Source organism: Corynebacterium freiburgense, assembly GCF_030408815.1.
Classification (GTDB): domain Bacteria; phylum Actinomycetota; class Actinomycetes; order Mycobacteriales; family Mycobacteriaceae; genus Corynebacterium; species Corynebacterium freiburgense.
In genome coordinates this window covers 173014-288356 of record NZ_CP047355.1, presented here as the reverse complement: position 1 = coordinate 288356, position 115343 = coordinate 173014, and the positions used below count along the sequence as shown (strand labels likewise).

The following is a 115343-nucleotide window of genomic DNA, read 5'->3' as shown; positions in this document are numbered from 1 at the left end:
TGGTAACGCGAAGTCGAAGGCCACGGAATACAAACATTGAGAGTGGCAGGGCGAGAATAAGGGCCAGCAACGCGGACATAATGAGCGGCACGGGGGCGTCGATAAGCATGGCAATGCCTTGAATAACGGCGGTGAGCACAATGAAAAGCACAAGGCGGGCAAGGCCGTACAAAAGCACATCACGTCGGGTTCGATTGCGTAGTGTTTTGTCTAACTGGGGCGCTGTTTCACTCATAATATTCGAGCCTACTCTGCACCACGTAAAGTCAGTGTAAAGAGATCAAGGAGGGATACGCCGTGGGTCGGCTACTACTGCTTTTACTTATTGTTGTCGCTGTGGTGTTGGTTTGGAAAGCGTTTGGCCCCAGTACCTGGAAGAAGCCTGAACCGCCCGCGATTAAAGGGCCAGATGATGATGAAGAATTTCTATGGAACCTGGAGAAAAACCGATTTAAGCAACGCCGGGCGGAGGAATTGGCTCGCGAGGAAGAGGAGCGTAAACGGTTAAATCGTAGGAAATATAACGATGAACAGGAAGAATAAAAGAGTTCTTGTTTAGATATATACATTAAGGTTAGACGAAGCTATGTTAGGTGACCCATAGTCGGCTATATTGATCACATGACCTCGATCAGTCACGACGTAAACAATCGGGCCAGCTTATTATTTAAAGCATTGAGTGATCCCACCCGCCTCCGCCTGTTATACCTTGTTGCAGAACATAGTCAGGGTGGGGATATTTGTTCATGTGACCTTTCTGAAGCCCTAAAAGTGTCCGCACCCACCGTGACGCACCATATGAAAAAACTATCGGCTGCCGGCCTAGTACAAAGGCAGCAACGAGGAAAATGGGCTCACTATAAGGTAAACCCAGAGACATTCGAGCAGGTAGATTCGCTTATTCGTACGATGTAGCTAAAATGCCTAATAAGTAATCGCCATAGCCTGAGGCACGTAAGGATTCAGCACGAGCACGCAAAGCTTCGTCACTTAAATAACCCATCCGCCAAGCAACTTCCTCCGGGCAGCCAATTTTAAGACCTTGGCGTTGTTCGATTGCCCGCACAAAATCACCAGCCGCCAGCAAAAGTTCAACGGTTCCGGTATCTAGCCAAGCGGTTCCACGTGGCAATACCTCAACCTGGAGTTTCCCTTGGGCAAGGTAGGCGTTATTGATGTCAGTGATTTCCAATTCACCGCGAGGTGATGGTTGAAGAGATTTTGCAATAGCTACCACTGAGTTATCGTAAAAATACAGTCCCGGCACAGCATAGGAAGACTTCGGGTGGCTCGGTTTTTCTTCCAGGGATATAGCCCGGCCATCGTCGGAAAACTCTACTACTCCATAAGCGCTAGGATCTGCCACGCGGTAGGCAAAAATTACGCCGCCATCGGGGTTTGTAAAGCGACGTAGTTGGGTACCCAACCCCGCACCATAAAACACATTGTCGCCAAGAATCAACGCTACAGAGTCTTCGCCGATATGTTCGGCACCAACAATAAAAGCGTCTGCTAAACCACGCGGATGGTCCTGTGTAGTAAACGTGAGCTGGATTCCAAATTGTGATCCATCGCCAAGAAGGCGTTCGAATTGCGGAAGGTCTTTTTCAGTAGTAATAATCAGGATTTCGGTAATGCCCGCCAACATTAAAGTAGAAAGCGGGTAATAGATCATGGGTTTGTCATATACCGGCACTAATTGCTTGCTCACCCCAAGCGTTATCGGAAAGAGCCGAGATCCCGTACCACCAGCAAGAATAATCCCTTTCATTACGCCTCCCGCAGGGTTTGTTCATACGCTAAACAGGCAGCATATGTGGGCAGTGGGGCGTCGAAAAGCGTTGCGGCTGCAGTGTCGCGCGGGGAGAGTATGTGGTCACCTTCAGGCCATGGGAGCGCCAAATTAGTATCAAACGGTGTGATTGTGTGTTCGGTTTGCGGTGAGTATTCAGCCGTGGTGAGGTATGCCACGGTGGAGTCTTCAAGCGCGAGGAACCCATGCGCAAATCCAATTGGAATAAACATTCCATTTCGCTGCTGCTCCGAAAGCTCCACCGCAATATGCTTACCAAAAGTTGGAGAACCAGTGCGAATATCTACAACAATGTCTAAAATTCGCCCAACAGGACAGATCACAAATTTTGCCTGTCCTGGCGGCACTTCTGCATAATGCATTCCACGCAATACCCCCGCCGTAGACGTACTCATATTGGCTTGACGCAATTCAAACCTGTATCCGAGCGCTGATTGAAATTCCTCTGCACGGAACCATTCATGGAATGTACCTCTTTGATCCGAATGGCACACAGGTTCGTTTACATATACTCCAGGGAGTTCAAGTTCGCGCAGCATAGATATCAGTTTAATGGAGTATTTCTTCGTGCTGAGCGTAGGTTTTTTCGGCTGCTGCAAAGGACTCGCGCCACCATTGCGGATGTGCCCGGTACCACTCCACAGTTTCCGCGAGCCCCTCTTCAAATGTCCGCTGCGGCCGCCACCCCAGGGCTCGGGTACTGGCAGGATCAATTGCGTATCGACGATCATGCCCCGGACGGTCCGTGACATGTACAACGTCACCACCAATCAGCGTTTGAAGTTGGTACACCACATCTTTATTGGAACGTTCACCGTCTGCACCAATAAGATATGTCTTTCCAATTTCTCCCCGCTCAATAATCGTCCAGACCGCATCATTATGGTCGTCCACATGGATCCAATCTCGAATATTATTACCACTACCATAGAGCCGCGCTGGGCGACCATGAAGAAGATTGAGTATTTGCCTAGGAATAAATTTCTCGGGATGTTGCCGTGGCCCATAATTATTAGAGCAATTGCTAAGAGTGGCCTGTAAACCATACGAACGCACCCAAGCCCGGACCATATGGTCGCTTGCGGCCTTCGACGCAGAGTAAGGGCTCGAAGGGTTATAGGGGGTATCGGGGGTAAAACGTGAGGGGTCCGTAAAAGATAAATCTCCATATACCTCATCTGTGGAAATATGGTGGAATCTCACGCCGTGTCGTGCACAAGATTTTATTAAATTTACAGTGCCTTCTATGTTTGTTCTTACAAACGCTAAGGGGTCGCGTAATGAATTATCGTTGTGACTCTCAGCGGCGAAGTGCACGACAAGATCATTTTGCGCAACCAAATCTTCAACAAGCTCTGAGCTGCATATATCCCCTTCCACAAGGCGCACTCCAGTTCCTTTAAGGTTTTCTGGATTTGCTGCATACGTCATTTTATCGAGCACGGTAATTTCTATATCGCGAGCAAGGGAACGATGAACAAAATTAGATCCTATAAATCCGGCACCACCGGTTACGAGTACTCGCATAGTGCCCATCCTACCGCTCATGAAATTCACCTTTTTCTATTTATCAGTTTTGTACAAATAAAATTGGGACTGTTGATGCGCCTGTCGAATAAGTAGAATTACTGCCACCGACTGAGAGAGGAACAGCATATGTCAAACACTGCACAGACTCGGGTAACAGTAAACATGCCGGCAGAAGTGGTGGATATGATCGGCACCATTGCAAAACGCGATGGCACACACCGTACTGGCGCGTTATTGCGGTTATTACGAATCGCTTCATATGTAGATAATGCGGTTGCTTCGGGGTCGAATGTAATTATTAAAGACCGCGATGGTAAAGCACGCATTGTAGATTTTGTTTAAATTTCACGTTCTCGGAGTTTGGCCACTTCTTCACGTAAAGCTGCGGTTTCCTCACGCAGCTTTTGCAATTCTTGAAGAATAACGGCCTCCCCAGAACGTTCAGTTTGCTCAATCTGCTGCGCCAACCAAGAAACTGCAGAGGCAGTTACCACACCCACCAGGCCAATACCACCAAGCATTAGTAATGCAGCGGCCAGGCGGCCTTCAACAGTAACCGGGGCGATATCTCCGTATCCCACTGTTGTCACTGTAACTACGGACCACCACAGCGCATCCCAATATGTATGCACTTCAGAGTGCGCAACATTCCGCTCTGCCGCATATAGTGTTAATGATCCAATAAGCAAGATAAGTAAGGTTGTTACCACTGTATATAGCGCCACTGTGACACGAATATTCGCAGCAGCGAATCGCTGGAACACCAACAATATACTTACTAAACGCAATACCCGCAGTGGCCGGAACATCGGCAGAATCACTAATACTAATTCATGCGGATGCCGGAAAAACCACTGCATTTTCTTCTCTGCTAAAGCAAAGCGAACCAAATAATCAATCGCAAATGCTGCCCAAATGCACCATAGGCCAGCATCTGCAATTTTGACATTTCCTAGCTCTAGCGAAGACCAAAGATAAAAACCTAAAAACACTAAAGAAAGCACCAGCATTGGGCCTTCAACACGTCGTTCCCAACGCTCGCGTGCCGTGGCCTCTGGCGGGATCTCCGGATTAAAAATTTCCCGGAGAATTCCAAGAGAGGTTTGAAGATAAGGCATGTGCCCTAGTTTAGTCCTGCATACGAATGCAATCCCGAAACAACTTGATTAATAAAGAAGAGATTAAACACCATTGTTGCAAACGCCAGAACATTAATCCATGCCGATTTCTCAGCAAGCCAACCGGCAGTTGAACGAGCATGAAGGTAGGCGGCATAAAGCATCCAGGTCACAAATGACACAGTTTCTTTAGGATCCCATCCCCAGAATCGACCCCATGCGGCCTCTGCCCATAAAGCGCCCAACACAATACCAAGGCCAAAAACTGGGAGTGCCCAAATGCCGCAGCGGTATGCCACCATATCTAGGGTTTTCGCACTTGGCAGAGGTTTTGCAAGTTTCCCGAAGATCCCCGTTTCTTCCCCTTGGGGCTGCTTATTTCGCAGAATATATGCCAGGGACGCTGCACCGGAGATCAAACCAACACCCGCACCAATGGATACCACAGATACATGGAATGGAAGCCAGAAAGATCGAAGCGCTGGAACAACCGGCGCGGATTCGGAATATAAAACGGTGCCGTTATAGAACAAAAGGGCAAGCACGGGGGTGAGGATCCACGGCCATAAAGCGCGGAGTTCGCGTTTTTGAATAATAAACGCAGCCACCGCCATAGCAATCAGTGTCGTAGTTGCCACATATTCATAGAGGTTTCCCCAAGGGAATCGATTAGCTGATAATCCACGGAGCACTACGCTCACTCCGTGAATAATCAGCCCCAACCAAATAAGCGTTTGAGTCATACCGGCAGTTTTTTCGGAACTGCGGGTGTATGACACTAACGACATCACAAGAGCGAACGTATACACCAACACTGCCGTTTTATACGACAGGTCAGAGAAGTTGGCATATGTCTGATTGATTGGCATGGATAAACCCTACTCTTCTTCTTCTGGAAGTCCTAGCAGCTTACGGTGGAATTCTTGGTACTCATCGCCCCATCCCGCTCGGTCTGTTCTGGCAAGGCCAGCCGTCACCACTCGAGTCCCCTTATCTTCTGGATAGAAACGAACCCAAATTCGGCGACGTTTAACGCTTACCGAGCCAATTAAACCAACCAATGTCAGCACTGTTGCAAGTAGAACCCATATTTGCGTGGGGTCATGACTTACCTGAAGATTCGCAAATTCTTTTGCACCATCGAAAGTTATTTTGGTCCCGTCATCCAAAGTGACCGATTCTCCAACACTCAAATTGACGCGTTCGAGTTTTTGCAGTTGCCCAGAATGCAAGAGCCCCGGATCAAGACTAAAAAGGGATTGCCCCCGCCCAGTATCGAGCCCAGCATCACCGCGGTACACATCAATAGCGATTGCCGGATCACGCATTGCTGGATAGGAAGAGGACAACAGTTCACCTTTTTCACCGGTCCAATGTGCTGTTGGCGCAAAAAGGCCTTGGATAGCAATTTGATGTTGGCGCCGTTCCATAAGATCGGGATACATTCCGGCGGGCGGATCAAAGCGCATCACTCCAGACGATAGGAAGTACGTTGGATCGTCTGGGCGGAATTGCACCGTATGAGTGCGCTTTTCCCCATTCGGCCATGTCACTGTGACTTCTGGGGCGAATCCGTGTCCTTGCAGGTAGATTCGGTCACCTGCAATACGTAACGGATGGTTGACTTGTAGTTGGTACGGTTCCCAACTTTCGGGATCCGAAAATATGTCTGCAGTCCAACTCACATTTGAGTTGAATTGCTCGGCTTGCCCATTTGGCAAGTAGTCTGCCGAGAAATCATGTACATCTATACAGAATGGGTGGAGGTTTGTGCCGTCAACTAGCGCCCCGGCGCGAAATGAATCAAAGTTGGCTACAGCGGTATTGCAGAATTGCGAGTTTTCTGTACCAGCAACCACAATGACTTGCCCTTCATAGTAAAGCATTCTGCCCAGCCCCACGCTCACTAAGATGCCTACCAGTCCCAGGTGGAATACCAGGTTATAGAACTCACGGGCGTAGCCTTTTTCGGCGCTTATCGACGCCGCGCCATCACGGTCCTCTTCTGGGTTATAGGTTGCTATTTTCCATCTGGGCAGCAAACTCCGAGCCCGTTTCGTAAGCTCTTCTATCGGGGCGTCGCTAAGCGTGGTATTGCTCAATGGCAGGCGATCAAGGCGTTTTGGCCCGCGCACTGGTGGAGTTTGCATCGCCTTATAGTGCTCCCATGAGCGCGGCAGAATACAACCAATAAGGGAAATAAACAGCAGCACATAGATGGCCGTAAACCATGAAGAACTAAAAACATCAAACAGCTGCAATTTATCGTAAATTTCAGCGGTCTTACCATTATTAGCTATATATTCAATGACTTTCGATTCATTGAGCGATCGCTGCGGCAATAGTGCACCAGGGATTGCGCCTAAAGCCAGCAAAAACAGCAGCACTAGCGCAGTGCGCATACTGGTTAGCCAGCGCCATCCACGAAGAATGTATTGCACTATTTCCTCCTAAATCAATGTGGCGCCAAATTCCACGGTCCATTGACGAACCCAGGAAATAAACACCGCCCACTGGCCTGTCACCAAAGACAAACCAACAATAACCAGCGCAATGCCACCAATAACCTGTAACCGATGCGAATACTTCCGCAACCACCCAACCGTACCCATTGCACGCGCCGAACCCAATGCTGCCAAAATAAACGGAATCCCCAAGCCCAAACAATACGCAATAATCAGCACAACACCCCGCGCCGCAGTCATGCCTTCAGTACCAGCAGACACTGAAATAATCGCTGCTAGTGTTGGCCCTAAACACGGTGTCCACCCCAGCGCAAATACCCCGCCCAATAGCGGCGCCCCCAACCAAGTAGACACCATTTTTGGCTTAAACCTATGCTCCGTTTGCAACATAGGTACGGCTCCCATAAACACCAAGCCCATAAGAATGGTCACCACTCCCCCAATGCGCTGCAATATCTCCGCATTTAGTGTTAATGCTTGAATAGCCCCAAACACCGTTGCGGTAGCAAGCACAAACACCACTGTAAAACCGGCGACAAATAACAATGCCGCACCCGCAACACGGCGCCTTCGGGTAACTCGCACTTGCTCACCTTCAAACGCAACCGAGGCGCCCACAACACTTGCCAAATAAGACATATAGCCTGGCACTAATGGCACCACGCACGGGCTTGCAAACGATACCAAACCAGCCAGCATCGCCGCACCCAAAGCCAGAAGCAAAGGACCCTGTCCGGCGACATCAGCGAAATACTCCGCCACTATTACTCCTTTAATAACGGCTCGGTGATAGCGAGGACATCCTTAGCGGTAACCTCACGTAAAAATACCGCAGCTGGACGGTGCTGTTTGTCCAAAACAATCGTGGTGGGAATCACGGACGCCGGAACTCCGCCCATAGCGCCAGCGGTTTTAAAGGGCGGATCATAAATACTCGGGTAGGTTAAGCCATTATCCTCAGTAAAATCGCGTGCCGCATCCGCATTAAAATCCCGCACATTAATGCCTAATACCGTGCCTTGATCTCCCAAGGCTTCATGTACTTCCTGCAGATCATCGGATTCACTCCGGCAAGGGGCACACCATTGGCCCCAAGCATTGATTACCACGACCTTGCCTTGAAAATCCTGCAATGAGATTTTCTTATCTGGGTCTTGCAGACTTTCCCCAGAAAATTGTGCGATAGGTTTGCGTTCTTCGGCTGGATAGGTGATTTCTGTTTTCCCGCCAGGGGAAACAAAAGTCCAGGTTCCGCCAATTGCAACAGCATCCTGTCCGGCTGTTTGATCAGCACTACACCCGGCAACGCCTAAAGCCATTGCCGCAATGGCGGCGACAATACTGGACTTTCGGTTCATTAGATCTCCCTGGCAGGCTCAGAATAGAAAATATCTGTGATGTCATTATCTAGGAACACCAGCGATGTCACACTTGCCAATTCACACTGACGAGCGGATGGATTATGAGCAAGCGGCAACCCCCGTACCCGTCGCTGCACACAGACAATAGGCAATTGGTGAGTTACCAGAATAGCTTCCCCACCTTCTGCCTTGAGCCGGGCACGTTTTACCGCAACCATCATCCGCCGACAAATATCCTCATAATGCTCGCCCCAACTGGGCAACAGAGGATTTTTCATAAGCGGCCAATACTTTGGGCTCCACAATTGCGAACGTACTCCCCGAACCCGTAGCCCTTCGAACTGGTTTCCAGCTTCCAAGAGATCATGGTCAATTTCGGGCTCTAGGCCCGTGACTTCCGCAAAAGGTTCCGAGGTTTCCAGCGCACGCTGCAACGGAGACGACGCTAAAAACCGCACCGAATGCCCCGCAAAACTTTTTGCCGTTGCGGCAGCTTGGCTACGCCCACGAGCAGAAAGATGGTACCCCGGGATCCTGCCATACAGGATTTTATCTGGGTTATATACCTCACCATGCCGGACAAGGTGAACGATAGTGCGGCTCATTTAGTGCTCCTTTGCGGCGGCAGCTGCTCGTGCGGCAGGAATAAGCGCCGCCTCAATCTTTTCGAAATCACTATCGGTAAGGGCACTCGATACAAACCAAGTTTCAAATACCGATGGTGAAACAAACACACCGTTATCCAACAGGGCATGGAAGAAAGGTGCAAACCGGAAGGTTTCTGCAGCTTTCATATCCGCAAAATTATGCCCTTTACCAGCCGCAAAGCGAACCGACAACATATTCGAAGCGCGTTGGATATTATGCACTACCCCCTCACGGGCCAATGCTTCGCTTACAAGTTTGGATAGCGTATCCGCATGCTTATCTACGGTCGCATACACTTCGGGCGTCGCTAGCCGTAATGATGCCAAGCCCGCCGCAACCGCAACAGGATTACCTGACAATGTGCCCGCCTGATACACCGGCCCCTGCGGCGCCAAATACTCCATAATTTCTCGACGCCCACCAAACGCGGCCGCCGGTAACCCTCCGGAAACCACTTTGCCAAAGGTTGTAAGGTCGCCAGCCACACCATCAATGCCATACCAACCTTGCGCTGATGTGCGAAAACCCGTCATGACTTCATCCAAAATCAGCAATGCCCCATGCGCGTGTGCGATCTCTTTTAACTTCGCATTAAACCCAGGCAGTGGAGCTACCGTACCCATATTGCCTGCCGCTGCCTCAGTAATAATGCAGGCAATCTCGTCGGGATGCTCATCAAATGCGCGCTGCACCGCAGCAATATCATTGTAAGGAACGACAATTGTGTCCCGCGCCGTCGTGCCTGTCACGCCGGGGGTATCCGGCAATGAAAACGTAGCAACACCGGAACCCGCACTCACCAATAACGCATCCACATGCCCGTGATAGCAGCCCTCGAACTTCAGGATTTTCGAACGCTCCGTAAACCCACGTGCCAACCGCACCGCAGACATGGTTGCTTCCGTCCCGGAATTCACTAAGCGGACCTCATCCACGCTGGTACGCGAAATAATCAACTCCGCCAGCTCAACCTCCCCCATGGTTGGTGCCCCAAACGACAAGCCTTTCGACGCCGCTTCCGTCACTGCCGCGACAATCTCCGGGTGAGCATTACCCATAAGCATTGGACCCCACGAGCAAAACAGATCCACATACTCATTGCCATCCACATCAACCAGGCGGCTACCCTTCGCACTCGCAATAAACCTAGCCTGGCCCCCAACCGAGCCAAAAGCCCGTACCGGAGAATTCACACCACCCGGAATAACCGCCCGGGCACGATCAAAACACTCAGCAGAATGCTGGGTATAAGCAGAAGTAGGGGAAGAAGTCATAATCCTCATTCTATTGGGGCACCACTAAGAATCGGACACTAAACGACGCGCCGCCGCCCGAGCACCGGCAATAACATTAGGTACTCCCACGCCATCAGCCCAAGCACCAGCAACTTCCACGTGCTCAATATCCGCAAGCGCTTCCCGAACACGTGCAACCGTATCTAAATGAGTCTCACTAAACCTTGGTAACCCTCCATACCACGGCTGCACAAAAATCTCCGAAACACCCGCAGCCCGGCCATCAAAACCAGTCACCGTCTGCAAATCATCTAGGGCAATATCAACAAGTTCGTCCTCGTCCAATCGCAAAGCCGAATCATCACCAAATCGACCAAACGACACTCGAACCAGCGCCCCACCCCGCGCCCCCAAATGCGGCCACTTCTTGGAAGAAAACGTAAACGCCTTGGCCTTCACATCGGTAGCATCGGCAGCCACCAACACCCCAGAATGCTCAGGCAACCCGGCATCAGAATCAAACTTCAAACCAACCACAACAGAGCTAGCCAATTGCACTTGCTTTAACTCTACCGATGCCTCAGGGCACACATCCTTAAATAACACCGCAGCCGTAGGCGCCGGGGTAGCCACCAAAACGCGATCATAATCCTGAAGATACTTCTGCAGTGAAGTTACAAAAGTATCAATATGAATATCGGCGCCAGACTGTTCTGCCAATGCCTCGTATAACGTGGCATATCCACCCTCAAAAGCACCAAACACAGACTTTATCGAAGGCTTCGGCCGACGTTCCAATAGACCCCGTACAGCCGCCGATAATGTCACCGGTTCACCCGACTCAGCCAACCGATCCAAAGCAGCAGCCAAAAACGGAATAGTAGCCCGCACCCCCAGATCCTCAGCCAGGCATGAATACACCCCACCTAAAAGTGCCGAGACCAAACGGTCCGTAATCTCCTGCCCAAACCGAGAAGTCACCAACTCCCCCAAACTCATATCCCCACCAACCTGCCACTCGATTGGGGCGGCGGTTGCCTCGGCGTCGATAAGCGCACAAGTTTCCGCACTTACCAAAGCACGCACACTCTCAGAGCTGGCCGGGACCCCCATTATCTGCCCCTGTGGCAAATCATGCAAAGCCCCCTCAGAATACACCAATGAGCTTAAACCCGATCCATGCACAACCCGATCAGCAATACCCAGCTGCTCAAAAAACTCCAATGCATCAGATCGGATAGCCAAAAACGCCTCTGCCCCCATATCCGTTGGACCGTCATTAAACGCAACAGTACGAAGCTTTCCCCCAATGCGATCTGTCGCCTCAAACACATCAATCGTCGCATCAGGAACTAATTGACGAACCTCGAACGCCACCGACAACCCCGCAAGACCGGCACCAATAATCGCCACACGCATGACTTACTCCTCAGAATTAATAAAGGACGAATGAATAATCGAAACAGCGTCCGTAATAGCCTGCGGGTCAGTATTCGGAAGAACACCATGCCCCAAATTAAAAATATGCCCCGAAGCAAAGCCGCCAGCAATCGCCCGCGAAGCCTCCCCCAGAATCCTCTGCACCTCTCTTGCAATAACACCACGGTTGGTAAACAACAATGCAGGATCCAAATTCCCCTGCAACACCAATGGGCCAACCACACCAGCTACACGCTCCGCAGCCACATCCAAAGGCACACGCCAATCCACACCAATCACATCAGGACCAGCCTCAGCCATAGCACCCAAGAGCTCACCAGTGCCAACGCCAAAATGAATACTTGGAATCGACGCGGAACTGGTGTGGTTGGTGGAGGCTTCTTTTGCTGCCTCGAAAATTTGCGCAGAGTATGGAAGGACAAATTCGCGATAATCCCTCTCCGAAAGGAACCCTGCCCAGGAATCAAACAACTGCCAGGCGTCAATCCCAGCTGTGATCTGAGTCTGAAGGAACCGAGTAATCGTTGGAACCAAACGCTCCATAAGCGCATGCCATGCCTTCGGTTCAGCATGCATCATCGACTTGGTAATCTCATGATTCTTGCTGGGGCCACCCTCCACTAAATAACTTGCCAATGTAAAAGGAGCACCCGCAAAGCCAATCAGCGCCTGAGTGTTTGATAATTCCCCCAAGATAAGACCAATACCTTCAGCAACTTCGCTGACTTCATGATCCAGAATTGGCAAAGCACCAACATCCGCGAAACTACGAATGGGATTTGCCACAACAGGGCCGCGGCCTGGAACAATCTCCACATCCACACCAGCTGCTTTTAATGGCACCACAATATCCGAAAAGAGAATCGCAGCATCTACATCATGGCGGCGGACTGGCTGCAGCGTAATCTCTGCCAACAATTCGGGCATAAAGCAAGAATCCAGCATTGGGATTCCTTCACGGACCCTGCGGTATTCGGGCAATGACCGACCAGCCTGCCGCATAAACCAAACTGGAGTTCTGGTCGGAGTGCGGCCGGCGATCGCATCAAGGAAAGGTGCCTGAGACAACGAGCGTCGTGAACTATGAGAAGCGCTGGTCATGCGGTAAATCATGCCCTAAATACAAATGTTCAGCAAAGCAAGCCGACCCTAATACTGCAAACGTTCCTACCATGACCAGCTCAAACTAAAGTTTGACATATTGAGCGGGTGGGACAATGTGGGGTAACCAACAGTTCAGTCCAATAACGGAACGAACGTTCACCCGATACGAGGGCATGACCCAAATACGCTACTTAAATTTCCAACCAAGGACATAAAATTCGGGTGCGGAATATTGCAATGGACAGAAAACCGAATTCTCGGACGAAGTGACACAAAGTTATGAGGTTTGGGGGGTTGGAGGTTGGAAGTTGAAAGAGCTTGAGGGACGGGAAGGTCTGGAGCAGGACTAGGGGCCTAGCTGGGCCTGGGAAAGGCCTAGCCGGGCCTGGGAAAGGCCTAGCCGGGCCTGGGAAAGCCAGATTTGTGTTGTGGGCTTTTGGTCTTGGGGTGTGAGCTGGGGAAACGTGGCGATGAGTTGTGGGTGATGTGAAATCTGCCTTTATTGGGTGGTGGGGTGGGTTAGATCTGCCTGATATTCGGGCGCGTTGGCTGGTTTTCGGGGCGTTTGATAGGCCCACCCTATTGAACTAGTGATGTTTTCATCCGGAGTGTCACAGATTCCATAAAACAAGCCCGTTCCAGTGGGATTTGTGACAACAGCCCATATTGTACACAATCGTTGACCTGGGGTTTGTCGCAGATTCCATAAAAACGAAGAAAAAAATGGAATCTGTGACAGGATCCCTACCTATCGTGTCACAAATTCCATAAAATCCGCCGAAAAAATGGAATCTGTGACAACACGCCCAACCAGCACCCAAGAAGGACCGGCCAGTACCCCAAAAGACAGAGCGCCTCTCGGCCGGCAGCCCCAACCAGACCAACCAGCCTCCAAAAAGACCACTCAGCCCTAATCAAATCCCAGGTCATCGGACGCGCACAATAAAACCACAAGCACACAACCAAACCACCGGCCACAAAGCCATCGAGAACCAAGAAAGCTTGTTACTCCGAGTGGGAATAGGGTTCACGGTAAGTATGGGGTGAAGAAAATCCTGGTTCAGTCAGAAGCTTCGGGCACGGTTTGAGCGGTATTCAATGAGGAGCGAAGATCCGATCATCATGATTGTGGCCGCCATTGGGTGCACCACACCAAGGGCGGAAAGGACCATGGCGACACCATTGTAAATCCAGGCAAGGAGGATGTTTTGGTCGGCAAGCCGCGAGACTTTCCGGGCGATAGACACCATATCTACTACTGCGTTGACGTCATCTCGGAGGAGCACTACGTCAGCTTCCGGGAAGTCGAGGGAGTCTTCGCCGATGAGTACGCCTACATCGGCAACACGGAGGCTGGACAATACTGAGGAGTCGCCGACCAGTGCAACAGTTGCCCCTCGGGCATGGACGCTGCGGACTGTTGCTTCTTTTCGTGTGGGTCCAATTCCTGCGAGGACGTTGGAGATTCCTAAGTGATCGGCGAAGCGCCTGGCTACTGGATAGGTATCTCGGGTAAGCATTACGGTATCCAACCCCATGGCTTCAAGGGACTGGATTGCGTCAACTGCATCGTCTTTTACTTTGTCTTGGAGAGTGATTACACCTCGGGGTTTACCACGCCAACTGACTACAAGAGGTGTGCCACCGGATACAGCAGCATTGGCAAGCCGACCATTAAGGTCGGAAAGATCTCGGGGGCGCCAAAGTTCAGCATTGCAGGCGCGAAGTTCGTTACCAGCTGGGATTTCGACCATGCCAGTGAAATTGCCGTCTTCGGTGACATTGAGGTGGGTGACTTCAATCCAGTGGGGGATGTCTCCACCAGTTCCTGCGTCTCGGGCTTCGCGGGCTGCGCGAACAAGGGCGCGGGAGGAGGGGTGGTCGCTTTCAATGGCCAGGGCTCCGGCGACGCGTAATACGAGTTCGGGGTTTTCTCCGACTGCAGCGGTAACCGTTTCCACTTTCATTTCACCTTGGGAAAGAGTGCCAACCCGGTTGAAAATCATTGTGGTTACATCGTCGATTTCGCGGAGTTTTTCGGCGCTGCGAATAAGGATGCCTTTGCGGGCGGCGGATTCAATGCCAAAGCGCATAGCCAAGGAAGTTGACAGGGCAAGTGCAACAGGAGCGACGCACGCGAGGATTGCTAGTGCGGTGGCAAAAGCTGCGCTGATATTCCCGCCAATAAGCCACCAAAGTCCGAAGTCGACGAGCGCTGCAGTGAGTGCCCACGGGACGAGAAGGGAGGCGCTTCGGGTGGCTAGTTGTGCGGAGCGGTTTTGGTATTTACTGGATTCAAGAATCCAGCGGCGGATCGCGGCGTGGCGAGTTCGAGAACCGGCGCGTTGGACACGGATTTTTAGGGGACCACCACGGTTTATCGAGCCAGCATATACCTGGGAATTTACCTTGACTTTACAATTCCCGCCGCCAATAACCCCTTGTTCCACATCGGCGGCGCCACCAATAACTTGGCCATCGGAAGGTATTACGCCATTTGTGGGGATAATGATGTCGTCACCAACCCGGATTTCTTGAACCGGGATCGTGTGTTTCATCGGTTTAGCAGTTCGAGGGTCTTTGCGGACCACCGTGACATTGCCTAGGTCGCCGAGCTTCGTGGCGTCGAGAAGACTGGCCCTAGTGCGTCGGCCAAGCACTCTGCCTAAAAGCAACAACATGGTGATGCCGCACGCGACGTCGAAAAACAATTCACCATCGGAAATAATATTGTGGTCAATCGCGAACCATTGGCTGGTGGCGTGATACCCAATATTGCCTGCGCGCGTCCATACCAGCATTATGGCGGACCAAATATATGCTGCGGTAATAGCCACCGAACTTGCAGAATCCAAAGCGGACATGCCACGCCTTAATCCCGCAGCCATGGCACGGTGAAATGGCCAAGCTCCCCATGTGACCACCGGAGTGGCAAGGAAAAGGCACGCCCACTGCCAGTAATCAAATTGGAAGCTGGCAAAAAAGCTCATAAGGAGCACCGGCAAGGATAGTACTGAGCTGACAACAAGCCTGGTTTTTGTGATCAGGCCCCGGGCGGTAAAAAGCACGTCCGTATCATCTTCACGGACTCTGCGCTGTTCTTTGCGTTCTTCCTCAACATGGCGGTGACGTTGCGAAGAACGACGAACCTCCAGGCGTTGCGCACGCCGATGCAATGAAGACTGCGTAAGCTCAGCAGACACGCCATGTTCGGCGAGGACCTCGACAATTTGGCTGGGCTGAAGGGAATCCGGAGCGGAAATCCAGACAGTATTCGAGGGGTAAATAATTGTGACTAGAACACCATCAATATCACGAAGAGCTTGCTCAATTTCCCGAACATGCAGCACCGACTTTAAACCCTCAAGCTCTAAAGCAAAGGTTGTAAGCGGACCTTTTGTACTAATGTAGCTGCTATCTAAACCCGCCTTGCGCGCAGCCGCTTTAGCTTCATCAATGGCAATAGCAGTACGCTCGGCGGAGCTTTGCAATTCATGTGTATCAACCATGCTGTTCCCCAGTCCACATAAGGGACTCAGGGCGTGTCACAAGATATACCGCCATAATTGCGCACACGCTCACCACAATCTGGACGCAGCCATCAAGAATAACAAGCGCATCAGGTAGGGCAAGTCCCAATGGTACGAATACAATAATCAAACGAATACCCAAGTAAACGCCGAAAAACAGCAGTGTTCTTCGGGCAAAACCTGCATATTGGCCACCCCGACTCAACACCAAGGACATCCATAACACCACGCACATAATCCCAATGGCAAGGACACCCGGAATAGCGATCAAAGTGTAGGTAGTGACATTAATGTGGGCATCAGTAAAGTTTGGTTGCTGTGAAACAATCTGATCTTCAACTTGCTTCCGCCAAATCTCTGGCGTGAGAAAACCCATAACAATACTCAAGATCTGATGCGCAATTTCTAACACCACAACCCAAAGCCAGAGATGAGACGCTAAAAGAATAGATTCGGGTTTTTCTTTAGCCATGGTTCCCCTAAAGTTTACGGGCAATATCTGTGGCGAAGTATGTAAGAATCTGATCCGCACCTGCTCGCTTAATCCCGAGCACCGATTCCATCATGGCGGCATCACGATCGATCCAGCCATTACGTCCTGCGGCTTCGATCATTGCGTACTCACCAGACACTTGATATGCGGCAACTGGGACGGTCACACGCTCTGCAATAGCTTTTAATACGTCGAGATAAGGCATTGCCGGTTTGACCATAACAAAATCCGCACCTTGCTCAATATCCAGATCAACTTCTAATAAGGATTCTTTAAAATTCGCCGGATCTTGCTGATATGTACGGCGATCACCGACCAATGAAGAACCGACCGCATCCCGGAATGGTCCGAAAAACGCGGAGGCATACTTCGCTGAATACGCCATAATAGCTACTTCGGAGAAACCAGCGGTATCAAGCGCCTCCCGAATAGCTAGGACCTGGCCGTCCATCATGCCGGAGGGGCTGACAATATGTGCCCCAGCTTGGGCTTGTGCCACAGCCATCTGCTGATAGTAAGGCAAAGTTGCATCATTATCGACGATCTGGGCGCCAAAGTTATCAGTATCTACAACGCCGCAGTGACCATGGTCAGTAAATTCATCCAAGCAGGTATCCGCCATAATCATAAGGTCATTGCCAAATTCTTCCCGCAATGACGCAATACCTCGGTTTAAAATGCCCTTTGGATCCCAAGATCCCGAACCTACAGCATCCTTGACCCGTGGAACCCCAAAAAGATCTACACACCGAATACCGGCATCTAACGCCTCATAAGCAACCCGCTTTAGTGAATCAAACGTATGCTGATACACCCCCGGCATCGAAGGAACTTCTCGGGGGCGGGTAATACCTTCCGCAATAAAGAGCGGAAGAATTAAATCCGCAGGGCGCAGCGTTGTTTCGGATACTAACTCACGCATCGCCTCATAATTCCGCAAACGCCGTGGACGACGGATCATTTAGCTACTCCTTTTACGACGCTTCTTCCGTGGTGGTGGTAATTGACCTGCCGCACGCAAACTTGCAACATGGGCGGCCAAGGCGTCGACAAGCGCAGCAACACTGGCTTCTTCGGGTTGTACATCAACGCGGAGGCCAGCCTCACGAGCAGCTGCCGCTGCCATAGGTCCAATACAAGCAATAATCGTACGCTGATGTGGCTTTCCTGCAATCCCCACCAGATTTTTCACAGTAGAAGCTGAAGTAAAGCACACAGCATCAAAGCCGCCAGACTTAATCATGTCGCGCACTTCGGCACTTGGAGGAGCCGCCCGAACCGTACGATACGCCGTAACGTCATCAACCTCCCAACCTAAATCCGTCAGCCCATCCACCAATACATCAGTTGCAATATCCGCACGTGGCAGTAGCACCCGGCTCACCGGATCCAATTCCGAATCAAACTCTGGGAATACCGCAACCAGCCCACGAGCATTTTGCTCAGTACGATCAGGCAATAACTCAGGAGAAATGCCCAACTCCCGAATTGCGGCAGCCGTCTTCTCCCCCACCGCCGCAATACGTACCCCCGCAAATGCGCGCGCATCAAGACCAAATTCAGTGATTTTCTCCCACAATGCATTGACTGCATTAACGCTAGTTAAGGCCACCCACTGATAGCGCCCCTCAACAATGCCTTTAACAGCACGTTCCATTTGTGCAGGGTTTCGTGGTGGTTCCACAGAAATAGTAGGTACCTCTTGCGGAATGGCACCATGCGAGGCTAATCGTGCACTCATGGGTCCGGCCTGCTCTTTGGCACGGGGCACCAATACTCGCCAGCCATAAAGCGCGCGATTCTCCCACCATGAATACTTCGTGCGATCATCCACGCCTTTACCAAGAGTCACTACGAGCGTGCCGGGCATATCACCATTGAGCTTGCCTAAAGTACCCAAAGTTGTGTCATAGGTGCGTTGTAAACGAGTTGTGCCATTGACAGTTACAGACACCGGCAAATTCGTTGCTAAACCACGCGTTTTCAGCTCGCCAGCAATAGTTTTCAGATCCTCCGCAACTGCCTGCAGGACAATAGGCTGCGGGGCTTGTGCCAAACGATCCCAATCCAAACCTTGGGAAACATGCGTCTCCGTGTAGGTAGAGCCCAATGCAATACCCGCAAATGCTGGCACGGTGGAAGGCACCGACATGCCTGGAACCACCTGGAATTCCAAGCCGGCATCGGCCACAGCATTAATTTCTGCGAGCACCCGCTCATTATTTAGCGGATTTCCAGTAACAACACGAACAACATCATGCCCTTGGGAAACTTCTTGCGCCAAGGCCGCAGCAATGTCCTCTGCGGAACTATCCAAAGCAACATCAATAATATTTGCCGCTGTAGGACCTTCGGGACGGGGCGGACGCCTCCGCGCCCCCGCTTCCCGCGCCTGCTCGCACAATGCCTCGTATTCTTTCTCCGCAGCACGCAAACGCTCAATCGGGACTTCTAATTCACTAGCTATCACTTTGCGCACGCCAGGAAGAACTTGGGGGTCGACATAGGCCACCGCAGTATTGCCCAGCACGTCACGGGCACGGACCGTTAATAAATCCGGATTGCCCGGCCCAGCACCCACAAAAATGACAGTGCCTACCGACGAGGGGACGTAACTCATACAGTTCATTTCTTTAAAAGAGACCAACACCAGCGTAAACGCACACGCGCGCCCAATTGCAAAAACCTTAAGCGGACCTATTTGCAAAATGGGCGCATGCCATGTGGTAAGTCAACGATAAATCATCAGCGCGGCGTTAGCGAATACACAGCTAACGTAACAGCTCAGCGGCACCTCGATCCAATAGCGTTGCCGCTGCTCGTTGGCCTAATTCCACAGGATCCTCGCCAGTGAAAGAATCCACTAATTTTGTTCGACCATCCAATGCAAACACACCAGCAACCAATGTTGTGCCAATAGCGTAGGCCGCGACAGGGGCAGTACAGCCCGCTTCCAAACGGTTTAGCACCACGCGCTCAGCAGTGGTCTGCCAAGTAGCTTCTTCGCACACTAAATGTTGGATAGCTTCGGCGGCATTCGGATTTGCTTCCACTGCCAGTGCACCTTGCGCTGGGGCTGGCAAAAACACGTGTGGGTCAAAAAGTTGGCTGGCTTTTTGGAATAACCCAATACGCTGCAAACCGGCGGCGGCAAGAATTACAGCATCTAGATCTATACCAACCCGCGCGATTCGAGAATCCACATTACCCCGCAAAGGCACAATATTGAGGTCCGGTCGCATCGCTTTCAATTGCGCAATACGTCGTGGTGCACCGGTTCCAACGGTAGCGCCGTTTGGCAGTGTTTCCAGAGTGTAGTCATCGCGTGCGATCAAGGCTTCGCGGGCATCAGCACGACGCGGAATAACCATTTGGAATCGTGAATCTGGCACAGTGGGCAAATCCTTGTAGGAATGTACCGCAATATCACACTCGCCACGCGCCATAGCTTCCCGCAATGCTTGAGTAAACACACCGACGCCAATGCGTTCTACTGGATCATGGGACTGATCGCCTGGTGTGGAAACGATAGTCAGTTCGCATTCATAGCCTTGCGCCTGGATAGCATCACGAACATGTCGCGCCTGCGTCCGTGCCAGTTTGCTACCTCGAGTGCCGATCTTAAGCATTTGTTTTCCTCGCTGCGGGTTCTGTTTCTAAACCAAAGAGTTCTTGTAATGCCGACTCATACGAAACAGTACCCGAACGGGCGGCCAATTCCTTGACTTTCACGGTAGGAGTATGAAGCAATTTATCTACCACTCGACGCACTGTACGAGTTACTTCCTCCCGTTCATTTTCGCTCATCAAAGGAGTTCGCTGGGTCAACCGGGCTAGCTCAAGTTCTACCAGCTCAGAAGCCTGCCTGCGCAATGCGGCAACTGCGGGTACAACATCGCGAACACGCTGTGCAGACGTATAAGCATCCAATTCCTGTGCCACAATATCTAAAGCATCAGTCTGCATTGTTGCTTCCTTTCGCGCGCGATGTAAACGCTCAATATTCACAAGATTCACATTTGGCAATTCACCAACCTGATCATCAATATCACGAGGCATAGATAAATCAATCAACACTAAATTACGATGCTTTGGGATATTTTCAGGAGTCACCGTAAACGTGTCCGCTCCCGTGGCTGATACCACAATATCGACGTGTGCCAATGCCTCAGCCCGCCGATCAAAGTCCACTACATCCGCAGGTACGTTCGCTTCTCGCGAATGCTCAGCCAGAATTTCAGCACGACTACGTGTTCGATTTGCCAAAATGAGTTTTGCTACACCCATACGGCCCAGGTGTGTTGCCGCCAGCGACGCCATTACCCCCGCCCCAAGCACCATTGCCGTTTTCCCCTCAAGTGTTTGATCACCTAAGGCCTCATCAAACGCAAATGACACCATTGACGCCCCAGCATCATCAATATCGGTCTCTGAGTGGACTCGCTTGCCCGTATGCAGTGCACACTGCGCGAGGGAGTGCAAAAAGGGCCCCGCACTCCCCTGAGTGCATGCTTGCTGGTATGAGGTTCGCACCTGACCGATAATTTGCTGCTCCCCCACAACCATCGAATCCAAGCCAGAAGTCACCACAAGCATATGTTCAGCCGCAGCATCCGCATACCGAACATAAAGATGGCTGCGCAAAACATCAATATCGACGCCGCTGACTTCATGAAGAACATCAACAACTTCCGCGACACCAGTATTGAAGCTCGTAGTCACAACATAAATCTCAAGCCGGTTGCAGGTAGATACAATCATGGCCTCAGACAGCGACGGACACGCCATTAGCTTCGCCACTGTTGCATCTTGGGCAGCACTGTCTAAACTCACCTTTTCAAGTACAGTGACAGGCGCTGACCGGTGCGACATGCCCACTACAAGCACGCTCATAGGCCACCTTTCGTTCCGCATTTATCAACCAAAAGGATGATGTATAACCGTATCCTGATCAGCCCGCCGCTACAACAAAGCCTGTACTAACTCCGCTAGGTCAACCTCCCAACATGCAAATTCTTCATTATCTAGCAGCACTACAGGTACCCGGTCACCAAATTCCAATGCTAAAGCGGAATCTTGATCAACGTCTACAACTTCAAACGAGGCCCCTGTTTGTATAACAGGAACTTCAATTTCCTGGCGTATGCGCTCACATGATCCACAGGTTGCGCGGACCAAAAGTTGCACCGAATGGGGTTGAGGTAGTTTCATTTTTCCTTACACCTATCGAAGTTGCCTACGATTGAAGACGATACCTGTCCCCGTCTCGTTTAATGAGGAAACACCTACGTGACAACCCCCGGTTATGAACCTGCCCCTGAGGATTTCTTAGCTAGTCTCAGCGCCTCACGAGGCAATCTCAGGCGTTTTCTTGAGGAACACGCATTCCGCCCTGTCGGCGATGCAGAACAACGTACCGCCGGGTTGGCAGCCGTAGCAGAGGTATTCGGATTAGAGGTCGGGGATTTCGCCTCAGGTATTGAAACGGTCTCAGGCGCGATTGAAGCCGCAGACAAGTTCGAAACCAAAAATCCAGATGCACGACTTCATCAAGGTATAGGACCGGCTGCAGCGTTCTTTGACGTGGATAATACCCTGATCCAGGGGGCCTCAATCATTGTTTTTATGATGGGGCTGGCGCGGCGTCGTTACTTTAAAGCAAATGAAATGATTCCGCTAGCGTGGAAGCAAATTAAATTCCGCGTGACTGGTAAAGAAAACGCTAATGATGTAGCCCAGGGGCGGCAACAAGCACTGGAGTTTATTAAAGGCCGCTCAGTAGATGAGCTTGTTGCACTCTGCGAGGAAATTGTCGACGACCGCATGGTTGAGAAAATCTGGCCAGGCACACGTAGGCTCGCCGAAATGCACCTGGCCGAAGGCGAACAGGTATGGCTTGTTACTGCAACCCCCGTACAACTCGCACAAATTCTCGCCCGTCGACTCGGTTTTACCGGGGCACTTGGCACTGTAGCCGAGGTGGAAAACGGACTTTTTACTGGCCGCCTTGTGGGCGATATTCTTCACGGCCCGGGAAAACGCCATGCAGTAGCTGCGCTAGCGGCGGTGGAAAAACTGGATTTAAGCAGGTGCACTGCTTACTCGGATTCCATTAATGATATCCCCATGCTTTCAATGGTCGGAACCGCAGTTGCAATCAATCCAGATTCAAAACTGCGGCGTGAAGCGACCCGACGCGGCTGGCAGATTCAGGACTACCGGAATATTCGTAAAGCGATTCGCACTTATGGTTTACCAACACTTTTAGCAGCATCACTTAGCTATCGCCGGTGGCGGGGACGCAAAAAGTAATACACTGACCCCCGATGAAACAAAAAGTCGCCCTGGGAAAATCCCAAGGCGATTCTTTTATTTGCCGAGTTTCCGTCGCTGAACACGAGTACGGCGCAGCAACTTACGGTGCTTTTTCTTGGACATGCGCTTGCGGCGCTTCTTAATGACAGAACCCATGGGGTTTCCCTCACTTCAAAATCGGTGATGTACGTACTGACCTGCCAGCGAACGCCAAAGTGCACTCTCGGCTGAACATAAGAAAACTCACGTTCCTCGGCGCTGACACGAATGTCCACAATCTTACAGTTTGATATAGCTGTGGAACAAAAGAACCCGGTCTTTAGAGACGGGGACGTGGGGCGCCGTCTAGCCTACGTTGTAGTAAGACGAGTCCAAGTATTCATTCACCGCGTTCTCATGGACGCGGAATGAGCGGCCCACGCGTACTGCCGGCAACTCGCCGGAGTGGACCAAACGGTACACCGTCATCTTGGAAACTCGCATAATCTCTGCGACCTCAGCAACGGTCAGGAACGTTCCATTATCTTCATGTGCCATATTCATTCAACCCTTCAGCAAGTGCGTGCTGCAGGCTTCCCCTCCTGCAGAACAACTGGTCACGCGCGTGCTTAAAACAGCCTACCGTGAATCTTGTGACTGTTGCGACACGCTTCGTCACAATTGTTATCAAGTGCACCATGCTTCACAGCAAACCCGCTGGTTACACGTGTACTGGGAAAAAGTCTCAACCACTACTTGATTCCCCCGCTCGCTAACCCCTTTCGGGGCAACGAAGCTGAAATATACCTCTGAGACTTAGTTGATTTGCTAATAAATAACGCTGGCTTGTTTTAACTATCGTCATCCGCTGTACGGGTCCGCCCAAGCTCCTTTGAGCGCAATGCGCAAGCCTCGGTGGCGTCGTAAAACGCGCTTCGAAGACCAAATGCCTCAAGCTTTCGAATAGCCGCAACGGTCGTCCCTCCGGGCGAACTTACATCCGCCCTTAATTCGGCAGGCTCGCGGCCAGTTTCTTTAAGCATAGTCGCGGCACCATATAGCGCACCGATGGTCAGCTCACGCGACATAGCCCGAGTAAGACCCAAACTTACTCCGGCGTCAATCATAGCTTCCGCAACAAGGAAAGCATATGCCGGGGACGAGCCAGAAAGGGCCGTTACCGCGTCCATATCCGTCTCAGCCACAACTACAACTGTGCCAACACTTTCCAGCAGTTCGCAGACGTGTTCGAGGTTTTCTTCGCTTACAAACCTGCCTGATGCAAGGGCACTGACGCCCTGTCGCACCAGCATCGGTGTATTTGGCATAACACGAATCACCGGCGTGCCTACCGGCACCGCATCCTCTAAACTGCGCAGCGTAATACCGCTCGCCATTGAAATGACTGTGGTATCGCCTTCATTATTGTCCACTACATCAGAAACTTCATTCAGTACATGTAGGGTATCTTTTGGTTTGACGCATAGAAATACATAGTCGGCGCCGTCTGCAGCCTGAACATTATCCGTGAAATCAACAACCCCATACGTTTCTTGGAGGTACTTTCCACGTTCTGGATCTGGGTTGGTTACCGCAATATCCTTTGGGGGGACGCCACCTGCGATAAGCCCCGCAAGAAGCGCCTCACCGATTTTACCGACGCCGATTACTGCAATTCTGGTCATGATGTATACCATGCCATGTTGCAGTCATCGGCGCACCCGGTTTATAAACCAGCAACCGCCATTGGGCCAAAGGTCATCGCTAGTCCAGCAAGGCCAGCGAGTCCCATAGATAGGAAGTCACGTTCCGTACGAAGCGCGTGAACTATGCCGACAATGCCACCGGTAACCGCCAATGCTAGAAGGCTCACTGCCCACTTTGGCAGGCTGGACCAAAGCATTTCAAAACCAAGGAATAAGGCTACGCCCACAATAATTGCCAGGAGTGTCATACCCGCAATGGCAATAAATGAGATCTTGCCTTCTTTTTCCCGTGCTTCCACCTTGACAGGCAGCGGCTTTGCCTCCGGAATACCATTTGGATCTGGGATCGGGGTTTCCACTGCAGGCTGCACCTGAGTTTCCGTAGCCGACGCCGGACCTGGTGTCGGACTAGGCCCGGGTGTTCGGCTTGGGCCGGGAATATCTGATGGGCTTGCAGCTTTGCTCTTGCGATCGCGCTTTTTGGATTCCTTGATATTGGCTTGACCACCCATAGGGATCACCGAGGCAAGGTCGGGGCGCTCAATATTTGACTCATCAACCGCTTCAGTAGCGTAGGAGTCTTCTTGCTCGTCTTCCACCACAGGCATTTGTGTGGTTTCTTCAGCATGCGGCGCGGTACTTGCCGACGCCCCCGAAGACGACGCCGCAGCAGCCGCAGCCTGGTCTGGAGTAATTGCCTCAAAGGCCCCAGTAGTAAGCCGCACCGGATCATTTTCATTAATTACGCTAATGACCATGGTCTTATCAGTGCTTGGCGTGGATGCAGCGGCAGCACCTGGCACCTGTGATTCTTCGGCAATGTCTTCAGGTTCCGGCTCAGGCTGTGATACTGGCTCAGGTTGCAACCATGGTGGAGTTTCCTCAGCAAAGGAATCCTGATACTCAGCATCGTCAGCGGCGTCCGTGGAACCTATCATCCATGGCGGAATATCATCATCCTGCTTGGCTGCAGCTTCCTCTTCAGCCTCAGTAATAATCCACGGTGGAGTTTCCTCATATTCGCGAGACTGCTCAGCCTTTTGCTTTTCCTTTTCCTCTAAAGCAGCGGCAAGCCATGGAGGTGTTTCCTCTTCCTCTTCTTCTTGCAGCGCGCTTGGCTCAGGTGTAGTGATCAGCCACGGAGGTGTTTCCTCTTCCTCTTCCGGGCTGGCTGTGCTTGAGGTCATCCATGGCGGAGTGTCATCTTCTTGAAGATCCGTTGTGGTTTCTTCTTCTGGCAAAGATGTGGAGAGCCACGGAGGAGTGTCAGAGTATTCGGACGTGTATTCCGGAGACTCTGATGCTTCTTCGGTGCCGTCCGATATTGATGAAGTATCGGTCATCCACGGTGGCGTATCTGAACTATCAGTATCAAATGAGGAATCTACTGATGGTTTTGGTTCCGCCAACTTTGCGGTTGCGGAGGCTACCGATCCTGCCGTAGTGACTGCACCAACTGAAGAGCCATGGTCCTGCGGTGTTGAGGTTTCCGTTGACTCAGCAGATTTCGAAGCCTCCTTTTCCTTTGCAGCCGAAGGTTTTGGCTGCCGCGGGAACGGGGCGTCGATAGGCTCGGCGCTGTGGCGAGAATCAGAAGGTACTGCCTTAACAACAGGGATCGAGCCGGTCAACTCCGCAACAGACACACCGCCTTCTTCTAGGCTGCGGCGACGACGGCGCGGAGCCTCAACGCGACCTTCTTTTGCAGCGCGCTCCATCAATTCGGCGACGGTGAGTTGCTTTTCACTCATGATTTCTAGTCCAATCCCTTGTCGATACGGCGCAAAATAACGCCTTCACGCAATGCCCAAGGACAAATTTGTAGTTGTTCCAAACCTAATGCCCGCATAGCCGCTTCCGCCACCAGAGCACCTGCGACAATCTGGTGAGAACGGTCGGCACTCACACCCTCAAGTTCTGCGCGATCAGCAGCAGTCATGCGGGAAATAAAAGCTATGAGCTGGCGTAAGCCCGGTGCTGTAAGAGTGCGAGTCACTCGCGGCCCAGCGGATGACGGTGCGGCACCCGTAAGCCTTGCTAACGTACGAAAAGTTTTAGAAGTACCCACGGCAAGATCACTCGTACCGCAAGCACGGATTACTCGAGCCGGTTCCACTAATTCGGCATCGATATAATCCCGGAGAACATTGACCTTTGTGCGCTCTGGCGGATCAGTATCAAACCACTGATGGGTAAGCCGTCCAGCGCCGAGGTCAAGTGAGAATGCGGCGTCAGGTTCTTCATCAGTCCCTGTGGAAAGCTCAAGTGATCCACCACCAATATCTAGGTTAGTGATGCGGCCTGCGGACCAACCATACCAACGGCGAACCGCAAGGAACGTGAGGCGGGCTTCGTCTTTGCCTGAGAGGACCTCAAGCCGAATACCCGTATCTGCTTCAACCGAGTCTAAGATCGCTTCACTATTAGCAGCAGAGCGGATCGCAGACGTCGCAAAGGGCATAAGGTCCCCACAACCGAGAGTCTCGGCAAGATCCTTTGCTTCTGCTACGGCCTTGATCAGCTTCTTCCTTCCTTTCTCATCGATGGCTCCGTCTCCGTCAAGGTGTTCCACTAACCGCAGGCTAGTTTTCCAATCACTCATCGGAGTCGGGTGTCCGCCTTGGCGGGCATCCACAGCCACTAAGTGAACCGTGTTGCTGCCCACATCCAATACACCTAATCTCACACGACTAAGGTTAGACGGTCTACCGTTACCAAGTGTGAATCGCCGCTCAATTAATCTTGGTTTTCCTTCAAGGTCCCCAGCCGCTGCTTCAATTCGATCTGGAGCTGAATTACCACCAGACTTTCCGCGCGACTGGTTTGAATTTACCAATCCCGACGACCCACTGCATATATTCTCTTGTGATTTAACATGGTTAGAATCCCATTGGCGTTGTGGATTTAGCACAACTTGCCAAGGTATCGATGCTTCTAATCATACTGTGGGTTGTTGCATCCATGGCGCATTTATTTGTGATGAAGAAGACCGTGAACAACTTGCCGACGCCGCGCAACGCATGCCCGCACGCTTCTGGCAGCACCGCCCAGACAACACAGAAACATGGGATGACCTGGAGCCTTGGCTGGAATGGGACGAGCTCGATGATGATGAAGGCAACCCGGAACCAGCCTTAAAAACAATTCTTGTCGACGGCGCGTGCATTTTTGCCAACCGGGAAAACTGGCCGACAGGCGCTGGTTGCGCCCTCCACCAATGGGCTATTTCCGCAGGTGAAGAGCTTACTGTGGTGAAACCTGAGGTATGCTGGCAGCTGCCACTGCGAAGGCTTGAAGCCTATGAAGAACGCCCAGATGGAGTAGAAATACTACGCACAACAATTACCGAATATAACCGTCGAGGCTGGGGAAATGGTGGTGAAGATTTTGATTGGTATTGCACCACAGCACCGGCGTGTCATAACTCCCCAGATCCCATCTGGATCACCCATGAGCAGGAATTACGCACCCTGATGGGCGATTCCGCATACGAAGTCCTAGTAGCTCACTGCAAGAAACGGGCAACAATACAAGACAAAAGTGCATTTGCAATACATCCCGCAACTCAGGCAAATCTCAAAAATTCATAAGGATTATATATATTGACTACAAAACATTAGTAGAATGCTCGCAATCTTCATGGAATTACCGCCTTCCAAAAAAATTCAAAAGCCAATATTTTAACAAATTCCAAAAATTTGACCGAAAGCACGAATCGTAAATACATTTTTCGCTTTTTAAAAATAGAAATAAGGTTTACTCCCGTGCATCCAATATAAAAATTGAACACCGAATGAGGAACGCAATATCCAAAAACAATGACCTCTCCTAAATAAAAATAGCAAAGGTGCAGCACTATCCCTGAGCTGTGGACATGACCACCACAAGCCCCCGTTGAGAAGCGCTTTCAGCTAAATCTACGACATGTGACAATCTCAGAAAATTCCATGGAATACCCCCTAACTCCGCATGGCAACATTTCAGCTATGACAATGTATGGCACGCTACCTGCCACCTTTACGCTGCGAATTTTCATTTTAATGCCAGAATTAATAAAAGACCCCCAAAGCTGACATCTATGTCCTTTTTGGCTTTCCCATTGCGCTAGGATTCGCCCGCCAAACTTCCCCAGAAACCTTAAAGAACCCTCATGGAAGTGGCACAAAATTTAATTTCGCACCACTTATTTACTGGGGATTTCCATGCCTTCCATGTGAAGTCTACGGCTCAAACTTATATCCCAAACCCCGAACTGTAATAAGATGCTGTGGGTTCGAAGGTTCCTTTTCAATCTTCGAACGCAGGCGTTTTACGTGCACATCTAGAGTTTTCGTATCACCGACGTAATCTGCACCCCAAACCCTGTCAATCAGTTGACTGCGGGTAAGCACACGGCCGGCATTTCGCAGTAAATATTCCAGAAGATCAAACTCTTTTAGGGGGAGGTTTACGGGGGTACCCGCAACGGCGACGGTGTGTCGCTCAACATCCATCCTTACCCTTCCAGCATGAAGCACATCGCTAGAAACTTGCTCAGGTTCGCTCTCCCCACCTCGGCGCAGCACAGCCCGAATGCGAGCAATTAACTCTCGCGAAGAGTACGGCTTTGTTACATAATCATCTGCACCAAGTTCCAAGCCCACAACTTTATCGATCTCCGAATCACGCGCCGTGACCATAATCACAGGAACACTTGATACTGCACGCAATTGCTTACAGACTTCAGTCCCCGACATACCAGGCAGCATTAAATCGAGAAGCACAATGTCAATGTCGTGGGCTTCGAACTCTACGAGAGCCTGGGGACCGTCCGCAGCCATCACCACGTCAAAGCCTTCTTTGCCTAAGAGGAAAGCAAGCGGCTCCGCTAAAGATTCTTCATCTTCAACGAGCAGAATTCTTGTCATAGCAATCCTTTAGCCTGGTTCTGGAAGCGTAAGATCTTCACCGAGATCATTGCCCATTATAGTCCGGGATTCTGGCTGGTAGAGCGGGAGTTCAAGGGTAAAAGTCGAACCAAAACCGAGCCGCGACCATAACGAAATCTGACCACCGTGGTTAGCGGCTACATGCTTTACAATCGCTAAGCCGAGACCAGTGCCACCAGTGGAACGAGACCGCGCTTTATCCACACGGAAGAAGCGCTCAAAAACGCGCTTCTGGTCTTCAGGGGCAATGCCGATTCCTCTATCTGCCACCCGGATAAATACCGTATCGTCATCGACTAGCTCCTGACTCACTTTTACCGGGCTGGACTGCGGAGAGTAATTCACCGCATTTCCAATCAGGTTAGCTACCGCGGTCACCAGGAGGTTCTTATCACCATTCACTTGCAATCCGCCAGGTTTATCACGCGTCATTTCAATATTGGCGTTTTCTGCGGCGAGTTGGTTTCGTGCCATGGCTTCATCGATAATTTCATCGACATAGACGGGTTCCATATTGGGTAACGCTTCCGCACCCTGCAGCTTTGATAGGGAGATAAGCTCAGTGATCATATCGGCCATTCGGTGCGCCTCTTTCATAAGGCGAGTACTGAAATGCTCGACAGTCTCAGGGTCGTCTTTTGATTCAATAAGAGCTTCGGCGAGGAGGGCCATCCCGCCAACAGGAGTTTTGAGCTCGTGTGAGACATTAGCCACAAAATCCCGGCGCGCGGATTCCATACGCACATTTTCGGATTCATCGGTCGCATATACAATGACAAATCGCGAATCCACTAGTGTCAGCGGTTTAATCACAGCCCGTACCGCAATAACTGGCGTTGTTCCTCTGCGCCGCGGAAGCTCCATAGACAATTCTCGGGTTTCCTGGTCCTCATAAACCTTGGAAGCTTCGACCCAGACGTCGGGATTAATAGTGCGCTCATGCACAATGCCCATATCGTGTGCCCGGGCATTGGAAAGAATAACGTCACTATTGCGATCAACTACGGTAACTCCCGTTGGGGAACCTTGCACTGCAAGGTGTAGCACCTGGCTCACGGTATTAACGCGATTATCAGCCAGGGTTGCCGCCTTTCGGCGGCGAAGAATGCGCCGCCGGATCCCTCGTAGGAGCCAGCGGTACAAAGCCCAGGCAATGGCTGTACACGCCACGCCAAGGAGGAAATACAGCACGTTTACTTTTGGCCTTGAGCAGCTACGGCTGCGGCGCCAGCAGCAGCGGCCTCTGGGTCAAGGTAGGTGCCACCGGGGTTAAGGACCTTACCCTCAGCATCGAGTTCGTATACCAACGGAATTCCTGTAGGGATATTCAGGTTTGCAATATCTTCATCAGAAATACCATCGAGGTGCTTGACTAGGGCACGCAGTGAGTTACCGTGGGCGGCAATCAGTACGGTTTCCCCACCAAGCACGCGTGGCAGAATTTCTGCCTCATAGTAAGGAATAAAACGCTTTACTACATCCAACAAACATTCAGTATTTGGAACCTTGTCCAAATGTGCGTAGCGGGGATCGTGTGCCTGGCTGTATTCGCTATCGTCTTCCAGCGGTGGTGGTGGCGTGTCGTAGGAACGACGCCACGCCATAAACTGATCGTCGCCGTACTTTTCTTTGGTTTCTGCTTTATTTAAACCTTGCAGTGCACCATAGTGGCGTTCATTAAGGCGCCAATCGCGAACCACAGGGATCCACAATAAATCTGCCGCATCAAGAGCAATGTGTGCAGTGGCAATAGCCCGACGCTGCAACGAGGTGTATACAACATCAGGAAGAATATTGGCTTCGCGCAGGAGTTCGCCGCCGCGCTTCGCTTCGGCTTCGCCTTTTTCCGTCAGGGCAACGTCAACCCAACCAGTGAACTGGTTGGAAGCATTCCATTCGCTCTGACCATGGCGGAGGAGAATTAACTTTCCAGTAGTCATGTCTTCGATTCTGCCACTTCCCGCCCGTGCACGTTGGGTATAGGTGCCACCTTGCGGAAGGCGCGGTCGTCGAAAAGCATATTAAGTGCGGCCACACCGATCGTAGTGAGCATCTACAGAATCGCTAACTACCTGGGTATAGCAGGATACTAAATTGCTGGCGGTACTAGACCATGAGAATTGCCGAGCATGGTCTACTGCGTCCTCACCCATGCGAATGCGGGTGTCATTATCGTCGAGGAGTTGGGCCAATGCATCCGCCCAATCAAGTGGATCATGGGACTCCACTAACAACCCCGTCTCCCCCTCAGCCACCGCTATTGGCAATCCGCCTACACGTGCGGCAACTACAGGAGTTCCGCTAGCTTGAGCTTCAATTGCAACTAACCCAAATGTTTCGTTATAACTAGGCACCGCCACAATATCCGCAGCGCGATATAAGGTCACCAGTTCTTCTGGTGGCCGCGGATCCAAGAACCGAATCCTCCGCGCCACGCCCAATTCTCGTGCCAGCTCCTGATAGGTTTCTGGTGTGGCATGTTGCCCGGAAGGCCCGCCGCAAATAATTACCCGTAAATTACGGTTTGGATCCCGCCGAAAAAGCTCCGCTGTTGCCTTAATAAGCACCTGGGGACCCTTAAATGTTTGCAAACGCCCAACAAATAACACAACCTTGGCGTCCAAAGGAATACCTAGTTCACGGCGTGAAAACTCAGTAGCGCGATCATTCCCAGGATGAAAAAGATCGATATTCGCACCAGGTTGCACAACAGTGATTTTTTCTGCCACTGCATCATAGTGATACTGCAGTTCAAGGGCTTCCTCTTGGGTATTTACTACTAGTGCATCAGCATGATCCACGAGTTGTTGTTCACAAATACGTCGTGCTTCGGTCTCGGGAGTATCGTCTTCAGCACGATAGGCATTTTTCACGGCCGCTAAGGTATGGGCTGTATGCACGAGCGGTATCTGCCATACATCACGGAGCAACCACCCCACCTGACCTGACAACCAATAATGCGAATGTAATGCGTCATAGGTCAATTGATGATGCCGGGCATACACCAAAACACCACCCGCAAACGCTGCAAGCTGAGTAGGTAATTCCTCTTTATCTAAACCCTCGTAAGGGCCGGAGGCTATATTAATCACCCGGAAATTCGGTGCTACATGCACCACTTCCCCTTGGCTTGGACGAGTAGCACGTGTATATACATCCACTTGCACGCCTTGACGGGCTAACTCGCAGGCCGTAGAAAATATATATACATTCATACCGCCAGCATCGCCAGTACCGGGTTGTTGTAATGGAGAGGTATGCATGGAAATCATCGCTATACGCATGTTTTTTAAGTGTAGTTGTGTCTCCACGCCCTACCCTGCCGCGACGTGCACAATAAGCTCATGGTAAGACTGAATTAATCTTATTGAAGTTACGCCTGGGTAACTTGCCAGGCTTTATGAAGGGACACGGTACATGTCAGCAACAGAGACAAAGGCCTGGCTCGAACACTATGCGGAGTGGACACCCCACTCCCTTGACTACGGCGAAACCACCCTCCTAGATATTTACGATAACAACCTCGCCGTCAACGCTGACAAAAACGCCACCTATTTTTTTGGCAGGACCCAAACCTATGCCGAAATGGACCGCCAGGTTCGCAGCGCAGCTGCAGGACTTAAAGCATTTGGTGTTCGCCCAGGTGACCGTGTGGCTATTATGTTGCCAAACTGTCCCCAGCACCTTATTGCTTTCTATGCAGTACTTAAACTTGGTGCCACCGTGGTGGAACATAACCCACTCTATACCGCCCATGAGCTCGAACACCCGTTTGCGGATCATGGTGCACGGGTGGCAATTTGTTGGGACAAAGCAGCCCCTGTACTTGAACGGCTTCGTGATACCACCGATCTTGAGACAATTGTATCTGTCAATATGATTATGGCGATGCCGCGCACCAAACAACTTGCGTTAAAACTCCCTATCCCTTCCATTAGGAAAACACGTGCGAAACTTACAGCGCCTGCTCCTAATACTGTTCCGTGGGAAACTCTTCTCAGCGGGGCCATTGGCGGCGATGGCCACGACATTACCTCTCACGAGGACGTTACGCGGGATAGTATCGCCCTGATTTTGTACACCTCGGGTACCACGGGCACCCCTAAAGGCGCTCAGTTAAGCCACGGCAACCTTTTTGCAAACCTGCTTCAAGGTAAGGCTTGGGTACCAGGCCTAGGCGAGCAAAACGAACGCATGCTCGGCGCACTCCCCATGTTCCACGCCTACGGCCTCACAATGGTGGCCACCCTTGGCATATATGTTGGTGCAGAAATTATGCTCCTACCAGCGCCGGACCTTAAGCTCATTATGGAAATAATGAAAAAGCGCACCCCCACCTGGGTTCCAGGCGTGCCAACGCTCTATGAAAAGATTGTCGACGCCGCGCTCGAACAAGGCATTGACGTAACCGGCGTTCGCAATGCATTTTCAGGTGCCTCCACCTTGCCAGTACGTACCGTTGAACGTTGGGAAAGCATTACCGGCGGGCTACTCGTTGAAGGCTACGGCCTCACCGAAACCTCTCCGATTATTGTTGGCAATCCTATGACTCAGAGTCGCCGACCTGGCTATGTTGGTGTTCCCTTCCCCGATACCGAGGTTCGTATTGCTAATCCCGAAAATCTCGACGAAACCCAAGATGATGGCGTAGAGGGTGAAGTACTGGTTCGCGGACCGCAAGTATTTAAAGGGTACCTTAATCAACCCGAAGCCACCGAAGCATCCTTCCACGATGGCTGGTATCGCACAGGCGACGTTGGTGTTATGGAAGAAGACGGTTTTATCCGCCTTGTTGCCCGTATTAAAGAAGTAATTATTACTGGTGGCTTTAATGTCTACCCCGCCGAAGTGGAAGATGTACTCACCGGGCACCCGGATATTGAAGACTGTGCAGTAGTAGGTCTCCCCCGTGAAGACGGATCCGAAAACGTGGTCGCCGCAATTACCCTGGTAGAAGGTGCCGCTATGGATCCCGACGCTCTAAAGCAATATTGCCGAGGCTTGCTCACCCGATACAAAGTTCCACGCACTTTCTATCACTTTGAAGAAATGCCGCGCGACCAGCTCGGCAAAATCCGACGCCGCGAAGTCCAAGCTCAATTAATTCAACGCTACGGCAAGAAGTAAGTGTCCGATTTCCGCCAGCACGCCACGTAGCATCATGCTTACACTGGCCGCATGCAGCAGGATTCATGTTTTCGCCAACGCTATGCGGCGATTCAGGCACGCGACGCTAGGTTCGACGGCCTGTTCTACACTGGCGTCCGCTCAACGGGCATTTATTGCCGCCCCTCCTGCCCAGCCCGCACACCAAAACCCGAAAACGTCACCTTCTTCCGCACCGCCGCCGCAGCACAAGAAGCCGGTTTTCGAGCATGTAAGCGATGCGTACCCAATGCATTGCCGGGCTTTCCGGGCTCTGGCACGGCAGCCCGAGCGCTACGACTTATTACCGAAGGTGTTGTCGATTCCGAAGGCGTTTCCGGGCTCGCCGCTCGCCTCGGCTATTCATCGCGGCAGCTCCATCGCATCCTGGTTTCCGAGTATGGCGCGGGCACGCTCGCATTAGCACGTGCACACCGCGCCGAAGTAGCCCGCACGCTGATTACCAGCACAGACCTTCCGCTTAGCGACGTCGCGTTCGCCTCCGGGTTCGGCTCCGTTCGGCAATTCAACGACACCATGCGTATCACGTTTGGCTCCTGCCCCAGCGATATGAAACGCGGCGCATCAAGCGCACTGAATATCGAACTTGCGGTACGGCAGCCCTTTGATGCTGTCGGATTATTGGAGTTCTTGGCTGCTCGCGCGATTCCTGGTGTTGAGGTCGTAGATGTTTTCGGACGGCGTTACGCGCGTACCGTTGCCTTGCCCGGCGGACCTGGCGCGATAGAAATTTCGATCACTAAAGATGGACGGATCCTGGCTGGCCTTGAACTCGCAAATCTTTCCGACGCCTCTGCCGCCATCGCCTGCATCCGCCGCATGTTCGATTTGGACGCCGACCCGATGGCCGTCGATAAGCACTTGGGCGAGTTGGCCAGCATTCCGGGCATCCGCGTTCCCGGTGCCGCATCCGCGCACGAAATGCTGATGCGGGCGCTGGTAGGGCAGCAAATATCGGTGGCGGCAGCGCGAAAACACCTGTCCAGGCTGGCGATGGTAGCCGGGACGAAATACTCCTCGCGTTTTAATGGATTATCGCACTGCTTTCCCACGCCAGCACAAATTATTGCCGCTATCCCCGATCCTGAGTCCTTGAATCCCGATCGGGCGTTGCGGTTACCTCGTCAATCTGTACGGGCAGTGATTGCAGCCATGCAAGCATTCGAAGATGGAGAACTCCGCATCGATAGCAATGACTTATTCGAACAACTTATCGCTTTGCCGCGGGTTGGCACATGGACGGCTCGGTACTTTATGATGCGAACACTCAACGACCCCGACAGTTGGCCTGAAGGCGACGTTGCCCTACTCGCTGGGGCGCGCAACCTTGGCTTCATATACGAAAACGACCATAAACGGCTCGCACAAATCGCCGAACAATGGGCACCGTGGCGATCCTACGCAGCCATGCACATCTGGAGGCAAGCATGACCACCGCATACTTTGACACCGTTGAAACACCAGACGGCCCCTTTACCGTAATCCTCCTAGAAGGCGAGGTGATTGCTGCTGGCTGGACCACCGACACCGACGATTTACTCTCACGCGTACACCCCGAACTGAAACCCACTGACCTCCGCCACGATACGGAAATCGTGCGTCCTGTTTCACTTGCGATCAAATACTATTACGACGGCAACCACGATGCGACACTCACGATTCCTATACACCAGAAATCAGGAGCATTTATTGAACGATGTTGGAGCGAACTACGCGCTGTGCCCGCAGGAACCACGGTCTCTTACTCAGACCTTGCCGCTTCCGCAGGAAACCCCCGAGCCGCACGGGCAGCAGCCAGCGCCTGCGCCAATAACGCCATAGCATTATTAATACCGTGCCATCGGGTACTGCCGAAAAATGGTTCTACCGGCGGTTTTCTCTATGGGCCGGAGCTAAAAGATAGCCTACTCAAGCGGGAGAACCCGCTGGGTGGGGCCGGAGAAGAAGACTGAGAACTATCTGGTGGTTTATCTAGTGACCACTCGGGGCCATTGTGAACAGCGAGACTATTGAGACTGATACGGTAAGCGCTGCTACATGATCCCTTTTTTAACAAAGGGCTTGGTCTATGCATTTGTGGCAGTGGAGATAAAAATGTAACCAGCTCAAGAGGGTGATCCTATCAAAGGCCTAGAAAAGGCAGCCCCGGAAAAATCTTTTAACCTTAGTCCACATTGCCTCCGATCGGCGAGTTCAGGGATACTCAAGCCAGCGCCCGCAAAACCCAAACGCCGTAAATCAAAGATCAACCTAGACCCCTGAACAAGTTCACAAACACCCCTGTTTGGGTGCATTTTGTACGCAATTTATTTGCCGATTCTAAGCCTTTAAGATGCGAGTTTAATGATTTTTAATCAGATGCACATGATTACAGCAAGGGTGATACTACTACACATGACCTTTAGGCAGTGTGGTTACTTGGCGGACAGCAGGCTTCGAACGGAAGATGAGTAGCGGCCGGCAAATAGTGGGCTATACATGCCGATACAGCAATGCACGGCACGCCGTGCTCAGTTTAATTTCGGCCATTGACCTGCGGCTTTACCCTTGCTGTAGGAGTGCCCTCAAGGTAGAATGAATGCTATAAGGTTCGGTTGGGGCAATAAGCATGACAGGTGGTGGGAGTATCCGTGGACGTAGCATATTTCCGTGTTCAAGCTGAGGATAACCTCACAGGCCGGCGAACCAGGATGCTTAATATCGAAGAATTCGAGTTTTACCGTTATCATGTCGAAACTGTTGAATTCGATCGAATTGACCTGGGAAAACTTGTTGCCCAACTACAAGCTGACGGGGTAGTTGCCTCGCGACGCACGATCAGGTTGATGTTGGGGTTTGTGCACCGGCTAGCCTGCCATTTTCCGAATCTCGCAAAAATCGCATTCAAACAAGGACTTATTAGCGTGCCTATGGCGTGCGCGATGGAAGCGGAATTGCAGGATTTGCCAGCTGTTCCGGATGCCGATTTGGTGGCGCAGATGGAAACGGTATTGGTGCGAGCGCTCACCCCAAAACGTTGCAGCCAGCACCTTCCCTCACCTCGCGCACTACGAAAACTACTGCAATGTGAATTGCAGGACACCGGCACTATTGGCACCCCGGTTGGACGCCCAGATTTTCGGTGTGCAAAAAGCACGCAACCTGGGATGTGGACGGTAAGCGCCGAGGTGGATGCCACCGCAGCAGCAATGATAAACCGGCACGTACAGGCCGTCGCAAATGCAGAACACATTCCCGAGGTGGACGCTTTTATTCGCCTGCTAACCGGGGAAGCAGAAGCCACAAGCGTCACAATCTTTGGTGTCGGCCACGCTGCACCCGAAGCAACCATCATTGTTGATGAACTCGCCGGGACCGGCAAAGCTGACACAACGCTAGACACCCAACGTTTACAGCAAATGCGGATCCGCTACCGAAATATCTTCGAGTACGCAGGAATCTGCCGAGATGTGCACGACCCCAGCCCCATCCTGCAAGCACTGGTCCGATTCCGCGACGGCCACTGCCGATACCCCGGATGCATGATCCCCGCCGAACGATGCGACATCGACCATGTAATCAACTTTGAAGCTGGTGGTTGGACATGCTTGGCAAATCTACAATGCTTATGCCGGCACCACCACAATATGAAAACCGACCGCAAACTCCGCGCCCACATCACCCCGAACGGGCATGTGAGCTGGGAAGACACCGACCCCAGAATTGGCAAAAGCCAACGGAACCTAGGAATCACACTTCCCGAAGGCCCACTAGCCGGGCTATGCGGACTACCAATGCCGCCAAGACACTCCGGGAAAACCCCAGAAGACGACAACACAACCCCACCGATCCGACACGGAATGGGGCGCTTTGGCAACACCTTCGACCAATACAACGCCCACATCCATGACTTACGAAACCTCCATCGCACGCCCCCCCCAGATCAACCGCCCAAACCACCCTTGTAACCCACAAACGAAAACCAGCCCCAAAACCCAAGGTTGCGGGGCCCAATAACCACACCCAAAAACGATTGAGTGACGTGGATTAAACAAGCTCTGAACTTGATCGCTCGAAGACGATCGCATATCACCGCCCCGCGCGAAACATGAAATCAATAGGATGGTGCAATGACTTCAGTACTATTTGTAGTTTCCGCCGCAGATTCATGGACTCTTTCAGATGAAACCAAGCATCCTACGGGCTATTGGGCCGAAGAGCTTGCAGAGCCCCACCGACTTTTTAGCGCCGCTGGCTGGAAAATTACAATAGCCAGCCCTGGCGGAAAAACGCCAACACTCGACCAATTAAGCCTAGGGATAGCCGGTGGATCTAAAGCCAAGCGCGCAGCAGTGAAATCATACTTGGATTCCATTGAATCGGAGCTATTGCATCCGACTCCACTTGAAGAAGTCAATGAACAAGAGTTTGACCTCGTGTTCTATCCCGGCGGCCACGGCCCCATGGAAGACCTCGCCGTTGATGAAACTTCCGGCGCATTACTGACTCGCCGACTACAATCCGGCGAACCCCTTGCTTTATTATGCCACGCTCCGGCGGCTATTCTTGCAGCTAAAAACCCTGATGGATCTTCACCATTCGCAGGCTATAAAGTAACTGCTTTTTCAAATGTAGAAGAACGCCTGAATAGCTTTGCTTGGAAGGCACCTTGGTTCCTGGAAGATAAGTTGCTGGAAACGGGGTTGATATATCAAAAGAATCTATTACCATTGCGGCCTTTTGTTGTAGTGGACCGTAACCTGTATACAGGGCAGAATCCAGCTTCAGCGGAAACCCTCGCCGAACGGCTTATTACTGATATTTCCGCCAAGAACAAGCCCGAAAAAATATTTGAACCACTAGAGTTGCGTCATGGAAAGCCACTCCGGAATCGCATTGCCAAAGCCGCAATGGAAGAAAACCTGGGCGGTGAAGAGCACCTTCCCAATCCGCGACTATTCCAGCTGTATGAAACTTGGTCTCGCGGCGGCGTTGGGCTAATTATTACCGGCAATGTCATGGTAGATGCTCGCGCATTAACAAATCCAGGGGCTGTTATTTTAGACAACCAAGCACCATTAGAACCTTTCCGCGAATGGGCTGCGGCCGCGCACAGTGGCGGCGCCCAAGTGTGGATGCAAATTAGTCACCCGGGAAGGCAAATTGGACGCGGTATGCCCGGCATTAAGATCGCGCCCTCCGCCGTGCCCCTGGATATGGGCCAGCATTCCAAGCGTTTTGATATGCCGAAGGAAATGACCCAAGCGGAAATTGAAGATGTAATCGAACGCTTTGTTATTACTGCAACACGAGCCGCCGAGGCTGATTTTGATGGTGTGGAATTACACGCCGCCCACGGCTACCTTCTCTCCCAGTTCCTTTCTCCGCTAACTAATCTCCGCGCCGATGAATGGGGCGGCGAACTGCAAGGACGCAGCAAATTACTACGTGAAATTGTCTCCCGAACCCGCGCTGCAGTCCCCGAAAATTTCGCCATTGGTGTGAAAATAAACTCCGCTGATTTCCAACGCGGCGGCTTCGACGTTGCGGACGCCTCGGTTGTAGTACAAATGCTCGGTGATCTGGGTGTGGATATGGTTGAGATTTCTGGCGGAAGCTATGAAAGCCCGGCAATGCAGGGGTACACACGCGACCAGCGAACCCTGGATCGTGAGGCCTATTTCCTTACATTCGCAGAGGAGATTAACAAGGTCGCACCTATGCCACTCATGGTGACCGGTGGCATCACACGCCGACACACAGCCGAACGCGTAATCGATGCTGGGATCGCAATGGTCGGCATTGGTACTGCCCTATCCGTTATGCCCGACCTGCCAAATCGATGGCGCAATGCGGAAACAATGGCCCCGGCACTTGCCGAGCCTAAGTTTAAAGACAAAGGAATTGCCTCACTAGCAAAAATGGCTCAAGTACAGTATCAACTGCAGCGAGTTGCCGATGGAAAGCAGCCTCGGCCGCAAACCTCCCCCACTCGGATTTTATTGGAAAGCCAACTCCAAGAGCGCAAAGCTTTAAAGGCATATAAGGAGTGGCTCGCTCGGCGAGAAAACGCCTAACAGTCTTGATATTCGGCCAAGGCGAAACGCCGAAGCGTAGATAAAGAACACCCTATTTTAGGGGTGTTACACTAGAAGGCCGGCATGGAAGCCGGACGTTTACCAAACATGTATTCCACTTCACGTCTCTGGAGGAACGCTTGACCACTGCATACTACAGCTCCACCAAAACCCCTGACGGTCCTTTTACGGTGATCGTTGCAAATCGAAAGGTACTCGCATCCGGATGGACCGACGACCATACGGCACTGCAGGAACAGATTCACAAACAGCTTCGACCCAAACATCTTGTGCACTCCGATATTGTTACGGCTTCGGTATTAGGCGCCGTTGAGCAGTACTATGCCGGCAATTTCGAAGTAATTGAACAGGTGCCCGTACAGCAGCAATCAGGTGATTTTTTGGAGGCAGCGTGGGATGCACTGCGCACAGTACCTGCGGGAACAACGATTTCCTATAGTGAGCTCGCCGAGCGCGCAGGTAGCCCAGATGCGGTTCAGCCGGCAGCTTCGGCATGCGAACACAATGCCACTCTGCTATTTATTCCCTGCCACCGCGCAGTTAAAAGTAGCGGCGAAACTGGCGCTTTCCGCTATGGCACGGATCTGAAAGAACGTTTGCTTGATCGAGAAACCAAAGCAAAAGTTTCTGCGAACGCATAACCTAATCTATGTACTGTTTTTATGTTTTAATACTTAAAAATTCGGTCATCACACAAATATGCGTTACGACGTCACGGTGGTGAGCATTGCAGAAAAGCTTGCTCGCGCATCGCGTATTTGATCATTATTACAAAGATTTACGCGCTGCTGCGAGTACCATTACCTGCATGCCCCACCATTCACATCGTAATGATTCAAATTCTCACCTGGCCCGTTCACTACATAATCTTGATGGCAAAAACTATGGTGCATATAAAAGCCTCCGTGGCTCATATCCAATAGCAGATGACATCACACTATCTATTGACCGCGTGCAATCTGACCCCTATGCACCACCTTCATTAATGCGCGTTATTGTGGACCGCCAGGCCGCAGAAATACCCGAACACCTGGTCAATGATAGCGAGGGGCGCATCGCAACTGCCGACTTTCTTACGCGTGCATTCGCACACGCTGCGGCCGATTTTAAAAGAATTAGTATTGGCCGTTTCGGTCAGGCAATTCTAGAACGTACAAGCATCAAATTTACCGAGAATACAATCGAAGCCCGAATCACCGTTGCACTACCCGCAAATGGCCGCCGAATTCGCGGCCGCGAAGCATCCCATCTGCTTACGGTTGCATTACCGCAAATCGTTGAACAAAGTCTTTTTTTCCATAATCTTGATCATGAAAAACTTGCCGAACAGGTAACACTTTTCCGGGACCAAGAATGGCTACGCAGGCAGCTTATTGAGCAAAAACTCATTGCGTTTATTGGCAATGACGCTATCCTGCCACGTGAATCCGGGGATTCAGATCTTCCCCTGCAGGAAGGCGCAATTCCATTCAAATCGCCAGCATCCTTAGAAACTCAATTCAAACTTCCGAGTGGACAAACCATTACTGGTATGGCCATTCCTGAAGGCATTACCGTAATTATCGGTGGTGGCTTCCATGGAAAATCCACACTTCTTCGCGCCATCGAACAGGGCGTCTATTCACATATTGCTAATGACGGCCGCGAATGGGTAATTACCCGAAATGATGCTGCCGCAATCCGCTCCGAAGACGGACGCGCAGTAACCGGGGTAGATATTTCAACATTTATAAACAATCTCCCCTCCGGCGCAAACACACACAACTTCTATACAACCAACGCTTCAGGATCAACTTCCCAGGCAGCAAATGTAGTTGAAGCCATCGAGGCAGGCGCAACCGCACTCCTGATTGATGAAGATACGTCGGCAACAAACTTTATGATTCGCGACGAGCTTATGCAGCAACTCATCCCCGATACCAGCGAACCAATCACCCCATTTGTGCAGCGTATACGCCCTTTATTTAACTCACTTGGCGTATCCACCATTCTTGTAGCGGGGGGCTCTGGCGCATTTTTTGAAGTTGCCGACCTCGTTATCGCCATGGACGCCTATATCCCCACTGATGTCACCGCCAAAGCTCACACTCTGGCCGACAAACAGCCCGCAGCAAACGAGCCGCAGATAGGCAAAATCGAAAACAGGATCCCACTGAGCCTTGACGCTCCCGGCAAAACAAAGCCCGCAAAAGCCTTAGGCAAACACGAAATCCGCTATGGAAAAGAAGCAATTCACCTCGGCGCACTCACACAGATTATCGACGCCGCGCAAACTGCAGGCCTTGCACATGCCCTAGATTGCGTCGCCGAAATGTGCGACGGCGGGACTTTACGCGAACTGGTAGACGATCTTTGCGCCGATATGGATGATTTCGGTTTGGAAATGCTCTCCCCGCATCGGGAACACCCAGGGCTTTACGCACGCCCCCGACGCCACGAAATTATGGCTGCGGTTAATCGTTTCCGGCTGCTGAAACTTCAAAAAGAATCAGAAAACTAGCTCGGTTACACTGGCAATCGTGCACCACTCCCCTGCTGAAATCTACAAGCCCCCTTTAGGCAATGTGCCCGAGAACTACATCACCGTATTAGAAGCACATCGCCGTCGAATCCTTGTGCTTACGCCAACACCGGTACACTCAGACAGCAAGACTTGCGAGCATATTTCAGCAAGTGGCAGCCGCCTTGGCGGGCCAGCACTTATTTCCCCTCAGTATCCATGGCCCGCCGATAGCAATGGTGTACCAATGTTGCACCTTGCCCAGCTGAACTTAAACACATTGCCAAAACTCCCAAAGGAATCGAGTTTTCCCCAAAGCGGACTCCTGCAGTTTTTTATAGCCGACTCCCCGCACCAAAGCTGCCACGTCCGATTACTCCCCACCACAGAAATCCCAGAAGGCCACCTTGAGTGGTCCTCTGCTAATACCGTTCAGCTATTTGAAAACGGGTTTTTTACACTCCAAGGACGGCTCTGCGACCAACCGCCAAATTACACCGATAGCAATTTCGAACTCATCAAAATGCCATTCGAGCAAACGAGGCCGACTAGGCGAAAGCTCGAACGAATTCACGCACGCCAACTTGGGGGCATTTTCTTTGGGCCTGGTTGGGGATCATTCCTTCAAGGCGACCCCCGCACCCCTGGGAGTGATCAACAAATGTTTTTTCAAATCGACTCAATCGAAAAAACCGATGGTGTTTCGCTTATGCTTGGCGACACTGGAATCGGACACTTCTTTATTTCAGCTCGTGACCTGAAATTGGGAAACTTCTCCAATGTCACCCTTCACGCGGAAAGCTGCTAATGGATAAATCCGAAACGATTATTGCGTTTATTTCAACGAGCAGACAAACGCGTGCCACACGTTATGCAACTGAGCTAATACATACACTCACTCCCCTAACACGCGACATGGTTCTCGCCATAAACCCAAAATTCGACAACTGGGAGCAACTCATTCTCCTTGCTAAAAGCACCAATTATCCATTAGCAGCCTGGGACTTCCCGGAACCCGCACCTGCAGTCGTTTCAATTTGGGCGGGCACGTACGCAAGCGAAGAAGAATTTTACGAATATACAGAATTAAGCTACTCCGAATGTGGTGCTCAATCTGATTTTCTTACCAAATTCAGGCTCGAAGACATCGACGAGGATTTCATGGAAATTATTACCTCTCCGGAGCCACAAGTACTAGAACACCTTTTAGCGGGAACATCCTATTTTGATGAATTCCAACATGCCTTAACAAAACAGAAATCCAAACACAATTACAATTGCGCAATCCTGCTCTACCACTATAAATACACAGGCGAAAGGGTAAAAGATACGTCAGTTGACTTTATTGGCACCTTCTCCTGGGACACCCTCCGATAAAGCCGGATGAAACCGCACCCCATCTCTAAGATCTTCAACACGGGTGCCTGCCGGAGTACGAAGTGTTCGACCAACCAAAAAGAAATCCCCAATAGCACCACCGAAAACAAATGAAGCAGGCAATACAAGCCAACCACTACCGGGAAAATCAACAACAATCCACAAAGCCGGAAGGATTGTGAGCACAATTGCTGGAAGAAGTGCGATATAAATAAATCCTGCTTTTGAGAAAATCGCACCCGGGGCGGTGCAGTAGAAAGCCGGCAGCACTTTTCCAAGCATAAGTGCACCGTATTTTGGTTTATGTCCAAGAGTTCGAATGGCAAACCCATGAAGCAACTCGTGCACAATCACTAGCGCAAGCGACAGAACGAACAGTATCACTACACTTAAAACCAATTGCACTGGGTCAAAAACCAATGAGACGCCTTGCGCACGGTTCATCGAATACAAAAACATAAGACCAAAGAACGCTGCAATCGTGAGCACTAGGCCCACAAGATTCATCCAAAATGCCATTCGACGATCCGGAACCCATTCGCACACTGAACGCTCATCCATGGTTCCGAGCATACCCAAACCAAACCTACAGCTGGACGGAAGATTACTAGGGTTCAAAGCGGCATCCCAACCGTGACCAATACTGCACTTGATTAAAGCTTGGGCATGTTTTTAAAGCTCTCTCATTTCGTGCAGAAATCCATACAACGCTGGTTGGTAGGTATGGAACTTTTGCCCTATATGTTCACAACCTCAACGGCCATAAAAGCCCACGCAAGAACTCTTATCTACCGAAAAAGCAAAATCGAACTTTTAAATGAAAGAAAAGTCATGCATATATTAGCATTATTATTTAATTTGTGACATGCATCAAATTAACTTGTAATATTAAAAGCTTTCGCGCCATTCTTAATGCAGATGCTGTCAAACTTTGTGAGCCATACTCCCGTGACGGCACATTAATCGTAAATAATCCCTAATCTTGATATGAAGAATATTGCAAAACTCTTGGCCGTTATTTCGAGCATGGCAGCATTGACTGGGTGTTTTTCAAACATTGACCAGGACTTAGCCGAAGTGATTCTTACTCGCGATAGTTTTAAACTGAACGAAGTGTTTGACTCCCCTATTGAGAAAGCTTATGTGTTTTGTGAATACACCTATGTTCCACATGCCACTGAACTAGGATTCGACGAGTCCGATTTCTACGACATTGACCACCATCCGAGTATTTGGGAAACCCACACCGGTATTGGCGTGCTTTTTACCGACGGCACAAAGCCTTATGTCGAATGGTTCTCTCCCAAAAAAATAGATGCCTGCACCCATAGAAACGACTCTCAAAGGGAACTATCACCCGACCAGACAATCCAAGTAGAAGAAACCATGGCTGAGTTTGTTAATGAACCAGAGCCAGTACGCATTAAAATCCTGATCTACGAATAAACAACGATCACCGGCAAGGACCTAAGGTATGCAGTTACATACCTTAGGTCCCTTAGCCTTTGCACTACACGCCCCTTCCCTGGCGTGTTGAAGATCGTTTCAATCTTAATTTTCATCATCGTTTTCAGGCGCGATCAAGGAAGCACACATTAGATATCCATGATTGCTTTCTGCTCGCTTGGCAGAAAGCTTATTAGAACAAGCATCAAAACCCCATGTCGGCCGAAACTCACCAGCGTTGTGCCAAAGTTAATTAGTTTTCGCTGTTTCTACCCACTGCGCGACCATGTCGGCCGCCGCTTCGTCATTGCTGTCGTAGGGTAATTCGGGGTCAAAGTAGGAAAGATGCATATCGATGCCCCCTGAGACATCCGCCGAGGTGTCGCATACAAAGTCATTGCGTTTGCAGTACTCGTATCGCGGTGCGATTTGCTGTGGTGGCGCGCTTGATAGTGCGAATAGTCCTCCGGAGTGTTGTGGTTGCCCTGCATCTGCATGGCCTAGTTTTAATTCTGGGTTTCCAAGCATGAGTGAACCAATGAGTTTTCCTTCTTGGGCAAGTTGTTCTTCGTATGGCTGCAGTACCATTGCCCCTTGGGAGTAGCCGACTAATATAATGCCGGGGTCGCATCCTTGCTGGTTGTGCTCGGCATTCATTGCTTTAGGTATGGTATTTTCGCCATCGAAGACTGAGCGCAGGAAGCTCATAAATGGTTCTATAACTGTGCTTATTGAGCCTTGTTCCAGAATAAGTCGCGTGGCTGCGGTAAATCTGTCTTCGTTTTCGGCTGGATGTATGACTTCTTGGGGTAGTTCGGGCTCTGCTCGGTATGCGCCTTCTGATACTCCGGTTACAGCTACTTCATCAAAAACTTCGATGCCGTGGCGTTGTTCCATGTAGCGGAAAAATCGGCTTAGGGTATCGCCTTCAAAGCCGTTGCTTTGGGCGTCTCCGTATTGTTGCGGCCCGACACTGTCTTCCATTGTCCCGCGTGTGGCGACGATTTCCACGGCCGGGCACTCTCCCGCTTCTTGCGCTCCTGCATATGGCACGCTCACCACCATGCTTATCGACGCCGCGACCCCAATTGCTTGCCCAAAGTTTCGGGTTGCTCTCATATACCTCTCCCTTGTTTAGACATCCCTCATGCCTGCTTAGGTTTTGGCCATATACTGAGCATACAACTGTTTTCGTCACAGTACCCCGACTGAAAAATACAATAATTGCCCGACCATAACGGAACTTGCCAGTTAATGTCTCATTAATGAGAACAAATGCTCACAACGCAATCATTATATTGTGGCAATAGTCACTGTAATTAGCATACTTGCTGGTCGAAATAAATTTTGCAGGCTGATTTACTGATATAGAACGAACTATTTGGATAAAAACATTGAACTTTTTGGATTTTTATACCTAAAGTGGACACACCACTTCCGCCGAGAGTTAAATAGCTCGCATCAACTTCTAGGAGTCGACTTGCAGCTTCGTAAGCTATTCAAACTCTCCCTCACACGCTCCTTTTCCACATTCCTCTCATTTACAACTACAGGAGTGAACTCAGCCAAACTAAAAACAACGAAACTTTCGAAGGAGTTGATGGATTGTCTCAAAGCAGGGTATCCACCTTGCAAGGCGGTTACATTTAAGATCGAATATAACGTTGACAGAATGGGCAAATTCCAGCCGCCTACAGTCGCGCGACACAGGACAAAAAGCTTGCCAAAGGTGGGCACCGCCGTTGACCTGGGTCAATGCTTAAAGGCGTAACATATATTTGAATTGGTGGGAACCATGAAAATAAAAAACTTTTTTGGATTTATTATTGGATCACTTGGTATAATTTGTTCGTTAATCGCACTTGGAATGGGTTCAATAGACTCAGACTTTACCATTCTCGGCCCCACACTATTATTTTTTCCATCTGCAGTCTTGTCTGCATTTGGAGTATTGAAAAGAAAAGTGAAAACCTAAATCACGATGGCAACTAGCTGTAATTTTAGCCCGTGATTTTTTAATTTCCAGCACATCACTGTGCCATGGTTTTATGGTTCACTCTTCAAACTTTAATAGAAATCCGCACTCCCATACTTTTAACAAAGAGCTCTCACTTTTGAAGAGCTCTAATGCCTATATCCAAAACAAAAACTACGAAATATTACTGCTTGGAACCACCAAGCTTAAATGTAGTGTTTACACCTTAGTATTCACCCTAAGGATGTCCACTCGATGATACGGCCACCCAGGAACTAGATTTCCACCCCAATCCACACGGGTTCGGGTTCTAGTTTCACACCAAATACTTGATGTACACCATGGCAAATATCCCTTGCCAGCTCCACTAGATCGTTTGTGGTTGCGTTACCGCGATTTGTCAGCGCCAAAGTATGTTTCGTGGACAATCGAGCTGCGGCGCTTTCACCTGGATAGCCCTTGGTATAACCGGCCTTATCAATTAGCCAAGCTGCAGAAAGCTTCCAACCTCCATCAACTTCAAAACAAGGCATACCTTCCGCAACACCAAGCCTCTCCGCTACGGAACGCACCTGCGAAACGGATTCTGCGGACACAATTGGATTTGTAAAAAAGGATCCGGCAGACCAGGTGTCATGGTCGGTTGGTTCATAGACCATGCCCTTGCCTTTCCGTAAGGCAAGCACAGCTTCACGAACCTGTCCCGCTGAAACACGTGCACCAGCTTGGGCATCCAATACTCGAACTAGTTCACCAAAACGCAAAGGTGCACTGAGACCATCCACATTTAGGGCTAATTCCACTTCCAGCACCACAGCTCGGCCAGTGAACTTTAAATTAGAATATCTATACGATAATTCAAGGGCACTAGCATCCACCCATTCATCAACACCACGTTTACGATCCCACAGATGTACTCGGGTTAGAACGTCGGAAATTTCTACACCATAGGCTCCGACGTTTTGTACGGGTGTAGCGCCTGCAGAGCCTGGAATTCCAGACAGGCATTCGATACCCCCAAGACCTGATTCAACGGTTAGCGATACAACGTCATCCCAAACTGCACCGGCTTCGGCTCGGACGATTCCGGTAGAGCGATCGATTGTAATGGTGTCACATTCTAGGATTACGGCAACAAGATTAATCTCACCATCCGCAATAACCAGGTTTGAGCCTCCGCCGACGATTAACTGCGGTACCCCCGCGGCGTCGAGAAGCGAAACTGTGTTTGCTGCCGCAGTAATGGTCGCGCAGCGCACAGCAAGTGCTGGTTTCCCACCAAGATGGAGTGTGGTGAGCTGGGCAAATGTGGCATCTGGGTCCAGGGTAGCGTCGGGTATTGCGGCGAGTTGCTCGGCTAGCGATGAATGAATCACGCCTCTAACGGTAGTCTGTTGGTTATGGCTACGCGTATAGAAAACTCTGTAACTATCAACCACGCCCCCGAAAAGGTCGTGGCTGCGCTAACAAACGCCGATTACTGGGCGTACAACGTGGCGAACCTGTCCACGGAACCCGGCGAAGTGCACTCCTTCACACAAACTGAAAACGGCGCAGAAGCCGTGTTGTATGAGATCATGCCAATGGAATTGCTGCCTGAAGCTGTGCGCGCCATGATCAGCCAGTCTTTAAAGATCAAGCGTGTGTTCACGGTGTCCTCCCCCACCGCCGCCAATTACACAGCTGATGTCAAGGGCGCACCGGTTGATTTTAAGGGCGATATTACGATTTCCGGCGAAGGTGACACCACAACACTCACGTATGCGAATGAGGTAAGTGTGACCATCCCATTTATGGGCCCTGCCATTGAGCCAAAGGTTGCCGATGCCCTCGGCGAACTCGTGACCAATGAAGCCGCCCTTACCGAAAAGTGGATTTCTGAAAACCTCTAAATGGCTGATCATGCCCACAATTTGCGGGCTACATTTACCGCTCAAGGATTTCATTCCAAAGGCCCCATTGGGGTAATAACGCGCGGAACTACAAATATTAATAGGCTGCGCCGATGTGATCGTTGGATGACGTATGAATCAAATATTCAACGATCACTTATGCATTCGAAAAGCCCGTTAGCCATTGACGTTGGCTACGGCGCTTCCCACACCACCACCTGCGAATGGGCAACGTGGCTACGACGCAGCCGACCAGATATTGAAGTTATCGGCCTGGAAATCGACCCCAACCGTGTTCTACCACCACGCAATGGCGTTCGGTTTGAACTTGGCGGTTTCGAACTAGCCGGCTACACCCCCACGCTCGTACGCGCATTCAATGTGCTCCGCCAGTACGACGCCTCCCAAGTCACAGACGCATGGCAAACAGTATGTTCTAGGCTTGCCCCCAATGGCTTCTTTGTCGAAGGCACATGCGATGAACTTGGGCGACGCTGCTCCTGGGTGCTTCTCGACGCCACCGGGCCCCAATCCCTCACGCTTGCCTGGGACCCCCGCCACACCGAGCGCCCCTCAGAACTTGCAGAACGACTCCCCAAAGCCTTGATCCACCGCAATATAGCAGGCGAAAATATCTACGATCTTCTCCAACAAGCCGACGCAGCCTGGGACCGTGCCGCAGGTTGGGCACCATACGGTCCGCGGATCCGCTGGCGAGAAGCACGCCAGCTATTAATTAATGATGGTGTACCCCTGAATCCCGTGCGCCGCCGCATCCGCGACAATCTTCTTACCGTTCCGTGGCAGTATGTGGCCTAGCTTTTAGATCGAGAAAGTGTAAGCCAGCGGCACGATTGTCTCGACCGATAAAAGTAAAAGCACAACGAGGATTTTGGGGAAAGAGCGTATATTTAAACAGGACATGCTCCGGGTGTTCATGGGTTCGAATAGGACCCCATAGAGCACCCACATTCACAAAGAGCACCCCTGCCAATTTGATTAATGGAAATTAACGATTCATGCGAAACAAAAATATTTTCATGTTAGGTATTGGGTACCTGGCCATAGCGTTCGTACTCATTCTATTTAGGTCACTCGCAGCCGCAGGAGTGTTTGTATTTTGCGCCGCAACCGCTTTCACACTGGTGCTCTGGACGCAGGAAGATGCGAAATGCTATGTGGCAAGGCGCTCTCACGCCAACCAGTGGGCCACCACTATGTGTATATGGGTCACCGCATTCTCAGTCATTTTTTCCAACTGGCGCGCGCCAGTGCTGTTCGCTATCACCGCATGGGCATTTACCAGGTCACTGCGCAAACCACAGCAAGTTTCCCAACACCACACATCCCAGCAACCCTAAAACCCCAAACAGCACGGGACGCGGCATCGAAAAGCAGGGTTTGCGGCGACAAGCTATTAATGAATCCATATCTAACGTCGTTTTTTACACCATATTGCCCCCAATTGGTGTATTTAGCGACAAAAGTTAGTGATTTCACCCTAGAAAATGTCGCTTTTTACACCAATCGCACACAAGATGGTGTTTTCGGCGACAAGCCCCAGGTAACCAATTGCACACCATTCATTGATTTTCGACGCCACTTCCGCCACCGACGCCACTTCCGCCAGGTGACATATCGCACAGCGCCGAAAAACGAGCACAGGAAGAGCTAAACGCTAATAGATCCAGAACTTATATAATATTGCCTATATGGAAAGGGCACTACGCTACTCGATACTCCTGTTCGCTACCCTCACACTGCTATTAGGGATTGGAGTTTTCGCCTTCGACTGGCAAGCAACTCCCGCAGTATCAACTGGCATTATTTCTGCAGCACTTTCGCTGATGTTAGAAAACCTTAGGCAACGTAAACCCACCGATAACGGCCACTAAAGTGGCGTCGAAAAGCAATCTTAACGCGTGATGATGTAGCGGAATCCTCTGTATTACGGGATACTCGGAGAATGAAAAAGATTCTGGCTGTGCTCTTTGCGGTAATCCTAGTTATTTGTGTGACAGCGGAGATCGGCGTCCGCTCAATGGTCGGGAAGGAACTCCGACAAAATATTGCCACTAATTCTGGTCTTACCGAGCAGGATCCACAGCCAAGCGTATCTTTTGGCCCCACACCATTGCTTTTCTCCGCAGTTACTAAGAATGTTCCGAAGGTGGAAATCGATGTGCCCTCCACATTAAACCCCCAAAGCGGAACTGGTAACCCTGAAACCCACATTAAGGTTAAGTCGCTAAACATTGCCGACAATGCCAACCCCATTGCCCAAAACCTTACATTGGCAACCAGTATGCCCACAGACTACTTGCTCGCACAGGCCCAACAAGCCAGCAGTCAAGGCATTCTCGGCGACTTAGTCAAAGTCTCCGCCATGCGTACCGACGCCGCCCGCAATGTCCTTATCGTCGAGCTTGCGCAAGGCAGCGCCACCCTTGAAATTAGCCCCCGAGCAGAAAACGGGCAGCTGATTCTAGACGCTTCCAACGCCAGCATCCTCGGCTTCGACCTCCCGCCAGAGGTCTCCGATGCCATCTCCCAATCACTACGAGTCGGCGCCAACGAATTCGGCGGAGAACTCCGAACCACCAAAGTTGAAGTAGTTGAAAACGGCGTTAACCTTGAACTCGAAGGCGAAAACGTAAATATCAGCCAACTCCAGCAACCAGCGCAACCACCGGCGCCTGTGCAATAAAGTTTTACCCCCTTTCCATCAGGACCTTGTTTGCCCCCGCATCGAGTAGTGCGGCTTCGTCGGAGCCCTTAGCCCAGGCTGGGCCTTCGATACCGGCAATGTCGGAGGGCGCGGCGTCGATAATTAATACTTGATCGGCACCCGCCATCCGCGCCGTTTGAACCATACTGGCGTTTGGCCCGCGTAATGCCACAATTAGCGCAGCTGGATGTGGAACAGATTCGCGGACAGTAACAATCTCCGTAATCAGCGCATTTTGATTATCGAGCTGACCCAAATCAGGAACGAAAATCACACCTTCCGCACCACTTTGCACCGCCAATCGGGCCTCAGCAGCCTTCACCAGCACATGATGATTACCCGACGGCCAACCAGAAGTAGAAATAATCCGGATGCTGGGCTGCACGCCCGATTGATCACCCACCACGTGAAGCAAATGCGGCGGAACAACCACAGTAGTAATTCCGTGATCGCGCGCCTCCGAAACCAACGCCCGAATATCCGCAGCAGTAACGCCAGACGCAAGTGCAGTGAGTACAAGATTTTCCATAGGATCCATACCACCATAATTAAGGACGGTATGGAGTGGTGAGTTCCGCGCGGATTGCCGACTTAAGGTTCGAGCAACCATTTGCCTATGGTCTATCACAAAGGTGAAATTTGCTACCCGGCATTGATCTAACTTCCTCGGCAGATTTAATGGAAACTTCGGCGAGCGAACCCTTTAGATTAATTATCTGCGAAACCGTTAACATCTTAGGCAACATTTCCGGCCCTAATGCGATGCCAATTTTACCCGCAATTCTTGGTATTCCTTTAACTTGTTCGGAACCAAAATAGATTAGGCCTTTTTTCACAGGAATTAGCCCAACGATCGCCTTTAGTAAAGTTGTTTTCCCGCTCCCATTAGCGCCAGCAAGTACGTAGCATCTTCCGATTTCTGCGCGAAAACTAATCTCATACAGAACTGACTTGTTCCCGTACCCCACTTCGACGCCGACTAACTCAATCACCGTAAGCCTCTCTATTACGAGCTACGCATTTGGCAGCAAGATTATTTAAGAAATTAAAAGAGAAAAACCTGGTTTTTGCCTGGCACTTTATACCGCCCATCCTCGAAGCTACAACCCTAGAAGTCCGCTATACACCCAGAGACATTGCAATACCCTAAACGAACATCAATTTAGTAATTCGACAGAAGAGTAGTGATTTCCATACCCTTACCGTCATTAAAATAACATACTAAACACAAACGCTAGCTACCCCCACTGCCACCAGTCCACCCACTGCACTAGCTGAAATTAAACCTATTGACGTGCACTTATATCTAACAAAATCATTCACCGAGTAGAACTTTAGGGGGCAATCAATATCACTACCTGCATAAAACTAAACAGCTTTCTATTACGATTCTTACAACCACTCAACCTAACCTAAGGAGGGATTATTTTGAGGAGATCTTTAGCTCCAAAATCACTTCCTGCGCACATGTTGTTCATTAGCACTCGCCAACCCGGGTAGCACTGTAATACAAATACGTCAATCACCCCGTAGTGGATCAGAGGAATCTGCCCCACTGTCATTATCAAGACCAAACCAACGTTGGTGCTCATTCAACTCTTACCACCACTCTTACTGCCTCTTGGCTTACAAAGTCTTCGAAGCAGCAAAACATACCGTGGACCTCGGTGCACCTCTACTACCAGCGCTGAGACATTTTACAAAGCTTCCCTTGTTTCAGAATTGATTTACATGTTCACATTTCTTTTGCTTCTAGTATTCTCGTCGCTTATCCTGCATTCAACATATAAGCGGGCTAAAAAGTTTTCAGGCACGACAAGTAATTCAATATCAGTTAGATTAGTGAAGCTCCTCGGCATTCCTGCTTGGATTTCCATCATCGTAGCTCTTTATTTAAAACTAACTTATGCACTTGGCAATACCCAACCTACGCAATTAGCATACGCTATTGCACTATCAACTTTCTTGAGCTGCATTTTAGCTATTAATGCATTGATCGCACTAGCAAAAAAGAAATCGTAAGAAATTAATTATCAATGCTTGGTGCACAGCAGACAATCGCTTCTGTTAACCCAAATTAGGTTTAATAACCGCCGTGTACTGTACATAATCCGCTACATCGAGTGTCCATAAGCTGCTACCAATGAGCCCCACTGTGGAGTCAACAGCTCCAACCTTTGGCCTCTTATCACACTTCCTCACCTTGTAAGCAACCTTGCTTCAAGCTAGGTTTGGAATCGAAATACCCAGCGTTTGAGGAGATGCAATGGCCAGAGGCAAAAATAAAGCAAAAGAACCAGACTTATCGTTACGTACAAAAGGGCTATCGATCGTTCTTGGGGTCGAGGATCTGGATTTTGAAAGTAATGCTAATGGCACGGCATTCCATGTGCATCAAGACGGCTACCAAGTAACGTTCGCCTATGATCCGGGCTTTAATATCTATAACGCCATGGTGCATTTTACCGATGGTTTTACCGCTAATCCTGCCGCTTGCGATCGTTGGAATCTAGAGAATCCAGGGATGAAGGCTCTTCCGCTGGAGGTTGCAGGCGAGGCCGTGCTTGACGCCAGCACTCCGTACACATTGGCGCAACTCCATAATTTTGTGCGCACGTCGTTGCGCCAGGCTGCTGATCTGACCCGTACGCTGAAGGGAGCTTACTAATGCAGGATTGTCCTGAGATTCACCCCGAAATTGCCCGGCTCACCGGTTTGCTTCCCGACGCCGACGCCCCCGCCCTACACCTCACCAAGGAGGACACACCGTTTGTTACGCCGCAACGTGTTGCGAGCTTTTTCCAGCGTATTGGTTTAGCAAATGTTCCAGTGCATGGTGATCGTGTGTATGTTTCTGATCACGGCGTACCGGTGGATATTACGGTAACAGATGAATACCTTGTATATGAGTTGAAAATGGACGCTCCAAATGCGGACATTGAACGCGCCAGTGACAATCCGTACATTACTGCGTTTCTAAATAACGACAATCTTATTGTGCGAACCGCTGGTTTAATTAGCGCCGGTATGAGCGATGAGCAACTTGGGCAATTCCTCAACCTCAGCATTACCCAGACCCGTGAGGCCATGAAGGAGATCCTGGGGTAAAATCCCCGCAATGAGCACCAATTCGCCAACCGAACACCAATACGTTCTCACTCTTGGATGCCCGGACTCCACGGGCATCGTGGCAAAGCTCTCAAGTTTTATCGCTGAGCTTGGGGGTTGGATCACAGAGGCCGGGTATTTCACCGATCCTGAAAGTGGATGGTTTTTTACCCGCCAGGCAGTTCGCGCAGATTCCATTGAAGTAAGTTTCGCAGAATTAAAGGAACGCTTTGGATTAATCGCCGAAGAGCTTGGGGCGGAAACTCGGTGGCGAATTTGGGATACCGCGCACCCTAAAAAAGCGGTTATATTAGTGACCAAAGAAGGTCACTGCCTGCATGATTTACTGGGCCGGGTGGACCAAAACGATTATCCAATGGAAGTCGCCGCTATTATTGGCAATCACGATGATCTGCGCCATATTGCAGAAAATCACGGAATTCCATTCCACCATGTGCCTTTCCCTAAAGACGCCGTGGGAAAGCGGAAAGCTTTTGATCAGGTGGCCGCGATTGTTGAGCAACATAATCCAGAGGCAATTGTACTAGCACGTTTTATGCAAATCCTGCCCCCAGATCTTTGCGAAATGTGGGAGGGCCGTGCCATAAATATTCATCACAGTTTCTTGCCATCGTTTATGGGAGCACGGCCATATCACCAAGCATATAAGCGGGGCGTAAAGCTAATCGGCGCAACCTGCCACTATGCCACCACTGATCTTGATGATGGCCCCATTATTGAGCAAGATGTTATTCGCGTGAGCCATAAGGACACCCCCACCAATATGCAGCGCTTAGGCCGCGATGCTGAAAAAGTAGTGCTTGCTCGTGGGCTGCGTTTTCATTTGGAGGATCGGGTACAGGTCCATGGAAATCGAACGGTTATTTTCGACTAGTAATCGCACTAATTTGCGTACGCTGGCGCCCTACACAGTAGGCGCTAGCAGTGGCACAATGGCTGGTAATACATTTTAAACTTGGTGTTATTCATTGCCTCGGAAAGTGACACTTCAATATGAGCGATCGTTTGCAAACTCAGCGTCGTCTAGTCGAATCCGCTCGCGCCGTAATAATTGAGCACGGCATTGAAGGCTGTACACAGCAACGAATTTGCAAAGACGCAGGACTTACCCGGGGAGCTTTTTACTCTAATTACGCCTCAAAAGAAGAGCTTTTTACGCATGTAGCCCAAGACGCCTATCAGCGAATTATTCGCAAACTAGATCAGGTTGTTGAGCACTGGACAGCCCCAACGCCAGATCCAGTAAACGAAGCCGAAGCCAAGGTCAGAGTGACAAAATTCCTTTCGCAGGCACAAGCTGATCTAGGGCTGACCCGTGAATTTTTCATTCTCCACAATGAATTATTATCTCGTGCCGCACGTGTCCCGGAATGGGCAATCCAGTTTAAAGATATTAATCGTGATTTTGTACTTCGCGTCTCAAAAGTATTAGAACTCATTGTTCAACATGTAGGTCGCACATTAAGCTATCGGCCAGAAGCGATTGCACAGGCAGTTATTGGAATTACACTACGGGCTACTGGTGTTTCCGCCTGGAAAACAGAATTAATTTTGGAAGATGGCCCATTTGAACGTAGGGGCACCATGCTTGAGAGCGAAGATGTGGTTCATATGGTACTTTCATTGCTTTTTGCCTGCTCCGAGCCAACATCGAAGTAATTTTCAATTGGTACTTCCCTACACCAAATCTCTTTTAGCAACGCTTAAGTTCCTGGGAAGCAACTGTTAGAAAACTAATTTTTCCCCACCGTACAGGCACGATACATTTATGTATTCGACGATGAAAGTACTGCTTGTTAGCATTCTCTGGACGCACTCAATAAGCCATCTTTGGTTTAGATTCACACTAGGAGTTTTGTATGATGCTGTCCTCCCTGCTGCCGCTCCATTCTTTTGAGCACCCGGCGCTTCTTTTTTCCGGCCAGGCGTCCCCCTGGGCAAAGGCACTAGAAGAGACTGAAGACCCTCGTCTAGTGCCTTTATTGGAACAAGCTGAACGCCGCATCGCACCATTTGCGCGGCAGCGGGCTACGACAGTCCCCGGAGCAGATGCTCGCCTAAAAGACCTTATTACTCATCCGGACGCCCCTAGCGTAATTGAAATTGATTCAACACCTGCGGTTAGTGTGCCAGGAATTGTTTTAAAGCAAATCGCAGCTATGTGGCATTTGCAGAACTCTGGACTTGATCTGAGCAAAACCGATTTTATTGGCCATTCTCAGGGCAGCCTTGGGGTAGCCGCCGCTTATGCGATCAACGACGAGGAAAAACTTATCGACGTCCTGGCATTTGCCTTGCTGCTAGGCACTGCTACCACACTCGGCGCGCAGGAATTAGGCGCCCAGCCCGGAGAAACCTGGATGCTGAGTGTAAAAAATGCACCACGCGACGTCGTTACGCAGGCAGTTGATCAGGTTGCTGGTGCGGAATTAGCGCTCAGAAATGGCTATAAAAAGTTTGTCATATCAGGTTCCCCTGGCAACCTCACCAAAGTAGAAAGCCTAATCGAACAAGCTGCCGCCGAACATAATTCCGCGCTGGACGATAAACACACAGGCGGCACCCGCGTTGAACCACAATTCCATTACCTTGAGGTTTCTGCGCCATTCCACCACAGCGCAATGCAACCTGCCGCCGATCAAGCCGCCGCATGGGCAAAACAACTCGAATTGGATATTGACGCCCAACGCCTTGCTAACGATATTTTGGTCAATCACCATGACTGGCCTGCGGAATTAGAAAAATTCCTGGCATCAACAGAGGTGTCCCACCTGCTAGTCACCGAAGCTGGACACGGCTTACAACGCATTACTACGCCACTGCTCGAAGGCACCGGAATCACTATGGTTCCAGCAGGCACAATGGAAGAACGGGACCTCCTTGCAACCCCTGGCGCAGAAATCCACCAAGAGGAAACATGGGAGCGCTTCGCGCCGAAACTTGTAGAACTCCCAGATGGCAGCATTAAGGTAGTTACCGCCTTTAGCCGTCTGACCGGCTATTCCCCAATCCTGCTTGCTGGTATGACCCCCACGACTGTAGACCCCGATATTGTGGCGGCCGCTGCAAATAAGGGCTTTTGGGCCGAACTTGCTGGCGGTGGGCAATACTCCGAAGAAGTGTTTGCAAAGAACCGCGACGGGCTGGTCGCACAATTGCAACCAGGACGCGCAGCGCAATTTAACTCCATGTTCTTCGACCGGTATATGTGGAATCTGCAATTCGGTGTGCAGCGGATTGTGTCTCGTTCGCGCGCCGCTGGTACCGCTATTAACGGTGTGACAATTTCTGCTGGTATCCCTGAACTCGAAGAAGCCAATGAGCTTATTGCCCAACTCCATGAAGATGGCTTCCCGTATATCAGCTTTAAACCCGGCACTGTCGAGCAAATCCGTGCAGTGCTTACAATTGCCCGCGCAAACCCAGAAACCAGCATTATTATGCAGGTAGAAGACGGCCACGCTGGCGGGCACCACTCATGGGTCAATCTAGATGATTTACTCTTGGCCACCTACGCGGAAATCCGCAGGGAACCAAATGTTGTGGTTTGTGTTGGTGGCGGTATTGGCACTCCAGAAAAAGCCACTGAATATCTCACTGGTTCTTGGTCAACTAAATACCATGTACCAGCAATGCCAGTAGACGGCATTTTGGTTGGTACCGCAGCAATGACCACCAAGGAAGCAAAGACTTCCCCGCAGGTTAAGCAATTACTCAAAGACACTCCTGGTATTTCAGAAGGCTGGGTAGGTCGCGGTGATTCAAAGGGTGGCGTAACTTCTGGGCTTTCCCACCTCCATGCGGATATGTATGAAGTGGATAATGCTTCCGCCGCATGTTCGCGCCTTATTTCCTCGATTGAGCCAAGCGACGAGGCAATGGCTGCCCGACGCGATGAAATCATTGCCGCGTTAAATAAAACCGCAAAACCATACTTCGGTGATGTCCAGGAAATGACCTATGCCGAATGGGTTGAGCGTTTTGTGGATCTTGCCTACCCATGGACGGATCCCACTTGGCCGGACCGTTTCTTTGATCTGCTGCACCGTATTGAAGCTCGCCTTTCTGCCCAAGATCATGGCGAGATTGAAACACTCTTCCCAAGCATTGATGATGCGATGGACGGGCCCGCGGCCGTCGAAAAGCTGCTAAACGCCTATCCACAGGCGCGCGAACTTAAGGTTGGTGCGCGCGATGCCTCCTGGTTTATCGGACTCAACCGCAAACACCACAAACCAATGCCTTGGGTACCCGCAATCGACGCTGACCTGGCCCGCTGGTGGGGATTGGATACACTATGGCAATCCCAAGACGAGCGCTACCCAGCCGACGCAGTGCGTGTTATCCCCGGACCAGTATCCGTAGCAGGTATAGACCGCATCGATGAACCCGTTGCTGACCTCCTGGGCCGCTTCGAACAAGCCTGCGCCGAAACCCTCGACCACACCCCCGCAAAAGTATTCGCCCGCCTTGGCGAAGTAAAAACTGGTGAGGCCCTCCTGCGCGAAGCTCCGCATATTGTGTGGCACGGGCATTTAATTGATAACCCAGCACACGTAATGTCCCCCGAAGCTGCAGAAATCATTCCGCCAGTAGAAGACGGCAATATTTGGACGATCCGCATCCATGCAGACTCTGTTTGGGACGAATACGAAGGTGAAACCCCATACGTAGTTACCCAAGTAGATATCCCTATTGCCCTCACAGCAGATACCGCCACCGGTGCATCCCCCGTGGTAGAACATGATGCCCTCCCAGATGCGGTCTATGGTCTCCTCGCTGCCGTAGCAGGTGTAGGCTCCACATCCGCAGCAGGCGATAGCATTACCGCACTGCCAGAAGTGGAACCAAAGGACGGAACGGCATTCGGTGTTGAACGCGATTCCTTTACCTTCCCAGCAGACCTACTCACCCAACACACCGCCGTAACTGGCGCGGGTATCCCAGTGGCAGATGCTCCGCTAAATAAAGGCACTGCCGATGCACTCGTTGGGCCATGTTGGCCTGCCATCTATGCGGCACTTGGTTCGGCATATCTTCCAGATGGCTACCCCGTTATTGAAGGCCTGCTCAATGCTGTCCATCTCGATCACTGCGTTGAGCTCTTGGTACCGCTCGAAGAACTCGCTAACGGCCGCACTATCCATGTGGAAGCCGAAACTGCGCCACTTGAAGAATCCGCATCCGGCCGCATTGTCACCGTAAACCTCACGCTGACATGCGACGACACCATAGTAGCCCGGCTGGTAGAACGCTTTGCCGTTCGTGGACGTGTGACCAGTGCACAACCCCCATCAGCCGCACCAGATTGGGGCGGAAAAGACATTGATATTGTGGACACTCCACGCCACTTTATCCGCCAAGCAATTGTGACCGCACCCGCCGATATGACCCCATTTGCGATGGTGTCCGGTGACTACAACCCAATTCACACCTCCACTAATGCCGCGCAACTTGTAGGTCTCCATGCTCCGCTTGTACACGGCATGTGGCTATCCGCTACCGCACAACACCTAGCCAGCGCGGGTGCCCGCCTGGTGAGCTGGACCTATTCCATGTACGGCATGGTGCAATTGCTGGATCAGGTGGAAATCACCGCCGAACGCATTGGCCGCTCAGCCGAAGGCGCACTTTCCGCAGTAGAAGTCACCTGCCGAATTGATGGCAATGTGGTATCCCGTGGCCAGGCTATTTTGGCCGCCCCAAAGACTGCCTATATTTACCCTGGCCAAGGCATTCAATCCCCAGGTATGGCCGCTGGCGACCGTGCCGCATCAGCGGCCGCCCGTGCCGTATGGGAACGCGCAGACGCACATACCAAAGCCAATCTTGGGTTCTCCATTGTCCATGTTGTGGACGATAATCCAACCGAACTGAAAGTCGGAGACACCGTATTCCGTCATCCAAAGGGTGTGTTGTATTTGACGCAATTCACCCAAGTTGCTCTTGCCGTTGTAGCTTATGGACAGACTGAGCGTTTGCGTGAAGCAGGCACAATTGTTCCAGGATCCCTATACGCTGGACACTCGCTCGGCGAATACACCGCTTTGGCTTCCCTTGCAAATATCTTTGACCTTGAAGCCGTAATCGATATTGTGTTCTCCCGTGGCTCAGCTATGCACTCCCTAGTGGAACGCGACGCCGCCGGTCGTTCCAATTACCGCCTTGGCGCCCTACGCCCGAATATGTTTGGCCTGGATGATTCGCAAGTTGTTGGCTATGTTGCAGATATTGCAGAACGCTCCGGCGAATTTTTGGAGATCGTAAACTACAATGTGGCTGGTCAACAGTATGCGGTAGCAGGCACTGTCGCTGGTTTAAAGGCCCTTGCCGCAGACGCGCACGCTCGCGGCGGAGAGCGCGCATATGTGCAAATCCCAGGCATTGATGTGCCATTCCACTCACGCGTATTGCGTCCTGGCGTACCAGCATTCGCCGCGAAACTCGACGAACTACTGCCACAGGAATTGGATATTCCGGCACTACTAGGACGGTACGTTCCAAACCTTGTCGCGCGCCCATTCGCCCTCGACCGGGAATTCGCCGAAGCAATCTGCGCCGTAGTCCCATCTAAACCATTGCGCGAACTGCTTGATAGCGGGGAATTTGAAACCCAAGATGAATCCCAGCTTGCACGTCTCCTAATGATCGAGCTTTTAAGCTGGCAATTCGCCTCCCCAGTTCGGTGGATTGAAACCCAAGACCTGCTGATTAATCAAGCACAGGTCGAACACATTGTTGAGGTTGGTTTGGCTTCTGCCCCAACCTTGGCCAATCTGGCTGTTCGCACATTGGAAATCCCGAAGAATGCAGGTGCACAGGTTCGGGTATTCAATGTTGAACGCGATGCTGATGCCGTAAATTTGGCCGATCCGAAATCCGCACCAGCGCCGATAACAGAAGAAGAGGAAACCTCAGAAGCCGCGCCAGCCGATGCCCAAACATCAGCCGAGGCTCAATCACCAGCCGAGGCAGTGGCTCCGGCTGCAGAGTCAGCCCCAGTGGTTGAGGCTGTTCCGGTTCCTGCGCCTGCTCCGACTGGTGGTTCTCAGGCCGCTGGTGAACTTCCTTTTACTGCCGCGGACGCCATTATGTTCCTTTTTGCGGTGCAAAATAAAGTTCGTCTGGATCAGATCGCTGGCACGGACACCACCGAAACCTTGACCAATGGTGTTTCGTCTCGCCGTAACCAACTGCTTATGGATATGTCCGCAGAATTAGGTGTGCCCACAATTGATGGTGCCGCCGAAGCCGATGTGGATACTTTAAAGTCCCGGGTAGCTACCGCCGCCCCAGGGTATACGGCATTTGGCCCAGTACTTACGGAAGTGGTACGTGGCCGGCTGCGCACATTGACGGGCGGGGCGTCGCAAAAGCCAACGTATATCGGTGAGCGTGTTACGGGCTCGTGGGGATTGCCGCAATCCTGGACCCCGCATATTGAGGCAGAACTGGTATTAGGCACGCGTGAGGGCGAATCCGTACGCGGCGGGAATATTGGTAGCCTACCGACCGAAAACCCAAGCTCGCGTGGTGCCCTCGATTCGCTTATCGACGCCGCAGTCGCCCAGGTGGCAGCCCAACATAATGTTGCTGTCTCCCTTGGTGGCGGAGGTGGCGAAGGCTCAGGTGGCAGTGTTGTTGATTCCGCAGCCCTTGACGCCTACGCCGATACCGTCACCGGCCCTGATGGTGTCCTCGCTGGAATGGCACGCACTATTCTTGATCAGCTCGGTCTAGCCGCACCACCCCCTGAGGCCGAAACAAATACAGATACTGCCCTGGTAGAAGCCGTTGAGGCGGAACTCGGACCACAATGGTTGAAGCTGGTCACCCCTAGCTTTGACGAACAACGCGCCGTTTTGTTTGACGACCGTTGGGCCAGCGCTCGCGAAGACCTCGCCCGCGTAGCCAATGGAGCCGAAATACCAGTCGAACGCTTCGCCGGAACTGGCAATGTTGTGGCCCAACAGGCCGCATGGTGGGCTGATCATTCCGACAATCCAGAGCTTCTCCAACAGATTTCCACCGTGGCGGCTCAACCTGCCGATGAACCTTGGGCCGACGATATTGCGCTGGTCACCGGTGCCGCCCCTGGCTCCATTGCAAGTGCTCTTGTGGAAAAACTCCTCTCCGGTGGCGCAACAGTCATTATGACCGCCTCCCGCGTGGACGATGCCCGCAAGGAATACGCCCGCAAACTCTACGCCGAGCATGCATCTCCACATGCGAAACTATGGATTGTCCCGGCGAATATGTCCTCCTACCGTGATATTGATGCCCTTATCCACTGGATTGGCGCAGAACAAAAAGTCACCGTAGGTAAAGATGTGCAAATTACTAAGCCCGCCTTGGTACCAACACTGGTCTTCCCATTCGCCGCACCACGTGTCTCCGGCAGCCTTGCAGACGCTGGCCCGAATGCCGAGAACCAAGCACGTCTCCTCCTATGGAGCGTAGAGCGCACCATCGCTGGCGTAGCCGAATTGGCATCCCGTGGCAGCGGAACTCGCGCACATATCCTCTTGCCTGGTTCTCCAAACCGTGGTGTCTTCGGTGGTGATGGCGCCTACGGCGAAGTCAAAGCAGCATTCGACGCCATCCTGGCCAAGTGGCATGCCGAACAAGGCTGGCCGAGTTCCGTCACACTAGCGCAAGCACGTATTGGTTGGGTTGCGGGCACGAATCTTATGGGCGGTAATGATCCGCTCGTACCGCTGGTCCGTAAGCACGGCATCCATGTGTATAGTCCAGAAGAAATCTCAACGGAACTACTTGGTCTATGCACCCCAGAAGCCCGTAAACAAGCTTCTAAGCAACCAATCGATGCAGACTTTACCGGTGGACTCGCTGATGCCAAGGTATCGCTGCCGGAATTGGCGGCATCGCTGGAGCGGGCGTCGGAAAGCGACACTGAGGTTGAAAAACCCGTAACAATCGCTGCACTGCCATCCCTGAATGTACCGGTACAGGCAAGCGGCATTGACCTCGGCAAAGTAACCACACCATTAGAAGACATGGTGGTAATTGTGGGCCTCGGCGAAGTGTCCTCGTGGGGCTCACGCCGCACCCGCACCCAGGCCGAATACGGAATCAAACGCGACGGAGATGTAGACCTCACCGCCGCCGGCGTACTAGAACTCGCCTGGATGACTGGCCTTGTGTACTGGGCCGACGACCCAACCCCAGGCTGGTACGATGCTTCCGGCACCGCCGTCGCCGAAGAAGACATTTACGACCGCTTCCGCGATGAAGTAGTTGCCCGCGCCGGTATCCGCCGCTTTGTTGATGACTACACATTGGTAAACGAAGGTTCCATCGATGTGGCCACTGTCTACCTTGATCGGGACATCACCTTCGTTGTACCCACCGAAACCGAGGCACGCGACTACTTGGACGCTGATCCCGCCACCACCAGCATTAACCCAACCGAAGACGGTGAATGGGAAGTACAAAAGAAGCGCGGCGCAACCGCTCGGGTGCCTCGACGCGCTGCACTTTCCCGCATTGTTGGCGGACAAATGCCAACCGACTTCGATCCAGCTAAATGGGGCATTCCCGGCACCATGATCGAAGGACTAGACCGCATCGCCGTATGGAACCTGGTCACCGCTGTAGATGCTTTCTTAAGCGCTGGCTTTAGCCCGGCTGAACTACTGCGGGCCGTGCATCCAGCCGACGTGTCCTCCACCCAAGGCACCGGCATCGGCGGCATGGAATCCCTGCACAAGGTGTTTGTGACGCGCTTCCTCGGCGAAGAACGACCCAGCGATATCCTGCAGGAAGCCTTGCCAAACGTAGTGGCTGCCCATGTAATGCAGTCCCTGGTCGGTGGCTATGGACAAATGATCCACCCAGTCGCCGCCTGCGCCACCGCTGCGGTTTCTCTGGAAGAAGGCGTGGACAAGATCCGTCTGGGCAAAGCTGATTTTGTGGTCACTGGCGGTATTGACGATATCTCCGTAGAGTCCCTTACCGGCTTCGGCGATATGAACGCCACCGCTGAGTCTGCCGCCCTGGCCGCAAAGGGCATTAACGAGCGCTTCTACTCCCGCGCCAACGACCGACGCCGCGGCGGATTCGTCGAAGCTGAAGGTGGCGGAACCGTCCTGATCGCGCGTGGCGACGTCGCGGCCCGCCTAGGCTTACCAGTCTACGGTGTAGTAGCACACGCCCAGTCCTATGCAGATGGAATGCACACCTCCATCCCAGCCCCAGGACTCGGCGCCCTGGCAGCTGGACGTGGCGGCACCAATTCTGTACTAGCTCGTTCTCTGGCTGGCCTGGGCCTCACCCCAGATGACGTGCGAGTACTCAGCAAACACGACACCTCCACCAATGCCAACGACCCCAATGAGTCCGAACTGCACACCCGACTCTGGCGCGCTCTGGGCCGTGATTCCGCGAACCCACTCTTTGTAATCTCCCAAAAGTCCTTAACCGGACATGCCAAAGGTGGCGCCGCACTCTTCCAAATCGCAGGCCTATGCCACGTCCTCTCCTCCGGCGACCTACCCCAAAACGCCGCCCTGGACTGCGTAGACCCATTAATCCAGCCGCTAGCCGAACCACTGGTCTGGCTCCGCGCACCACTTTCCCTAGGTGCCGGAAACGTAAAAGCCGGTGTGCTCACCTCCCTGGGCTTTGGCCACGTAGCTGCCGTGGTAGTTCTGGCGCATCCTGGTGTGTTCGAAGCCGCATTGGAAGCCGCTGGCTACGACGTGGAAGAATGGCGATCCCAGGCGAACACCAGGTTGGCCGCCGGTGCCCGCCGGTTGGAAGCTGGCATGGTTGGCCAAATAGACCTGTTTACTGTGGTTGAAGGCCGCCGCTTCCCAGCTATTGGAGCTCACGAAGCAGAAATCGCATTGCTATTGGACCCAGACGCCCGCTTGGGTGAGGATGGAGTGTATCCGGCAGCTAAGTAAAACCAAGAGTGTAAAACCAAGAGTGCGCTAGATTTTGTGATCTAGCGCACTTTTGGATTTGGGGTGGGGGTTTGGGGCGGGTTTCGCCTGAGGCTTGGGTGGAGTTTTGGGGTGGTTTGAGGCGGGGTTTGGGATGGTCTCATACTTTTGGAAGCATTTTCCCACGCTTTGGAACAATGTCACAGATTCCATTTTTTCGCCCGATTTTTCGCCCGATTTTATGGAATATGCGACCTTACTTATTTATAACTTTCTGGGCGCGGCCAATTTCTGCCTTAATCGCCGATACGCAGAACCCGAGAATACTTGTTTGGCCGAAAATCCCCAAACAATGTAGCCAGCTGCCACCAAAGCATCTAGCCGTTCTGCCGCCTCAGCAATCCTGAACTGTTGTTCATCTTCTGTGTCGCCAAATTTTCCAACCCCCGAGATTTCGATGAGGATATTGGTGTTACGAATCTGAAAATCTGGTCGCCGAGTTTTCCCCTGGCCATCAACTACCGTGACCTGAGGAATTACTTTAATGTCATCATCTTTGCGAATTTGCGCAAGAAAATATGCCTCTGCTGCAGATTCTACTGACTCATCAACTAGCCGAAGGATCCGTTGAAACTCTGGAGAGTCTTGAGCAATCTCAGCAAATTCTTCCATCGAGCAAAGATCGTAGTGAAGCGCACAACAAACAGCCATAAAACATGATTCGAAGTTTTGATTGCGTAAAAGATCCAGTGCGGTTAAAGGAATAGTGGTTGCTTTCGCGATTTTTCCCTGTGACCAACGGTCTGTCGAGATTCGCCCAGGTAGCCGAATCCCAATATTTTGCAAATCTTTTTGGCACTGATCTAGATAATATTCTATTGGATCCGACCCCTTCGCCATCGACCATAAGTTCCATGCAGACGCCGCGGATGAACCCGCTAAGATTCGAACACCGCTGGCACCCGCAGACAAAGACCGAACGCGATATTGCTCCCATGGTGCTAGGTGTTCAAAGAGCTCTCGATCGATAAACACTCCAGCGATCACGGGCATGTATTTGCCTTTTTCTGCTTCTCGGTAGATCCTTCGACGTTCAGTTGGGTCGAGTTCTTTTGTGGTGATTAGTTGTTGAGATAATTGATCAATCCCCCTCGTCATATGCCCAGGTTATCATTCAGGCTGCAAAATTATTGCCCATTAACCCCGGTTCGGGGATGCGCCGAACATGCGAACCATACGGGCCGCTGGATGGATTTAGCAGCTCGAGAGACAGCCGCTGAGGATTACCAGTAGTTGCCGCTAAGGATGTCTTTGATTTGAGGGCGTACGTCAAACCAGTACACACCGATAAGTACAATGCCTATCCAGCTCAGGAATGGCATTCCGCCAATTCCGGTAACTACGGCGGCAGATGATCCAATAAGCATGCCGACCCACGCGAATTTCGGGTAGCGGTCGCCTGCTGTGTAGGCGTCTTCACGTGTGGTAAGTGCCGTGATTGCGCCGAAGAGGCCTGCCAGGGCGATCGCCCAGTAGATCATTTGAATGATCCAGCTTAAAACAAGGGTAATAAGCGCCAGTGACACCTTATGTCCTTTCTAAACTCCGAATAGCGCGTGGCTGACCGCGTAGATTACCAGTCCGGCAAGCGCTCCAACAACAGTACCGTTGAGTCGGATATATTGCAGGTCTTTGCCGACCATGAGTTCAATTTTTTCTCCGGCTTCATTGGCGTCCCAGCGTTGCACGGTCTCCGAAATTATTGAGGTGATTTCATCGGCGTAGTTGTCAGCGAGGAATGCTGCTGCTCCCGTAACCCTGCGGTCGAGGCTTTCACGTAGCGCGGCGTCGTCAGTGAGGTTGGTGCCCCAGGTGTGCGCAAGCTGTACGATTTTCCGCCGCAATACCGAATCCGGATCCTCGGCCGCCTCTACCAATGAATTGCTTGCCGACGCCCATATCACCGCCGCCGCATTTTGCACCGGTGTAGACCCCATTACCTCCTGTTTCCAACCTTCAACCCGTTGCTGCATTACAGGATCGAATTGGAGATCATGTGCTAATTGCGAAATAAATCTGCGTATGGCATTCCGGGCCTCATGATTCTTATTCTGAGCAACCGCCGCCGTCCACTGCGTCAACTCGCGATATACCTTATCCCCAACCACATCCTGCAAAATCTTTGGCGCCCACGCCGGACGACGTTCATCTAATACTCGAACAATAAACTCCTCGGAGCCGACCGCTTTTTTATGCATCCAGCGAACGACCTCATCAACCATTGGTTCCGTTTTGCCTTCGGCAATCAATTGGTCCAACAGCCGCCCCGCAGGTGGTGCCCAATCTGGCTCCGCAAGCTTTTGAATCAATGCGCTATTAATCACAGCCTCTGCATCCTTTGGATCTAAGGCACGAACGATATTCGCCGTCAACTTCCCCGCCTCGGAGGACAAGCGCTCCGCATTCTCCGGCTCGATCAGCCACTCCCCCAAACGTTGCGGTATTCCTGCCGCACGGACTTTCTGAGTAATAAGCTCGGCATTAAGGAAATTCTCGCCTACAAAGCCGCCCAGCGATTCCCCAATCTGGTCCTTCTTATTCTTTACGATCGCCGTGTGTGGAATTGGAATCCCCAACGGATGGCGGAATAATGCCGTCACGGCAAACCAGTCCGCGAGGCCGCCCACCATGCCAGCCTCCGCAGCAGCACGAACATAGCCGATCCACACGGCATCGTTATGCAGTTCCAGCCAACGACACCCCAAGTACACCAACGCAGCAAAAAACAACAACCCCGTGGCCAGGGCTTTATAGCGCTTTAACGAGCGACGTCGCTCCGCCTCCACTTCAGGGCTAGGTCCGGGGACCGCCAAAGGTTCAGTCATGTACCCATTATGTACCCACATCCCCAACCTTGGCGGTAAGGCTGCGCGGAGGCGGCAAGTGTGAGCGAGATAGCGGCACCAACCAGCCCAATATATTGATACTAAAATAACAAACGTCGTTTTTTACACCATGTTGTGCCCAATTGGTGTATTTGGCGACAAAACCTTAGCTCCAGGGGGTGTTCGGTGACGCTTTTACACCAATTGCACACAAGATGGTGTATTTAACAACAACCCCCAGGTAACTAATTACGCACCATTTATTGCTTTTCGACGCCGCGCCCACCACACCATTTGCCAAAACCTACACTCACCCCGCACATTAGGGAAGGCAATTTTGGAACCCTGAAAAATAAATGACCAAAAACTTTTAGAAACAAAACCGCCGCCCCATGACACATGAGACGGCGGCTTAGTGGAGGTGCCGGACTCCGACAATGATGTGGAGTCTGACCGTTACGGCACACTCGTTGCCATTACTTTTCAGTGTATGTGCAACGAGTGTTCCCGGTTTAGTGCTTGCGACCAGTTGCGGCTACGTAGGCGCGGTAGTGGCGGCGACCATAATGGATAAGACCAAATCCGATCACCAAGAATACAATGGTCATTACAGTGCCAAGAATTGTAAAGAAGCTTGCATTCTCCTGGGTCCCAACGGATTGGGTTGCCAGACCAAAGATGAGCGTACCGATACCAGCAACTGCTGCAAGTACAATGCCCATTCCAATCCAGGTGGAGCTGCGCAGCAGCGAGGAGTGCTGGGAATCCAAGCTGGATGGTACATAGCCATCGATATAGTGAGGCTCGCCTTCAAACACGCGGAAGGTCTGATCTTCGCGTGCGGGCAGTGCGTGTGCGTCAGACATGCTGATCGTGCCTTTCGTATAAAACCGTAGCGTTAGCTACAGCTTAGTGGTCCTTCGCGGAGAAAGCCGCACGGGCCCGCTCCTTGTTAATTGCGGCAACCGCAGTTAGGGGGATACCAGCTGGGCAAACATCAGCACATTCACCGAAGAGTGAGCATGGTCCGAAGTTTGTTTCCACTTCATCAACCATCTTGCGAGCACGCTTGCCACGTTCTTCCTTGCCTAGTGGCATAAGGGAGAGGTGAACAAGCTTTGCGCCGGTAAAGAGGTGAGCTGCGCCATTCGGGCAAGCTGCTACACACGCACCACAGCCAATGCAAGCTGCATGGTCGAGGGCCAGTTCAGCAGTCTGGTGGTTCATATGTAGGGTGTCAGCGTCTGGTGCGGTACCAGCGTTAATGGAGACATACCCACCCTGTTGCATAACACGGTCAAGGGCAGACCGATCAACGATCATGTCCTTGATAACAGGATATGCAGCGGAGCGCATTGGCTCGATCTTTAGGGTGTCACCATCGTTGTAGTTCACCAGTCGCTGTTGGCAGGATGGCTTGTTTTGTTCTGGGCCGTGTGGGCGGCCGTTTACATTCAAACCACAGGTGCCACAAATGCCTTCACGGCAGTCGGAGGCGAATGCGAAAGGTTCTTTGCCGGATTCGATGAGGCCCTCGTTGACGTGGTCAAGGAGTTCGAGGATCGACATCTGTGCGACAGCATCATCCACGTCGATGCTCTCGAAGTGTCCCTCGGTGGTCGGTCCGGCCTGACGCCAGATCTCAAGATGCAGTTTCATTACTTGTAGTTCCTTGTCTGCAGCGGGATCGCTTCGAAGTAGAGCGGTTCTGCGTGGCGGATGAACTTGTTTTCACCGTTTGGCTCCCAAGCGGAGACGAAGCACCAGTTCTCATCGTCGCGCTCGGCTTCGCCTTCTTCGGAAAGGTGGTCATCACGGAAGTGAGCACCACAGGACTCGTCACGGTCGAGGGCGTCGACACACATGAGTTCGCCGAGGTCAATGTAGTCTGCAACGCGGTTGGCGTATTCAAGGACCTGGTTCATTTCGTCCTTATCACCGGTAATGCGAAGGTCAGACCAGAAGGCTTTACGCAATTCACGGATCTTTTCAATGCCAGATGCAAGATCGGTGACATTGCGGGCCACGCCACAGGAGAAGTACAGGATATCGCCGAGTTGACGGTGGAAATACTCTGGGCCGTGGTTGCCATTAATGCTCATTAGCTTATTAATGCGGGCTTGTGCACGCTCAACTGCGGCAACTGCGGCAGGTGCATCTTCTGGAAGACGCTCGGAGCCAAGCAATGGGCCGAGGTAGTTCGGCACAGAGAATGGCAAGGTGAACCAGCCATCAACCGAGGCGGAGAGCAGGGAGTTTGCACCCAGACGGTTTGCACCGTGGTAGGTCCAAGATGCCTCACCAGCGGCAAAAAGGCCGTCAATGGAGGTCATTTCATTAAAGTCAGTCCACAAGCCACCCATGGTGAAGTGACAGGTAGGAGCAATGCGCATTGGGCTGGTGTAGGGGTCTTCACCAATGGCCTCTTCATACATTTGGAAGAGGTTGGAGTAGCGCTCTTTAATGGTGTCTTTACCTAGGCGTTCAATGGAGTCACGGAAGTCTAGGTATGCGGAGTTATGCAATGGGCCTACGCCGAGACCAGCATTGATCTGCTGGGAGATAGCGCGAGACGCGACGTCGCGAGGCACAAGGTTACCGAAGGCCGGATAGCGGCGCTCCAGGAAGTAATCACGCTCATCCTCAGGGATGGTATTGGGATCGCGGTCGTCCTTAGGCTCTTTCGGGGACCAAATGCGGCCGTCGTTACGCAGCGATTCGGACATCAGAATGGTCTTGGATTGCCACTCCGAGTTCACAGGTAGGCCGGTTGGGTGGAACTGAATAAACGACGGTGATGCCATATAAGCGCCCTGATCGTAGGCACGCATAATGGCGGAAGCATTGGAGTTCTTTGCCAGCGTGGACATGTAGTACACATTGCCGTAGCCACCAGTAGCAAGGATAACGGCGTGTCCCGTGTGCGCCTTGATTTCACCAGTAATCAAGTTGCGCATTACCGCACCTTGGCAAACCTTCTTGCCATCAATCTCGGACACAATGAGATCAACCATTTCATTGTGGGTAAAGATCTCAACGGAACCAAGATGAATCTGGCGCTGGAGGGCTGCCGCAGCGGACAGCTGGAGCTGTTGACCTGTTTGGCCACGGGTGTAGTAGGTGCGGGAAACCTGCACACCACCGAAAGAACGGGTAGCAAGGGTGCCACCGTATTCGCGGGCGAATGGCGCACCAATAGCATTCATATGGTCGATAACACGAACAGATTCGTAGGCGAGACGCCAGCAGTCCACCTCACGGCAGCGATAGTCGCCACCCTTTACGGTGTCTTTTACATGGCGGTACGCGCCGTCGTTATCTACCTTCTTGCCGCGTGCGGAGTTCACGCCACCCTGGGCGGCAATGGAGTGCGCACGACGAGGCGCATCGTGATAGGTGAACGCCTTGACATCATAGCCAAGTTCGCCGAGGGCTGCGGCTGCGCCACCACCAGAAAGACCGGTACCGATAACCAGAATGCGGAACTTACGACGGTTCAGCGGAGAAACCAAATTGTAGTGGTCTTTTTGCCATTCCCACGCATCTTTTGTGGGGACGCCTTTAGGGGCATGATCGTCCAGGACGCGACCAATAGTCACGCCTTCAACACAGGAAGCCGGAGCTTGAAAGTCGGGCTGGACAATTGCTTCAGAGTGAGTGCTCATAGATGTCTCCTAGCCAATCCAGCCAAGGGCGATGGACAGGGGAATAGTGATATTGCCAACCATCACAGCGGCAGGAACCAGGTACGAAACGAAAAGCAGGATCGCCCGCCAACGCTTACCGGTAATACCAAGGTCGCTTACTGCAACCCAGATGCCGTGCGAAAGGTGCACGAAAAGGACGAGCATAGCGACAATATAGAAAATCGCTACCGGCCACCGGCTAAAGCTGGCAACCATATTGGCGTAAACCGCACCATGCTCAAAAGCTGCTGGAGCTGCGGGCGCAACACCAAGAGTTAAGTCCAGAATGTGGAACAGGATAAACAGCAAAAGTACAAGGCCAGTGACAAGCATGGACCGAGTAGCAAAGCTGTTAAGGCCGCCCATAAGGTTAGTGCGGCGGAACTTACCACGGGATTGGTGAGCTCTACCGGTAATGGCAAACGCACCGTATACGTGGAGAATCAATGAAACGAGCAACACAATACGGAAAATCCACAGTACGCCTTCGCGTGGAACGAGTGGCTCGCCAACAGTACGGAGGAATTCACCGTACTCATCGATGTGATGAACACCATCATGCATAGGCATGAAGATCTTTAGGTTACCGATCATGTGAATCAATACGAAGCCACCGAAAATCAGGCCGGTAACGGCCATGGTCAGCTTCAATGCCCATGTCGGGAACTTGGGCCGCTCACGTAGCGGCTTTTCTGTAATTTTGCCGTGCGCGAGTGCGTCACGGTCATCATATTTAACAGTCATGGCACCTCCAGTGTCGTACTTACCTTACGACCTTGTGAGCTGGCCTTTCCACCTGACCAACGTTCGTGTGACGCACGTCACGCGAAAGAATTTCGCCGGTCAGGCCGGGTTTAGGGTAGGCTCACCTCTTTGTGCGAACTTTACGACGTCTCGCACACGCCCGCGACTTGCAGAATCGGTGCGACACTTCAATAAAAGAACAGTTAGGTTGCGAAAAAACGGGGGGAAAAGCACTTTGAAAGCTTTGCCCCCATCTGGATTCATCCAAAGGGTTGATACGCAGATATTCTTGTCATCTAGCGCCCGCCAAAATCACCCCAAAGAACCCCAAACATCCTCCGATGCCAATCCCCTAAAATCGTTACTTCTGCAGGATATCGCCGGGTTCTTTGCAGACTCACACAGGTTCACAAGCAAAGTCGTTAAGAATGCAACAATATTTACCCGCAGGCTATAGTTGCCGACATGGGAAAGACCTACGTTGGCTCCCGCCTCCGGCAGCTGCGCCGCGAACGCGACCTCAGCCAAGCATCACTCGCAGCAACCCTGGGCCTTTCAGCAAGCTATGTCAATCAAATCGAACATGACGTTCGACCGCTCACTGTTCCGGTCCTTCTCCGCATCACCGAAGCCTTTGGCGTCGATGCCACATTCTTTTCCCGAGACGACGATTCGCGCCTACTCGCCGAAGTCCAAGATGTGGTTCTAGATAAAGAAATCTGCCCCACCACAGTTGAACTCCAGGAAATTTCGGAAATGGTGTACAACCATCCAACCCTGGCTCGCGCCATGGTAGATATGCACCGCAGATACCGAAATGTACGCGATAAACTCTCGCTTGCCATAGATACCCGACACTCCCCGACCCCAGATGCTCCCAGCTCAAGTGCACAAGCTTTAGCAATGCCCCATGAAGAAGTGCGGGATTTCTTTTATGCGCGGCAAAACTACCTAGGGACATTAGATACCACTGCAGAAGACCTCGCAGAAACTATGATGCTAGGCCCATACGATATTCGGGCCACGGAAGACGCAATTACCCAACGCCTACAACGCCATGGCGTCACCCTTTCGCATTCACGTTCTATTAATGGAGTTTTACATCACTACAATCCCGCAACCAGAACGCTTACACTAAGCACCCGACTTAGTCCCGGACAAAAAGCCTTCCGCATGGCCGCCGAACTCAGCTATCTTGAAGCAGGTGACCTTATGGAAGAAATCCTCAACGAAACTACGTTCACTTCTGAGGAATCTCGAACCCTGGCACTTCGCGGTCTAGCATCCTACTATGCCGCGGCACTTATGCTGCCCTACCAGCAATTTCACGCAGCATCTGAAAGTTCCCAATACGATATCGAATATTTGTCTCAAATATTCGGCGTTGGATATGAAACAATTTGCCACAGACTTTCCACACTGCAACGGCCGAATCTGCGCGGAATTCCATTTACATTTGTGCGCGTAGATCGTGCCGGAAATATGTCGAAGCGACAATCCGCAACGGGTTTCCATTTCACACATTCTGGCGGTACCTGTCCACTGTGGAATGTTTATGAAACATTCACAAATCCCGGACAGATTATGCGTCAAATGACACAAATGCCAGATGGCAGAAATTACCTCTGGATCGCGCGCACCGTTCGGCACCATCGAAGCCGCTATAACGAACCTGGAAAACTGTTTGCTATCGGACTTGGGTGCGAAGCACGCCACGCCGAACGAACGATCTATTCACAGGGTATGGACCTGGAGAATTTCAGTGGCGCAACCCCCATAGGCGCAGGTTGCCGCGTATGTACCCGCGATAATTGCGCGCAGCGCGCATTCCCTCCCGTGCACCGCACTATTAATATCGATGCACACCGTTCAACTATTGCACCGTACTGAGGTATAGGCGCCGACACGATGCCACTTTTGCGATCGCGCCAACGCCTCCAACCTTACTGCTTTTGACGCTGAAAAACTTTTTTTCGAGCTTGCAGTCTGCAACTTTAGAAATTAATCATATGTCCACAAATACCTTCGGCAGCTTCTTTCATAGCTTCCGAAAGTGTTGGGTGGGTATGGATATTACGGCCAATTTCTTCAGCCGTAAGGTCGAATTTCTGAGCAAGGGTCAATTCAGGCAATAATTCTGAAACATTAGAACCAACCATGTGCGCCCCCAGCAGCTCGCCGTATTCGGCATCCGCAACAATCTTTACAAAGCCTGCTGATTCACCAAGGCCTTGCGCCTTACCATTCGCAGAGAACGGGAAGGTAGCAACCTTAATTTCGCGACCTTCAGCCTTAGCGATTTCCCGAGCCTTCTCCTCGGTGTAGCCAAAGGAGGCAACCTGCGGATTACAGAATGTTGCGCGAGGCATCATCATATAATCGCCGAGTTCCATAGTTTCTGCATTTGCAATTGTTTCTGCGGCGACGACGCCCTGGGCCTCCGCAACGTGGGCAAGTTGCAGTTTGGCAGTGACGTCGCCAATCGCGTAAATACCGGGAACGTTAGTGCGCATGCGTTCGTCAATATCGATGGCGCCGCGATCCGTAAGCTTCACGCCGGTGTTCTCAAGACCGTAGCCCTCAACGCGCGGCGCAAAGCCAATGGAGATCATTACGCGATCAACAATTAAGGTCTCAGACTTCGATCCATCCTTGGACTCCACATCAACCTCAACGGAATCACCATTATCACGCACACCGGTGGTCTTATAGCCGGTAAGGAGCTTTACGCCGAGCTTCTTGTATTGCTTTGCGATCTCCTTGGAAACGTCCGCATCTTCATTCGGCAAGACACGATCCATAAACTCAACGATCGTAACGTCAACACCATAGTTAGACAGGACATAGGCAAATTCCATGCCAATGGCGCCAGCACCAACAATCACCATGGAATCCGGCAAATCACGCGAAAGGATCTGTTCTTCAAAGGAAACAACATTGCCAGAAAGCTCAACACCCGGCAATGAACGAACAACAGAACCAGTGGCAATAATGCAGTTATCAAAGGTAATGGTCTTACCAGCGTCTTTGCCTTCAGTAATCTGCAATGATTTGGCATCTTTAAACACGCCAAAGCCATCAATTTCGGTGATCTTATTCTTCTTCATCAAGAAGTGAACACCTTTTACGATCCCGGAAGATACTTTACGAGAACGATCATGCGCAGCACCGAAATCAAACGAAACATCTCCAGAAATACCGAAGAGCTTTGCTTCATGATTGAAAGTGTGTGCGAGTTCAGCATTCTTGAGTAGCGCCTTGGATGGAATGCATCCAATATTGAGGCACACGCCGCCCCAGTATTGCTTTTCCACAACGGCTACTTTAAGGCCTAGTTGGGAGGCGCGAATGGCGGAAACATAGCCACCCGGGCCCGCACCGAGTACAACAACGTCAAAATGTTCAGTCACGGGTCCAAGAATACGTGGTGCACCTATGTTTGTCGCTACGTTGACCTACCAAAACGAGAAAGCACCCCGCATTGCCTTGTTCCGAGGCATTGGGGGTGCTTTTCAGGGGGGAACACATTGTGGTCAAAGAGCCGACCTTAACCACAAAAGTTGTACAAAATCTTAGAGCAATCGAAGACTAGCAAGAATCCAGCTGAAACCGGACGAACCTGCATGAGAAAGGTTACCGAGGGCCGAGTTAATAGCGAGCTGAATCTGCTCTATAAAAGTCATTGATGGATCTCCAATCCTTGGTAGTAGTTTGGATGCTCCCAACATGGCCGGAAAGCATTCTCCCAACAGATGTTAACGTAGATACCGCTGAAACGGATATAGCAATTGCTATGAAACACAGAAAGCACCGTGCTGCAATCTAAGAAATTAGAAGGGAAAATTATGTCCTTTGTGCGCCGTCTAGTCGCGCCCGCAACAGCTCTGGCCATTTTTACTGCCACAATCACTTCTATTGGTTCCGCTACTGCAGCAGAACTCACTCCGGGCCAAGTTGCAGGAGACACGCCGCTGGCAACAATTAACCCCAGCGCACGCACAGATATCGAACCTCCAAAATGGCGTGAAAAACTCAATGGGCGTACCGACGCTTACGAACTTTGGGCATTTTCACCTTCAATGCAGCGAGATGTTCCATTTGTAGTTATTCCAGCTCACGAGGCAAATCGCCCGACCATTTATTTGCTGAACGGTGCTGACGGTGGTGAGGGGACCGCGAACTGGATTATGCAAACTGATGTAATCGATTTCTATCGGGAGAAGAACGTTAACGTTGTAATTCCAATGAGCGGCGAATTGTCGTATTACACCGACTGGGTTACCGAGCAACCACGGTTAGGCGGCAAGCAAATGTGGGAGACATTCCTCACTAAAGAACTCCCTGGCCCCATAGAAAAGCACCTAAATTCCAACAACAAGCGTGCCATCGTTGGCATGTCTATGAGTGCTACTACTTCATTGCTATACGCTCAGCATAATCCTGGTTTTTATGATGCTGCCGGCTCGTACTCTGGCTGCGCTTCCACATCGCGCGGCGTTTCCGTCGCATGGGTAGATGAAGTGCTGAAACGTGGTGGTCTAAACCACACTCAAATGTGGGGTCCTTTGGGTACTCCAACTTGGCATTACAACGACGCTTTGATTAATGCAGAGAAACTCCGCGGCACCGAAGTGTATGTGTCTAACGGTTCCGGCATGTCTGGCGAATATGACATGCTCTCCAACCCACGGATTAAGAGCCCTATCCAGCAAGGCGTAAACAAAATTGCAGGTGGCGGCATTGAAGCTGCAACCAACCAATGCACACATGATCTTAAAGCAAAAATGGATCAACTAGGAATCCCAGGCGACTTTAAGTTCCGCCCAACCGGCACCCACTCTTGGGGGTATTGGGAAGAAGATATGCGCACTTCTTGGCCAACCTATGAACGTGCGTTTAATAAATAGTATCTAGTACATACACGAAACCCCGGTATTTTAAACATTGAAAGTGAAAATGCCGGGGTTTTCTTTGTCTTATTTTCCCCTATCCAGAGCACACGCTTCAACCTTGCAGCCCAGTTCATGCTAGTTATCTTCAGCAACATCAGTTACATTGAACCGATTACATGCAATGCGCCAACCTGAGAATCTCAGACAATCTAAAATTTTATTTTTATTGCTTCAAAGATAAATATCCCATTCATTGAGCTACAGCAAACCTACGGCACCCAACTCGCCACCCCAAACTTCTCAAACACGTGTTAGACAATCTGCTATATATCCAGTTTCCAGCATAGATGCCCTCAAACACGCAAGCGCACAACAGTCAGGCAATTCTTCAGAGTTACTAATAAATACCAAACTTGCAATTCTTAACATTTCGCTCCATCAAAGGGTTTTGCGTCACATCTGGGGAGCATTAATTTCGGCGTAATGTTAACGTAGTATGAACCGAAACCGTTGTATTGCTTGTATAAGGCTTGAAAACCTAAGCCCCAACGCAGAAAGAAACATTATGAACTTAGCGCGTCGTCTTGCCGCACCGGTGTCCGCCCTTGTTTTGGCTACTTCCGCTTTGCTGTCCGCAAGCCCTGCGGCTGCTGCAGAGTTAACTCCCGCTCAGGTCGCTGGTGATATTCCATTAGCCACGATTAATCCCAATGCTCGCACTGATGTTGAAGAGCCTCAGTGGCGCAGCAAGGTCGCTGGACGTGATGATGTCCGTGAAGTTTGGGCGTTTTCGCCATCAATGCAACGTGACGTGCCGTTTGTGGTGATTCCCGCCCATGGCCCCGACCGGCCAACCATCTATCTGCTCAATGGCGCCGATGGTGGCGAGGGTGTAGCTAACTGGATTATGCAGACTGATGTTGTGGACTTCTACCGCAGCAAGGACGTCAATGTTGTAATCCCAATGTCCGGTAAGTTCTCTTACTACACCGACTGGGTGGAAGAAGTGCCATCTCTTGGAGGTAAGCAAAACTGGGAAACGTTCCTCACCAAAGAGCTCCCTGGCCCAATGGAGGGCTACCTCAAGGCGAACAATAAGCGCGCGATCGTTGGTATGTCTATGACGGGCACAACCTCACTGCTCTATGCACAGCATCATCAAGGTTTCTATGATGCAGTTGGTTCGTTCTCTGGTTGTGCCGCAACATCTCGTGGCACGGCTGTGTGGTACCTGGATGAAACACTCAAGCGCGGCAATGTCAGCCGCGAGCAGATGTGGGGTCCGCTTGGCACTGGCAACTGGCACTATAATGACGCTTTGATTAATGCGGAGAAGCTCCGCGGCACTGAAGTGTATGTGTCTAACGGTTCCGGCATGTCTGGCGAATATGACATGTTGTCCAACCCACGTTTGAACAATAATTCCCTTGCACAAGCCAATGTGAAAATTCTTGGTGGCGCAATTGAGGCAGCTACCAACCAGTGCACCCATGATCTCAAGGCAAAGATGGACCAGGTTGGTGTTCCTGGGGACTTTAAGTTCCGCCCAACCGGCACACATTCTTGGGGTTACTGGGAGGAAGATCTTCGTACTTCCTGGCCAACCTTCGAACGTGCTTTTAATCGTTAAACAAACGTAGGTTTCGGATTCTACGCCCCGAGCGCCCTATTATTTCTGGGTGCTCGGGGCGTAGACTATTGGGTTTATGACGTCTTCTGCGACCCCCACCCCTGAGATCCTTGAAGAGATCGAAAACCCTAACGCATTGGCTTGGGCCGAACAACGATCGCAGGAGACCATTCATCGACTCGACGTAAGCCCACTTCGTTCGGCGTTGGAGCTGCGCATCCGTGAAATCCTCGATACTGATGATCGTATTCCTTTCCCTCTTCGCAGAGGCGAAAAACTGTTCAATTTTTGGCGGGACGCGGAACACCCTAAAGGATTATGGCGACGTTGTGATGCACCAAGCTATATCGAAGGCACCCCCCAATGGGAAACACTGATCGATATCGATGCACTCGCTGAACAAGAAGACGAAAACTGGGTTTGGAAGGGTGCACATGTGCTATTCCCTAGTTTTGATCGTGCGCTTGTCCGGCTTTCTCGGGGTGGTGCGGATGCGTCGGTACTGCGGGAATTTGATCTTCACACCAAGACATTTGTATCTGAGAATGCGTTTACTATTCCTGAGGCTAAAACTGATGTGAGTTGGATTGATCGGGACACATTACTCGTAAGTACGGATATGGGTGAAGGTTCGCTTACGGAATCTGGTTATCCAGCCCGAGTGTATAAGTGGCGTCGAGGCCAGCACTTAGCTGATGCGGAATTGTTTTTCGCAGGTGTGCGTAACGACGTCGCGGTCGGCGGCTGGGCCGATACTACGCCCGGGTGGGAACGGGTTTTCGTGCAGCGGGCACTAGATTTTTATCGCTCCCGCTATTTCGTGGAAACTTCCAATGGCCTTACCCCTCTTGATATTCCTGAGGATTGCCAGATTTCTGTCCATAACCAGTGGTTATTCCTTTGGCCACGGGAAGCGTTTGCTGACATTCCTTCTGGTGGGCTTGGCGTTATTGATTTTGATGCTTTTATAGAGGGTGATCGAGACTTTCAGGTGTTGTTTACCCCAACACCACAGCGATCGTTGGCTCGGCTGCACTTTACCCGCGACTTTTTATTGCTTTGCGTTTTAGACAATGTGTCCACACAGCTTATGCGCCTCTCATTGGGGGATTGGGCTTCGCCGCCAGTAGCACTACCACTGCCGGAACATTCCACGGTGTCTATTTTGGATACCTCGCCGCTACGGGATAATGAAATTTGGTTTTCCACTAGTTCCTTTATTCAACCCACCACGTTATTGTTGGGTGATGCCGCCGACTTTTCGACGTCCCGTCCGGTGCGGCAGGCACCAGCCCAGTTCCAAACAAAGGATATGGAAACCCGTCAGTATTGGGCGCGGTCAAATGATGGCACGCTTATCCCGTATTTTGTTACTGGACGTTTCTCTGAAAAACCGGTTCCTACGTTGGTGAATGCTTACGGCGGTTTCGAGGTACCCCTAGTGCCAGGTTATTCAGCAATTCGGGGGATTTGGATGGAGCGCGGCAATCTTTTTGTACAGGCGAACTTGCGTGGTGGAGGCGAATTTGGGCCTTCTTGGCATAACACAGTTGTAAAAACCAACCGCGAAAAAATATTTGAAGACCACCAGGCAGTTATTCGTGACCTTGTAGACCGAGGATTCACCACCTATAAGCAAATAGGCATTCGCGGCGGTTCGAATGGTGGTTTGCTGTCTGCGGTTGCGCTTACTCGTTATCCGGAAGCTCTTGGTGCGGTTGTATCCCAGGTTCCTTTAACGGATATGTTGCGTTTTCATACTTGGCTAGCTGGTGCAAGCTGGGTGGCCGAATATGGGCACCCGGAAGACAAAGCCGAACGCGCGGTTTTGGAGTCATATTCTCCTCTCCACCATGTAACTGAAAACACCGAACGCCACTATCCTCCCGCGCTGATCACGACGTCGACACGCGATGATCGTGTGCACCCTGCACATGCACGTTTATTTGCGGATGCCCTAATGCGCGCTGGGCAACCTGTGGATTATTTTGAAAACACCGAAGGCGGACATGCAGGTGCTGCAACAAATGAACAAACCGCGCTTATGGAATCAATAGTATGTGCTTGGCTAGTCCAAAACTTGGAAGGTGAACAATGAAGCGATTGCGTTCCACTCCAATCCCTGGAACGCGGGATGAATACACCGGGGTAGATTTTAACCTTGGCTTTCACGTTCGACATTACGATTTAACTCTCCAGTACCGCATAAATTCGAACTATCTGCAGGGAATAGCAAAGCTGAGCATAGATAATTACCTTCCATTGCGGCAGCTCACGCTTGATCTAGTACCTGAGCTTCGTGTCACCCGAGTGGCTGCGCATGGCACCGCGGGCCTAAAAATTGATATTAAAAAGGTAACGCAGGCACAGGGCAAACTCCGCATTACCTTTGCCCAGGAAATCCCAGTAGATCAAGAGTTCGCTCTGACTATTAGCTATAACGGCAAACCCACCGCCGTTAAAAGTCCCTGGGGAACACTTGGTTGGGAAGAACTCGAGAATGGTTCTTTGGTGGCTAGTCAGCCAAATGGAGCCCCTAGCTGGTTCCCCTGCGATGACACTCCAGATGAAAAAGCCTTCTACGATATCAGCGTGACCTGCGATAACCCATATGCCGTGGTGGCCAATGGCAAATTGATCAGTAGACGCAGGCATGGTTCTAGAACCACATGGCATTACCGCCCTTCACACCCAATGGCCACCTACCTGGTAACCGTCCTTATTGGCGAATTCGAGCAGTTGCCACTGGCCGCACAACCAGTACCGATTCTTGCGTTTATACCTCGTGGCATGCGCAATAGTTTTCGTCACGCTTTCCAAAAGCAGGTGCAGATGATGGAGGTATATACGGAGCTTTTCGGCCCATATCCATTTGAACGCTATGTCATAGTCCTTACAGAAGATGAACTTGAAATTCCCCTTGAAGCCCAAGAACTTTCAATCTTTGGACGCAATCATGCAAATGGCAAGTGGGAACGCCTCATTGCTCATGAGTTAAGCCACCAGTGGTTTGGTAACTCGTTAGGTCTTGCCCAGTGGAATGATATTTGGCTTAATGAGGGGTTCGCCTGCTATGCAGAATGGCTATGGTTCGAACGTTCTTCTGGAGAATTTCCCGCCCGCCATCACTATGAGATTCTGCAGAAAATGCCTAAGGACCTGGTTTTGGCAGACCCGGGCCCTGAAAAAATGTTTGATGATCGAGTGTATAAGCGGGGCGCATTAACGCTACACGCAATCAGGTGCCTCCTTGGAGACCCTGCATTCTTCGCACTACTACGTAATTATGTTGCCAGCGGAAAGTATGGGGTTGTTGAACCTATGGATTTCCGTTTGGCATGCGAGATTGCGTGCCGTGATGCTCGCGTGCCCCTTTCGGAGTTTCATAGCCTTTGGAATGCTTGGTTATATCAACGAGAATTGCCACCGTTCCCTGAGGCACACAAATGAAGTTTTTAAGCTTTGCTACAATTTTCGCCGCAGCATCTGGTTTTATCCTCTTGTGGCTTGTTGCTGGGGCACTGGGTCAGGAACGCACCGCTGAATTTGCCGCCTATTGGGGTCTATTTTTTGCGTTAACTGGTCTTCTTGATGGCCTTATGCAGGAAACTACTCGTGCCGTAAGCGCTGCCCGCAAACACCAGCCAAAAACTGCTCGGCCATTGAAATTAGGTACGTTACTAGCTATTTCGACGGCTGTACTGGTAATAGGTACTGGTCCGTTTTGGATAGGTTTACTGCTGAGTTCCTACCACTCTTCAGCTGTGGTGTTGATGGCTATTGGGTTGGTGTCTTATACCTATCAGGCCGTGCTTTCGGGTGCGCTTTCGGCGATGCAGTTATGGAAGCAATATGCCTGGTTAGTTGTTTTAGATTCGGGGATTCGGCTGGCCATTGTGGTTGTGGCATGGCTTTTCAGCTGGGGATTGTTTGCATATATTTTCGTGACGGTTATTGGGGCTTGTAGTTGGTTGGTTATTTTAGGCTGTTCCCAGCCTGCCCGAATGGCGTTGCGACAACCTACTGATGTTGATCCACCACAGTTTGCACGTCGAGTAGCAGCTACAATGACTGCCACCGGTGCTTCTGCAGCTTTAATTACTGGTTTCCCTACACTGGTAAAAGCAACATCACATGAGAGTGTTGGTGCTTCCGTAACTTTGGGTGGAATTATCATTGCGATTACATTGACTCGTGCTCCGATTTTAGTGCCGTTGCAGCGTTTTCAATCGGCACTTATTGTGCGGTTTTTACATCGACCAAAGGCATTGTTGCAACCTCTGGCACTGGTGTTTGGTGCGGGTGTAATTGGTGCGGGGGCTGCATGGCTTATAGGTCCGTGGATTATGCAGGTGTTTTTCCGACCAGATATGTTTGTACCAGGGGAAATACTAGCTGTATTAACATTTGCTTCGGCGTGTACTGGAGCTTTAATGATTACGGGGACTGCAGTGCTTGCGCACGAGCAGCACCGTCTCTATGTGGGTGGTTGGGTCCTAGCCACAGTTGTGGCGTTTGGTTGCCTGCTTCTACCCTTTGACCTGGCCGTACGGGTGTGTTTGGCATTAACTATTGGCCCACTGCTTGGGGTTATTGCGCATGCGGGCGTGTTATTTGCGACTCACCAGAAAACGTCTCCGTCTGCTAGTGGGCAGTCATCGTCTTCATCTTCATCGGGCGGCGGTTGCTCACCCCGGAATTGAACACGCTTTCGTATTCGTTCGTGTTTTTGAGCAAGGGTGTATCCCCAACGTCCGATCCCATTATTTTTCGGTGGTGCAGTGTTGTCGTCTGCAGAGGTTTTCCCAGAGTGTCTAGTTATTATGCCTTTTTGGATTCCGAAAACTCCTGCTAATTGACCCACAGGAACGGTGGTGGCAATAAGCGTGCCATCCGCATGGTGCCAGGTGACCGCGCCGTCGATACGCATGGTGGCGCGAACGCGGCGATCAGTTTTGGCATTGTGGTGGCGGCGACACAGGCATTGCAGGTTCGAAAGCGTGGTCCAGCCGCCAGCTTCATGATTAATTACGTGGTCAATATCGCAGTGGATGGCTTCGTAGGCACAGCCAGGAAACCTGCAAGTGCCGTCGCGCAGCATAACAAGCTTGCGCAAGGATGCGGTAGCTTCGTGACCTGCAGAAATTTCCTTAGCCACGGCTAAAGCGTCTTGGTATTCAAGATTCGTTGTGCTTAGGAGTTTCCGTTGGGAAGCGGAAAGCGGGCCGATTCCTTGCAGGTAGGTGGCTTCCAGAGTGGTGTTTGGTTTTTGCTCCCCGAGGCCAAATAGAACTATTTTGCGTACAGCTTCAATACCTGCGGATTGTTGGCATACCAGCTGTACAAGAGCCTGGGAAAGAGAGGTTCTCTCCGCTGCGGCATGACGCTCTAAACAAGCGTGGACAGCTGCGGCGTCGGCGTCGGTAAGCTCCGCACTAAGCACGGTAACCCCTTTATTTGGCAGCGGAATACACGATACGCTTTCCGTTATTTCTGGTTCCTCCTCAGCCTGCGCAATAAGCCACGTACGCAACTGCTCCTCAAGCCAATGTTTCACATTACGAGCGGAAGGAACTTGTTGGTCAGCGACAGTCGGCGTGAATTTCTGTACCAACGCGGCATCCAGCCGTGACCAAAGGCTAGCCTCAAGAGGATTATCCAACAACTGGAAAACCTGTTCCATCGCCATAATGTGCCGCACACCCACAACACCAATCTCTAATACGTGAGCTTGAAACAGTGGCAAATGCTGACACACACGAATACCCCACCCCAGCATGTATTCCAACTGGTAAGCGCTATAAACACCACCACTTTGAGCAGCCAGCGTCAATGCCAATGAATGCAAATCCTCCGCAGAGACATTACGGCTAGCAACCACCCCAAAAACAAGATTCAACATACCCGTATTGGTAGCCACCGCATGTGCGCCAAAAAGATTATCGCAAGCATGCACACGATACGAAGCAACTGGTTGCCCTGCCATGATTTTCCACCTCCCTGATATCCACTATTCTACCGAAATAGCACCATTAATACCATCATTTATGCAGGTAAAGGCGGTTTTTTATACAGGTGACAACATCTTAAAATAGGCAATCCGGCAACCATCCATTCCGCAAAAGCAAGCAGCCAGATAGGCTATGACAGCACGAAGCGCACACAGCGGCAAAAGTTGGCATATCCCCAGACCGAAGCGGCAAAACGCCAGGAAAATAATACCCAGAAGTACCCCCATATTAGGGTGCGGCGAATTTCATCCACTGATCGCTGGACCATTTGAGCAGTTCTTTATATCGGGCACATTTCACCTACGGAACTTTGGGGGTGCCACCGACTCCACCGGGCCACCCTGACTTTGTGGGGCTGTGGGGTCTATGGCTGGTTTTTTGGTGCGTGACTGGTGGTTTTGGTGTGTGCTTGTGGTTTAGTTGTGCGCGTCCGGTTACCTGGGATTTGGCTGGGTTGGATGGGCTCTGGTCGGGAGGCGTTTGGTCTTTTGGGCGCTGGTTGAGCGTGTTGTCACAGATTCCATTTTTTCGGCGGATTTTATGGAATCTGCGACACGATAGGTAGGGAACCTGTCACAGATTCCATTTTTTTCACTGTTTTTATGGAATCTGCGACAAACCCCAGGTCAACGCTTGTGCGCAACATGGCTTGCTGTCACAAATTCCATTTTTTTCAGCCGATTTTATGGAATCTGTGACAGTGGGGATGAAAACATCACTAGTTTGATAGGGTTGGCCTATCAAATTGCGGGTAAAGCGGCTCGAAGGCTTGGGAAACCAGCCAACTCACCCAGGAAACCAGCTCAAACCCCCCGGGAAGCCCTGGATTTTCAGCCCACCTGCCCCGAAATCAGGCAGATCTGACACACCCCACCACCCAGCAAAGGCAGATTTCACATCACCCACAACCCGCCACAACATTTCCCCAGCTCACACCCCCAAACCAAGATCCCACAACACAAATCTGCCTTCCCCAGGCCCGGCTAGGCCCCTAAGCTTGCCCAGCCTTGCCCCAAACTCTTCCACGCTTGCGCCGCCCCACAACCCAAACCACAAACACCCACCCCACAGAACAACAAGCCTTTCCAACTTCCGATAGTCAGTTCACTTAAATGCCTCCGAAAAACCAACGCGGAGTTTTATAGCACTGCTGCACAACAATTGCTGCCACGGTACACGCTAAACTTTTAAAGCATGTCGCTCGCTGCCTTGGTTACCGTGTATCACCGAATTCTTCCTGCCGAACTTTCGGCTTGTTTGGAAAGTTTACATGCGCAAACAAGTCCAGCAGATGAACTCGTGGTAGTTGCAGACGGCCCACTGCCGGCAACACTTGAGGCGATTATTGCGGATTCCGGCGCACGTGTGGTGCGGCTTGAACAAAATCAAGGTTCAGGTATTGCAGCCGCCGCAGGTATGAAAACTATTTCAACCGAATTTATTGCGCGTCTCGACGCCGACGACATTGCGCACCCCGAACGCTTTGAGCGTCAACTTGCGTTCCTGGCCAGCCATCCGGGCGTCGATGTTGTTGGTACAGCCATGGCGGAATTTAGTGATTCCACCGACAATATTAAGGGGATTCGCCGGTTGCCTTCCTCTCACCGTGAGATCCGCCGATACGCGAAAATTAATAGCCCAGTAAATCACCCGAGCGTTATGATGCGTCGCGACGCCGTCGAACGTGCAGGTGGCTACCTGGATGTTCACTTTATGGAAGACTACGATCTGTTCGCCAGAATGCTCGCCCAAGGTTCCCGCTTTCATAATCTTTCTGAGCCCCTTACGTTTTTTCGTACTTCCGATACCCAGTTTCAACGTCGTACTGGTAAGGAAATGCTTGCCGCCGAACGCCATATGCAACGCAACCTTGTGCAATATGGCTTGATTTCACGACCCCGATCATGGGTAAATCTTGTTGCGCGCACTGCATACCGCAAGCTTCCTACTCATGCCCTGCACAGAGTGTATCGGCGGCTCTTTCACCGATAATTCTTCACTATGCGTTAGCATGAGGAACATCATGCATTCCTCTGCTCATACTTACCAAGACACGTGGCTCGTTATTCCGTGCTTCAATGAAGGCTCCGTTATTGAAGACGTTATTCGCAATGCGCGGAAAACATTTCCGAATATTGTGGCCGTAAATGACGGGTCTACAGATGATTCTGCTGCCCGCATTCATGCAGCTGGTGCGCATTTAGTGAATCATCCCGTCAACCTTGGGCAAGGTGCCGCCATTCAAACTGGCGTTGAATACGCCCGCACCCAACCCGGTGCACAGTATTTTGTTACTTTCGACGCGGATGGACAGCATCAAGTCAAAGACGTGATAGCCATGCTTGATCGACTTCGCACCGAAAACAAAGACATTATTGTGGGCACACGCTTTGGCCGTCCGCGGTCTGCGAGTGATCAAGTTCCTTGGATTAAGCGTTTTGTGCTTAAGACCGTAGTATTGTTATCTCCCCGCACCCGCCGCCTTGGACTTACCGACGCCCACAATGGTTTGCGGGTTTTCAACCGCAAGGTGGCAGATGAACTGAATATCCGCATGAATGGCATGAGCCACGCCAGTGAGTTTGTAGCCCAAATCGATGAGCGTAACTGGCGGGTAGCCGAACAACCAGTGGATATTCTCTATACCGAGTACTCCATGAGTAAAGGCCAATCCCTAATTAATGGCGTAAATATTTTGGCGGACGGATTTGTTGCCAGGAGGCTTCCATGACCGGCACGATTATTATGCAGGTATTGCTGCTGCTCGCCACTGCATTCCTTGTTCTTTATTTTATTATTAACCGGAGGAAAGCCCGCGCAAAGGCAGGCGTAAAGATTGGCTTTTTGCTATTTATTCTTGTGGCTGTCTGGGCGGTCATTCGCCCTGATGACCTCACTGTTGTGGCAAACCTCGTTGGCGTCTCACGGGGAACAGACTTGCTGCTCTATGGCCTAGTCGTAGCCTTTATGTTTACAACGATCAGTTCATATGTACGATTCCGGGAACAAGAGTTGCGTTACGCTCGGCTGGCGCGCGCTATTGCGCTACGCAATGCAATCCGTCCGGATGACAATCCAGATGCACTCTAGCCAGACAGCCACGCTGCTTTCTTTTCGTTTTTATTCCCAGGAGTTTTCCCTACTGTGAGTTCTCAATTTCAGCAGGTCAGCAAGACCATGTGGGCTTTTCTTGCTGGCCTGGTCGTTATCGCAGGCCTTGGCGGCTATGTCCTTGGCGAGCGTTCTAACCCAAACGTCGAAACCACTACTTCCGCAAACAGTGTGCGTTCAGCTGACTCTCAAGCACCTGAGCAAAAACTTCAAGTACCCGAACCTGGGAGAAAATCTGCAAAGCCTACACCACAAGCGGACGGCACATTTGATGCCATGATTTTTGGCCCTGCTGGTGAGTTGCAGTCTCAGGACGATATTTTGAAAGTCCACCGTAGAGATCCAGCCGATCCATTTGCTATTGGCCCAGTTGATGCGCCAGTTGTTATTTCGGAATTTTCGGATTTTGAATGCCCCTTCTGTTCCCGCTTTGCCAATACCACCGAGCATGAGATTGTCACGGAATATGTGGAAAAAGGTCTTGTGCGGATGGAGTGGAATGACCTTCCTGTCAATGGACCTAATGCTATTTCAGCCGCGCAGGCCGGTCGTGCAGCTGCCGCTCAAGGGAAATTCCGGGAGTTTAAAAAAGCCCTCTATACTGCGTCAAAGGACACACCTGGGCACCCACATTTTGAAATCGATGATTTTATGAAGTTCGCGGAAGAAGCTGGTGTTCAAGATTTGCAGAAATTCCGTCAGCAAGCCACCGACAGCACCTTTACCGAGGTCATTGAAAATGCTCGGTCCTATGCCTCAGGCATTGGTGTGAATGGCACCCCAGGGTTTGTTATTGGTACACAATTTGTATCTGGTGCACAGCCAGCGGAAGTCTTCCATAAGGTTATTGCGGAAGAACTAGATAAAGTAGCCACCGGCAAGGTTTCCACCACATGATCGAGGTAGGTTTCCTTGGGGCTCTGTTTGCTGGTGTCCTTTCCATGCTTAGCCCTTGTTCAGCATTGCTACTGCCCGCGTTTTTTGCCTATGCGTTTCAATCGAAACAACAATTGGTAGTGCGCACTGTGGTGTTCTTTTTGGGGCTAGCCACCATTATGATCCCTATTGGTATTGGGCTTGGTGGCATTGGCGGTTTAGTTACGGAACACCGTGACACCCTGATTTCCCTTGGTGGTTGGATTATGGTCGCCTTGGGGGTATACACATTTTTTGGGTTTGGTTTCCGTATCCCTGGGCTAGCTCAGCTTTCTACCCAGGTTGGTGGCACTGGTTGGGTGTCAGTGTTTTTCTTAGGTGCTGTGTATGGGTTTGCTGGATTTTGTGCTGGTCCGTTGCTTGGGGCGGTACTCACAACGGCGTTGGTGGGCAGTAGCGCATGGTACGGGGCGTCGATAATGGCCCTGTATGCGTTTGGAATGACCGTTCCCCTTTTTGTATTGGCGCTGTGCTGGGACCGCTGGAATATCGGCGCAAAAACATGGTTAACGGGCCGCACTTTCACTATGGGAAAACTCAAGCTCAATACCATGACTATGGTGGCTGGCCTGCTGTTTATTGGGATGGGTGTGTTATTTATTACCACCCACGGCACATCGACACTGCCAACGCTGACCAGCACAGACACACAAGCAACTCTGCAGGAGACAGCTGGCAACTGGGCATCGCAGGTAAGCAATGCAGCTACGTTATTGATTATCGCAGTGATTATCGAACTCTTCCTTTTTGTTCGACTGTTGCGGCGCTAATGCCGTGAATCTATGCGAGCGACTATCCTCGGCGTCAATACGCCTATACATTGAGGAGTCAACCATTATGGAATCCCAGTCAGCCCGCGAGATAGATAAACTCATCCACGCCGTCGCCGACCTTAATAAAGGCACATTAAGGGAGTTTACCGCCACCAAAAAGTTTCTTGCCGACGCCGCGGAATCAGTGCAGTACTTCGCAAATACGGGCCAAACCAACGACGATATAGTTGTGCTAATCACTCGGATTATTGATGCCCACGCGGGCGCCCTTATAGACCTCGAACGCAGAATCAAATTTTTAGAAACAATGCGACCGCAAAACCCTTCACAAGAGTGACAAAACCACTCAACATAGAGGAAGAGCGAAATGTCCCCTTACTTCATAGCGATTCTCGTTTTCATGATCGCGTTTGCGATTGGCAACTTGATATTTAATGGTTTTGAATCAATAAACCGAACAATGATTGTTACAGCAGTTTCCATTGGGTTGGCAGGGATGACATATTTCATTTGGGGTCATGAGTTTTACCATAAAATTTAACCCTGACACGCCACCCCCAATTATCGAACACCTATAGTGGGCAGCAGAGACCCTCAAGGTGTTAGGAGCACGCCTTCATGTTGTCAGCATTATTTAGCTCACGGAGGCGATCGCTCATAACAGTGCTCGCTTGGTGCGCCATTATCATCGCTTTGTTTCTTATCGCACCTGGCGTGAAGGACGTGCAATCGGCGGGCGATAATGGTGCAGCGCCGGACGCGGCGTCGATAATTACGAAGGAAAAACTCACCGAACAGTTTGAAGGTTCGGACGCGCTACCTGCGATTATTACCGTTTCCGGCGACGAAGATAAAGCCACCAAAGTCACCGAAATCGTGCAAGAGTTGCGGAATACTTCGGAACGCTTTGGCGCACCGATCAGCCCGATGTGCCGCGGATTTTCGCCGGATTGCATCCCCGCCGACCCCGAAACATCCGTTAGCAAAGACGAGCGAACTCGCTTGATTGTTGTGCCGATCAGTGGTGAGCCTTCCGACGACGCATTTCGCAGCGACGTCGATACGCTGCGGGAAGCGCTCCCCGAGGGGACGCATGTGACAGGCCCCGCGGGGATTATTACAGACACGGTGAAAGTGTTTGCGCAGGGTGACCGCATACTCATGGTGGGCACGGTGCTGCTGGTGCTGGTGATTCTGCTGGCGGTGTATCGCGCGCCGGTACTGGCTATACTGCCGCTAATTGCGGTGACGGTGGCCCTGCTTCTCACACAGGCAATCGCCGCTATGTTCGCACAGGCAGGGTGGATCACTATCACCGCCCAATCCACCGCGATTATGACCGTACTCCTGTTCGGTATTGGCACAGATTACGCCCTCGTATTGACGTCGCGGTGGCGCGAATATTTGCGCGACGATCACCCGCCCACTGCGGCAATGGTGGAAGCGAGCAAGCACACAACATCGGTCATTCTTTCGAGCGCCGGCACCATCATCGTTGCCATGCTGGCGCTACTCACCACCGCCACCCCAACACTCCGGGGATTCGGTCCGTATTTCGCCCTGGGCGTGGGCTCGATGGCTCTGGTTGCCTTTACATTTCTACCCGCGATTATGGTGCTTACCGGGCGTGCTGCGCTCTGGCCCACAAAGCCTGAACAGGGTCAATCTTCAAAACTTTGGACCCGGATTGCCGATTTCACATTAGCGCACCCCAAACGTATTGTCGCCGTGTGCTTGGTAGTACTGGCGTTCTGCTCATTAGGGTTGTTGGGGTACCGGGAGACGTTTAACTTCACCTCCGGCTTCCGCGTTCCCACCGACTCCGCCGACGGCCAAACAGCACTCGCCCAGGCGTTCGGACCTGGCGAGATCGCCCCCACTACCTTACTGCTGGAGGGCAAGGATGCCGCCGACGCGGCCGCAAAAGTATCCGAAGAGTTAGATGCCGTTGCACGTGTTGCCTTCAACCCGCGTAACGACGTCGCCTCCTCCGGCGAAGCAGCCCGCATCACCGTGGTATTAAACGAAGACCCGTACTCCCTCGAAGCGCTCGAAAACCTGCCCGGAATTGTGGAGGATGCCCAGGTAATAGCCGGTGATTTGGTGACGGTTTATGCCAGTGGCGTAACCGCCGAAAACGCTGATATTCGCACCGCCATTGACGCTGACGTTCTCCTACTGATTCCATTGATTTTTGGCATCATCGGACTCATCTTGGCGATCCTTTTACGATCCTGGCTCGCACCAATCTACCTAGTGGCAACACTCGCGATTTCCTTCCTGGCAACCCTTGGTTTAACCACCTTTATCGCGGTGACAGCGCAAGGAGACGACGGCATCGGTGCACAAATTTCCGCATATATCCTGGTGTTCCTCACGGCCCTAGGCGTGGACTACACCATTTTCATAATGGAACGCCTGCGCCAAGAGCTACCCGGTAACACGATGACCGGCGCGTTGCGAACCGCCTTGGTTACCACCGGCGGAGTGGTTTCTAGTGCAGGGTTAATCCTTGCCGCAACCTTTGCGGTGTTAATGACACAGCCGATTCGTGAGCTATACCAATTCGGCCTCGCAATGGCACTTGGCATTCTGATTGATACATTCCTTGTCCGACCACTCCTTGTCCCCGCAATAGTCACCCTCCTGGGCGACCGTGCCTTAGCCCCACAACGCCCCGGAATATTAGTTAAAGACGCTTTGGAATAGAAGAAGCGTTGGAGAGTCTAGTTTTGGGCTGGCAGGCTGGTTTTGCGGCATACAGGCTGACTGCCCGTGGCTTCCTGGACGTGTCGGCCACTTTGCCAAGGGCATTGGCTGGCTCTCCTGGGTGTTTGAGTTGGTTTCTTGGTTGCGGGCTGGGCTTTCCCTGCGGTTTGATAGGCGCACCCTATCGAACTGGTGATGTTTTCATCCCCACTGTCACAGATTCCATAAAATCGGCTGAAAAAATGGAATTTGTGACAGCAAGCCATGTTGCGCACAAGCGTTGACCTGGGGTTTGTCGCAGATTCCATAAAAACAGTGAAAAAAATGGAATCTGTGACAGGTTCCCTACCTATCGTGTCGCAGATTCCATAAAATCCGCCGAAAAAATGGAATCTGTGACAACGAGCCCGACCAGAGCCCACCCCCCTAACCAAATCCCAGGTAACCGGACGCACACAACTAAACCACAAGCACACAACAAAACAAACCCCAAACCCCGTACAGTACATTCCTACAAGCGGGACGCGATTTTGTGCTTAGCCCCCATGACCCTGCTGCGTCGTTTGACACATGCAGCTAAACCCCTATTTTAGCTAACTATATAGTAGAGCCGCCTAGGGGAATCGAACCCCTGACCTTTTCATTACGAGTGAAGCGCTCTACCGACTGAGCTAAGGCGGCCGAACATCATGTTTATGTGATGTCCGCTATGAAAGATACCACAAGGTTGCTTGATCTGAAGAACTGGGGTTTAGCTCGCGCGACAGGCAAGCCGGATCCTGCCAACCATCGCATCCAATGCCACGATTGGCCGAACGTTCTGCCCGATGGCTTTTCGGCATTGGTTTATGGCATCAAGGCACGCCACAAGGTCACTTGGGGAATTCTTTTCCGCCAGTTCTTGGGAGAGCTTTTGAAAATCCGGGTGAATCACGTCTACCCCAGAATTCGCCTGGTTAATCAGCGCATCACGATATAGCCCTGCTAAATCCACAAGCGCCAGGTCTATTGCATCCCGCAAAAACCTCGTTCGACGTTTCTTTTGCTTTTCTTCCAGCTCATCTAGGATTTTTTTGGTACCGCGTAACGCTTTTGCGGCACCTTTGCCTTTTGCACCAATCCCCAAAGCGTTTTGCAGTGTTTCGAGTTCTTTTTGTTCCAGACCAGCGAGGGTGTTTTTTCCTTCTTCTTCAATGGTTTTTACTAGTACATTTGTTTCCCGGAATGCCAGATCACCTCGGTAGATTAGGGCAGCGAGATTCAGTACGCTGGCGCGTCGTTTTTGGGCTTCTTCGAATCTTGCTAGGTGGCGTGCCCGTCCGATATGACCAGCGGATGCTGCGGCCGCAAGGGACGCATGTGCCGAGGGAATGCCTTCAGATTCGAGTAATCGCGCTACTTCCGAAATCGGTGGGGTGGGAATATATACGTGGCGGCAACGAGAGCGCAGGGTTATTGAAATGTCTTGCGGGTCTGTGGATGGTGCGCACATAATAATTACGGTTTGCGCTGGGGGTTCTTCTACGGTTTTTAGGAATGCATTTGCGGCACCGTCGCTAAGCCGGTCGGCGTCTTCAATAATGACTACTCGCCAGGGTGCTGTGGTTGGGAGTTTTGCGGCTTCCGCAATCACTTCACGAATCAATTTCACGCTAATGGAAAGCTCTTCCGTAGCCACATGAATAATATCGCCATGTGTCCCTGCTAATGCGGTACGACAATCAACGCATTCCCCGCACCCAATCACATCAGGATTTTCACACACTAGTGCGGCTGCAAATGCACGGGCAGCAACGCTTCTTCCAGACCCAGGTGGACCGGTAAAAAGCCACGCATGTGTCATTGCTGCGGCGGGGCTTCCGGTGCGCGCAGCCTGTGCGGCGTCGAAAAGCACACGACGTACATACGGGCTCCCCGCAAGCCGAGTGAAAACATTGTTTTGAGTGTCGTTCACCTCCCCCACCCTATACGGATAAAGTTGTGGGCATGAGTCGACTGAAATGGCTGCTCCGCACCTCGTGGCCCTTCTACACAACATCGGTGCTGGCATCAAATATTTTAGGCGCCATAGCCACCACCCTTTTTGTTAGCATGCTGGTGCCACTGCCGGAGCTGTCACAGTTGAGCAGAACCATGGGATACCTTCCCACCGCGGTTTTTGGGTATTTAATACTTGCCACGGTTATTACCGCATTAGTGACCTTCCTATTGTTTAAACCCGTGCTCCGATGGCAGCGTAACCCCTCGGCATACGATCCGAACATGGTTCGCAATCTAGTCATGCGGCTTCCCATGCATCAGGCACTATTGTGCGCTTTTGCATGGCTTATAGGCATCGGGATTTTAACTGGTGTTGCCACAACGATCTCCTCTCGCCTCGCCCTCGTCATATGCTTATCGACGGCCCTCGGCGGCGCCGTCACCATAATGTTCACCTACCTTGAAGCACAGCGGCTTATACGCCCAGTAGCCGCAACAGCGCTTACCCGAGGAATAGACAACACAAGTCTCGAACCCCCACTCGAACATCGCCTTCGACTCACTTGGCTACTCACCACCGGAGCGCCCCTTATCGGCGTTATCCTTATGATCCTCGGACAACGAGCGCGCTACTTTACCGAAGATGCCACCGACATCCTCCCCGCAGTAATCGCACTAGCGTGCACAGCACTGTTGTCTGGCTACGTAGCCACAGCACTAGTCACTGCCAGCGTCACCGACCCAATCCGAGAACTCCACGAGGCTATTAACCAAGTACGCCGCGGCGAAAACAACACTGACGTCCAAATCTACGATGGCTCCGAAATTGGCATACTCCAAGCCGGCTTTAATGAAATGATGCGTGGCCTGCGAGAACAACAACGGGTACGCGACCTCTTTGGACGCTATGTCGGCGCCGAAGTAGCCCGAAGAGCTATGGAAGAACGCCCTACCCTCGGCGGCGAAGACCGAAAGGTAGGCGTCCTATTTGTAGACGTCATTGGCTCAACCACTTTCGCCGTCAACCACACCCCCGAAGAAGTAGTGGCCGAACTAAATAAGTTCTTCGAACACGTAGTTAGTGTTGTCCACCGACATAAAGGCATTATTAATAAGTTCCAAGGCGACGCCGCCCTCGCCATCTTTGGCGCCCCACTTCCTCTTACCGACGCCGCCGGACACGCCCTCGCCGCTGCCCGCGAACTCCGCCAAGAACTCAAAGGAATCGAACTCTCCTGCGGAATCGGAGTCGCTTGCGGACACGTCGTAGCCGGACACATCGGAGGCCACGCCCGATTCGAATACACCGTTATCGGTGACGCCGTAAACCAAGCCGCCCGACTCACCGAACTTGCCAAAGAAACCCCAGGCCAAGTCCTCACCACAGCCGCCACCCTCCGCGACGCTAACGAAGCTGAACAAGCGCGCTGGACCATCCTGAAATCCGTGGAACTGCGTGGCCGGAAAGAAATGACTCAGCTTGCCCGACCTGTTCGCCCTACTCTTGCCGATCGATCCTAAGGATTAACTGGAGTCCTCCGAGGCTCGGACCCTCTGGGGCTGGGATCCTCTGCGGAAGGTCTTACAACAGGCCTGTAGATGGGCCTTTGCAAAAGGCCTGGGGCAGGGCTTAGCAAGTTTGGGGCAGGCTTAGGGCAGGGCTTAGCCAGGCTTGAGGAAGGCTCGGGCAGGCAGATTTGTGTTGTGGGCTCCTGGTTTGAGGGTGCGAGCTGGGAAAATGTTCTGGTGGGTTGTGGGTGATGTGAAATTTGCCTTGCTGGGTGGTGGGGTGGGTCAGATCTGCCTGATATTTTGGGCTGGTGGGCTGAAAATCCAGGGCTTCCCGGGTGTTTGAGTTGGTTTCCTGGGGTATTAGCTGGTTTCCCGAGCCTTCGAGCCGCATTCCCTGCGGTTTGATAGGCGCACCCTATCGAACTAGCGATGTTTTCATCCCTACTGTCGCAGATTCCATAAAATCGCCTTTAAAAATGGAATTTGTGACAGCAAGCAACATTGCACACAACCGTTGACCTGGGGTTTGTCGCAGATTCCATAAAAACAGTGAAAAAAATGGAATTTGTGACAGGTTCCCTACCTATCGTGTCGCAGATTCCATAAAATCCGCCGAAAAAATGGAATCTGTGACAACACGCCCAACCAACGTCTGAAAAGACCAGGTCACCGGACGTGCACAACCAAACTACCAGCCACACACCAAAACCAGCCAGCCACAAACCCCACAAACCCTACCCTCGAACCTTAAACCAGCCAAACATTTACAAGACTCCCAAGTGATTGGCATAGTTTTTAGTCCCCTACATTTTGCAGGGGACTAGCTACTCACAACTCGGCCCAGGATAAGTCCAAGTAAGAATGTAAGGTTAGCCCACTATCCAGCTGTCTTCTTGGCCACGGTCTTTTTCGCCGCAGCTTTTTTCGCTCCCGCTTTCTTAGCAACAGCTTTCTTAGCAACAGCCTTTTTCGCCCCAGCCTTCTTCGCACGTGTTTTCTTAGCTGGGCTTGGGTTAGCTGCCTCTTTCGCCCTTCGCTCAGACAGGAGTTCACATGCCCGTGCATCGGTCATAGTTTCGGGAGTGTCGCCTTTTCTCAGGGATGCGTTGGTGACACCATCGGTAACATATGCGCCAAATCTGCCTTCCTTAACAACCATTGGTTTTCCGGAGACATCATTATTTCCAAGGGTTTTAAGCGGAGGTTGGCTTGGGGTATTGCCGCGGCGTTTCGGTTCTGTGTAAATGCGGCTTGCTTCTTCCAGGGTGATGGTGAAGATTTGGTTTTCATTCGCCAGGGACCTGGAGTCATTGCCTTTTTTCAGGTAGGGGCCATACCGGCCGTTTTGCGCGGTGATGGGTTGACCGTCGTTGGGGTCATTGCCCAGTTCCCGCGGGAGGGTGAGCAGTTGGAGGGCTTCGTCGAGGGTGACGGTACCGGGTTCCATCGTGCTAAAGAGCGAGGCAGTTTTGGGCTTGAGTGTTTCTTCGATTATCTGGTTGATTCGTTTTTCTTTTGCCGCAATGGCTGTTTTGGTTTCCCAGTTTTTGGCTCGTTTGCCCTCGGCGGCGCGTTGTGCATCTTCGGCGGCTCGTTCGTCGGCGACGATTTGTTCGGCGATTTTGCCGGTGCTTGCGCGTTCTTCGTCGGTAATGAGTTCTGTAACGTAGGGCCCGTAGCGGCCTTCTTTTGCTACGATCATGCGGCCGTTTTTGGGGTTAAGACCAAGTTCGCGGCCGCCTTGGGGGGTGGCAAAGAGTTTTTCGGCGACTTCGAGGGTTAGTTCGTCGGGAGTCATTGTGTCCGACAGGTTTGCGCGCTGGTGTTCTATTTCTCCGTTCTTATCGACGCCCACAGCCCGCTCAAGGTACGGACCATAACGGCCTACACGAACAAGGATTGGGCGGCCCTCGGCGTCGTCGAAAAGGTGGAGTGAATTGACAGTTCGGGCGTCGATTTGTTCGAGATTGTCTCCGACGAGGGCTTTTAGTCCGCCGAGACGTGCGACTGTCTCTGCCATTGCTGTAGAGGCGTCGGCGTTGCCGAAGTAGAAGCCTGTCAGCCAGGCAGTGCGGTCTTCATTGCCGGTGGCGATGTCGTCCAGTTCGTCTTCCATGGAGGAGGTGAAGTCGTAGTCCACGAGGGATGCAAAGTTTTGCTCCAGGAGTCCGACGACGGCAAAGGCAACCCATGTGGGTACGAGAGCATTGCCTCGGGAATAGACATATCCGCGGTCTTGGATAGTGCGGATAATGGAAGCGTAGGTGGAAGGGCGGCCAATGCCGAGATCTTCCATTTTTTTCACCAGGCTGGCTTCCGTATAGCGCGCTGGCGGGTTAGTGGTGTGTCCATCGGCCTTGATTTCATGGGCAGTGAGGTTATCGCCCTGAGTAAGCCTAGGGAGCCGTTTTTCGGCATTGTCGGCAAGGTCTTGGCCGTCAGCCTGTCGGGTAGTTTCCACATATGCCTTGAGGAATCCCGGAAAAGTGATGGTGCGGCCAGTAGCAGAGAATTCACATTGCTCACCGGTGGTTGCCGAACCGTGAATTGTAACTTTCATGGAAGTTCCACGGGCATCAGCCATTTGGGATGCCACAGTACGCTGCCAAATCAATTCATAGAGTTTGAATTCCTCAGCGTCGAGGGCGGCGTGGAGCTGACCGGGCGTCGAAAATGTTTCGCCGGCTGGGCGGATGGCTTCGTGAGCTTCCTGGGAATTCTTGACCTTGCGGTTGTACTGGCGCGGGGTTTCAGAAACATAGTCAGCGCCATACAACTCTTTCGCCTGAGCACGGGCTGCGCGAATACCTGATTCAGAAAGAGTCGTGGAATCCGTACGCATATAGGTAATATGGCCGTTTTCGTAGAGCCGCTGAGCAATACGCATAGTGCGCTCAGACGTGTAATGCAGTTTACGCCCGGCCTCCTGCTGGAGCGTCGAGGTCATAAAGGGGGCATAGGGCTTGCGGGTGTATGGCTTTTCTTCAACAGCGGCCACGGTCATAGTGGCGCCTTCCAGGGCGTCGGCAAGCTTACGGGCGGCTGCCACATGAAGCACCTTGGCCTTGGACACTAACTCACCACGATCATTGAAGTCACGGCCCACTGCAACACGGGCACCATCAATAGCCGTAAGCCTTGCTTGGAAACGGCGAGGATTATCGCCGTCAGCGGCACCAGTATCCAAAGCGGCAGTTAAATCCCAATACTCGGCAGGGACAAACGCCATGCGCTCTCGTTCACGCTCCACAATCACGCGCGTAGCCACCGACTGCACACGACCAGCCGAAAGGCGCGGCATTACCTTTTTCCACAGCACCGGGGAAACCTCATAACCGTAAAGACGGTCCAGAATCCGGCGGGTTTCCTGGGCATCAACAAGGTTTTTATCTAACTCGCGGGTATTTTCCGCAGCAGCCAGAATCGCAGGCTTGGTAATTTCATTAAACACCATGCGGCGAGCTGGAACCTTCGGCTTTAATACCTCAAGCAAATGCCAGGCAATAGCCTCACCCTCACGGTCCGGGTCTGTGGCCAGATATAGCTCGTCAACTTCCTTGAGTTTGGACTTAAGGTCCGTAACTTTCTTCTTCTTATCTGGACTCACCACATAGAGAGGCGCGAAACCATGCTCGGTATCCACACCAAGGCGTGCCCACTGCTCTTTTTTGTATTTTGCGGGCACATCGGCTGCGCCTCTGGGAAGGTCACGAATATGACCCACCGATGCTTCAACTATGTAATCGCCCCCCAAATAAGGCGCGATTTTTTTCGCCTTTGTTGCCGACTCGACAATCACAAGGCGTTTCTTCGCTGTAGCCACGGTGCCCTCTCGAATAGTTGTGTGCGTATTTTCGCTTACCGTACACAGTAATATATGGCTCCGCTGCGAAATTTCCTACCCGAACTAATCTTTTCCCAGCTCAGGGGCGAAGAAAGAAAAATGTCACTTAGTTAGTTTCCAACGCCCAACCGCGATTTGCCCCCCGCACAAAGACTAAAGATTCATTCGCCGCAATACGTCTCAACTCTGGCGCATTTTCCCCTTCGACAGGACACAAATCCACGCTTTTTCTATCCAAATGTATTGCGTCCATTGCGCCATTATCTGCAAACAAAACTAGAATATTTTCGTCTGCAGCCAGGCCGGTTTTTGGTACTCCAGAAACCTCTCGACCTGTCGCCTGCTCAATATATTCAGGGGTAGCATTTGGACATACAATGGCGTATTCCTCCCAATTCCCACCCGGCATTGCCAAAACACTGATTTCGGTGTCCCCGTCTTGGAGCCTGTCAAAAAGATAGGCTTCAGGCTCCGATGCGCACCCCGATACGCCTAAACCCACTGAAATAAGTACCGCCCCAATTCCAAAAGCCGTAATGGACTTAGGCTGAGCAACCATTGACTACTCCTTGACTATTTTCAGAAGCACGTGAGCACCAGCCTATATGCAAGACCAACACCATGATTAGCTTGCATACACCAAATCTCAAAGGCCCATTTTGCCAGCATGTTTCTAGGCTCACCGGGGAAAACACTAGCCACGTTTGGGGTTGAACCCGTCATACCACCAGAAACACAAAAACACCCGATTCCGATTTCCGGAACTTGGGTGTTTAAAAATACTTTGCACCGTTTACACGGTGGCCACCTTACAGGGCACGTACTTTTTGTGCCTGTGGCCCTTTTGCACCTTCTCCAATTTCAAACTCTACCTGCTGGTTCTCTTCCAATTTACGGAACCCGCTGCCCTCAATTTCGGAATAGTGGACAAAAACATCCGCCGAGCCATCAGCTGGGGCAATAAAACCAAAGCCTTTTTCGGTGTTAAACCACTTCACAGTTCCCTGTGCCATTTTTTCTTACCTTTTTCTTGCAATTCGGAATCGGTATTTTCACCTTTCGAAAACACCGGGCCGGTTTCGAAGCCCCCCTGTTTCATATTCCGAATGGGGATGAAACTAGGGCGCTCGCAAACTCAATCTCCTGCGAGCGCTTATTTGAAACACTGCGCGCAGAAACAGCGACCGCATCCCAGTGTGTCATGTTTAGCTCCCTCGCGATAGTGTTATTCACAAACTGGGAGGTACCTACCCTATTTTTAGTGGGGTATTTAGGAGGAAACTATGACTTTTGGCGAAGAACTCGTCGAAATTATGTCACGCCGATTCCCAGATGCTGATTGTACTTTTATTACTACATTGCCAGCGCGCAACCCAAAATTTGCGCCATGGCCAGAGTGGGTTCCCAAGGAATTTAAAAACCGCCTAGCAGAACAAGATATTCACCAATTATTCGAACATCAGGTCAATGCCGCTGAAGCTATTTGGCGCGGCGAAAATATCGTTATTGCAACTGGTACAAGCTCTGGAAAATCATTAGCATATCAACTCCCCATTGCTTCGACCTTGTTAGCTAACCCTAATATTTGCGCTTTATATATCACCCCTACTAAAGCGCTTGGCTCGGACCAGCTACATTCGGTGTCCAAATTGCTTCATGGCTTGGGGGTTTCACCAGCACCGTATGATGGCGACACCCCTACTGATGCGCGTTCCCATATCCGCGATACCTCACGATGGGTTTTTACTAACCCAGATATGCTTCACGCCGGGATTTTAACCAATCATGAGCGGTGGGGACGATTATTCCGCCACTTGCAATTTGTAATCGTGGATGAATGCCATGCCTATCGCGGAGTTTTTGGAGCTCATATTTCCTTGGTGCTTCGTAGGTTGCGGCGCATAGCAGCTCGATATGGTAGCACCCCGCAGTTTATCTTTGCTTCCGCTACTACATTTGATCCGGCAACACAGGCCAGCACACTTGCGGGCGTTACGGTTCGCGCATTTACAGAGGATACTTCTCCATCTGGCGAACGCACTGTGGCGTTGTGGGAACCAGGAGTTTTGGAGGATCTTGAGGGGGAGCATGGAGCGCCTGTTCGGCGGGGCGCAGGTGCGGAGGCTGCTCGTTTAATGGCTAGCGCTATTGCCGAAGGCGCCCGAACGCTTACGTTTGCGCGTTCTCGTAGACAAGCAGAAACTACCGCCTTGCGTTGCGCTGAGGAGCTTGCATTCTTAGGTAAATCGGAGTTTACACAGCGTATTGCAGCATATAGAGCTGGGTATTTGGCGGAAGATCGCCGCCGAATCGAGCAGCTGCTGGATAGTGGCGAACTATTGGGAGTAGCGGCAACCAGCGCTTTGGAGCTTGGGATTGATATTGGCGGTCTCGATGCTGTGATTACTGCTGGTTTTCCTGGCACGGTGGCGAGTTTTTGGCAACAGGCAGGACGCGCGGGGCGTCGTCAGCAGGGGTCACTGGTTGTACTTATTGCACGCGATGAGCCTATGGATCATTATTTGGTGCATCACCCCGAAGCACTTCTAGAACGCCCAATTGAACGCAGCGTATTTGACCCTACGAACCCTTATGTTTTACGTGGCCACCTAGTTGCGGCCGCATATGAACTCCCGCTTTCAACAGCGGATATTGAAATGTTTCAAGCACACAATGTGATTCCTGAGCTTGAGTCTGAAGGAATTTTACGACGCCGCGCTCGTGGCTGGTTTCCTGTTGGCGAACGGCTCCCAGTGGATTTGCGTGGCAGTGGTTCTGGCGAAGTCCTAATCGTCGATAGTACAGATGGTCGAGTCTTGGGCACCGTTGATGCCTCGCGTGCCCGCACCCAATTACACCCGGGCGCCGTGTATTTACATCAAGGCGAAACCTTCCTTGTTGATGAGTTAAATTTCGCCGACCAGCTAGCACTCGTGCATCCTGAAGATCCTGGCTATATTACCTTCGCACGAACCACTACAGACATTCGTATTTTGGAAACGATTGAGGTTACAAACCCGAGCCCTGGTTTTTGGGTGGCACAAGTCAATGTTGAGGTCACTGAGCATGTCATTGGGTATGTTTCAAAACTCTATGATGGCACACAATTGGACCTTGTTCCGCTTAATATGCCTGCTGAATCTCTTCAAACCCGCGCCGTTGCTTATACGGTTGATCCGGAGTGTCTTCAAGCGATGGGCATTCCAATGGCTTCTGTCCCTGGCGCACTTCATGCCGCCGAACATGCTGCTATTGGTATTTTGCCGCTCATTGCCACATGCGACCGCTGGGACATTGGGGGTGTTTCTACTGCATTACACCAGGACACTGGTTTGCCAACGGTATTTGTATATGACGGCCACCCCGGTGGTGCTGGCTTTGCAGAATGCGGATTTAAGAATTTTGCTGAGTGGATTCAGGCAACATTCGAGGTGGTATCTACCTGTCCGTGTGAGAGTGGTTGTCCCATGTGTATCCAATCGCCCAAGTGCGGCAATGGCAATAGCCCTTTGAGCAAAGAATATGCCATTGCCTTGCTAGGGGCGATGCATTCAGCACTGTAACCTATAGCGGCCCTGCCTTTGCTTTTGCTTGCGCAATACCAACCTGCACGATAATCATTACATCTTGGTTTTGCACATCACATTGCTGAATAGTGGCATGGTTGCGCTCCGCTACGTGGCGCGCAACTACACATGCCGATTCACCCGCTATGTTTGCGTGCGCCCCAGCCACAGCGGAAAGATCTGCCGCGTTTTGTGCTTGGTGGGTTTGTATAACATTGGCTGCTGCGGAACAAGCAACTCCTACCAAGCTGAGTATGACGACAATCATCCCGGCAGTGGTAATGGTTGCGTGGCCGTTATCGTTACCTAGTCGATTCAGTAGGTTCACTCGGTGCAGTAGGTTCATGATCTCGGTACTCCATTGGAAATACTGCTTGGGCATCGAATGTTTTCAACGGTCCATCAACTCTGGCGGTAGCAGTCACAAAAGTTCCATCATTGCTATATGTCACGTTTCCTCGGGGTGGCTGATATTCAACGCCGATTGCATAGGATCTTGCCGCTGCACCCGCTATATCTACTGCAGAGATATAGGCTGCCAGAGACGCAAGCGCGGCAACCGCCAAGCTACAAACTATGACTAGTGCGCCTAACCCAATCGCCGCTTCAATACTTGTTGAACCTTGATCGCCCCGAAGCTTGGTGCATCGCATTATGATGTGCTGGTCAGAGCATTAGAGATTATGTTTTCAAAGGCACTCACTACTGCGTCACCATTCACTACCGCATAGAGCACTGCAGCTAGTGCGGCCGCAGCTAGCGAGCCCATAGCGTATTCGATTGTTGTCATTCCGTCTTCTTCACGGAGTTTTGTGTTCCAGTTTTTCCAGAATTCCAAGGTTGATAGCGTATTCATGATTTTTTCCTTTCGGTGGTTGCTGTTATGGGATAAGTGTGAGCGCGAGGCTAATGACCGTTGGCGCTAGACCAAGAATGAAAAACGCTGGTAAAAAGCACATTGTGAGAGGCATCGCAATGAGCACCCCGGCGCGTTCAGCGGTTGCTGTGGCTTTATCCGTTACCTGGGCACGAATGTTTTCGGCTACGCGGTTGCATCCAGTAGTCATTGCTGCGCCGGAACGTTCAGAGATTCGCGCTAATGACGCGAGTTCTTCTAACCCTGCGATACCGTCTGCTGGTGCCCATGCTCGTTCGGCAGGTACACCAATGGCCAGTAAGGAGGCGATGGTGTGCCAGGTTTCAGTGTCAGTTATGCGAGCTACGGCGCTTGCGGCGTGTGCGGAGCTTAGCCCAGCACGAATACATGCGGCGAATAGATCGACGTCAGCGGCAGTTTCTAAAGTGATACCGGTTGGTGGTGCACGCCGCCGAGAGCGTTGTATTGGGTCGATTATTCGGGTAGTTGGTTTTGGTGGATGTAGGACTATTGCGCCAGCAAGGCATACAAGTGGTAGCACGCTCATAGTGCTGCCCTTTCTAAAATTGTTTGAGACCAGAGGAAGCCAGCGCAGGTTAATCCAACTCCAGTGGTCATGAGTATGCCGCCAAGGCTGGTGTGGAGTAGATATCCGACGGGGTCTGCACCCATTCCACTGCCAAGGAGCAATCCTGCAATGGGAAGGATTGCCAGTATTACGGCTGTGGCTTGCGGCCCCTGTAGCGCTGCGGTTGTGGCGGCGCGGTGCCTCAAGCGGGTGTCTATTCTGCGTTGCGTTTGTTCGAGGAGCTCTACAAGTGGGATGCCATGCTGCTCTGCCACACCCCAGACAAGCCCAATAGTTCCTAGGTCAGGGCAGGTTTCTTTTATGTCTATAAATGTTCCTGCTGCTGGTGCCCCACTTTGAGCGCGGCGGGCGGCGATATGCGCGGCGTCGATAAGCACTTGGGGAATGTTTTCGCGTTGTTTAAGGGCACCCGCTGCTGAATTTAACGCATGCGGCATTGCCGAACCCGCGCGCAGGTCACCTAATACAAAACCAATATATGTGCTGGTTGCGGCCGCAATCTCCGCGTTTCGACGCCGCGCCCGCACCCGGCGCAGTACAAGCCCCGCGCTACCAGCAACCATCAGTCCCGCCAGCACCATAGAAGGCGCTAGCCATACGAGTGAAGTCACTACGCACAGCAGGCCAACCACCAAAATATATTGTTTTCCTAGTCTTTCCTTTCCGAGTCTTTCAGCAGGTTTTGGAGAACCCAGCAGCAATAACGCAATGCCTGCTGCAGCAATACTGAACTTCATGGCAACCGCCTCATGTACTCAGTGAAACCTGGGCGCTGACCGCGATCAATATCCCAAATCGGATACACCTGTACAGGATTTCCAGTAAGCACACCAATTTGGTGTAATTGCCTGCCATGGGATGTTCGCCGCATGGAAACAACTATTTTTACAGCCGCACTTAATTGGGAATGCAGTGCTTTTCGATCCAAACCACCGAGTGCCGCTAAGGCTTCCATTCGTGCTGGTATTTCCCGCAAACTATTGGCGTGCACAGTGCCAGCTCCGCCATCATGTCCGGTGTTAAGTGCTGCCAATAAGTCAACAACTTCACCACCGCGAATTTCCCCAACAATGATCCTGTCTGGCCGCATTCGCAGCGCCTGGCGCAAGAGGTCTGTCATTGTGATTTCCCCATTGCCTTCTACATTTCGTGCACGCGACACTAAACTCACTACATGTGGGTGTGGGGGATGTAATTCTGCGGTGTCCTCAATACAGATAATCCGCTCAGTGTGCGGGACTTCTGCGAGCATTGCACCAAGGAGTGTTGTTTTTCCTGAACCAGTACCACCAACCACAAGAAATGATTGTCTAGCACGTATAATTCGGGATAGCACCGTCGCGCTTTCCTCACTCATTGTGCCGCGATCTACTAGCCCATTCAGTGTGGTTACTGCTTGCCGTAAAACCCTTAATGAAACACAGGTTCCTCCATCTGCTGGCGGACTCAGCAAAGCATGCACACGGATACTGCTGGAATCTGGCCGTTGGAGGCGCCCATCCGCAAAAGGCTGCGCATCATCAAGTCTGCGTCCACACGCTACTGCCAACCGTGTTGCTAGTTGCCTTACTTCCGCATCATTTTCAAATTGCAGATGAGCCCGCTCAAGCCCTTCTCCTCGGTCAAACCAAACTTCTTTCGGGCCATTGACCAATACGTCTGTTACGCCTGGTACTGCCAGTACTTGCTCTAAAATCCCTGCACCGTGAGAATCATTGCTAATCCTTCGGAGTACTCCTAAAACATCTTCATCACTAATTACCCCTGCTTCATCCCGAATGCATTGGGCAATAGCACTGGGATCATAGGCAGTTGAACTTTCTGCAAGTTTGCGTTGGACGCGTTCCACAAGCTCGATTGTTTTCATCGCAGGACCTCCAATACTGCCTGGGCTGCCTGACGCATCGGCCGCGGGATTCGCATTGGAAGCCCCTGCATATCTAGAAGTTTTGGAAGCCTGCTAATCGTTCCAAGTTCAGCAAGAACAGGCACCCCGCTAATGCGTTCAATATCCTGTGGTTCCAGCCCCGACCACTGAATATGCCGTCCAATTGCAACAATATCTACGTGTTTTGCTTTTAATTGTGCAGCGCAACGCGCAGCTGCGGCCGTTGGGCGTACTTGCGCAGGTACAACCAGAACTACAAGATCCAATAATGGCGCTAACTCGACGATTGTTGCTGGGCTGCAATCCACAATGGTGAGTTCTGCAATTCCTCGGAACGTTGTAATTGCTGCCGTATATTGCTCAGAACTATCCGAACCAACGCTGACGATATTAGAGCGTGCGGCGGAGAGTACTCTGATCCCATCTTTTGTTGCTGGCAAAGCTGCAAGTAAATTACTTGCAATATCATGGGCGCCTAGCTGCATATCACCCCATCGCGCACCAGGCACGTCTTCTACTCCAAATACTAAATCTAGGCCTCCTGACTCTGGATCAGCATCAATAACTACAGTGCTTACATATTCCGCAGCAATACGTGCGACAGCAGCGGCAAGCACACTCGCACCGGCGCCTCCAACTGCTGGGACAAAACCAATTACAGTGCCAGCATCTACAGCGCCGTCCTCTCTACCTAAGGTTTGTAAAAGCTCTGGGGCTTGGGCGGGAAGCAAAAAAGCCTGTTCAGCTTGGCACACCACTGCCATTTTCCAATCCGGCGGACCTGGATCGGGAGATACTAAAAACACCCGAGCCCGAGTGGACTTCGGAATTGCATGGGCAACTTTTGCACACACAAGAACGGCGGCACACCGATCCAGATGCCGGGGAATTTCTCGCGGGTCACAGGTATCCACGATTGGCCGCCCGGTAGCTGCTGCAATATGCATCGCTTCGGGATGAAGCACCGGGTCGGCCACGGCGACCAAAATTGGTTTATTGCTCATAACCCAGAGCTTTTCAGCAGGTAAGCGGATTGCTCAAGATCTGCTGCACGCCTCCTGTGAATAATCCACAAAAAAATATGTAAAGGATCACATTATTGATCTCGCTGTGGATAACCCTCCCTAAGAACTCCCCTATATAAGCCGTCATATGCTAAGGGCTCCTCACATATCAGGATTTAATTCTGCGTAATGAGAAGAATCACATTGTTGCTTTATTGTGGGCATAAGGGAAGGCCCGCGCCTCGGGGGGGTGAGCGCGGGCCTCCATCACCCGGCCTCGGGGGGGATGGACCGGGGCAGGCCGCTCAGTATATCGGGGCCTTGCACCACTAGTATGACAGAACTCTCTCACTTTGACAACCCCCCTTTATGCCTACACCCTATTCCACTTCTCACCTGCAGTTTCTTTGCTATACACTTGCCCCCATGAACTTCCGCGCCTCTCAACCCGCGGCGTTTTTTGATCTTGATAAAACGATCATTGCCCGCTCGTGTTCTTTCGCCTTTGGACGTGAGTTTCTCCACAATGGGCTAATTACTCCGGTGACTGCGCTACAGCTTTCATTGGCACAGACCCTCTATCGGATTGCTGGTCATTCAAGTGAACAAATGGATGCTACTCGGGATCAATTATTGTCCATGGTGACGGGTTGGGAAGTACAAACAGTGCGCAGAATTACCAATGAAACGCTGCAACAGGTGGTTTCGCCAACTATTTATGCGGAAGCAAAAGAGTTAATAGCGCACCATCAACGCCTTGGACATGATGTGGTTATTGTGTCTGCTTCGCCTCGCGATCTTGTGGAGCCTATTGCTCGTGAACTGGGGGTTTATCAGGTTGCGGCAAGCGAATTAGCGGTTCAAGATGGCCGCTATACGGGAGATGTTTTGTTTTATTGCAAGGGGGAGAATAAAGCGCAGGCTATTCGAGAATTCGCCGAAGTATACGGCTATGACCTCGAGCGGAGTTTTGCTTACTCCGACTCTGCCACTGATTTGCCAATGTTAGAAATAGTAGGCACAGCAGTAGCCGTAAACCCGGATCGCGGTTTGCGTCGGGTTGCGGTAGAGCAGGGTTGGGAAATTAAGGTTTTTAAAAACCCAGTGCCTTTACTTTCCCCACGTCACCGTTCCCGGGTGACGGTTCCTGCTCTAGTATTACTTGCGTGCGGGGTTGGTGCGTGGGCTTTCCACCGCAGCCCGCGCAATGCCTTCGGCTTCTTCCGCACCAGCAATCCAACCACGTAAATGTATTTTTAATAGTGGTTTTGGGTCGTTTGGATACTCTTTAATGGCTTGGAAATATTCCGTGCTGTGCCGATACCAGTAAGGTTCTGGTACACATAAACCTCTCGGATCCCATTCCATTTGCGCTGCAATGCGTGCCGACGCCCACCCTGCCACACCGCTGCGTTTCCCTAACGCTTCTCGCGCCACCAGCTCCCCGTGGATAATCCCAGGCATAAGCCCTGGGTGAAGGCTATTGCGAACAATGAGTTGGGCGAGCGTCGATAAACGCTCTGGGTGATTGGGTACACCCGCACCGCCAAGAAGAACATCGAGCCGCGCAAATACTTGCAACGGCGCACGGCGAAATGTGCGGATTGTGGAGTGCGCAACCTCAGGCGCCAATAGTGCATATGCGGCAATCGTGTGTTCTTCTGGTAGCCCCCACATTCGTGCTGCACTCCGTGCACCTCGAAGCGCCGCTTCTGATGTGGTCACCTCCACACGTCGAAGATTCACGGGGCGTCGATGTACCGCCGCAATGACTGATTGTGCCTGAGTAAGCAAGCCAGAAATCTCTGGATCTGCCAATATATCAGCCAAGGGATTCATAGCCACCACCTTAAAACCTGCCTATTACACGTACTACAACATGCGTAAAACGCATAAACATGGCACGATAAGACGTGACTGCTGTACAAATTCCTGGAGGATAACGAACCGTGAGCAATAAATCTGGCCTTTACACTGACGGCACCGAAAGCTTTAGCCCGCGTGTGAACGAGATTCCACTCTCAGATGCCGACTCTCGCTCGGGATCCCTCGGCACCCTAGTGAGCGATGCAACCGCTCAAATGTCGAACCTTTTCCGCGCGGAACTCGAATTAGCCAAGGCTGAAATCACCCAAGAAGCCAAAAAAGGTGCAGTTGGTGGCGGCCTCTTTGGCGTTGCAGGCACCGTCGCCTTGTATAGCTCGTTTTTCTTTTTCTTCTTCCTTGCCGAGCTCCTTGATCTATGGCTCCACCGCTGGGCAGCATTTTTGATCGTATTCCTATTTATGCTGGTCATTGCTGCAGTTTTAGCCCTGATTGGGTTTAAGAAAATCAAGAAGATCGGCCCACCAAAGAAAACAATCGAATCAGTAAATGATTTGAAAGAACTAGTCAGCGGCGACTCCCAAAAGAAGCTTGAATCCCGCGGAAGCGGCATGTACAGCTAGCGCCAACCCCGCCCCTTTGTTCCGCCCAACGTGCCACATCCAAATACGCTAGCTCTCCCGGGCCCCTACGAACACACATTCGTGCATACCAGGGGCCTTCGCTTGCACGCCGCCATTGCTGGTGACCCGATTTCACCACTAATTATCCTCCTTCACGGGAACACTAGCGGGTGGTTTGAATTCCAACATGTACTGCCACTACTTGCAGACGCTGGCTACCGCGCATGCGCAGTATCCTTACGCGGATATGGGCTCTCAGATCGCCCTCCCTCTGGCTATGAAATTCGCCATGCAGTCGGCGATATTTCAGGTACATTACGAGCACTCGGACACACTGATGCCGTGTTGATTGGCAATGGCACCGGAGGCGCCATTGCCTGGACACTCGCCGCAGCCCAACCCCACCGAGTACGCGCGCTAATCAGTATCAATGCCATCCACCCAACGGATCTTCGCCGCGCTATCGCGGCTCGTCCCTGGCTCTATACTTCAGAACTTGCGCGCTGGCCCGCCGAGCAAATACTGAGGCAGCCTTTTACAAAAGAAACATTTCCATCCCAAGATCCTGACTATAACCAGCGCGTCCAGAACTATCAGTACCTTTGCAATTACGCACAGCACCAAGACAAGGCCAAAGGAATTATTCTTAAAACCTCCCGCCTCGCCTACACGTGGGTGCCAAGCACTTGGTTTTCCGCCCGAGCAACAGCACCCGCGCTTATTTTGCACAATAACCAGCCGCGCTGGAAACACCTTGTACGCCGCGCCGCAACTCGAACTTTGGGTGAACTTTCGTCCTTACAGATCCCAGGCGCATTCCCTGAGACAACGCAGCTTCCGCATTTGGAAAACCCCAACGAATTTGTTGAGGTCATCCAACGATATATAACCAGTGTCGAATCCTTATAACCCCAGATCGTAAAGACTTTTACTTAGCCACGCATGTTTGGGTATCCACAGCTGATGTGAGTTTTTGCAGTGGTCCAATTTTCTGCTGTACTTCAGCGCTTGTAAGTACATAACCAGTATCAGTGTCATCGATTGCAGCGCCGAATACTACCCCTAGGACCTGACCTTCCAGATCAACCATTGGGCCACCAGAGTTTCCCTGTCTAATACTTCCACGAACCGTATAGGCTTGCCGCTGTGTCATACCACTGGCATAAATATTTGGGCCATTTACTGTTATTTCTTCACGGACGCGTGCAGGGGCCGCCTCAAACGGCCCGGATTGCGGGAAACCCATCACAATGCTGTCTTGGCCAGTTTTGGCGGGTTCTGAAGCCCACTGCAACGAATTAAGCCCTAGATCGGGGCTTCGCAACACTGCAATATCTTCTGCGGGGTCAAAAAAGACAACTTCAGCGGAGCGTACACCAATAACGGTATCCAGACGTACTGTATCTGCACCTGCAACTACATGGGCATTGGTAATTACATAATCCTTATCGATCACAAACCCCGAACCCATTAATCGGCGGCTACATTGCGTAGCGTCTGACATTACATGGATCACACTTGGCCGAAGGCGTTCTACCAATGCTACATCTTGCACTTGGATGTCTGGTGCTTCCACTTCCACACCGTTTGGTTGGTAGAACGGGGAGATCAGCGGCGGCAAACCAGATTCGCTTAACATGGCCGCAATGCGGGCTGGCACATTATCCAGGAAGGTTGGCATAAAGCCATCAACAAAGCTCAATGCCTTTGAACTGCGAATTTCAGCAGACATGCGCTCAGGAACGCTAGTGGCTAACGGTATTGCCAATAGCCATACAACAACAAGAGTGGCAAATGCTTGAAAGACTGATCCAACCGCAGAATCTACTCGCTGAAAACTTTTCAGTGGCATCCCATTACGTAATGCGCTGCCCGCGATTCCACCGACCATATTTCCTATGCCAAGGAAGAAAATCATGATGCCAATGGCCAATAAGAATCGAAGCGCGGTATGTGTGGTGTAGCCCATAGCAAAAGGTGCTATAGACGCACCAATAATTAGACCCGCAATGACTCCAACGGTGCTCAGCACTGAAGTAAGGGCACCTTGTCGCCATCCGCTGATCAGGGCAAAAATCACAAAGAGGAAGATTGCAATATCAACAATCATTTACACTGTCCTCTCGTTGTTTCGTGATGCTGCCAACGTCTCCTGAAGATTGTGCACGGTCTTTTTATCCCAGGGCTCTTCCCAGCCTGCCTGATGCAACGCCGCCGAAAGCAATCCTCCAGTAAAACCCCAGATCACATAGTCGTTGATCCGGAATGCTGGCCCAGTCCAATTGCCCCATCCAACCATAAAACGGTTTTTCGGATCAATAAGACTCAATACTGGGACGTCGAATACTTCGTCGGCTTCTTCTGGCCGCACTACTCCTACTGGAGTGCGAGTATGCCAATGCCCCACAATTGGGTATACCGGATATCCCGTTGCGCGAATATGCACTTCATCTAGTTGTGCCAGTGGGGTGACACTACGTCGGTCCAGCCCGGTTTCTTCCCAAGCTTCCCGCAATGCACAGTCAACTGGATTAGTGTCTGAAGCATCCAACCGACCGCCAGGAAACGCCACTTGGCCGGAGTGAGAACGCAGCGAAGGTGAACGATGCGTAAGCAGAACCGCGGCGTCGTTAGGCAATGTTGCGGAAGTTTCAGTGCCCGCAAAAAGCACCAATACCGCTGCTTGGCGGCTGCGATCTGCAGGGGTATGTCCACGTTGCTGCTTTGTGAGGGTTGTATGCAATCTGCCGGAATGGACGGTATCAACAAGACGACGCATCCACACGGGTGCCTTCTCTGGGCGCAGGTCAGTATTGTGGCCGGGGATGTCGGTCATTGTAGGGACTCCTCCACTGCGCGCTCGAGCTCACGAACATCTTTAAACACTTTCGCCTCTACTGCGGCGGTGGTTCCATCCTCCTGAAGTATCACAGTAACAGGCACCACCCCCGGTAACCCGAGGGTACCCGCGAAAGTTCCATTGCTGTCTTGATATGAAGGCATATCAATGCCCAGATCATTCAACATTGCAGCGCCATTAGCGGCCTGAGCATCGGCATGCACACCAACAACATGGTACTCCGGATGCAAGTTTGCGAACTCTTGGATAACGGGCAGTTCTTCGCGGCACGGTTCACACCACCAGGCCCATACATTTACCACTGTCACCTTTTGTGGTGCTGGTTTTTCCACCCCTCCCAAACACGGGAGGTCCACCGGAATCTGCCCAATACAATCTGGCCGTTCCTCAACGCTTGTCGACGACCCCTTCGCCTCCGTCCCATCCTCGCTTCGGTTTACCGTGCGCAGCATTATCGGGACAGCGGCAAGTATGCAAATAGTCAGTACGATAGCGCCAATGACAGACCACTTAGCGCTCTGAGCCATGTTCCACTCC

At 51.5% G+C, this 115343-nt stretch carries 103 protein-coding genes, 1 tRNA gene and 1 pseudogene (2 of these 105 only partly in view); 44 read left to right on the top strand and 61 right to left on the bottom strand.

The genetic code is table 11. The annotated features are described in order from the left end of the window. Window positions 1–235, bottom strand: the 5' portion of a protein-coding gene (locus CFREI_RS01315; RefSeq protein ID WP_027012608.1) for a DUF4229 domain-containing protein. The gene continues 74 nt to the left of window position 1, outside the view; the window shows 235 of its 309 coding nt (coding positions 1–235); the start codon lies at window positions 233–235; the stop codon falls past the left edge of the window. A gap of 62 nt (window positions 236–297) precedes the next feature. Here CFREI_RS01315 and CFREI_RS01310 point away from each other — a divergent pair, with 62 nt between their 5' ends. Next, window positions 298–543 carry a hypothetical protein gene (locus CFREI_RS01310; protein ID WP_027012607.1) on the top strand — a complete coding sequence of 82 codons (246 nt, stop codon included), beginning with the start codon at window positions 298–300 and terminating at the stop codon, window positions 541–543. Between the two features lie 78 nt (window positions 544–621). Beyond that, a complete protein-coding gene (locus CFREI_RS01305) occupies window positions 622–915 on the top strand; it encodes an ArsR/SmtB family transcription factor (protein WP_027012606.1) in 294 nt (97 codons plus the stop codon). Here CFREI_RS01305 and rfbA read toward each other — a convergent pair. The 3 genes from rfbA to rfbB are packed head-to-tail and all read right to left on the bottom strand — an operon-like array spanning window position 899 to window position 3340. Next, the gene (gene rfbA, locus CFREI_RS01300) at window positions 899–1771 is read right to left on the bottom strand and encodes a glucose-1-phosphate thymidylyltransferase RfbA (protein WP_027012605.1); all 873 of its coding nucleotides are present in this window, start codon (window positions 1769–1771) and stop codon (window positions 899–901) included. The genes CFREI_RS01305 and rfbA overlap by 17 nt on opposite strands. Further along, window positions 1771–2352, bottom strand: a complete 582-nt coding sequence (gene rfbC / locus CFREI_RS01295) for a dTDP-4-dehydrorhamnose 3,5-epimerase (RefSeq protein WP_027012604.1) — start codon at window positions 2350–2352, stop codon at window positions 1771–1773. The genes rfbA and rfbC overlap by 1 nt, the downstream gene beginning before the upstream one ends. A 10-nt stretch (window positions 2353–2362) precedes the next feature. Beyond that, on the bottom strand, window positions 2363–3340 hold the full coding sequence (rfbB, locus tag CFREI_RS01290) for a dTDP-glucose 4,6-dehydratase (protein ID WP_027012603.1): 978 nt from the start codon (window positions 3338–3340) through the stop codon (window positions 2363–2365). Between the two features lie 129 nt (window positions 3341–3469). Between rfbB and CFREI_RS01285 the strand changes: the two genes are divergently transcribed. Then, on the top strand, window positions 3470–3685 hold the full coding sequence (locus CFREI_RS01285) for a hypothetical protein (RefSeq protein WP_027012602.1): 216 nt from the start codon (window positions 3470–3472) through the stop codon (window positions 3683–3685). Here the strand turns inward: CFREI_RS01285 and CFREI_RS01280 are convergent. From CFREI_RS01280 to CFREI_RS01205, 16 genes are all read right to left on the bottom strand, one after another. After that, window positions 3682–4461, bottom strand: a complete 780-nt coding sequence (locus CFREI_RS01280; RefSeq protein WP_084170735.1) for a potassium channel family protein — start codon at window positions 4459–4461, stop codon at window positions 3682–3684. The two genes, CFREI_RS01285 and CFREI_RS01280, sit on opposite strands and share 4 nt — an antisense overlap. A gap of 5 nt (window positions 4462–4466) precedes the next feature. Beyond that, a complete protein-coding gene (ccsB, locus tag CFREI_RS01275; RefSeq protein WP_027012600.1) occupies window positions 4467–5330 on the bottom strand; it encodes a c-type cytochrome biogenesis protein CcsB in 864 nt (287 codons plus the stop codon). A 9-nt stretch (window positions 5331–5339) separates the two neighbouring features. Beyond that, on the bottom strand, window positions 5340–6863 hold the full coding sequence (locus CFREI_RS01270; protein WP_051255964.1) for a cytochrome c biogenesis protein ResB: 1524 nt from the start codon (window positions 6861–6863) through the stop codon (window positions 5340–5342). A gap of 48 nt (window positions 6864–6911) precedes the next feature. Then, a complete protein-coding gene (locus CFREI_RS01265; RefSeq protein ID WP_240483210.1) occupies window positions 6912–7691 on the bottom strand; it encodes a cytochrome c biogenesis CcdA family protein in 780 nt (259 codons plus the stop codon). Next, window positions 7691–8284: a TlpA family protein disulfide reductase gene (locus CFREI_RS01260; protein WP_027012597.1), complete on the bottom strand. Its 594-nt coding sequence runs from the start codon at window positions 8282–8284 to the stop codon at window positions 7691–7693. Before CFREI_RS01260 ends, CFREI_RS01265 begins: the two co-directional genes overlap by 1 nt. Beyond that, window positions 8284–8892, bottom strand: a complete 609-nt coding sequence (locus CFREI_RS01255) for a histidine phosphatase family protein (protein WP_027012596.1) — start codon at window positions 8890–8892, stop codon at window positions 8284–8286. The genes CFREI_RS01260 and CFREI_RS01255 overlap by 1 nt, the downstream gene beginning before the upstream one ends. Further along, a complete protein-coding gene (hemL, locus tag CFREI_RS01250; protein WP_027012595.1) occupies window positions 8893–10209 on the bottom strand; it encodes a glutamate-1-semialdehyde 2,1-aminomutase in 1317 nt (438 codons plus the stop codon). Between the two features lie 24 nt (window positions 10210–10233). Next, window positions 10234–11589, bottom strand: coding sequence for a protoporphyrinogen oxidase (locus CFREI_RS01245; protein ID WP_027012594.1), 1356 nt, complete (start codon window positions 11587–11589; stop codon window positions 10234–10236). A gap of 3 nt (window positions 11590–11592) precedes the next feature. Beyond that, on the bottom strand, window positions 11593–12711 hold the full coding sequence (hemE, locus tag CFREI_RS01240; protein WP_027012593.1) for a uroporphyrinogen decarboxylase: 1119 nt from the start codon (window positions 12709–12711) through the stop codon (window positions 11593–11595). Window positions 12712–13778: 1067 nt separating this feature from the next. Further along, the gene (locus CFREI_RS01235; RefSeq protein WP_035111994.1) at window positions 13779–16223 is read right to left on the bottom strand and encodes a heavy metal translocating P-type ATPase; all 2445 of its coding nucleotides are present in this window, start codon (window positions 16221–16223) and stop codon (window positions 13779–13781) included. Further along, a complete protein-coding gene (locus CFREI_RS01230; protein ID WP_027012591.1) occupies window positions 16216–16716 on the bottom strand; it encodes a hypothetical protein in 501 nt (166 codons plus the stop codon). Before CFREI_RS01230 ends, CFREI_RS01235 begins: the two co-directional genes overlap by 8 nt. Before the next feature lie 7 nt (window positions 16717–16723). Continuing rightward, complete coding sequence (hemB, locus tag CFREI_RS01225) at window positions 16724–17698, bottom strand: porphobilinogen synthase (protein ID WP_027012590.1); 975 nt, start codon at window positions 17696–17698, stop codon at window positions 16724–16726. Continuing rightward, the gene (locus tag CFREI_RS01220; protein ID WP_420834536.1) at window positions 17699–19357 is read right to left on the bottom strand and encodes a bifunctional uroporphyrinogen-III C-methyltransferase/uroporphyrinogen-III synthase; all 1659 of its coding nucleotides are present in this window, start codon (window positions 19355–19357) and stop codon (window positions 17699–17701) included. It abuts the gene before it with no gap. Window positions 19358–19508: 151 nt separating this feature from the next. Next, window positions 19509–20366, bottom strand: coding sequence for a hydroxymethylbilane synthase (gene hemC / locus CFREI_RS01215; protein ID WP_027012588.1), 858 nt, complete (start codon window positions 20364–20366; stop codon window positions 19509–19511). Then, window positions 20359–21630, bottom strand: coding sequence for a glutamyl-tRNA reductase (locus tag CFREI_RS01210; protein WP_084170734.1), 1272 nt, complete (start codon window positions 21628–21630; stop codon window positions 20359–20361). Before CFREI_RS01210 ends, hemC begins: the two co-directional genes overlap by 8 nt. A gap of 69 nt (window positions 21631–21699) precedes the next feature. Continuing rightward, on the bottom strand, window positions 21700–21948 hold the full coding sequence (locus CFREI_RS01205; RefSeq protein WP_027012587.1) for a glutaredoxin family protein: 249 nt from the start codon (window positions 21946–21948) through the stop codon (window positions 21700–21702). A gap of 78 nt (window positions 21949–22026) precedes the next feature. Between CFREI_RS01205 and CFREI_RS01200 the strand changes: the two genes are divergently transcribed. Next, window positions 22027–23049: an HAD-IB family hydrolase gene (locus CFREI_RS01200; RefSeq protein WP_027012586.1), complete on the top strand. Its 1023-nt coding sequence runs from the start codon at window positions 22027–22029 to the stop codon at window positions 23047–23049. Between the two features lie 57 nt (window positions 23050–23106). Here CFREI_RS01200 and CFREI_RS01195 read toward each other — a convergent pair whose 3' ends face one another. The 5 genes from CFREI_RS01195 to CFREI_RS01175 all read right to left on the bottom strand — a co-directional run bounded on the left by CFREI_RS01195 (window position 23107) and on the right by CFREI_RS01175 (window position 27423). Next, window positions 23107–23208: a 30S ribosomal protein bS22 gene (locus CFREI_RS01195; protein WP_003402602.1), complete on the bottom strand. Its 102-nt coding sequence runs from the start codon at window positions 23206–23208 to the stop codon at window positions 23107–23109. 189 nt (window positions 23209–23397) lie between these two features. Continuing rightward, on the bottom strand, window positions 23398–23589 hold the full coding sequence (locus tag CFREI_RS01190) for a helix-turn-helix domain-containing protein (protein WP_027012585.1): 192 nt from the start codon (window positions 23587–23589) through the stop codon (window positions 23398–23400). A 293-nt stretch (window positions 23590–23882) separates the two neighbouring features. Next, entirely contained in the window at window positions 23883–24716 is an 834-nt protein-coding gene (proC, locus tag CFREI_RS01185) for a pyrroline-5-carboxylate reductase (RefSeq protein ID WP_027012584.1), read from the bottom strand. 41 nt (window positions 24717–24757) lie between these two features. Then, on the bottom strand, window positions 24758–26488 hold the full coding sequence (locus CFREI_RS01180) for an Rv0497 family membrane protein (RefSeq protein ID WP_027012583.1): 1731 nt from the start codon (window positions 26486–26488) through the stop codon (window positions 24758–24760). A gap of 5 nt (window positions 26489–26493) precedes the next feature. Then, window positions 26494–27423, bottom strand: coding sequence for a Ppx/GppA family phosphatase (locus tag CFREI_RS01175; RefSeq protein WP_035111989.1), 930 nt, complete (start codon window positions 27421–27423; stop codon window positions 26494–26496). Window positions 27424–27457: 34 nt separating this feature from the next. Here CFREI_RS01175 and CFREI_RS01170 point away from each other — a divergent pair, with 34 nt between their 5' ends. Then, window positions 27458–28327 carry a DUF3109 family protein gene (locus CFREI_RS01170; protein WP_027012581.1) on the top strand — a complete coding sequence of 290 codons (870 nt, stop codon included), beginning with the start codon at window positions 27458–27460 and terminating at the stop codon, window positions 28325–28327. A gap of 630 nt (window positions 28328–28957) precedes the next feature. On the opposite strand, the gene CFREI_RS01165 is transcribed toward CFREI_RS01170, so the two are convergent. The 4 genes from CFREI_RS01165 to mshA all read right to left on the bottom strand — a co-directional run bounded on the left by CFREI_RS01165 (window position 28958) and on the right by mshA (window position 32949). Then, on the bottom strand, window positions 28958–29644 hold the full coding sequence (locus tag CFREI_RS01165) for a winged helix-turn-helix domain-containing protein (RefSeq protein WP_027012579.1): 687 nt from the start codon (window positions 29642–29644) through the stop codon (window positions 28958–28960). A 9-nt stretch (window positions 29645–29653) separates the two neighbouring features. Continuing rightward, window positions 29654–30856 (bottom strand): sensor histidine kinase, encoded by a 1203-nt coding sequence (locus CFREI_RS01160; protein ID WP_084170733.1) that lies wholly within the window; start codon window positions 30854–30856, stop codon window positions 29654–29656. A 2-nt stretch (window positions 30857–30858) separates the two neighbouring features. Then, window positions 30859–31605: a phosphoglyceromutase gene (locus tag CFREI_RS01155; RefSeq protein WP_027012578.1), complete on the bottom strand. Its 747-nt coding sequence runs from the start codon at window positions 31603–31605 to the stop codon at window positions 30859–30861. Between the two features lie 81 nt (window positions 31606–31686). Next, window positions 31687–32949, bottom strand: coding sequence for a D-inositol-3-phosphate glycosyltransferase (mshA, locus tag CFREI_RS01150; RefSeq protein ID WP_027012577.1), 1263 nt, complete (start codon window positions 32947–32949; stop codon window positions 31687–31689). A 133-nt stretch (window positions 32950–33082) separates the two neighbouring features. Here mshA and CFREI_RS01145 point away from each other — a divergent pair, with 133 nt between their 5' ends. The 10 genes and pseudogenes from CFREI_RS01145 to CFREI_RS01100 all read left to right on the top strand — a co-directional run bounded on the left by CFREI_RS01145 (window position 33083) and on the right by CFREI_RS01100 (window position 44785). Continuing rightward, complete coding sequence (locus CFREI_RS01145; RefSeq protein ID WP_027012576.1) at window positions 33083–34792, top strand: long-chain-fatty-acid--CoA ligase; 1710 nt, start codon at window positions 33083–33085, stop codon at window positions 34790–34792. 51 nt (window positions 34793–34843) lie between these two features. Further along, window positions 34844–36262 (top strand): DNA-3-methyladenine glycosylase 2 family protein, encoded by a 1419-nt coding sequence (locus CFREI_RS01140; RefSeq protein WP_035111988.1) that lies wholly within the window; start codon window positions 34844–34846, stop codon window positions 36260–36262. Further along, window positions 36259–36783 (top strand): methylated-DNA--[protein]-cysteine S-methyltransferase, encoded by a 525-nt coding sequence (locus tag CFREI_RS01135; protein ID WP_027012575.1) that lies wholly within the window; start codon window positions 36259–36261, stop codon window positions 36781–36783. Before CFREI_RS01140 ends, CFREI_RS01135 begins: the two co-directional genes overlap by 4 nt. Window positions 36784–37461: 678 nt before the next feature. Continuing rightward, on the top strand, window positions 37462–38778 hold the full coding sequence (locus CFREI_RS01130; RefSeq protein WP_027012574.1) for an HNH endonuclease signature motif containing protein: 1317 nt from the start codon (window positions 37462–37464) through the stop codon (window positions 38776–38778). A 162-nt stretch (window positions 38779–38940) separates the two neighbouring features. Continuing rightward, window positions 38941–39633 (top strand): annotated as a pseudogene (locus CFREI_RS01125) (type 1 glutamine amidotransferase domain-containing protein); the annotation flags it as partial. Window positions 39634–39675: 42 nt separating this feature from the next. Further along, the gene (locus tag CFREI_RS01120) at window positions 39676–40887 is read left to right on the top strand and encodes an NADH:flavin oxidoreductase/NADH oxidase family protein (RefSeq protein ID WP_435383908.1); all 1212 of its coding nucleotides are present in this window, start codon (window positions 39676–39678) and stop codon (window positions 40885–40887) included. Window positions 40888–41027: 140 nt separating this feature from the next. Beyond that, window positions 41028–41549 (top strand): methylated-DNA--[protein]-cysteine S-methyltransferase, encoded by a 522-nt coding sequence (locus tag CFREI_RS01115; protein WP_035111987.1) that lies wholly within the window; start codon window positions 41028–41030, stop codon window positions 41547–41549. Window positions 41550–41716: 167 nt separating this feature from the next. Beyond that, window positions 41717–43408, top strand: a complete 1692-nt coding sequence (locus CFREI_RS01110) for an ABC-ATPase domain-containing protein (RefSeq protein ID WP_035112095.1) — start codon at window positions 41717–41719, stop codon at window positions 43406–43408. A gap of 19 nt (window positions 43409–43427) precedes the next feature. Further along, the gene (locus CFREI_RS01105; protein ID WP_027012571.1) at window positions 43428–44216 is read left to right on the top strand and encodes a DUF1963 domain-containing protein; all 789 of its coding nucleotides are present in this window, start codon (window positions 43428–43430) and stop codon (window positions 44214–44216) included. After that, window positions 44216–44785 (top strand): immunity 22 family protein, encoded by a 570-nt coding sequence (locus CFREI_RS01100; protein ID WP_027012570.1) that lies wholly within the window; start codon window positions 44216–44218, stop codon window positions 44783–44785. Before CFREI_RS01105 ends, CFREI_RS01100 begins: the two co-directional genes overlap by 1 nt. Here the strand turns inward: CFREI_RS01100 and CFREI_RS01095 are convergent. Beyond that, on the bottom strand, window positions 44741–45346 hold the full coding sequence (locus CFREI_RS01095; RefSeq protein ID WP_169719149.1) for a DUF3267 domain-containing protein: 606 nt from the start codon (window positions 45344–45346) through the stop codon (window positions 44741–44743). The two genes, CFREI_RS01100 and CFREI_RS01095, sit on opposite strands and share 45 nt — an antisense overlap. A 426-nt stretch (window positions 45347–45772) precedes the next feature. Here CFREI_RS01095 and CFREI_RS01090 point away from each other — a divergent pair, with 426 nt between their 5' ends. After that, complete coding sequence (locus tag CFREI_RS01090) at window positions 45773–46231, top strand: hypothetical protein (RefSeq protein WP_027012568.1); 459 nt, start codon at window positions 45773–45775, stop codon at window positions 46229–46231. Window positions 46232–46480: 249 nt separating this feature from the next. On the opposite strand, the gene CFREI_RS01085 is transcribed toward CFREI_RS01090, so the two are convergent. Together CFREI_RS01085 and CFREI_RS01080 are read right to left on the bottom strand one after the other, a co-directional pair. Then, window positions 46481–47350, bottom strand: coding sequence for a cutinase family protein (locus CFREI_RS01085; protein ID WP_027012567.1), 870 nt, complete (start codon window positions 47348–47350; stop codon window positions 46481–46483). A 1131-nt stretch (window positions 47351–48481) separates the two neighbouring features. Next, complete coding sequence (locus tag CFREI_RS01080) at window positions 48482–49582, bottom strand: UDP-N-acetylmuramate dehydrogenase (RefSeq protein ID WP_027012565.1); 1101 nt, start codon at window positions 49580–49582, stop codon at window positions 48482–48484. Between the two features lie 24 nt (window positions 49583–49606). Here CFREI_RS01080 and CFREI_RS01075 point away from each other — a divergent pair, with 24 nt between their 5' ends. Together CFREI_RS01075 and CFREI_RS01070 are read left to right on the top strand one after the other, a co-directional pair. Continuing rightward, window positions 49607–50098 carry a DUF2505 domain-containing protein gene (locus tag CFREI_RS01075; protein ID WP_027012564.1) on the top strand — a complete coding sequence of 164 codons (492 nt, stop codon included), beginning with the start codon at window positions 49607–49609 and terminating at the stop codon, window positions 50096–50098. Continuing rightward, on the top strand, window positions 50099–50917 hold the full coding sequence (locus CFREI_RS01070) for a methylase (RefSeq protein ID WP_027012563.1): 819 nt from the start codon (window positions 50099–50101) through the stop codon (window positions 50915–50917). A 682-nt stretch (window positions 50918–51599) separates the two neighbouring features. Here CFREI_RS01070 and CFREI_RS01065 read toward each other — a convergent pair. Further along, entirely contained in the window at window positions 51600–51761 is a 162-nt protein-coding gene (locus CFREI_RS01065) for a hypothetical protein (RefSeq protein ID WP_156907746.1), read from the bottom strand. 49 nt (window positions 51762–51810) lie between these two features. Here CFREI_RS01065 and CFREI_RS01060 point away from each other — a divergent pair, with 49 nt between their 5' ends. Both CFREI_RS01060 and CFREI_RS01055 read left to right on the top strand, forming a co-directional pair. Further along, a complete protein-coding gene (locus CFREI_RS01060) occupies window positions 51811–51993 on the top strand; it encodes a hypothetical protein (RefSeq protein WP_156907745.1) in 183 nt (60 codons plus the stop codon). A 71-nt stretch (window positions 51994–52064) separates the two neighbouring features. Further along, window positions 52065–52805, top strand: a complete 741-nt coding sequence (locus CFREI_RS01055) for an LmeA family phospholipid-binding protein (RefSeq protein WP_027012561.1) — start codon at window positions 52065–52067, stop codon at window positions 52803–52805. A gap of 4 nt (window positions 52806–52809) precedes the next feature. Here CFREI_RS01055 and CFREI_RS01050 read toward each other — a convergent pair whose 3' ends face one another. After that, entirely contained in the window at window positions 52810–53436 is a 627-nt protein-coding gene (locus CFREI_RS01050; protein WP_156907744.1) for a beta/alpha barrel domain-containing protein, read from the bottom strand. Between the two features lie 4 nt (window positions 53437–53440). After that, window positions 53441–53818, bottom strand: coding sequence for an ATP-binding cassette domain-containing protein (locus CFREI_RS01045; protein ID WP_051255920.1), 378 nt, complete (start codon window positions 53816–53818; stop codon window positions 53441–53443). 1274 nt (window positions 53819–55092) lie between these two features. Between CFREI_RS01045 and CFREI_RS01040 the strand changes: the two genes are divergently transcribed. The 5 genes from CFREI_RS01040 to CFREI_RS01020 all read left to right on the top strand — a co-directional run bounded on the left by CFREI_RS01040 (window position 55093) and on the right by CFREI_RS01020 (window position 66883). Next, on the top strand, window positions 55093–55494 hold the full coding sequence (locus tag CFREI_RS01040; protein WP_027012558.1) for a hypothetical protein: 402 nt from the start codon (window positions 55093–55095) through the stop codon (window positions 55492–55494). After that, the gene (locus CFREI_RS01035; protein ID WP_027012557.1) at window positions 55494–55934 is read left to right on the top strand and encodes a hypothetical protein; all 441 of its coding nucleotides are present in this window, start codon (window positions 55494–55496) and stop codon (window positions 55932–55934) included. Before CFREI_RS01040 ends, CFREI_RS01035 begins: the two co-directional genes overlap by 1 nt. Window positions 55935–55944: 10 nt before the next feature. After that, the gene (gene purU, locus CFREI_RS01030) at window positions 55945–56829 is read left to right on the top strand and encodes a formyltetrahydrofolate deformylase (RefSeq protein WP_027012556.1); all 885 of its coding nucleotides are present in this window, start codon (window positions 55945–55947) and stop codon (window positions 56827–56829) included. A gap of 119 nt (window positions 56830–56948) precedes the next feature. Further along, window positions 56949–57614 carry a TetR/AcrR family transcriptional regulator gene (locus tag CFREI_RS01025; RefSeq protein WP_051255919.1) on the top strand — a complete coding sequence of 222 codons (666 nt, stop codon included), beginning with the start codon at window positions 56949–56951 and terminating at the stop codon, window positions 57612–57614. A 200-nt stretch (window positions 57615–57814) separates the two neighbouring features. Then, window positions 57815–66883 carry a type I polyketide synthase gene (locus tag CFREI_RS01020; RefSeq protein ID WP_027012555.1) on the top strand — a complete coding sequence of 3023 codons (9069 nt, stop codon included), beginning with the start codon at window positions 57815–57817 and terminating at the stop codon, window positions 66881–66883. A 243-nt stretch (window positions 66884–67126) separates the two neighbouring features. Here the strand turns inward: CFREI_RS01020 and CFREI_RS01015 are convergent, their stop codons facing one another. The 7 genes from CFREI_RS01015 to CFREI_RS00985 all read right to left on the bottom strand — a co-directional run bounded on the left by CFREI_RS01015 (window position 67127) and on the right by CFREI_RS00985 (window position 74177). Beyond that, window positions 67127–68020, bottom strand: coding sequence for a hypothetical protein (locus tag CFREI_RS01015; protein WP_027012554.1), 894 nt, complete (start codon window positions 68018–68020; stop codon window positions 67127–67129). Between the two features lie 125 nt (window positions 68021–68145). Further along, window positions 68146–68403, bottom strand: coding sequence for a DUF2516 family protein (locus tag CFREI_RS01010; protein WP_051255961.1), 258 nt, complete (start codon window positions 68401–68403; stop codon window positions 68146–68148). Window positions 68404–68460: 57 nt separating this feature from the next. Continuing rightward, window positions 68461–69747: a DUF445 domain-containing protein gene (locus tag CFREI_RS01005; protein WP_027012552.1), complete on the bottom strand. Its 1287-nt coding sequence runs from the start codon at window positions 69745–69747 to the stop codon at window positions 68461–68463. A 512-nt stretch (window positions 69748–70259) separates the two neighbouring features. Then, window positions 70260–70613 (bottom strand): hypothetical protein, encoded by a 354-nt coding sequence (locus CFREI_RS01000; protein WP_027012551.1) that lies wholly within the window; start codon window positions 70611–70613, stop codon window positions 70260–70262. 43 nt (window positions 70614–70656) lie between these two features. Further along, window positions 70657–71406, bottom strand: a complete 750-nt coding sequence (locus CFREI_RS00995) for a succinate dehydrogenase/fumarate reductase iron-sulfur subunit (RefSeq protein WP_027012550.1) — start codon at window positions 71404–71406, stop codon at window positions 70657–70659. Beyond that, a complete protein-coding gene (locus CFREI_RS00990) occupies window positions 71406–73412 on the bottom strand; it encodes a fumarate reductase/succinate dehydrogenase flavoprotein subunit (protein WP_027012549.1) in 2007 nt (668 codons plus the stop codon). Before CFREI_RS00990 ends, CFREI_RS00995 begins: the two co-directional genes overlap by 1 nt. 9 nt (window positions 73413–73421) lie before the next feature. Beyond that, on the bottom strand, window positions 73422–74177 hold the full coding sequence (locus CFREI_RS00985) for a succinate dehydrogenase cytochrome b subunit (RefSeq protein WP_027012548.1): 756 nt from the start codon (window positions 74175–74177) through the stop codon (window positions 73422–73424). A 465-nt stretch (window positions 74178–74642) separates the two neighbouring features. On the opposite strand from CFREI_RS00985, the gene ramB reads away from it, so the two are divergent. Beyond that, a complete protein-coding gene (gene ramB / locus CFREI_RS00980) occupies window positions 74643–76067 on the top strand; it encodes an acetate metabolism transcriptional regulator RamB (protein ID WP_027012547.1) in 1425 nt (474 codons plus the stop codon). 104 nt (window positions 76068–76171) lie between these two features. On the opposite strand, the gene lpdA is transcribed toward ramB, so the two are convergent. Next, window positions 76172–77587 carry a dihydrolipoyl dehydrogenase gene (gene lpdA / locus CFREI_RS00975; RefSeq protein WP_027012546.1) on the bottom strand — a complete coding sequence of 472 codons (1416 nt, stop codon included), beginning with the start codon at window positions 77585–77587 and terminating at the stop codon, window positions 76172–76174. Between the two features lie 275 nt (window positions 77588–77862). On the opposite strand from lpdA, the gene CFREI_RS00970 reads away from it, so the two are divergent. The 6 genes from CFREI_RS00970 (at window position 77863) to CFREI_RS00945 (ending at window position 85402) form a co-directional block, all read left to right on the top strand. Next, entirely contained in the window at window positions 77863–78003 is a 141-nt protein-coding gene (locus CFREI_RS00970) for a hypothetical protein (protein ID WP_156907743.1), read from the top strand. A gap of 19 nt (window positions 78004–78022) precedes the next feature. Continuing rightward, window positions 78023–79084, top strand: coding sequence for an alpha/beta hydrolase (locus CFREI_RS00965; RefSeq protein ID WP_027012545.1), 1062 nt, complete (start codon window positions 78023–78025; stop codon window positions 79082–79084). 550 nt (window positions 79085–79634) lie between these two features. Then, complete coding sequence (locus tag CFREI_RS00960) at window positions 79635–80699, top strand: alpha/beta hydrolase (RefSeq protein WP_027012544.1); 1065 nt, start codon at window positions 79635–79637, stop codon at window positions 80697–80699. A gap of 76 nt (window positions 80700–80775) precedes the next feature. Beyond that, the gene (locus CFREI_RS00955) at window positions 80776–82797 is read left to right on the top strand and encodes a prolyl oligopeptidase family serine peptidase (RefSeq protein ID WP_027012543.1); all 2022 of its coding nucleotides are present in this window, start codon (window positions 80776–80778) and stop codon (window positions 82795–82797) included. After that, a complete protein-coding gene (locus CFREI_RS00950) occupies window positions 82794–84149 on the top strand; it encodes a M1 family metallopeptidase (RefSeq protein ID WP_027012542.1) in 1356 nt (451 codons plus the stop codon). Before CFREI_RS00955 ends, CFREI_RS00950 begins: the two co-directional genes overlap by 4 nt. Further along, window positions 84146–85402 (top strand): MATE family efflux transporter, encoded by a 1257-nt coding sequence (locus CFREI_RS00945; RefSeq protein WP_051255918.1) that lies wholly within the window; start codon window positions 84146–84148, stop codon window positions 85400–85402. Before CFREI_RS00950 ends, CFREI_RS00945 begins: the two co-directional genes overlap by 4 nt. On the opposite strand, the gene CFREI_RS00940 is transcribed toward CFREI_RS00945, so the two are convergent. Beyond that, on the bottom strand, window positions 85321–86685 hold the full coding sequence (locus CFREI_RS00940; protein ID WP_027012541.1) for an HNH endonuclease signature motif containing protein: 1365 nt from the start codon (window positions 86683–86685) through the stop codon (window positions 85321–85323). The genes CFREI_RS00945 and CFREI_RS00940 overlap by 82 nt on opposite strands. A 1219-nt stretch (window positions 86686–87904) precedes the next feature. On the opposite strand from CFREI_RS00940, the gene CFREI_RS00935 reads away from it, so the two are divergent. The 7 genes from CFREI_RS00935 (at window position 87905) to CFREI_RS00905 (ending at window position 94239) form a co-directional block, all read left to right on the top strand. Then, on the top strand, window positions 87905–88702 hold the full coding sequence (locus tag CFREI_RS00935; RefSeq protein WP_027011689.1) for a glycosyltransferase: 798 nt from the start codon (window positions 87905–87907) through the stop codon (window positions 88700–88702). A gap of 31 nt (window positions 88703–88733) precedes the next feature. Next, entirely contained in the window at window positions 88734–89441 is a 708-nt protein-coding gene (gene ppgS / locus CFREI_RS00930) for a polyprenyl-phospho-N-acetylgalactosaminyl synthase PpgS (RefSeq protein ID WP_027011688.1), read from the top strand. Continuing rightward, window positions 89438–89800, top strand: a complete 363-nt coding sequence (locus CFREI_RS00925; RefSeq protein ID WP_027011687.1) for a DUF2304 domain-containing protein — start codon at window positions 89438–89440, stop codon at window positions 89798–89800. Before ppgS ends, CFREI_RS00925 begins: the two co-directional genes overlap by 4 nt. Before the next feature lie 87 nt (window positions 89801–89887). After that, window positions 89888–90718, top strand: coding sequence for a DsbA family protein (locus CFREI_RS00920; protein WP_027011686.1), 831 nt, complete (start codon window positions 89888–89890; stop codon window positions 90716–90718). Then, window positions 90715–91527, top strand: coding sequence for a cytochrome c biogenesis CcdA family protein (locus tag CFREI_RS00915; protein WP_027011685.1), 813 nt, complete (start codon window positions 90715–90717; stop codon window positions 91525–91527). Before CFREI_RS00920 ends, CFREI_RS00915 begins: the two co-directional genes overlap by 4 nt. A 67-nt stretch (window positions 91528–91594) precedes the next feature. Next, window positions 91595–91867 carry a hypothetical protein gene (locus CFREI_RS00910; RefSeq protein WP_027011684.1) on the top strand — a complete coding sequence of 91 codons (273 nt, stop codon included), beginning with the start codon at window positions 91595–91597 and terminating at the stop codon, window positions 91865–91867. 281 nt (window positions 91868–92148) lie between these two features. Next, the gene (locus CFREI_RS00905; RefSeq protein ID WP_027011683.1) at window positions 92149–94239 is read left to right on the top strand and encodes an MMPL family transporter; all 2091 of its coding nucleotides are present in this window, start codon (window positions 92149–92151) and stop codon (window positions 94237–94239) included. Between the two features lie 608 nt (window positions 94240–94847). On the opposite strand, the gene CFREI_RS00900 is transcribed toward CFREI_RS00905, so the two are convergent. Together CFREI_RS00900 and CFREI_RS00895 are read right to left on the bottom strand one after the other, a co-directional pair. Then, window positions 94848–94920: transfer RNA gene (locus tag CFREI_RS00900), tRNA-Thr, on the bottom strand. A 70-nt stretch (window positions 94921–94990) separates the two neighbouring features. Then, window positions 94991–96193: a DNA polymerase III subunit delta' gene (locus tag CFREI_RS00895; RefSeq protein WP_027011682.1), complete on the bottom strand. Its 1203-nt coding sequence runs from the start codon at window positions 96191–96193 to the stop codon at window positions 94991–94993. A gap of 32 nt (window positions 96194–96225) precedes the next feature. On the opposite strand from CFREI_RS00895, the gene CFREI_RS00890 reads away from it, so the two are divergent. Beyond that, entirely contained in the window at window positions 96226–97740 is a 1515-nt protein-coding gene (locus CFREI_RS00890) for an adenylate/guanylate cyclase domain-containing protein (RefSeq protein WP_027011681.1), read from the top strand. A gap of 868 nt (window positions 97741–98608) precedes the next feature. On the opposite strand, the gene topA is transcribed toward CFREI_RS00890, so the two are convergent. The 3 genes from topA to CFREI_RS00875 form a co-directional block, all read right to left on the bottom strand. Further along, on the bottom strand, window positions 98609–101554 hold the full coding sequence (topA, locus tag CFREI_RS00885) for a type I DNA topoisomerase (protein ID WP_169719126.1): 2946 nt from the start codon (window positions 101552–101554) through the stop codon (window positions 98609–98611). A 127-nt stretch (window positions 101555–101681) separates the two neighbouring features. After that, complete coding sequence (locus CFREI_RS00880) at window positions 101682–102134, bottom strand: hypothetical protein (protein ID WP_027011680.1); 453 nt, start codon at window positions 102132–102134, stop codon at window positions 101682–101684. A 250-nt stretch (window positions 102135–102384) separates the two neighbouring features. Then, window positions 102385–102588, bottom strand: coding sequence for a cold-shock protein (locus CFREI_RS00875; RefSeq protein ID WP_027011679.1), 204 nt, complete (start codon window positions 102586–102588; stop codon window positions 102385–102387). A 270-nt stretch (window positions 102589–102858) separates the two neighbouring features. Between CFREI_RS00875 and CFREI_RS00870 the strand changes: the two genes are divergently transcribed. Continuing rightward, complete coding sequence (locus CFREI_RS00870) at window positions 102859–105138, top strand: DEAD/DEAH box helicase (protein WP_027011678.1); 2280 nt, start codon at window positions 102859–102861, stop codon at window positions 105136–105138. A 1-nt stretch (window position 105139) separates the two neighbouring features. On the opposite strand, the gene CFREI_RS00865 is transcribed toward CFREI_RS00870, so the two are convergent. The 7 genes from CFREI_RS00865 to ssd are packed head-to-tail and all read right to left on the bottom strand — an operon-like array spanning window position 105140 to window position 109499. Next, window positions 105140–105487: an Rv3654c family TadE-like protein gene (locus tag CFREI_RS00865; protein ID WP_169719125.1), complete on the bottom strand. Its 348-nt coding sequence runs from the start codon at window positions 105485–105487 to the stop codon at window positions 105140–105142. After that, window positions 105444–105794 carry a hypothetical protein gene (locus tag CFREI_RS00860; RefSeq protein WP_051255769.1) on the bottom strand — a complete coding sequence of 117 codons (351 nt, stop codon included), beginning with the start codon at window positions 105792–105794 and terminating at the stop codon, window positions 105444–105446. Before CFREI_RS00860 ends, CFREI_RS00865 begins: the two co-directional genes overlap by 44 nt. Then, window positions 105794–105997 carry a DUF4244 domain-containing protein gene (locus tag CFREI_RS00855; protein ID WP_051255768.1) on the bottom strand — a complete coding sequence of 68 codons (204 nt, stop codon included), beginning with the start codon at window positions 105995–105997 and terminating at the stop codon, window positions 105794–105796. The genes CFREI_RS00860 and CFREI_RS00855 overlap by 1 nt, the downstream gene beginning before the upstream one ends. 25 nt (window positions 105998–106022) lie before the next feature. Beyond that, window positions 106023–106565, bottom strand: coding sequence for a type II secretion system F family protein (locus CFREI_RS00850; RefSeq protein WP_035111284.1), 543 nt, complete (start codon window positions 106563–106565; stop codon window positions 106023–106025). Next, window positions 106562–107344: a type II secretion system F family protein gene (locus CFREI_RS00845; RefSeq protein WP_051255767.1), complete on the bottom strand. Its 783-nt coding sequence runs from the start codon at window positions 107342–107344 to the stop codon at window positions 106562–106564. The genes CFREI_RS00850 and CFREI_RS00845 overlap by 4 nt, the downstream gene beginning before the upstream one ends. After that, window positions 107341–108474 (bottom strand): TadA family conjugal transfer-associated ATPase, encoded by a 1134-nt coding sequence (locus CFREI_RS00840; RefSeq protein WP_027011673.1) that lies wholly within the window; start codon window positions 108472–108474, stop codon window positions 107341–107343. Before CFREI_RS00840 ends, CFREI_RS00845 begins: the two co-directional genes overlap by 4 nt. Further along, the gene (gene ssd / locus CFREI_RS00835; RefSeq protein WP_027011672.1) at window positions 108471–109499 is read right to left on the bottom strand and encodes a septum site-determining protein Ssd; all 1029 of its coding nucleotides are present in this window, start codon (window positions 109497–109499) and stop codon (window positions 108471–108473) included. The genes CFREI_RS00840 and ssd overlap by 4 nt, the downstream gene beginning before the upstream one ends. Window positions 109500–109925: 426 nt before the next feature. On the opposite strand from ssd, the gene CFREI_RS00830 reads away from it, so the two are divergent. Further along, window positions 109926–110747 carry an HAD family hydrolase gene (locus CFREI_RS00830; protein WP_084170693.1) on the top strand — a complete coding sequence of 274 codons (822 nt, stop codon included), beginning with the start codon at window positions 109926–109928 and terminating at the stop codon, window positions 110745–110747. Here the strand turns inward: CFREI_RS00830 and CFREI_RS00825 are convergent. Then, entirely contained in the window at window positions 110658–111338 is a 681-nt protein-coding gene (locus CFREI_RS00825; protein ID WP_035111282.1) for a hypothetical protein, read from the bottom strand. The two genes, CFREI_RS00830 and CFREI_RS00825, sit on opposite strands and share 90 nt — an antisense overlap. Before the next feature lie 110 nt (window positions 111339–111448). Here CFREI_RS00825 and CFREI_RS00820 point away from each other — a divergent pair, with 110 nt between their 5' ends. Both CFREI_RS00820 and CFREI_RS00815 read left to right on the top strand, forming a co-directional pair. Further along, window positions 111449–111946: a phage holin family protein gene (locus CFREI_RS00820; protein WP_027011671.1), complete on the top strand. Its 498-nt coding sequence runs from the start codon at window positions 111449–111451 to the stop codon at window positions 111944–111946. An 81-nt stretch (window positions 111947–112027) separates the two neighbouring features. Continuing rightward, window positions 112028–112855 carry an alpha/beta fold hydrolase gene (locus CFREI_RS00815; RefSeq protein WP_169719124.1) on the top strand — a complete coding sequence of 276 codons (828 nt, stop codon included), beginning with the start codon at window positions 112028–112030 and terminating at the stop codon, window positions 112853–112855. A gap of 19 nt (window positions 112856–112874) precedes the next feature. On the opposite strand, the gene CFREI_RS00810 is transcribed toward CFREI_RS00815, so the two are convergent. The 4 genes in view from CFREI_RS00810 to nth are tightly spaced (each overlapping or abutting the next) and all read right to left on the bottom strand, a layout consistent with a single transcriptional unit that may run on beyond the window. Then, window positions 112875–114056 (bottom strand): MarP family serine protease, encoded by a 1182-nt coding sequence (locus CFREI_RS00810; protein WP_027011669.1) that lies wholly within the window; start codon window positions 114054–114056, stop codon window positions 112875–112877. Then, window positions 114057–114782, bottom strand: coding sequence for an NUDIX hydrolase (locus CFREI_RS00805; RefSeq protein ID WP_027011668.1), 726 nt, complete (start codon window positions 114780–114782; stop codon window positions 114057–114059). After that, window positions 114779–115333 carry a TlpA family protein disulfide reductase gene (locus tag CFREI_RS00800; RefSeq protein ID WP_027011667.1) on the bottom strand — a complete coding sequence of 185 codons (555 nt, stop codon included), beginning with the start codon at window positions 115331–115333 and terminating at the stop codon, window positions 114779–114781. The genes CFREI_RS00805 and CFREI_RS00800 overlap by 4 nt, the downstream gene beginning before the upstream one ends. Next, window positions 115317–115343: the final stretch of an endonuclease III gene (gene nth / locus CFREI_RS00795; protein ID WP_027011666.1), read on the bottom strand. The gene runs 738 nt beyond the window's last position; the window shows 27 of its 765 coding nt (coding positions 739–765); the start codon falls outside the window, past its right edge; it ends in the stop codon at window positions 115317–115319. Before nth ends, CFREI_RS00800 begins: the two co-directional genes overlap by 17 nt.

Bases quoted from the DNA above. Each gene is read 5' to 3' on its own strand.
- CFREI_RS01055 (WP_027012561.1), top strand. From the start codon at position 52,065: ATGAAAAAGATTCTGGCTGTGCTCTTTGCGGTAATCCTAGTTATTTGT.
- CFREI_RS01235 (WP_035111994.1), bottom strand. From the start codon at position 16,223: ATGGTTGATACACATGAATTGCAAAGCTCCGCCGAGCGTACTGCTATT.
- CFREI_RS01025 (WP_051255919.1), top strand. From the start codon at position 56,949: ATGAGCGATCGTTTGCAAACTCAGCGTCGTCTAGTCGAATCCGCTCGC.
- CFREI_RS01260 (WP_027012597.1), bottom strand. From the start codon at position 8,284: ATGAACCGAAAGTCCAGTATTGTCGCCGCCATTGCGGCAATGGCTTTA.
- CFREI_RS01000 (WP_027012551.1), bottom strand. From the start codon at position 70,613: ATGTCTGACGCACACGCACTGCCCGCACGCGAAGATCAGACCTTCCGC.
- CFREI_RS00960 (WP_027012544.1), top strand. From the start codon at position 79,635: ATGAACTTAGCGCGTCGTCTTGCCGCACCGGTGTCCGCCCTTGTTTTG.
- CFREI_RS01180 (WP_027012583.1), bottom strand. From the start codon at position 26,488: ATGAGTGAAAAGCAACTCACCGTCGCCGAATTGATGGAGCGCGCTGCA.
- CFREI_RS00935 (WP_027011689.1), top strand. From the start codon at position 87,905: ATGTCGCTCGCTGCCTTGGTTACCGTGTATCACCGAATTCTTCCTGCC.
- CFREI_RS00830 (WP_084170693.1), top strand. From the start codon at position 109,926: ATGAACTTCCGCGCCTCTCAACCCGCGGCGTTTTTTGATCTTGATAAA.
- CFREI_RS00955 (WP_027012543.1), top strand. From the start codon at position 80,776: ATGACGTCTTCTGCGACCCCCACCCCTGAGATCCTTGAAGAGATCGAA.
- CFREI_RS01090 (WP_027012568.1), top strand. From the start codon at position 45,773: ATGAAGAATATTGCAAAACTCTTGGCCGTTATTTCGAGCATGGCAGCA.
- CFREI_RS01100 (WP_027012570.1), top strand. From the start codon at position 44,216: ATGGATAAATCCGAAACGATTATTGCGTTTATTTCAACGAGCAGACAA.
- CFREI_RS00810 (WP_027011669.1), bottom strand. From the start codon at position 114,056: ATGATTGTTGATATTGCAATCTTCCTCTTTGTGATTTTTGCCCTGATC.
- CFREI_RS01095 (WP_169719149.1), bottom strand. From the start codon at position 45,346: ATGGATGAGCGTTCAGTGTGCGAATGGGTTCCGGATCGTCGAATGGCA.
- CFREI_RS00855 (WP_051255768.1), bottom strand. From the start codon at position 105,997: ATGAATACGCTATCAACCTTGGAATTCTGGAAAAACTGGAACACAAAA.
- hemB (WP_027012590.1), bottom strand. From the start codon at position 17,698: ATGATCCGTCGTCCACGGCGTTTGCGGAATTATGAGGCGATGCGTGAG.
- CFREI_RS01070 (WP_027012563.1), top strand. From the start codon at position 50,099: ATGGCTGATCATGCCCACAATTTGCGGGCTACATTTACCGCTCAAGGA.
- CFREI_RS00905 (WP_027011683.1), top strand. From the start codon at position 92,149: ATGTTGTCAGCATTATTTAGCTCACGGAGGCGATCGCTCATAACAGTG.
- CFREI_RS00915 (WP_027011685.1), top strand. From the start codon at position 90,715: ATGATCGAGGTAGGTTTCCTTGGGGCTCTGTTTGCTGGTGTCCTTTCC.
- CFREI_RS00940 (WP_027012541.1), bottom strand. From the start codon at position 86,685: ATGGCAGGGCAACCAGTTGCTTCGTATCGTGTGCATGCTTGCGATAAT.
- CFREI_RS01255 (WP_027012596.1), bottom strand. From the start codon at position 8,892: ATGAGCCGCACTATCGTTCACCTTGTCCGGCATGGTGAGGTATATAAC.
- purU (WP_027012556.1), top strand. From the start codon at position 55,945: ATGAGCACCAATTCGCCAACCGAACACCAATACGTTCTCACTCTTGGA.
- hemC (WP_027012588.1), bottom strand. From the start codon at position 20,366: ATGCTTAAGATCGGCACTCGAGGTAGCAAACTGGCACGGACGCAGGCG.
- CFREI_RS00970 (WP_156907743.1), top strand. From the start codon at position 77,863: ATGGATCTCCAATCCTTGGTAGTAGTTTGGATGCTCCCAACATGGCCG.
- CFREI_RS01285 (WP_027012602.1), top strand. From the start codon at position 3,470: ATGTCAAACACTGCACAGACTCGGGTAACAGTAAACATGCCGGCAGAA.
- CFREI_RS01075 (WP_027012564.1), top strand. From the start codon at position 49,607: ATGGCTACGCGTATAGAAAACTCTGTAACTATCAACCACGCCCCCGAA.
- hemL (WP_027012595.1), bottom strand. From the start codon at position 10,209: ATGACTTCTTCCCCTACTTCTGCTTATACCCAGCATTCTGCTGAGTGT.
- CFREI_RS00825 (WP_035111282.1), bottom strand. From the start codon at position 111,338: ATGAATCCCTTGGCTGATATATTGGCAGATCCAGAGATTTCTGGCTTG.
- CFREI_RS00965 (WP_027012545.1), top strand. From the start codon at position 78,023: ATGTCCTTTGTGCGCCGTCTAGTCGCGCCCGCAACAGCTCTGGCCATT.
- ramB (WP_027012547.1), top strand. From the start codon at position 74,643: ATGGGAAAGACCTACGTTGGCTCCCGCCTCCGGCAGCTGCGCCGCGAA.
- CFREI_RS00865 (WP_169719125.1), bottom strand. From the start codon at position 105,487: ATGAACCTACTGCACCGAGTGAACCTACTGAATCGACTAGGTAACGAT.
- CFREI_RS00805 (WP_027011668.1), bottom strand. From the start codon at position 114,782: ATGACCGACATCCCCGGCCACAATACTGACCTGCGCCCAGAGAAGGCA.
- ssd (WP_027011672.1), bottom strand. From the start codon at position 109,499: ATGAGCAATAAACCAATTTTGGTCGCCGTGGCCGACCCGGTGCTTCAT.
- CFREI_RS00995 (WP_027012550.1), bottom strand. From the start codon at position 71,406: ATGAAACTGCATCTTGAGATCTGGCGTCAGGCCGGACCGACCACCGAG.
- CFREI_RS01060 (WP_156907745.1), top strand. From the start codon at position 51,811: ATGGAAAGGGCACTACGCTACTCGATACTCCTGTTCGCTACCCTCACA.
- CFREI_RS01005 (WP_027012552.1), bottom strand. From the start codon at position 69,747: ATGACTGAACCTTTGGCGGTCCCCGGACCTAGCCCTGAAGTGGAGGCG.
- ccsB (WP_027012600.1), bottom strand. From the start codon at position 5,330: ATGCCAATCAATCAGACATATGCCAACTTCTCTGACCTGTCGTATAAA.
- mshA (WP_027012577.1), bottom strand. From the start codon at position 32,949: ATGCGTATAGCGATGATTTCCATGCATACCTCTCCATTACAACAACCC.
- rfbC (WP_027012604.1), bottom strand. From the start codon at position 2,352: ATGCTGCGCGAACTTGAACTCCCTGGAGTATATGTAAACGAACCTGTG.
- CFREI_RS01020 (WP_027012555.1), top strand. From the start codon at position 57,815: ATGATGCTGTCCTCCCTGCTGCCGCTCCATTCTTTTGAGCACCCGGCG.
- CFREI_RS00920 (WP_027011686.1), top strand. From the start codon at position 89,888: ATGTGGGCTTTTCTTGCTGGCCTGGTCGTTATCGCAGGCCTTGGCGGC.
- CFREI_RS01190 (WP_027012585.1), bottom strand. From the start codon at position 23,589: ATGGCACATGAAGATAATGGAACGTTCCTGACCGTTGCTGAGGTCGCA.
- CFREI_RS01245 (WP_027012594.1), bottom strand. From the start codon at position 11,589: ATGCGTGTGGCGATTATTGGTGCCGGTCTTGCGGGGTTGTCGGTGGCG.
- CFREI_RS01280 (WP_084170735.1), bottom strand. From the start codon at position 4,461: ATGCCTTATCTTCAAACCTCTCTTGGAATTCTCCGGGAAATTTTTAAT.
- CFREI_RS00840 (WP_027011673.1), bottom strand. From the start codon at position 108,474: ATGAAAACAATCGAGCTTGTGGAACGCGTCCAACGCAAACTTGCAGAA.
- proC (WP_027012584.1), bottom strand. From the start codon at position 24,716: ATGACCAGAATTGCAGTAATCGGCGTCGGTAAAATCGGTGAGGCGCTT.
- CFREI_RS01015 (WP_027012554.1), bottom strand. From the start codon at position 68,020: ATGACGAGGGGGATTGATCAATTATCTCAACAACTAATCACCACAAAA.
- CFREI_RS00890 (WP_027011681.1), top strand. From the start codon at position 96,226: ATGAGTCGACTGAAATGGCTGCTCCGCACCTCGTGGCCCTTCTACACA.
- CFREI_RS01205 (WP_027012587.1), bottom strand. From the start codon at position 21,948: ATGAAACTACCTCAACCCCATTCGGTGCAACTTTTGGTCCGCGCAACC.
- CFREI_RS00845 (WP_051255767.1), bottom strand. From the start codon at position 107,344: ATGAAGTTCAGTATTGCTGCAGCAGGCATTGCGTTATTGCTGCTGGGT.
- CFREI_RS01195 (WP_003402602.1), bottom strand. From the start codon at position 23,208: ATGGGTTCTGTCATTAAGAAGCGCCGCAAGCGCATGTCCAAGAAAAAG.
- CFREI_RS00990 (WP_027012549.1), bottom strand. From the start codon at position 73,412: ATGAGCACTCACTCTGAAGCAATTGTCCAGCCCGACTTTCAAGCTCCG.
- CFREI_RS00950 (WP_027012542.1), top strand. From the start codon at position 82,794: ATGAAGCGATTGCGTTCCACTCCAATCCCTGGAACGCGGGATGAATAC.
- CFREI_RS01270 (WP_051255964.1), bottom strand. From the start codon at position 6,863: ATGCGCACTGCGCTAGTGCTGCTGTTTTTGCTGGCTTTAGGCGCAATC.
- CFREI_RS01145 (WP_027012576.1), top strand. From the start codon at position 33,083: ATGTCAGCAACAGAGACAAAGGCCTGGCTCGAACACTATGCGGAGTGG.
- CFREI_RS00925 (WP_027011687.1), top strand. From the start codon at position 89,438: ATGACCGGCACGATTATTATGCAGGTATTGCTGCTGCTCGCCACTGCA.
- CFREI_RS00985 (WP_027012548.1), bottom strand. From the start codon at position 74,177: ATGACTGTTAAATATGATGACCGTGACGCACTCGCGCACGGCAAAATT.
- CFREI_RS01135 (WP_027012575.1), top strand. From the start codon at position 36,259: ATGACCACCGCATACTTTGACACCGTTGAAACACCAGACGGCCCCTTT.
- CFREI_RS01140 (WP_035111988.1), top strand. From the start codon at position 34,844: ATGCAGCAGGATTCATGTTTTCGCCAACGCTATGCGGCGATTCAGGCA.
- CFREI_RS00860 (WP_051255769.1), bottom strand. From the start codon at position 105,794: ATGCGATGCACCAAGCTTCGGGGCGATCAAGGTTCAACAAGTATTGAA.
- CFREI_RS01305 (WP_027012606.1), top strand. From the start codon at position 622: ATGACCTCGATCAGTCACGACGTAAACAATCGGGCCAGCTTATTATTT.
- CFREI_RS01210 (WP_084170734.1), bottom strand. From the start codon at position 21,630: ATGAGCGTGCTTGTAGTGGGCATGTCGCACCGGTCAGCGCCTGTCACT.
- CFREI_RS00800 (WP_027011667.1), bottom strand. From the start codon at position 115,333: ATGGCTCAGAGCGCTAAGTGGTCTGTCATTGGCGCTATCGTACTGACT.
- ppgS (WP_027011688.1), top strand. From the start codon at position 88,734: ATGCATTCCTCTGCTCATACTTACCAAGACACGTGGCTCGTTATTCCG.
- hemE (WP_027012593.1), bottom strand. From the start codon at position 12,711: ATGACCAGCGCTTCTCATAGTTCACGACGCTCGTTGTCTCAGGCACCT.
- CFREI_RS01085 (WP_027012567.1), bottom strand. From the start codon at position 47,350: ATGAGAGCAACCCGAAACTTTGGGCAAGCAATTGGGGTCGCGGCGTCG.
- CFREI_RS01035 (WP_027012557.1), top strand. From the start codon at position 55,494: ATGCAGGATTGTCCTGAGATTCACCCCGAAATTGCCCGGCTCACCGGT.
- CFREI_RS01155 (WP_027012578.1), bottom strand. From the start codon at position 31,605: ATGACTACTGGAAAGTTAATTCTCCTCCGCCATGGTCAGAGCGAATGG.
- rfbA (WP_027012605.1), bottom strand. From the start codon at position 1,771: ATGAAAGGGATTATTCTTGCTGGTGGTACGGGATCTCGGCTCTTTCCG.
- CFREI_RS01110 (WP_035112095.1), top strand. From the start codon at position 41,717: ATGCCCCACCATTCACATCGTAATGATTCAAATTCTCACCTGGCCCGT.
- rfbB (WP_027012603.1), bottom strand. From the start codon at position 3,340: ATGCGAGTACTCGTAACCGGTGGTGCCGGATTTATAGGATCTAATTTT.
- CFREI_RS01050 (WP_156907744.1), bottom strand. From the start codon at position 53,436: ATGGTTGCTCGAACCTTAAGTCGGCAATCCGCGCGGAACTCACCACTC.
- CFREI_RS01165 (WP_027012579.1), bottom strand. From the start codon at position 29,644: ATGACAAGAATTCTGCTCGTTGAAGATGAAGAATCTTTAGCGGAGCCG.
- CFREI_RS00945 (WP_051255918.1), top strand. From the start codon at position 84,146: ATGAAGTTTTTAAGCTTTGCTACAATTTTCGCCGCAGCATCTGGTTTT.
- CFREI_RS00850 (WP_035111284.1), bottom strand. From the start codon at position 106,565: ATGAGCGTGCTACCACTTGTATGCCTTGCTGGCGCAATAGTCCTACAT.
- CFREI_RS00875 (WP_027011679.1), bottom strand. From the start codon at position 102,588: ATGGCACAGGGAACTGTGAAGTGGTTTAACACCGAAAAAGGCTTTGGT.
- CFREI_RS00880 (WP_027011680.1), bottom strand. From the start codon at position 102,134: ATGGTTGCTCAGCCTAAGTCCATTACGGCTTTTGGAATTGGGGCGGTA.
- CFREI_RS01230 (WP_027012591.1), bottom strand. From the start codon at position 16,716: ATGGCTAAAGAAAAACCCGAATCTATTCTTTTAGCGTCTCATCTCTGG.
- CFREI_RS01040 (WP_027012558.1), top strand. From the start codon at position 55,093: ATGGCCAGAGGCAAAAATAAAGCAAAAGAACCAGACTTATCGTTACGT.
- CFREI_RS00870 (WP_027011678.1), top strand. From the start codon at position 102,859: ATGACTTTTGGCGAAGAACTCGTCGAAATTATGTCACGCCGATTCCCA.
- CFREI_RS00910 (WP_027011684.1), top strand. From the start codon at position 91,595: ATGGAATCCCAGTCAGCCCGCGAGATAGATAAACTCATCCACGCCGTC.
- CFREI_RS01010 (WP_051255961.1), bottom strand. From the start codon at position 68,403: ATGATCTACTGGGCGATCGCCCTGGCAGGCCTCTTCGGCGCAATCACG.
- CFREI_RS01220 (WP_420834536.1), bottom strand. From the start codon at position 19,357: ATGAGTTACGTCCCCTCGTCGGTAGGCACTGTCATTTTTGTGGGTGCT.